We start from the raw sequence: 114,737 nt of genomic DNA, 5'->3' as shown, positions 1-114,737 counted from the left end.
GAAATTGAGGAAATAACTGCCGAGCAGCGCCCGCATGTCCGGACGCGTCGGTCCTTGCCACGTGACCGCGAAGACGACGTTCGCCGCCGAAGCATATTCGCGGACGGTGACACCGTCGGACGTTTGCGATTCGTGAACGGTATAAGACGGCGAAGACGTCGCGCCGGATGCGGCGGCGCGCAGCATGGATTGCGGCGTGCGAGTATCCGCCGACGGCGCCGCGCCGAGTGTTGCGTGACAGACGAGGGGCGATAGCAATGCCAACGCCGCCGCGATCCTGATCGATTTCATAGTGTCGCGCCCTTGAAAGGAAACGCGCTATGTTGTTCGATGGATAATCAGGATGGCGTAGTAATGCTCCTAATCCGTGCCTGAGATTTCTGGATTTGCGAAGGAAACATCTGACGCGGTCCGCCGCAGAGCCAAACAGCATGCACAAACAAAAACGCGCCGGTGAATCACCGGCGCGTCAATGCAGCAAAGTGCAGCGAACGGCGCTCAATAAGTCGGCACGGAAGGATCGACCTGACGCGACCACGCGTCGATGCCGCCGTACAGGTTGAACACGTCCTTGTGGCCGCGCGATTCGAGGAACATCGCGACCTGCGCGCTGCGCGCGCCGTGATGGCAGATGCAGACGATCTGCACGTCGTCGTCGAGTTCTTCGCTGCGCGCGGGAATCTCGCGCATCGGAATCGACACGCTGCCGGCGATCTTCGCCGTTTCGATTTCCCACGGTTCGCGCACATCGAGCAGCACGGGCGCCGGGCGGGATTGATCAGCGAGCCATTCGGCGAGGGCGGAAGCGGTCAGGTTTTGCATCGTCGGTCTCGCGTGGTGCTCAGAACTTGAAGCGCGGCGCGTGCACGGCGTTCTGCAGCGGCTCGACGTAGGTTTCGAACACGTCGGCGATGCGGAACTGCTTCTCGTCGACGCGCGTGATGATCTGCGCCTTCATCACAGGCGCGGTGCCGACGAACGCGGCAAGACGGCCGCCCACCTTCAGCTGCTCGAGGATTTCCTGGGGCAGCACGGGCAGGCCGCCCGACACGCAGATCACGTCGTACGGGGCGGCTGCGCCCCAGCCGCGCGCGCCGTCGCCCGTCGCGACTTCGGCGTTCAGCACGCCGTTCGCCGAGAGGTTTGCCTTGGCCAGCGCGGCCAGTTCCGGCTCGATGTCGACCGTCAGCACATGCTGCGCGCGATGCGCGAGCAGCGCGGCCATGTAGCCCGAGCCCGCGCCGATCTCCAGCACGCTCTCGTGTTTCTTCACCGCCAGTTCCTGCAGCACGCGCGCCTCGATACGCGGCGCGAGCATGTGCTGGCCGGCGGGCAGCGGAACTTCGAAATCGACGAACGCCAGCTCGCGATACGCGGCGGGCACGAAGTTCTCACGCTTGACGATCGACAGCAGATTCAGCACGTCCTGGTCGAGCACTTCCCAAGGACGGATTTGCTGTTCAATCATGTTGAAACGCGCTTGTTCGATGTTCATGATCAATTCGGCGGTGTGGTTGAGACGCGGGCAGCGGGTGTATTGGGGGACCACTGCTCCCATTGGATGTTGCCTGGGCTGTTATCACCGGGGGTAACCCGGAGGGTGTCACTCGTTAACTGCTGCGAAATTGTACCAAACCACGCGCCGATGCCGCCCTGTCGCGGGCAGGTCCATCCCGCGCGGACGGATTTCCGTGCGCGCCGCGCCTCCGTGAAAGTCCCTACGAAATGACACTTGCGATTCGCGCCGGTGTCGCTCAAAAATGTAATCGATTACATTCTCGGAGCGAGAACCGGTGGACAAACCGTCGCAACGTGACCCGCAAGCGCAGCCGTCCGGCGCGGCCGAGCCCGGGATTCGGGGCTCCGCACGTGCCGCATCGGAAGGGCTGTCGATTGCGGGCGTCGCCGAGCAGGCGGGGGTGTCGGTGGCGACGGTGTCGCGCGTGCTGAACGGGCATTCGAACGTGCGTCCGGCGACGCGCGACAAGGTGCTCGCCGCTGTTTCGACGAGCGGCTACCGGGTGAACGAACTGGCGCGCAATCTGCGCACCGCGGAAAGCCGCCTGTTGCTGACGATGGTGCCCGACGTCGGCAACCCGTTCTATGCGGAAGTGATTCGCGGGATCGATTCCGTGGCGCGCCAGCACGGCTATTTCATGCTGTTGTGCGACACGGGCGCCGATGCGGGCCGCGAGCGCAGCTATTTCGACCTGCTGCGCCGCCGCCGCGCGGACGGCGCGATCTGCCTCGACCCGGCCACCGTGCAACAGGCGCTTGCCGAGGAATCGAACGCACTGCCGTGGGTGGCGTGCTGCGAGTTCGATTCATCCGTGGGCGTGCCGTACGTCGGCATCGACAACTACCGCGCGGCGGGCGACGCGGTGCGCCATCTGCTGGCGCGCGGCCACCGGCGTATCGCGCTGATCAATTCCGACGATCACTACCTGTACGCGCAACAGCGCCAGCAAGGTTATCTGGACGCGTTGCGCGACGCGGGCATCGCGGTCGACGAACGCTGGCGCCAGAACGTGAACAGCCTCGACTACGAGGCGGGCGCCTCGGCGGCGGCGCTGCTGATGACGCAAACCGACGCGCCGACGGCCATCTTCGCCGTGTCGGATACGCTGGCGATCGGCGTAATCGCGGGCTTGCGCAGTGTCGGCAAGCGCGTGCCCGACGACGTTGCCGTGGCGGGCTTCGACGACATTTCGCTTGCCGCGCAGATCGATCCGCCGTTGACGACGATCGCGCAGCCGATGCGCGAGCTCGGCGAGACAGCCGCGCGCCTTCTGCTGCAACGGCTCGCCAATCCGCGCGAGCACGTGCCGGGCGTGCTGCTGCCGCATCGGCTCGTGGTCAGAAAGAGCGCTTGAGAGGGAAGCCGCGATGAGCCTCGCCGTCCGATTCGACGATATCCGCAAAGACTTCGGCCCGGTGCGCGTGCTGCACGGCGTGAGCTTCGATCTCGCGCCGGGGCGCATCTACGGTTTGCTCGGCGAGAACGGCGCGGGCAAGTCGACGCTGATGAAAATCCTCGCGGGCTACGAGACGGCCACCGAGGGCACGGTGCTTGTCGACGGCCACGCGCAGCGCTTTGACGGCTCGCGCGACGCGGAAGCAGCGGGCATCGTGTTGATTCATCAGGAGTTCAATCTCGCCGAGCATCTGACGATCGCGCAGAACATGTATCTCGGTCACGAGAAGCGCAAGGGCATGTTCGTCGACGACACGGCGATGCGCAGCGAAGCGAAGCGCTATCTGGAGCAGGTCGGCCTGCACAAGCATCCGGACACGAAGGTGCGCGATCTGATCGTCGCGGAAAAGCAGATGGTGGAGATTGCGAAGGCGCTGTCACGGCGCGCGCGGCTGCTCATCATGGACGAGCCGACGGCGACGCTCACGCCGTCCGAAACCGAGCGCCTGTTCGCGCTGATGACGAAGCTCAAGGCCGACGGCGTGACCATCGTCTATATCTCGCACAAGCTCGACGAGGTCGAGCACATCACCGACGAGGTGATCGTGATGCGTGACGGCCGCTTTGTCGCGCGCAGCGAGACGGCGCTGCTGGCGCGTCAGCAGATGGCGAACCTGATGGTGGGGCGCGAGCTGTCCGACATGTTCCCCGACAAGACGCCGCCTGCGCGGAACGCGCCGATCGCGCTGCACGTGCAGCATCTGAGCGTGCCCGAGTGGGTTGACGATCTGAGCTTCGACGTGCGCGCGGGAGAAGTGTTCGGCTTTGCGGGGCTGGTCGGCGCGGGGCGTACGGAGGCGTTCGAGGCGATCATCGGATTGCGCGAGCGCACCTCGGGCACGATCGAAATCGCCGGACGCAAGGCCGCTCTGCACAGCCCGCGCGACGCGATGCGGCGAGGTCTCACGTATCTGAGCGAAGACCGCAAGGGCAAGGGGCTGCATGTGAACCTGAGCCTGCAGGACAACCTGACGCTGATGACGCTCGAACGCTATGCGAAGCCGCTGCTCGATCTGAAGGCGGGCCGCGACGCGCTGACGAAAGCCGTCCGCGAGTTCGGCATCCGCACGGGCGATCTGGGCAGCCGCGCGCGCATGCTGTCGGGCGGCAACCAGCAGAAGCTCGCGCTGGCCAAGTTCCTGCAGCCGAATCCGGATGTGATCGTGCTCGACGAACCGACGCGCGGTGTCGATATTGGCGCGAAGCGCGACATCTATTTTCTGATTCACCGGCTTGCGTCCGAAGGGCGGGCCGTGGTCGTCATTTCATCCGAACTGATCGAGCTGATCGGGCTGTGCCATCGCGTCGCGGTGATGCGCGCGGGGCGCCTGCAGGCGACGCTCGGCCTTGACCATCTGACTGAAGAGGAGTTGATCGCACATGCGACCGGCACACACTGACACTGCGCCGGCAGGGCGCGCGATGCGGATCGCGCATCGATTGCATGGGCTTGGGCCGCTGGCGGGGCTGATCGTGTTGTGCATTGCGGGGACGCTGCTGAATCGCGATTTCGCGACTGTCGACAACATGATGAATGTGCTGACGCGCACGTCGTTCATCGGGATCATTGCTGTCGGTATGACGTTCGTGATCATTTCAGGTGGGATTGATCTTTCTGTTGGGTCGATGGCGGCGTTGATCGCGGGCAGCATGATCTGGTTGATGAATGCGCTTGCCTCTGCGCCGGGCGGGCATGCGTTTGCGCCGCTGACTATTGTGCTGATCGGGATTGCGAGTGCGTTCGTGCTGGGTGGCGCGTTTGGATGCGCGCATGGGTTGTTGATCACGAAAGGGCGGATCGAGCCTTTTATTGTCACGCTGGGGTCGCTGGGTATTTTTCGCGCTGTGTTGACGTGGCTTGCGGACGGCGGTGCCTTGACGCTCGATAACAATCTTTCCGATCTCTATGGGCCGGTCTATTACGCGAGTCTGTTCGGGGTGCCTGTGCCGATCTGGGTGTTTCTCGTCGTCGCGGCGGGCGGTGCGCTCATTCTTAACCGCACGGCGTTTGGGCGGCATGTGCAGGCGATTGGCTCGAATGAGCAGGTTGCACGATATGCCGCGATTCGCGTTGATGTCGTGAAGATCGTTACTTATGTGTTGCTTGGGGTTTGTGTCGGCGTGGCGACGGTTTTGTATGTGCCCAGGCTTGGGTCTGCTACGCCCACTACTGGGCTTTTGTGGGAGTTGGAGGCGATTGCCGCCGTTGTGGTTGGCGGGACCGCGCTCAAAGGCGGGGAAGGGAGAGTTGTTGGCACCGTGATCGGTGCGGTTCTGCTTTCTGTGATTGCCAATATTCTTAATCTCACTAGCATTATTAGTGTCTATCTGAATGCTGCTGTGCAGGGGATTGTGATTATTGTTGTTGCGTTTTTGCAGAGGGGGCGGAGATGAATGAGGGCGTGGTTTTGCCTTTGCCTTTGCTTTTGCTTTTGCTTTTGCGGCGGCAGGGTGGGCTGCTTTCGCTTTCGCTTTCGCTTTCGCTGGCATCCGCGATTTGCTTTCGTGCTTCACGCGTCGCCCCTGTGCGGGGCGGCACCTACTTTTCTTTGCCGCCGCAAAGAAAAGTAGGCAAAAGAAAGCGGCTCACACCGCCAGCCCTTGACCTTTGCCCACGGGCCCCCAACGTCCCCACGCTTCACACATCAGTGCCGTGGCTAGTGCCCGTTGCCAACGCTTCGAACAGATGCCTCACCCGCTTCAAATACCCGTACTCGGGCAAGCGGCAGCGAATGGTATGTGCCGCCCAGGTGGCAAACTGTGTGTAGGTTGTCGCGTCGTATAGGGTAGCGCTCTTACAGGGTGGGAGGCGTGCGATATCGGTCCGGAGTGAAGCGTGCGAAGCACTACGGCCTACACACAGTTTGCCACCTGGGCGGCGGTGGACTGTCTGGCGCGGTGGGCTGTGACGTGGGGGCTTGAAGCGGGTGAGGCGTTTATTCAGAGTGTTAGCAACGGACGTGGGTCACGTGGTTGTCGTGAGAAGTGTAAGAACCTTTGGGAGCCCTCAGGCAAGAACTAGAACTGGCGGTGTGAGCCGCTTTCTTTTGCCTACTTTTCTTTGCGGCGGCAAAGAAAAGTAGGTGCCGCCCCGCACAGGGGCGACGCTTGAAGCACGAAGGCATAGCGCGGATGCCAGCGCAGAGCCAAGCAAACCAAAACCAAAACCAAAACCATACCAACAACAAAAGCAGTTGCAACAGCGTTTCAACACGGAAGGAACCAAACCAGAAGCAAACCAGAACCAGAACCAGAACCAAACCATCCAGTCAGGAGACATATCCATGAAACAGACGATTCGAGCGGTAGCCGCCGGGATGCTGGCGCTGAGCATAATGTGCCTGGGCACAGGCGCGGCGCACGCCGACGAGAAAGTCACCCTCGGCGTAGCCATCCCCACAGCCGACCACGGCTTCACCGGCGGCATCGTCTGGTGGGCCAACAAGGCAAAAGCAGATCTGGAAAAAGCCCACCCCGATCTGAAAGTGATCGTCAAAACGGCAGCCAACGCGCCGGAACAGGCGAACCAGCTACAAGACCTGGTGACGGTCAACAAGATCAACGCGCTAGTGATCTTCCCGTACGAATCAGCATCCCTAACCCAACCCGTCGCGCAGGTGAAAAAGAAAGGCGTCTACGTAACCGTGGTCGACCGGGGCCTGACCGACACGAGCGCGCAAGACGCCTACGTCGCTGGCGACAACACCGCCTTCGGCAAGATCCCCGCCGAGTACCTCGCAAAAGCTCTCGACGGCAAAGGCGACATCGTCGCGCTGCGCGGCATCCCGACAACGCTCGACAACGAACGCTGGACCGCCTTCACCGGCGTCCTGAAGAACTATCCGAACATCAAGATCCTCGACGCAAAATACGCCAACTGGAACCGCGATGACGCATTCAAGGTCATGCAGGATTACCTGACGCGCTTCAAGCACATCGACGCCGTCTGGGCAGCCGACGACGACATGGCCGTCGGCGTAATCAAGGCAATTGATCAGGCCAAACGCAGCGACATCAAGATCGTGTTCGGCGGCGCGGGCTCGAAAGGCATGGTGAAGAACGTCATGGACGGCGCGCCGCTCATCAAGGCCGATGTGTCGTACTCGCCGAAATTCATCTACGACGCCATCAAGCTGACAGCAGAGGCGCGTCTGAAAGGCGACAAGCTGCCCGCCACGACGATCATTCCTTCCGTGCTCATCACGAAGGAGAACGCGAAGGAATTCTACTTCCCGGATTCGCCGTTCTGAACGCAAACATGCTTTAGCGCGGCGCTGCCCTTCGCGTGATCGTCGCCACGACACGCGCAAGGCGGCGCCGGTTCGACGCAGTTATCCATCGGGAGCAGCACGATGAAAACGATCAAAGGGCCGGCGATCTTTCTCGCGCAGTTCATGGGCGACAAAGTGCCGTTCGACAACCTCGCGCATCTCGCGCAATGGGCCGCGAGTCTCGGCTTCAAAGGCATTCAGGTGCCCGCCGATCCGCGCCTCGTCGACCTCGAACAGGCGGCGTCGAGCCAGGACTATTGCGACGATCTGCTGGGCGTCGTCACCGACGCGGGCGTCACCATCACCGAACTGTCGACCCATCTGCAAGGGCAACTCGTCGCCGTCCATCCCGCGTATGACCTGCTGTTCGACGGTTTCGCCGCGCCGCACGTGCGCGGCAATCCCGCGGCGCGCACCGAATGGGCTGTGCAGCAGATGAAGTGGGCCGCGAAAGCATCGCAGCGTCTCGGGCTGAACACGCACGTGTCGTTTTCAGGCGCGCTCGCGTGGCCGTATATCTATCCGTGGCCGCAGCGTCCCGCCGGTCTCGTCGAAGCGGCCTTCGACGAACTCGCGCGCCGCTGGACGCCCATCCTCGATGCGTTCGACGAAGCAGGCGTCGATGTCTGCTACGAACTGCATCCGGGCGAAGACCTGCACGACGGTGTGACGTTCGAACGGTTTCTCGCAGCCGTGAAAGACCACCGGCGCGCGAACATCCTGTTCGATCCGAGCCACTACGTGCTGCAGCAACTCGACTACCTGGCGTTCATCGACATCTATCACGAGCGCATCAAGGCTTTTCACGTGAAGGACGCCGAGTTCCGTCCCAATGGGCGGCAGGGCGTGTACGGCGGCTATAGCGGCTGGGTCGAGCGCGCGGGGCGCTTCCGCTCGTTGGGCGACGGGCAGATCGACTTCGGCGCGATCTTCTCGAAGATGGCGCAATACGATTTTCCGGGCTGGGCCGTGCTCGAATGGGAGTGCGCATTGAAGCATCCCGAAGACGGCGCGCGCGAAGGCGCCGAGTTCATCAAGCGGCACATCATTCGCGTGGCCGACCATGCATTCGACGACTTCGCGGGCAGCGGCGCGGACGACGCGCAACTGAAACGCGTGCTCGGCCTGTAACGCTGACCGTCGAACAGGAGCACCTCACGATGACACGAAGACTCAGGCTGGGCATGGTCGGCGGCGGGCAGGGCGCGTTTATCGGCGCGGTGCACCGGATCGCGGCGCGCATCGACGATCGTTTCGAACTGGTGGCGGCCGCGCTCTCGTCCGACCCGCAGCGCGCGCAGGCCAGCGCCGACGAACTCGGCGTCGCGCGCAGCTACGCGAGCTGGGACGAGATGGCGCGCGCCGAAGCGGCGCGCGGCGACGGCATGGACGCCGTGTCGATCGTCACGCCGAATCATCTGCATGCGCCCGTCGCGACCGCGTTTCTCAACGCCGGGATTCACGTGATCTGCGACAAGCCGCTCGCGATGACGCTCGCAGAAGGCGAAGCGCTCGCGAAGCTCGCGCGTGGCAAGAACCGGCTTTTCGCCCTGACGCACACGTATTCGGGTTATCCGATGGTGCGCCATGCACGCGAGCTGGTCGACGCGGGTGAGCTGGGCGAGGTGCGCGTCGTGCAGGTCGAGTACGCGCAGGACTGGCTTGCGAAGCCGATCGAACTGACGGGGGAGAACCGCCAAGCGGTGTGGCGCACCGATCCGAAGCAGGCAGGACGCGCCGGATGCCTTGGCGATATCGGCACGCATGCCTATCACCTCGCGGCGTTTGTGACGGGCATGCTGCCCGTCAAGATCGCCGCTGAATTACATACGTTCGTCGAAGGGCGCCTCGTCGACGATCACATTCAGGCGATGTTGCGCTACGACACAGGCGCGCGCGGCATGCTGTGGGCGAGCCAGGTGGCAAGCGGCGCGGAGAACGCGCTGCGTTTGCGCGTCTATGGGACGAAGGCGGGCATCGCGTTCGATCAGGAGAACCCGAACGAACTGTTGTTCACGCCGCTGGGCGGGGCGACGCAAAGGCTTACGCGCGCGCGCGTCGACAGCGCCGTGGCGCGGCACGCGACGCGCGTGCCGGCGGGGCATCCCGAGGGTTATCTCGAAGCGTTCGCTCAGCTTTATAAGGATGCGGCGTTGCAGATCGAAGCCATCGACGCGGGGTTGCCGCTGCCGCCCGAAAGCCGTCTGCTGACGACCGTTGACGACGGCGTGGCCGGACTGCGGTTCATCGATGCTGTGTTCGAAAGCGACGCGAAGCTGGAGTGGTCGCGTGTCGGGAACGGTTGACGTCCACGATGCGATTCAGCCCTTACTGCGTTTGATCTGCTCCTCGAATGCAAGATCGAGCTTGCTTGCCTTGCGTGGTTTCGGCGGCCCGAAACCGTCGACGAACTTGACGAAGTCTTCGAGCGGCAGCGGATCGGACACCTTCTGATCCGTGCCGCTCGACTTGTCGACGAGATAGAACAGTCCGCCCGACAGGCTGACCGCCGCAAAGCGGGGGTTGCCGCTGCGGGTCTTCAGCCGTTCGACGGCATGGATGGCTCGGGTCGTGCGCATGATTCGATGGTGCCGTGCAGTGCTTGAGTTTTTAAGATTGCTGCATGATTCTACGACGTATACTCGCGCGCCGTTATCCGATAGCGGTCGCGCCACTTGCGTAGAACGTCGAAACAATGCCCGCCATGTCTTCAGTCAAGGAAACACTCGATGCGCTTGCCCATGCACCCGACGATGCAGAAAAGCTGCGAGCCGTCTGCGTCGCGCTGCTGCACGAGATGCGTGACGACGAACTGCTGAGCTTCACCGAACGCGCGCTCGCGATCGAGCCGCGCGATCTGCATTTCGTCAACTGGCGCGCGTATGCGTTGACGCTGCTCGGCCGCCATTTCGATGCCGTCGCGACGTGGCGCAACTATGCGGCGCTGCCGTGGCAGCCCGCGTACTACAAGATGAGCCTTGGCCAGAGTCTCGTGATGTCGGGCGACGTGGAGCGCGGCATTCCGATGCTGCACGACGCATGGCGCACGGCCGCCGCGGGCGGCGACTGGTTTGCGCGCAAGGCCGAGCATCTGTACGGCGAGGCGCTGTTGCGCACGGCGCGTCCCGCAGGCTTCGAGCCGTGGCTCGCCCGCAATGACAGCGACAGCGGCAACTATCAGCCGGTTGATATTGCGCCCTGGTCTGGCGAACAGGACTTGCGCGGCAAGCGCGTGCTGATTACGCATCAGATGGGTTTTGGCGACCAGTTCCTGCTTTTTGCCAATGTCGCGCAATGGCGGGCCGCAGGCGCGCAATTGATGATCACGTGCGATGCGCAGTTGCATCCGCTGCTGCAGGCGTCGCTGCCCGATTGCCACGTGGTGAGCGCGCCGCGTCCGTTGCATCAACGTGGTCCGTTGCCGGAACCGCTGGCCAGTCAGGTACGCGAGTTCGCGCCCGATTTGCATGCGACGCTGCTGCATTTGCCGTTGCTCGCCGCGCAGCAAACGCCGCTGCCGGCGCCGTTTTTCCCGGCTTATCTGCGCGCGCCTGAAGCGGCGCGCGAAGCCGCCGCCGGATGGGCGCGCGAGTTGCGCGCGGCGCAGCCGGGCAAGTCACTGATCGGTATTTTCTGGGACTGCAACCAGCGCCACGCGCACGAGGTCGGCGCAGTGATGCGCTGCTCGGCGATCCGGCGCAGCTTGCCGTTGACGGAAGTCGATCACCTGGTGACGCATCCATCGGTGGCGGCGAAGCGGCATTTCGTGAGTCTGCACCATCCTTCCGTGCAGGAGTTCGCTGGCATGCCGTCGGGCAATATCAGCGTGTATGGGCCGGGGATCAAATCGTTTGCGGAGACGGCCGCCTGCATCGAGCAACTGGATGCCGTCGTGGCCGTCGATTCGGGCGTCGCGAACCTGAGTGCGATGCTCGGCAAGCTGACCGTCGTGCCGCTCAATGTGGCAAGCGAATGGCGTTGGGGCGTGGAAGGCGATACGTCGCCGTGGATGGCGAATCTGAAGCCGCTGCGTCAGACGCTGATGGGCGACTGGCGCAGCGTGGTGGATGAGGCGATCGGGTTTTTGTCGTAGCGGCGTGGCGGCGGGGCGGTGCGCGCCCCGTTCGATGCCGCGTCGAGCCAGAATTACAAAGCGTTCACTGACTCAAGTACGTAAACTTCCCACCCTTGATAATCCCCATCACGCTGGCGCGCTGATCGAGCCCGACGTGATCCTTCGCGCTCGTATTCACGACGCCGTTCGGCACCACCAGCTCATGCGCGTGCTCGAGCTCGGTGCGCAACGCCGCGCGAAACTCCGGCGTGCCCGGCTGCGCCGTCTTCAAGGCGCGCGCCACGGCATCCTGCAGACGCGGATATACGCCCGCCGCATCGCCCGCGAACTGGGTGACGGTGTTCGGCCCATACTGCGCTTCATACGCGTTGACGAACGCCAGAGCCGCCTTCTTCGCCGGATGATCGGCAGGCAGCGTGCGCGCCACGACGACCGGCTGCGTCGGGAACAGCGTCCCCTCGACATCCTTGCCGCCCAGCTTGATGAACTCCGGCGTCGCGATGCCGTGCGTCTGATAGATCGCGCCCTTGTAACCGCGCTCGACGAGCGTGCGCTGCGGCAGCACCGTCGGCGTGCCCGCACCCGCGATCAGCACGGCATCCGGCTTCGCGGCGATCAGCTTCAGCACCTGGCCCGTGACGCTCGCATCGGTGCGGTTGAAGCGCTCGGTCGCCACGACCTGAATATGGCGCAGCGCGGCGAACTTCGTGAACTCGTTGAGCCAGCTGTCGCCATAGCTGTCCGCGAAACCGATGAAGCCGACCGTCTTGATGTTGTGATTCGACATGTAGCGCGTCATCACATCGGCCATCGCGCTGTCCGTCTGCGCCATCTTGAACGCCCAGACCTTCTTGCCTTCCTGCGGCTCGACGACGCTCGCGGAGCCGATCAGCGTGATCATCGGCGTCTGGCTCTCGGCGACGGGATCGAGCGCCGCCATTGCGGCAGGCGTGATGTTGGGGCCGACGATCACATCGACGTGGTCTTCGTTGATCAGCTTGCGGATGTTGCGCACGGCATTGCCCGGATCGGAGCCGTCGTCGAGGATGATGTACTGCGCGTTCTGACCGGCAATCGTCTTCGGCCACATCAGCATCGCGTTCTTGCTGGTGATGCCGATCGTGGCGGCGGGACCCGTGCTCGACAGGTCGATGCCGACCTTCAGGTCCGCGTGCGCGGCGGTGGCGGCGAACAGCGCGCCGATCGCGGCGGCACGCATCAGGGTGCGTTTGAATTTGTTCTTGTGCGACGACATGCGAAAGATCTCCTACCGGATAGCGTGGCTGTTGTTATAGCGGATCAGTTATAGCGGATCAAAAACCTCAAAGCTCGTACGTTTCGTGATCGCCCTTGAGCGCCTGCTCGATCAGCTTGCGGTTCATGTTCGGCGACAGCAGCTCGACGAGCGTATACACATAGCTGCGCAGATACGCCCCCTGCTTAAGCGCGACACGCGTCACGTTGCTGCCGAACAGATGCCCGACGGGCATCGCGCGCAGATGTCGGTCGCGCTCGGCGTTGAACGCGATGTCGGCCATGATGCCGACGCCCAGCCCCAGTTCGACATAGGTCTTGATCACGTCCGCGTCGATCGCTTCGAGGACGATGTCGGGATGCAGGCCGCGCAGGCGGAACGCTTCGTTGATCTTGGTGCGGCCGGCGAACGCGTTATCGTACGTAATCAGCGGATATTGCGTGAGGTCGTCCAGCGACAGCTGCTTGCGCTCCAGCAGCGGATGGTCGGCGGGCATCACGGCGAGATGATGCCAGGTGAAGCAGGGCAGCGACACCAGCTCCTTATAGGTCGAGATCGCCTCCGTCGCGATCGCCACGTCCGCCTGATCGTGCAAAACCAGTTCGGCCACCTGGGTCGGGCTGCCTTGCAGGATCGACAGGTGAACCTTCGGAAAACGCTTCTTGAACTCGGCGATGGCGGCAGGCAGCGAGTAGCGCGCCTGCGTGTGCGTGGCGGCGATCACGAGATTGCCCTGGTCTTGTGCCGCGTAATCTTTACCGACTCGCTTGAGGCTTTCCACTTCCTGCAGAATCCGCTCGACGGACGCCAGAATGATCCGGCCCGGTTCCGTCAGCGAGCGCACGCGTTTGCCGTGCCGGGTGAAGATTTCGACGCCTAGCTCGTCCTCCAGCTCGATGATCGCCTTCGAGACGCCCGGCTGGCTTGTATACAGTGCCTTCGCGGCTTCCGTCAGGTTGAAATTCTGACGCACGGCCTCGCGCACGAAGCGGAACTGATGCAGGTTCATATATAACCTCGCCGCATATCAAAAGAATTTTTTAGTCGTTTGAAATATAAGGCGAGTTTATTACGATTTGTCCAGTTTTTCCAATATGGATATCTGTTTTTGTCATTAGCAAATGAGTGATGCGTCTAAACGGCTGGTCGCCGTCTCACTCAAAGCAGACTGATGAAGACAAATCCGAACCGCGGCGTAACCGGAACGCCGCGTCGTGTGAGACGAACAAACCCTGGGGTCCCCGAATGTACCAATACGATCAGTACGACCAGACCATCGTCGACGAACGCGTCGCGCAGTATGCCGACCAGGTTCGCCGCCGCCTGTCGGGCGAATTGAGCGAAGAAGAGTTCCGTCCGCTGCGCCTGCAGAACGGCCTGTACATGCAGCGTCACGCGTACATGCACCGCATCGCGATTCCGTACGGCAACCTGCGCAGCGACCAGTTGCGCATGCTCGCCACGATCGCACGCGAGCACGACCGCGGCTACGGCCATTTCTCGACGCGCTCGAACATCCAGTACAACTGGATCAAGCTCGAAGAAACGCCTGAAATCCTGCGCAAGCTCGCGTCCGTCCAGATGCACGGCATCCAGACGTCGGGCAACTGCATCCGCAACATCACGGCCGATCAGTTCGCGGGCGTCGCGCCCGACGAAATCGTCGATCCGCGTCCGTGGGCGGAAATCATGCGCCAATGGTCGACGTTCCACCCCGAATTCGCGTGGCTGCCCCGCAAGTTCAAGATTGCCGTGTCGGGTACGAAGGAAGACCGTGCAGCCGTGCAGATCCACGACCTGGGCGTCTATCTGAAGAAGAACGACGCGGGTGAAGTGGTCGCCAGCATCCTCGCGGGCGGCGGTCTGGGCCGCACCCCGATCATCGGCGCGATCATCAAGGAAGACCTGCCCTGGCAGCATCTGCTGACGTACTGCGAAGCCGTGCTGCGCGTGTACAACCGCTACGGCCGCCGCGATAACCTGTACAAGGCGCGTATCAAGATCCTCGTCAAGGCACTGTCGCCCGCGAAGTTCGCGCAACAGGTCGAGGAAGAATGGCAACACCTGAAGGACGGCCCGTCGACGCTGACGGAAACCGAAGTCGCGCGCGTCTCGCAATACTTCGAGCCGCCCGTGTATGAAAAGCTGCCGGACACGGACGCTTCGTTCGAGAAGCATCTGCTGGAAAGCAAGCCGTTCGCGCGCTGGGTCGAGCGCAATGTGCGCCCGCATCGCGTGTCGGGCTATTCGTCGGTGACGATCTCGCTCAAGCCGCGCGACATCGCGCCCGGCGACGCAACCGACAAACAGATGGACGCCGTCGCTGATTGGGCCGAGGAGTACTCGCTGGGCGAAATCCGCGTGTCGCACGAACAGAACCTGATTCTCGCGAACGTGAAGAAGCGCGATCTGTACGCGCTGTGGGAAAAGGCCAAGGCGCAAGGTTTCGCGACGCCGAACGTCGGCTTGCTGACCGACATCATCGCGTGTCCGGGCGGCGATTTCTGCTCGCTGGCGAATGCGAAGTCGATTCCGATTGCGCAAGCCATTCAGGAACGGTTCGACAACGCTGACTTCGTCTACGACCTCGGCGACCTGTCGCTGAACATCTCGGGCTGCATGAACTCGTGCGGTCATCACCACGTCGGCAACATCGGCGTGCTGGGCGTCGACAAGGACGGCTCCGAGTGGTACCAGGTGTCGCTCGGCGGCGAGCAGGGCACGGGTCATGACGGCGCGAAGCTCGGCCGCGTGATCGGCCCGTCGTTCTCGGCGGAAGAAATGCCGGACGTGGTGTCGAAGGTGATCGATACGTTCGTCGAAAACCGCATCGACGGCGAACGCTTCATCGACACGTACAACCGCATCGGACTCGTGCCGTTCAAGGAACGCGTGTACGCATCGCGTCAGCCGGCTCACGCGTAACGGGAACAAGGATTAGCAGATGGCATCGATTATCAAGGACCGCGCAATCGTCAACGACGACTTCACGGTGATCCGCGCAGCCGAAGACGGCGCGTTGCCCGCAGCCGGCGCTTTGCCCGCCGGCAAGGTCATCGTCCCGTTCGCGCTGTGGCAGGCGTCGCGCGACGAACTGACGGCGTCGCGCAGCGCGCAGGAAATCGGCGTGTGGCTCGCGCCTGACAGCGAACCCGCCGACATCGTCGCGGACTTCGACAAGATCGCGTTGATCGCGGTGGACTTTCCCGTGTTCCGCGACGGCCGCGGCTACAGCACGGCGCGCCTGTTGCGCGAGCGTTATGGCTACAAGGGCGAGATTCGCGCGATCGGCGACGTGCTGCGCGACCAGTTGCGCTTCTACGAACGTTGCGGCTTCAACGCGTACGCACTGCGCGAAGACAAGGACATCGAAGACGCGCTGAAGGCCTTCACCGAATTCACTGTCCAGTATCAGGGTGCGTTCGACGATCCTTCGCCACTCTTTCGCCATCGCGAAGCGGCTGCTGCCGCGCAGAAGGCGTCGGTATGACGAGCGCAACGGGCGTCACGGCTGAACTGCAAGCGAAGATCGAACGTCTGGACGCGCTGCTCGATTCGATCGCGCAGCGTCACGACAAGGTCAAGCTCGCGAGCAGCCTCGCGGCGGAAGACATGCTGCTGACGCATGCCATTTTGTCGCGTGGCGTGAAGATCGGCATTTTCTCGCTGAACACCGGTCGTCTGCATGCGGAAACGCTCGGCATGATCGACCGCGTGCGCGAGCGTTACGGCTATGAGATCGAGCAGTTTCATCCGCAGGCGGATGCCGTCGACGAATACGTCGCGCAGCACGGCCTGAATGCGTTCTACGAAAGCATCGATCTGCGCAAGCGCTGCTGCGAGATCCGCAAGGTCGAGCCGCTGAACCGCGCGCTGTCGGAAGTCGGCGCGTGGGTGACGGGCCAGCGGCGCGAGCAGTCGGTGACGCGCGCGGAACTGCACGAGGAAGAGCAGGACCACGCTCGCAATATCGGCAAGTACAATCCGCTCGCCGACTGGACGGAAGCGGATGTGTGGGCTTACCTGAAGGCGTTCGACGTGCCCGTGAATCCGCTGCATGCACGCGGCTATCCGAGCATCGGCTGCGAGCCGTGTACGCGCGCCGTGCGCCCGGGCGAAGACAGCCGGGCAGGGCGCTGGTGGTGGGAGTCGCGCGATACGAAGGAATGCGGGCTCCACATCACGACGATCCCGGTCACGGTGATTAGCGAGAACGCCTCCGTCCAATGAGCCGCAACGCGACGGAAGCTGAAGCAGATTTCGATTGAATCTTCTCGTGTCGCACACATCTGGTGAGAACACGATCATGCGACACGAACCAACGAAGGACCTGAACATGAGCACGACGCTCGATTCCACTGTCAACCCGCTGAACGTCACGGCGAACCGGATGGACCACCTCGACTGGCTCGAGGCAGAGTCGATTCACATCCTGCGCGAACTCGTTGCCGAATGCAGCAAGCCGGCGCTGCTGTTCTCGGGCGGCAAGGATTCCGTCGTCGTGCTGGCGCTCGCGTTGAAGGCGTTCGGCCTCGGCGCGAACCGCAAGACGCAGCTGCCGTTCCCGCTGGTGCACATTGACACCGGCCACAACTACGACGAAGTGATCGACTTCCGCGACCGCCGCGCGAAGGAAATCGGCGCGGAACTGGTGGTCGGCCACGTCGAAGATTCGATCAGGAAGGGCACCGTGCGTCTGCGCCGCGAGACGGATTCGCGCAACGCCGCGCAAGCCGTCACGCTGCTGGAAACGATCGAGCAATACGGCTACACGGCAATGATCGGCGGCGCGCGCCGCGATGAAGAAAAGGCGCGCGCGAAAGAACGCATCTTCTCGTTCCGCGACGAGTTCGGCCAGTGGGACCCGAAGGCGCAGCGCCCGGAACTGTGGAGCCTGTATAACGCGCGTCTGCATCAAGGCGAGCATCTGCGCGTGTTTCCGATCTCGAACTGGACGGAACTCGACGTGTGGCAATACATCGCTCGCGAGAACCTCGAACTGCCGTCCATCTATTACGCGCACAAGCGCGAGATCGTGCGCCGCAACGGCCTGCTCGTGCCCGTGACGCCGCTTACGCCGATCCGCGAAGGCGAGTCGAGCGAAGAGGCGGTGGTGCGTTTCCGTACCGTGGGCGACATCAGTTGCACGTGCCCCGTTGAAAGCGATGCGGACGATCTGGAAAAGATCATCGCCGAAACGGCCGTGACGGAAATCACGGAACGCGGCGCGACGCGCATGGACGACCAGACGTCGGAAGCGGCGATGGAAACGCGCAAGAAACAAGGTTATTTCTAAGGCACGGGGTAAGAAGATTATGAGCATTCATCAACCTGAAGACCTCGGCGTGCTTCGTTTCATCACGGCTGGCAGCGTCGACGACGGCAAGAGCACGTTGATCGGCCGCCTGCTGTACGACAGCAAGGCTGTGCTGTCGGATCAACTGTCGGCGCTCTCGCGTGCGAAGAACAAGCGCACGGTCGGCGACGAAATCGATCTGTCGCTGCTGACGGACGGCCTCGAAGCCGAACGCGAGCAGGGCATCACGATCGACGTGGCATACCGCTACTTCGCGACGGCGAAGCGCAAGTTCATCATCGCCGACACGCCCGGCCACGAGCAGTACACGCGCAACATGGTGACGGGCGCCTCGACGGCGCACGCCGCGATCATTCTCGTCGACGCCACGCGCGTCACGTTCGAGAACGGCGTCGCGCAATTGCTGCCGCAGACCAAGCGCCACAGCGCGATCGTCAAGCTGCTCGGCCTGCAGCACGCGATCGTCGCGATCAACAAGATGGACCTCGTCGACTACAGCGAAGCGCGTTTCAACGAAATCCGCGACGCGTATGTCACGCTGGCGCGCCAGCTCGGCCTTGCCGATGTGCGCTTCGTGCCCGTGTCGGCGCTGAAGGGCGACAACATCGTGACGGCGAGCGAGCGCATGCCGTGGTATGCGGGCGAGCCGCTGCTCGACGTGCTCGAAGCGCTGCCCGTCGAACTGCCGACGCATCAGGCGCTGCGTTTCCCGGTGCAATGGGTCGCGCGTCAGGACGGCAGCCAGGCCGACGATTTCCGCGGCTACATGGGTCGCGTCGAATCGGGCGAAGTGAAGCTCGGCGATTCGATCGTCGTGCTGCCGGCGAACCGTCAGGCGACCGTCGCTGAGATCATCGCGCCCGTGCCGGGTGGCACGGCGCAAGTGGACCGCGCGTTCGCGGGCCAGACGGTGACGATCCGTCTGGCTGAAGACGTCGACGTGTCGCGCGGCGATACGTTCGTGCTGGCAACGGGTGTCGTGCAACCGGCGAAGAAGCTCGAAGCGGACCTGTGCTGGTTCGACGACACGCCGCTGTCGACGGCCCGCAAGTATCTGCTGAAGCAGACCACGAGCACGGTGTTCGCGCGCATCGGCGGCATCCAGCAGGTGCTCGACGTGCACACGCTGTCGCATGCGACGGACCGTCACGAACTGGCGATGAACGATATCGGCCGCGTGTCGCTGACGCTGCAAAAGCCGATCGTCGCCGACGATTACGACACGCATCCGGGCACGGGCGCTTTCGTGCTGATCGACGAAGCAACGCATCACACGGTCGCGGCCGGCATGATTCGTTCTTTCTCCGCTTGAAGCAGAAAGCGGACGGAGCGTGAGCGAAATGGGTAAGGTGTATCTGATCGGCGCCGGGCCAGGCGCTGCCGACCTGATCACGGTTCGCGGCGCGCGGTTGCTGGGGCTCGCCGATGTCGTGCTGCACGATGCGCTCGTCGAGCCGGCGATGCTCGATTACGCACCGCGGGCGCGCAAGATCGCGGTGGGCAAGCGTTGTGGGCAGCGCTCGACGGCGCAGCACTTCATCAACAAGCAGATCGTCGATGCCGCGCGCCAGCATGGTGTCGTCGTGCGGTTGAAGGGTGGCGATCCGATGCTGTTTGGTCGCGCCGATGAAGAGATGCGTGCGCTGGAGGCGGCCGGCATCGAGTATGAAGTCGTGCCGGGCATCACGGCGGCGTTGGCGAGTGCGGCGTCGCTGCGACGTTCTTTGACGCTGCGCGGCGTGTCGCGCAGTGTGGCGCTCGCGACGCACAGCCGCGCACCGGATTCCGCCGAGATTCGCGAGCAGGTGAACGCGGATTCGCTGGTGTTTTACATGGGCCGCGACAGCGCGCCCGAGATCGCGCAGCAACTGATCGACGCGGGCCGTCCGGGTTCGACGCCGGTGGCGATTGTCGAGGCATGCTCGACGCCGCGCGAGCGCATGTTGACGCTGACGCTCGATGGACTTGCGGCTGGCGATGCGCAATTGTGGCTCGACGCGTCACAGCCTTCGCTGCTGATGATTGGCGACGCGTTTGCCGAGCGGGTTGCGTGCAGCGATCCTGAGTCGGCTGTGGAGCAAGGTCAGCCAGTTTTGCGGGTCGCTTAAGTTTCTATCTCTGCTGTTTTCTATTGATCGGCCGCATTCGCGTGAGTGAATGCGGCCGATTGTCTTTTCCGCGCGTCATCGAGTCAGGCACGTGCGTTGCGTTAAGATTTCCTTTCGCTTTGCATTCGTACTGGACTCATGCCTTTTTCTTCTTTGCGTCGTTCTTTACTGATTGCGCTTGCGGCCGTTCCCGTGATCGGCGTGCGTGCGCAGCCGGCTTCTTCTGTGTCGATCAATCTCGCTGCGCGCGAGCGGTTCGAAAAACTGGAAGCGTCGAGCGGTGGCCGCCTTGGTGTGGCTGCGCTCAATACGGCGGATGGGTCGTATGTCGGCTATCGCGAGTCGGAGCGCTTTCCGATGTGCAGCACGTTCAAGCTGCTTGTCGTTGCGCTGGTTTTGAAGCGCAGCATGGCCGAGCGTGGTTTGCTCGATGAGCGTGTTCGATACGGTGACGCGGATCTCGTCGCTAACTCGCCTGTTACGAAGCGGCGCGTGGGCGAGGGCATGACGATCGGCGAACTGAGTGCCGCGGCGCTGCAGCACAGCGATAACACGGCAGCTAACTTGTTGCTGACGGCTGTTGGTGGGCCGGAAGTGTTGAACCAGTTCGCGCTTTCGATTGGGGATGAGTGGTTTGATTTGTTGCGCGGGGAGCCGGAGGTTAATGCATCCGTGCCCGGCGACATGCGGGATACCACGACGCCGCGGGCGATGATGCTCGATGTGCAGAAGCTTTTGCTCGCGGATGATGTGCTGGGGCCGCAGCAGCGGGCGCTGTTGAAGGCGTGGATGCTGGGTAATGTTACTGGCGCGGCCAGGATTCGGGCTGCTGTGTCCGGTTCTGGTTCTCGTTCTGGTTGGCTGGTCGCCGACAAGACAGGGAGCGGGGATTACGGCACGGCTAATGATGTGGCTGTGGTGTATCCGCCTTCGGCGGCGCCTTTTGTTATCGCTGTCTATTTCACTGGCGTGATGCCGAAGGAGACGCTGCCGCGGGATGAGGTTGTTGTTGAGGCTGCGAGGATCGTGTTTGATGTGATGAAGTGATTTTTTTTTGTCTGCGACGCTTTGGGTGGGTTGGCTTTTTTGCGCTGGGATTCGCGGCTTGGTGGCGTGCTTCGGGCGTTGTCTCTGTGCGTTTGGCTTTTCGCTGGCATCCGCGAATTGGCTTTTCGCTGGCATCCGCGTTACGTTAGCGTGCTTCAGGCGTCGCCCCTGTGCGGGGCGGCACCTACTTTTCTTTGCCGCCGCAAAGAAAAGTAGGCAAAAGAAAGCGGCTCACACCGCCAATTCTTGACGTTTTCCCACGGGCCCCCAACGTCCCCACCCTTCACACGCCAGCGCCCTTGCACGTGCGCGTTGCCAGCGCGCTGAATGCGCGCCTCACCCACTTCAAACACCCGTACATGAGCCGGCGTCAGCGAATGGTATGTGCCGCCTAGGTGGCAAACTGTGTGTAGGTTGTCGCGTCGTATAGGGTAGCGCTCTTACAGGGTGGGAGGCGTGCGATATCGGTCCGGAGTGAAGCGTGCGAAGCACTATGGCCTACACACAGTTTGCCACCTGGGCGGCAGTGGACTGTCTGGCATGGCGTGCTGTGACGCGGGTATATGAAGCGGGTGAGGCGTACGGAGAGGGCGTTGGCAACGCAGGTGAACAGGTGCGCTGCCGTGTGAAGGATGGGGACGTTGGGGGCCCGTGGATAAGAACAAGAGCTGGCGGTGTGAGCCGCTTTCTTTTGCCTACTTTTCTTTGCGGCGGCAAAGAAAAGTAGGTGCCGCCCCGCACAGGGGCGACGCGTGAAGCGAGCTAACGTAACGCGGATGCCAGCGCAAAGGCAAACACCCAAACGCGAACGCATGAAGCCCGAGGACAAATCGCGGAGGCCAGCGAAGAAACAGACCCCACCCAACGTCGCCAGACAAAAAGCAAAACCAAAACCAAAACCAAAACCAACCTCAAACCAAAGCCTGCCGCAGGCAATAGATAGCAATCGCCTCAATCACTTCGGCATCCTCGCCAACAGCCGTACTACAACGAATCTCAACAGAAGGATTCGCGCTGCGGCACTGATCAAGAATCACCGGCAGATCACGCCGAACATGCCCACCTTGCCCAAAAAAAACCGGCACAACGCTGACAACGGCAGCACCTGCTGCGACCTGAGCAGCCACAGCCTCAGGCAAACCAGGCGTCATAAGCTCAAGAAACGCCAACGAAACCGGCCCAGCGGCCTCCCCGCGCAACTCAAGCAACCGGGCGCGCAGCCGCTCGAAAGGCTCGGCCCAGCGAGGATCTCTCGCGCCATGCGCAAACAGCACCACGCCATGAGATCCCATATCGCCTCGTAGAGAACAAATAAAAAACGCCTAATGCCTGTCGACCCACTTGAGCCCGACGAGCCCAAGCACGAGATAGATCAACCCCGGCGTCGCCGCCGTCAACGGCGCTGGCCACGTATTCAGATTGCCGATGTGCGAGAACAGCGTATTGAACAGCTGAAAGCTCATCCCCAGCATGATCCCGCCGAACACCTTCACCCCAACCACGCCCGCGCGCGTGTGCAGGTAAGCAAACGGCAGCGACAGCACCAGCATCACGAACACCGCGAACGGATACAACACCTTGCGCCACAGCGCGATCTCGTACCGTTGCGTGTCCTGATGGTTCTCGGTCAAGTGCTGGATATAACGGAACAGATTGAACATCGACATCCGCTCCGGCGCAACCAGCAGCACCGACAGAATCTGCGGCGTCAATTCCGAGCGCAGCGAGTATTCAGGCAACGTCACCTGCTTCGCGCGATACACCGGGTTCAACGCATCGGCGGGCTTGCTGGAGTCCTGCGCGACGTCGATCAGTTGCGTGTCCGTGACGTCCGTCAGCAGCCAGTGGCCGGGCGGCTGATACTTGCCCGACTTCGCGATGCGCACGTTCGACAGACGGAACTTCGAGTCGAACTCGTAGATGCGCACGTTCGAGATAGTCGCGTCCGGCTGCAACTGCCCGACGTTCACGAAGCGCGTCACCTGTTCGCCGTCGGCACGCGCCGTCAGCGTGTCCTTCACCCAGACGCCCGACTCGAAATTGCTCGACACCGACGACCCGAGCGCCTCCAGACGCACCCGCTCCGACAACTGATCCGTGTACGGCCCGACCACTTCGCCAATGATGTACGTGAGGAACACCAGCGGGATACCGATCTTCAGCAGCGAGCGCAGCGCCTGGTTGGTGGCGAGACCGGACACGCGGAAAATCGTGTACTCGGAATTCGCCGCCATCTGCGCGAACACGTAGATCGCGCTGATCAACGCCGCAACGGGAATGATTTCGTAGAAACGCGACGGCGTTTGCAGCGCGACGCGCAGCACCGCGTACTGGAACTTGTAGTTGCCGTGGCCGACCGAGTTCAGTTCGTTGATCAGGTCGAAGAAGAAGAACAGACCCGAGAACGCGAACAGAATGAAGATGAACGTGAGGTAAACCTGACGCGCGAAATACTTTTCATAGATGCGCATTGGTCACGCTCCCTGCGCCGGACGGCTCGACGACCGGCTGAACGTCGCCCGCGTGAAGAGCGGCCGGTTGCGCACCCGCAGCCAGAAAATGAACGCGACGACCAGCGCTACCACGACATGCAACCCCACGAGCCCCACGCCGAACGACATCTTGCCTTGCTCGATCCACGACTGCACGACGTTCAGCAGGTTCGAGTACGTCAGATAGATCAGCACGGCCATCACGAGATTAATCGTGCGGCTGCGGCGCGGATTCTGGTGCGCGAGCGGGATGGCGAGCAGCATCAGGTTGATCGCGATCAAGGGCAGGCCCGCGCGCCATGCGAATTCAGCCAGATTCTGGCGGGTCGGGTCGCGGAACAGGTCGAGCGTCGGCGTGCCCGTCGTGGTGGGCGTATTGACGACCGGCTGGCTCTGGATCTTCACGCCATAGCGCTCGAACTCCATGATGCGGAAGTCGGGATGGCCCGGCTCGCCGTCATAGCGGCGGCCGTTTTCGAGCACGACGAAGCGGTCGCCGTTCTTATGCGTTTCCGTGTGGCCGTTCTTCGACACGACCACGTTCACCTTGCCGCCCTCGGTGCTCGTGACGAATACGTTTTCGACGTGACCCTGATCGGGCGACATCTTCTCGATGAAGAACACGCGATGGCTCGTAGCCGATTCGCGGAACTGGCCCGGCGCGAGCAGCGAGACCTCGTCGCGCTGCTGGAAGCGCGCGCGGATCAGCTTGCTCTGCTGGTTCGACCACGGCCAGCCGACGAACACGAAGAAGGCAATCAGAATGATGATGGGCGTCGCGAACAGGCCGATCGGCTTGATGAAGCGTGTGAGGCTGACGCCCGAGGCGAGCCACACGACCATTTCGGAATCCTTGTACCAGCGCGTGAGCACGAACAGGATCGACACGAACAGCGTCGCGACCAGCATGATCGCGAGGTAGCCGATGACCGTCAGACCGATCAGCACGAGCACGTCGCGCGGGTCGATTTCACCGGACGCCGCGAAGCCGACGATGCGGATCATCATCGTCGTCAGGACCAGCGTGAGCAGAACCATGAACACGGCGCCAGCCGTATACGCCAGTTCGCGCTGGAGAGAGCGTTCAAAAATCATGGTTGATGAGGAGAGGGCGCGCTCCGACAGGCAGTGGGGTTGAGCCCCGTCACGCCTTCGTGCAGCCGCCGCGGGAAAAATAGCGGATAATTGCGGCTTTCATCCTAAGCCCAGATTTTATCCGAGGACAAGCGCGATGGACTTTAGCATAAAAGCCTGTGATTGGAGCAAAGGCTCGACCAACGGGTTCCTTACCGGAAAATCGGATTGCATCGTGATCGGCGTGTTCGAGTCGCAGACGCTGTCGGGCGCGGCGCTGGAAATCGACGCGGCCACCAAGGGTCTGCTCACGCGCATCATCAAGGCGGGCGACATGGACGGCAAGACGGGCAGCACGGTGTTCCTGCATGAAGTGCAGGGCATCGGCGCGTCGCGCGTGCTGCTGGTCGGTCTCGGCAAGCAGGACGCGTTCACCCAGAAGGTCTATGGCGACGCCGTGCGCGCCGCGTGGCGCGCTATCCTCGGCACGAAGATCACCCAGGTCACGTTCACGCTCGCTCAGGCGCCTGTCAAGGAACGCTCGTCGGACTGGGCCGTGCGCGCCGCCATTCTGGCACTGCGCGAACTGACTTACCGGTTCACGCAGATGAAGAGCAAGCCGGACAACAGCACGCGCGCGCTCAAGCGTATCGTGTTCAGCGTCGACGCAGCTGACGAGAAGCTCGCGAAGGTAGCCCTCAAGCAGGGCGTCGCGCTGTCGAACGGCATGGATCTGACGAAGGACCTCGGCAACCTGCCGGGCAACGTCTGCACGCCGACCTATCTGGCCACGACCGCGAAGAAGCTCGCGAAAGACTGGAAGCTGAAGGTCGAAGTGCTCGGCCAGAAGCAGCTCGAAGCACTCAAGATGGGTTCGTTCCTGTCGGTCACCAAAGGCTCCGTCGAGCCGCCGCAGTTCATCGTTCTCCAGTATCAGGGCGGCTCCGCGAAGGCCGCGCCCGTCGTGCTGGTCGGCAAGGGCATCACGTTCGACACGGGCGGCATTTCGCTCAAGCCCGGCGACAGCATGGACGAGATGAAGTACGACATGTGCGGCGCGGGCTCCGTGCTCGGCACGCTGCGCGCCGTCGCAGAAATGGGCCTGAAGCTGAACGTGGTCGGCATCATTCCGACCTGCGAAAACATGCCGGCCGGCAACGCGACCAAGCCGGGCGACATCGTCACCAGCATGAAGGGCCTGACAATCGAAGTGCTGAACACGGACGCGGAAGGCCGCCTGATCCTGTGCGACGCGCTCACGTATGCCGAACGCTTCAAGCCGGCCGCCGTGATCGACATCGCGACGCTGACGGGCGCCTGCATCATTGCGCTCGGTCATCACAACAGCGGCCTGTTCTCGAAAGACGACGCGCTTGCGGGCGAACTGCTCGACGCATCGAAGGAAGCCTCCGACCCGGCATGGCGCCTGCCGCTCGACGACGAGTATCAGGATCAGCTGAAGTCGAACTTCGCCGATCTCGCGAACATCGGCGGACGTCCGGCGGGCAGCGTGACGGCAGCGTGCTTCCTGTCGCGCTTCACGGAAGCGTATCCGTGGGCTCACCTCGACATCGCGGGCACCGCATGGAAGAGCGGTGCAGCAAAGGGCGCGACGGGCCGTCCCGTGCCGTTGCTGTCGCAGTTCCTGATCGACCGCGCTGCACAATGACGTGTAGCAGTCCGATCGCGCATCAAGCAGCGAAGCAGGATCGCCGATGACACGCATCGACTTTCATTCGAACGTCGGCGATTCGCTGCAGTATGCTTGCCGTCTCGTGCGCAAGGCGTATCAGGCCGGCCAGCCGCTCGTCGTGCTGGCCGAACCGCCGCGCCTGCGCGCGTTCGACGAGCAGTTGTGGACCTTCTCGCCGCTCGACTTCATCCCGCACTGCCTCGCGGTGAGCCCGCTTGCGGCGCAAACGCCCGTCGTGCTGACGTCGTCGCTCGACGACGCGCCGCATCATCAGATACTGTTGAATCTGGGCGCGACGGTGCCGTCGCAGTTCGCGCGCTTCGAGCGCCTGCTGGAAATCGTCGGCAACGCGCCCGACGAACTCGCCGCGGGGCGCGAGCGCTATCGCTTCTACCGCGATCGCGGCTATGCTCTGAATAACTACAAGCAGGGCGCCTGACGGGTTCTGTCCGCTCGATGCGCGGTGTTGTCCGATTTGCGCAGAACCGGCTCGTCCGATCTTTAAAGGGAGTGCTTTCGTGTCCCAATCTTCCGACCCTTCCGACTCTTCCGATCAAGACATCCCCACTCTCACCGATGTGATGGAGACGGGCCACGAGCCGCATGCGAAGGCGAAGCGGCCGAAGCGCAGCAGCGCGCACGCCCATGAAGGCGCGCATGCGCGCAGGCATGGAACGGCGCACGGCGCGCAGCATGACGCGAGCCATGATGCGCCTCACGAGGCGAAGCAACAGCCAGCCGCGCACGCGGAGCCGCAAACGCCGTCTGTCCATGCTGACGACGACGTGCCCGTTCTCGATTCCATCTACGAATCTCCGCGTACGCCGATGCGCGAGCCCGCGCAGTTCGTGCCGGGTGAAGCGGAGTTCACATCGGGTTCGGCTGCCGAGCACTATGTCGCGCCGTCCGTGCCGGATGCGCTGACGACGCCCGTGGAGCACGCACCTGCGCCGACGCCTGCGGCGAGGTCCGACTACGATGCCGACGTGTTGGCCGAGCGTTTGCGCGGCCGTTTCGCGACCTATCTGAAAGGCGATGGCCGCAATCTGATCGAGGCGCGCTGCCGCGATGCATTCCAGGATCACACGACCTGGCTCGTCAATCAGATCACGCGCGAGGTTGCGCTCGCGCTGGAAACGGAAATGCTCAGTTGGGTGCGCGAGGCGATCCGCGAAGAACTCGGCAATTCGACCACCAGCAAATAAGCAGTGGCTGCGTGCGTTACTTGAGCGTCAGGATCCAGCTTGCCAGCGACACGGCTTCGTCCTGCGTGACCTGCGTGTTGGCAGGCATCGGCACGGGTCCCCACACGCCTGCGCTGCCTTCCATGATCTTGCGCGTGAGGTAGACCACGGCATCGCTGCGCGTCGCGTATTTAGCGGCGACATCGTGCAGCGGAGGTCCCATGAATTGCCGCGTGACCGAATGGCAGCTCATGCAGTTCTGCTTTTGCGCGAGTGCGAGGCCCGGAGCTTGCGCGCGCGCCGTGCCGGTGAATGCCAAAGTGCCTGCCAGCACGAGTGCCGCATACGACTTCGATTTCATTATGGTCTCCGCCGGTGACTCAGCCCGGCTCGTGGTGGACGCATTATAAGAGCAAAGGGGCACACGGAGAGCCGTGTGCCCCTTTGCCCGTCGAAGCGTTGTTTGCGTCACCCTGCGATGCCGCGCCGCGTCAGTCCGTGACAGCGCCCTTGTTGGCCGGCTTCACGAGCGCCGCGAACTTGGCCAGCACGCCGCGCGTGTAACGCGGCGCGGGCTGCTTCCATGCGCCGCGGCGGCGTTGCAGTTCGGCGTCGTCGACATTCAGTTGCAACAGCAGCTTGTGCGCATCGATCGTGATCGAGTCGCCTTCCTGCACGAGCGCGATCGTGCCGCCGGCGAACGCTTCCGGCGCGACGTGACCCACGACCATGCCCCACGTGCCGCCCGAGAAGCGGCCGTCGGTGATGAGACCGACCGATTCGCCAAGCCCCTTGCCGATGATCGCAGACGTCGGCGCGAGCATCTCCGGCATGCCCGGACCGCCTCGCGGGCCGAGATAGCGCAGCACGACGACGTCGCCTGCCTTGATCTTGTCGGCGAGGATCGCATCCATTGCGCTTTGCTCGTCGTCGAACACGCGCGCCGGGCCCGTGATGACCGGATTCTTCAGGCCTGTGATCTTCGCGACGGCGCCGTCTTCGGCGAGGTTGCCCTTGAGGATCGCGAGATGGCCTTCGTCGTAGAGCGCCTTGTCGAGCGGATAGATCACTTTCTGGTCCGCGCGCGGCTTGCTGGGCACGTCCTTCAGTTCTTCAGCGATGGTCTTGCCCGTGATGGTCACGCAGTCGCCGTGCAACAGGCCTGCATCGAGCAGCAGCTTCAACACTTGCGGGATGCCGCCGGCCTGGTGCAGATCGGTAGCGACGTACTTGCCCGACGGCTTAAGGTCGCAGATCACGGGCACTTTCTTGCGCATCCGCTCGAAGTCGTCGATCGTCCATTCGACTTCCGCCGCGTGCGCGATGGCCAGATAGTGCAGCACGGCATTCGTCGAGCCGCCCGTCGCCATGATCAGCGCGACGGCGTTTTCGATCGACTTCTTCGTGATGATGTCGCGCGGCTTGAGATCCTTCTTCACGGCCTCGACCAGCACGCGCGCCGATTCCGCTGCCGAATCCACTTTTTCCTGATCGGGGTTCGCCATCGTCGACGAATACATCAGCGACATGCCGAGTGCCTCGAACGACGAGCTCATCGTGTTGGCCGTGTACATCCCGCCGCACGAGCCCGTGGTCGGGCAGGCATTCTGTTCGACCCCTTCGAAATCTTCCTGCGACATGCGGCCCGCCGTGAACTCGCCGACGGCCTCGAACGACGACACGATGGTCAGGTCCGCGCCTTTCCACTTGCCCGGCTTGATGGTGCCGCCGTACACGTAAATGCCCGGCACGTTCATCCGCGCGAGGCCGATCATGCCGCCCGGCATGTTCTTGTCACAGCCGCCGATCACGACGACGCCGTCCATCCACTGGCCTTGCACGCAGGTCTCGATGCAGTCGGCGATCACTTCGCGCGACACCAGCGAGTACTTCATGCCCTCCGTGCCCATCGACATGCCGTCCGAGATGGTCGGCGTGCCGAAGGTCTGCGGATTCGCGTCGGAGCGCCTGACGGCTTCGACGGCGGCGTCGGTGAGGCGTTGCAGGCCGGCGTTGCACGGCGTGATGGTCGAGTGGCCGTTGGCGATGCCGATCATCGGCTTGTCGAAGTCGTCCTTCTGGTAGCCGAGCGCGTAATACATCGAGCGGTTCGGCGAACGCGCGACGCCTTGCGTGATGTTCTTCGAACGACGGTTGTACGGCATGGGGAGCTCCATCCAGTTGTTTTGATGTGCGCGCCAATCGGCTCGCTTCCCGCTTGCGGCGCAACGGCCTGGGCGGTTCCAGCGCGGGTTCTTTAGTCTAGTTCGGGCGCGTTGGGCAAGAATGGAGTTTCTGCAAAAGAATGTCCAATATATTATTCAGCGTCGTTTAGGTCGTAAAATATATCAATGAGCCTGCCTGCCGTCCCTGATCTGCGCCAGTTGCGCTATTTCGTGACCGTCGCCGAAGAGAAGCACTTCGGCCGCGCGGCGGCGCGGCTGTCGATGACGCAGCCGCCGCTGTCGCAGGCAATCCGCGCGCTCGAAGACACGCTGGGCGTCGAACTGTTTGCGCGCACCAAACGCTCGGTCGAGCTGACGTCGGTCGGCGCGGATCTGCTGCCCGAGGTGCGGCGGCTGCTCGCGGGTGCGGAGGGGCTGCGGCCATTGGCGCAGAGTCTTGCGCGCGGCGAGGCGGGGGTGCTGTCGCTGGCGTTCGTGTCGACGGCGGATTACGGGCTATTGCCGCCGCTGTTGCGCGAGTTCGGCGCGCGCCATCCGCGCGTGCGGCTCGAACTGCTCGAGGCGACCAGCGACGTGCAGATCGACGAGCTGGTCGCGGGGCGTGTCGATGCGGGACTGGTCATCGGGCCGCTGCCGCCGCGCTACGCGTCGCAGCTGTCGTGGCTGCCGCTGGCGCGCGAGCCGCTGGTGATCGCGATGTCGACGGAGATGGCGGCGCGTATCGAGTTCGATGCAGAGCTCGATGCTGCGGGCGATGGAGCCAGCGGGGCGGGCGCGGCCGAATGGCGCGACGAGCCGTTGAGCCTTGCGCAAGCGGGCGATGCGCCGCTGGTCGTTTTCCCAAGGCGTCTGGCGCCAGGCTTTTATGACATGATTATGGATTGCTACGGCGCGGCCGGTCTCACGCCGCACATCGGCCAGGAGGCGATCCAGATGCAGACGATCGTGAGCCTGGTGTCTGCGGGCATGGGTGTCGCGCTGGTGCCGCAATCGTTGCGTAACCTGCGGCGCACGGGCGTCGTGTATCGTCCGTTGCGTGAGGCGGTGCCCGCCGTCGTCACCGGGCTGGTGTGGCGCACGGCGGAAGTGAGCCCTGTGCTCGCCGGTTTCATCGACATCGTGCGCGCTCACGCCGATGTGCTTGCCGGCTAGCGGCGAACCCTTTGTGGCGCGGCGCGTCCAATGCGCTTGAGTTTCCAGATTACCGAACCCCTATAACGATACGATGCACATTCACCCGAATTTCGATCCCATCGCCATTCATCTCGGGCCGCTGGCCGTCCGCTGGTATGGCCTGATGTACCTGGTCGCCTTTGTCATGGCGATCGTCGTGGGCCGGTTGCGGCTGCGTCTGCCGCATGTCGCGGCACAGGGCTGGACCCCGAAGGATATCGACGACATGCTGTTTTACGGCGTGCTCGGCACGATACTCGGCGGACGTCTGGGTTATGTGCTGTTCTATAAGGCGAGCTGGTACTTCGCGCATCCTCTCGACATCTTCAAGGTTTGGGAAGGGGGCATGTCGTTCCATGGCGGATTTCTCGGCGTGACGCTCGCGATGGTGTTGTTTGCGTGGCAGCGTAAGCGTACGTGGCTGCAGGTGACCGATTTCGTCGCGCCGATGGTGCCGACTGGTCTTGCGGCGGGGCGGCTTGGTAACTTTATCAATGGTGAGTTGTGGGGGCGGGTGACGTCGCCCGATGCGCCTTGGGCGATGCTGTTTCCCGGTGCCGCGAATGAAGACGCCGGGTGGCTGGCGGCGCATCCGGTGCAGGCCGCGCAGTGGCATCTCGGTGAGGTGTTTGCGCAATATCATATGTTGCCGCGGCATCCGTCGCAGTTGTATGAGATCGCGCTTGAGGGTGTCGTGCTGTTTCTTGTGCTGTGGTTTTTTACGCGGAAGCCGCGGCCTGTTGGGGCTGCTTCGGCTGTGTTTTTGATTGGCTATGGGCTTGCACGTTTCACGGTTGAATTTGCGCGTGAGCCGGATGACTTTCTTGGGCTGCTGGCGTTGGGGCTGTCTATGGGACAGTGGCTGTCGCTGCCGATGGTTATTGCCGGGGTGTTGATGCTGGTGTGGGCTTATCGGCGGAATGCGCGTGAGGCGGCGCGGGCTGTTAATGCGGGGTAAGGGTTGGTTTTTGTCTGCGACGCTGGTGGGGTGGTTTTGATTTTGCTGGCATTTTCGCGATTGGTCTTTGCGCTTCGCTGGTCGGGGTGTTGGCCTTTGCTTTCGCTGGCATCCGCGTTACGTTATCGTGATTCAGGCGTCGCCCCTGTGCGGGGCGGCACCTACTTTTCTTTGCCGCCGCAAAGAAAAGTAGGCAAAAGAAAGCGGCTCACACCGCCAGCCCGTGTTCTTATCCACGGGCCCCCAACGTCCCCACGCTTCACTCGGCAACCGCATGACTCATGCTCGTTGCCAGCGCACTTGCGGTGCTCATCACCCGCTTCACGCCCCCGCGTTACAGCATGCCGTGCCACATATTCCACGGCCGCCCAGGTGGCAAACTGTGTGTAGGTTGTCGCGTCGCATAGGGTAGCGCTCTTACAGGGTGGGAGGCGTGCGATATCGGTCCGGAGTGAAGCGTGCGAGGCACTACGGCCTACACACAGTTTGCCACCTGGGCGGCGCATACCATTCGCTGCCGCTTGGCCGGGTAGGGGTATTTGAAGTGGGTGAGGCGTTGATTCGAAGCGTTGGCAACGAGCATCACCCGGGGCACTGCCGTGTGAAGGGTGGGGACGTTGGGGGCCCGTGGATAAGAAGATGGGCTGGCGGTGTGAGCCGCTTTCTTTTGCCTACTTTTCTTTGCGGCGGCAAAGAAAAGTAGGTGCCGCCCCGCACAGGGGCGACGCGTGAAGCACGCTAACGTAACGCGGATGCCAGCGAAAAGCCAATTCGCGAATGCCAGCAAAATCAGAACCACCCCACCAGCGTCGCAGACACAAAAAATCACTTCATCTGCACAGACCCTGAAACATTAACAGTCACGGTGGACGTCCCACCTTCAACCGGCACAGGCGCCGCCGCCTTAGCACTAACATCCGACCGCATGCTCATCATCATGACAGGCCGCGGCGGCACGCCGCCACTATGCCCGACATTCACTTCACGAATCGTATAACCGCTATACCCGAATGCCTGCGCAGCCGCACCAGCCTGCTGCTTGAACGATGCAATCGCCTGTCCCGTCAACTTCTGCCCGGCAGCGCGCTCAGCCTCCGGCGACAGTGAAAACTGCACATTCCCAACCTGCATGATCGAAGACAATTGCCCCGCAAGCTTCGACGCCGCCGCGAAGTCGTGCGACTCCAGCACGATCTCCGTGCGGCCCCGCCACGCCGAAATGCGCCCGTCGCGATCGGTCGACGGATAGATCGAGAACGACCCGGTGCGCGCCGTCACGCCGCTCACGCCCTTGGCCTTCTGCAACGCCTGGTCAGCATGCTGGTTCAACGTGCCCGTCAGCGACGACGGATCGCTGGCCTCCTGTTCGTAAAACAGCGTGATATCGACAACGTCCTGCGGTATATCGGCGCTCGCCTGCGCGTTCAGCGACAGCACGCCGGCCGGCTGGTACTGCTGCACAACGGTTTGCGCATTGGCCGCGACGGACGTGAGCGCAAGTGCAACAGGCGCCGCGCACGCGCCGGCCGCGAGCGCCCACACGAGCGCAGATTTTCTGGTCATTCTTCGACTCCTTTGTTGAGCAGGTTGTGCATGCATGCGTCGAGGTCCGCGTCGCCGGACGCAGTGGCGCGGCGCGCGTGGCATGACGCTTGCGAGGCGGTTAGGCGTCTGAAAGGGGCGTCTGGTTCCCGAGTGAATGCTCGAATCTCACGCGAACGCCTGTTCACCACGCATTCATGCAGCGCGCTTTGCAAGCTGCTTCGTGATGAACGCCCATTCCGCCTCCGTGACGGGCGTGATCGACAGACGGTTGCCCTTCGCGAGCACGCGCATGTCGGCAAGCTCGGGATGCTCGCGCAACGCCGCCAGCGCAATCAGCTTGATCTTCTTCTTGAATACGACGTCGACGAGCGTCCAGCGCGGCGTTTCCTGCGTCGATTTCTCGTCGTAATAGGGACTCTTCGGATCGAACTGGGTCGGGTCGGGATAGGGCGTCGACGATACTTCCGCGATGCCCGCAATGCCCGGCTCAGGGCAACTGGAGTGGTAGAACAGCACGCCGTCGCCAATCTTCATGACGTTGCGCATGAAGTTGCGCGCCTGATAATTGCGCACGCCCGTCCAGGGCAGCGTGCGTTGCGGGGCATTCGCGAGATCGTCGATGCTCGCTTCGTCCGGTTCGGACTTCATCAGCCAGTAGCGCATGAGTCGGATTGAACGTGAGATAAAAGGAAGGTCTTCGTCGAACTGCTTCAAACGGCTTGCAACGCGGAGCGCGCCAATCTGCACAAAGCGCGCGCCCAAAGAAAAACGGCACCGGACAAAGTCCGATGCCGTTCGTATGGGTCCCCGCCTTAGCCGCTAGGCCGGCATCCTGAACCTGAGGTTCAGAATTGGTCGCAGTTAGCAGCACTTCGGGTACATCAGACAGAGTGACGCGCACACCCGTGCTACAAATTTCCGCAACCGTGCACATAGCATTGGTTCAAGGAATATATGACCTTGGCGAACCAGGCAGGGAAGCTTTAAAACGTTTGCTCTACAACATGAGCCCGACCGCGAAACAATCAAGCCCACCAGAATTTTCTTTACTGCACGCTGCTGTACTGTTGAATCACAGTGCCCAGCTGCTCATTCATCTGGTGCATTGTACGCCGGATTTCTTCGGCGGGAAATGATTCTCCGTGTCGCACGCTGGCTTGCAACCTAAGCAGTTCCGATGCCAGCGACAATGCCGCCATCACCGCGATACGGTCCTGGCCGCGTACGTTGCTGTTGGAGCGGATCTTCGACATCTCGGCGTCGACGCGCGCCACCGCTTCGAGCAGCGCCGCTTCCGTTTCAGGCGAGCAGGCGAGACGATAGGGCTGGCCGAGGATCGACACTTCGATCTGCTTCGTGGTCATGCGTTTTCTCCGTGGCGGGTCGCGTCGTTGTTCGCGTCGTGATTGGCCTGCACCTGCTGCTCGGGCGCGAGGAGATCGAGTTGATTGTCGGGCTCATGACCGCGAGCGCGCGGCAGCTTCTCGAGGATGGCGTTCAGACGCACCTGGGCGTCGTCGATCTTCGCGGACAGCGCATCGCGCTCCGCTTGCAATGCGGCGCGTTCTTCGCGGGTCTGTTCGAGTTCTACGCGGGTCGCTTCGCATTCGGCGCGCGCTTGTGCGAGCTGTTCTTCGAGTGCGAGGCGCGCTTCGTTGTAGCGTTGGCTGATCTCGATCAGCCGGCCGATGTTCTGTGACAGTGTTTCGAGTTCGGTGAGCATGTGCTGCGTCCTCTAAAGACATGGCATTCTAGCGCGGAATGTCGCACGCTCGGGCATTTGTCTCGTTTCGAGACGTAACAGTAGCGCTTTAATGCCGCATTATCCAGGTGTGTCGTCGCGATTCACGCATTTTTACCCTTAAAAAAGGACTCTTTCTAACAGTCCACCCTCGTCGTCCCTGCGCCGTCCCCGCGTTTCTTGACGCGTGTGTGCGCCACTTCTAAACTTGCGGCACTCTGGTGCCCGCGCGCGGTATCGCGCCGCGCGCAGTTAAACGGGAAGCAGGGAGCGAAGTCCGCCCGGACGAGCCAACCTGCGCTGTCCTCGCAACGGTACAACGACCGCAGTTCCTGCAGGTCGACCCATGCACGCGTCGAGCCATCCATGAGAGCCGATGCCGTGCGAAGCGCCACTGCGCATGCTGCGTGGGAAGGCGGGTCGGCCAGTCGTCAGCCCGGATACCGGCCGGAGGCAAGGAGCGTGTTGCTCCTTGTACAGGCATCGGCCCACGAGGAGCGGGCCGCGCACAGGCCCACAGGACTCTTTCGATGCTCACCTCCGTGTTTGTCCACCCGGCGTATCTGCGCCAGGTGTTTCCGCGCCCGCTGTGCCCACACTTCACACGCGCGCCGCTTGCTGCGCTCGCCGTGATCGCCTTCGCTTCAGTCCCGCTCGCCGCAGGCGCGCAGACGGTCGACGAGGCGAACCCATCCGCCACATCCACGGATCGATCGGACAATGGCTCGACGGGTTCTGCGGTGGCCGCGTCGTCATCCACTAACCCGGCGACGTTGTCGCCCATCGTGGTGACAGCCGACCGTCGCGCGCAGCGCCTCGCCGACGCGATTCCGCAGACCACGCTGTTCGACGCGCAGGACATCGCGGACAGCAGCGCGCGCGATTTGCCGGGACTGCTGCAGTTCGCGCCCGGCGCGCAGATCGTGCGAAACGGCGGACCAGGCGCGACGTCGAGTCTCTTTCTGCGCGGCGCGTCGGCGACGCAATCGCTCGTGCTGATCGACGGCGTGCGCGTCGATTCGGTGAGCCAGGGCAACGCGCAGCTCGAACAGATTCCGCTCGACCAGATCGATCACGTCGAAGTGGTCAACGGCAACGTGTCGGCGCTGTACGGGTCGGGTGCGATCGGCGGCGTAGTACAGGTGTTCACGAAGGACGGCGGCAATCATCCGCCGCGTTTTCACTTCGACGTCGAGTACGGCAGCTATCACACGCAACGCCAGGCGGCGGGCGTCGACGGTGCACTCGACAAGGACGGCCGCACGACCTTCAGCGTCACGCTCGCGCGCGCGAAGACGGACGGTTTTTCGTCGATCGACCCGGCGCTCGCGCCCGTCAATCCGAACGCAAACGGTTACTTCAACGAGAGCGTGAGCGCGTCGCTGCGCCACAAGCTCGACGACCAGTGGGACATCGGCCTGCGCTATTTTCAGTCGAACGGCAACGACAGCTTCGACAATCCCTTCGGTCTGCCCACCGATCTCAACAATCTGCACAGCAAGGTGCAGACGGCGTCAACCTTCGCGAACGGCAAGCTCACCGACTGGTGGACCACGCGCTTCGTCGTCGCGACAGGCAACGATCGCAGCAACACGTCGCTCAACGGCGACTACCTATACCGCTACGATTCGGACAACCGGCAGTACACGTGGCAAAACGATTTCACGCTTGGGCGCGATCAAAAGCTTCAACTGGGCTACGAGCATCTCGACCAGACGCTCGACTCGAATCAGTACAGCGCGCCCGCGCGTCACGTGAACTCGGTATTCGCGGGCTACACGGGGCGCTTCGGCAACAGCCAGGTCCAGGCGAACCTGCGGCGCGACCAGTACTCGGATTTCGGCGGAGCCAACAGTTACTATCTGGGCTATGGCTACGACTTCAACGAGCACTGGAAGGTGACTGCAAGCTGGTCCGATGCGTTTCGCGCGCCGAGCTTCAACGATCTGTACTACCCGTACAGCGGCAATCCGCTCATTCAACCGGAGCACAGCCATTCCGTCGAAGCTGCACTACAGTACGCATCCGACGCGCTCGGCCTGCTGAAGCTCACGGCATTCCAGACGCGCTATACGAACCTCATCGACTATGTGCAGACCACGCCGGGCATCTACGTCGCGGAGAACGTGGGACATGCGAAAGTGCAGGGTATCGAAGGATCGTGGCAGGGCCATGTGGGCAAAACCGACGTGCGCGCGGCCGTGACGTTCCAGAATCCCGTCGATGAAGACACGCATACCGACCTGAACCGTCGCGCGCGTCATTTCGCGTCGTTCGCCGCGAACCGCAATCTCGGCAGTTGGCGGGTGGGCGGCGAATGGCTCGTGAGCGGCGAGCGCGACGACGGCGGCACGGTGCTCGGCGGGTATGGCATCGTGAACCTGTCCGCGCGCTATAACATCACGAAGTCATGGTACGTGGCCGCGCAAATCCAGAATCTCTTCGACAAGGACTATGAACTCGCCTACACGTACAACACGCCAAGGCGCGGCGCCTCCCTCACGCTCGGCTGGCAGCAGCAATAACGCGCGATGAGCGGACTCGTGCAACGTCAGCGGCAACCCCGACCGGTCCAGCTCGCGCGCGGCATGAGTGCGAAGCGCGCGCTCGCCATCTGGACGGCGCTCGGCATCGCGGCGCTCGTGGTCTTCGTGGCGTCGCTCGCACTCGGCAGCGTGAGCGTCGCGCCGTCGCGCGTGCTCGATGCGTTGCTGCCGTCGGCTGATGCATCGTCCGATCTCGCCACGCAGATCGTTCGCACGCTGCGCCTGCCGCGTGCGCTCGCCGGCTTCGGTTGCGGCGCGTTGCTTGCGCTCGCGGGCGCATTGCTTCAGGTGCTGCTGCGCAATCCGCTGGCCGAGCCGTATGTGCTCGGCGTGTCGGGCGGCGCGGCGAGCTTCGCGCTGGTCGCGATGATGGCGGGCTGCGCGTGGTGGATCGTCGATGCATCGGCGTTCGCCGGAGCGTTCGTCTCGATCCTGCTGGTGCTCGGTCTTGCACGCGGCGCGCTGTGGCGCGGCGAGCCGCAGGACGCATCGCCGCGTCTGCTGCTGACGGGCGCGGTGATCGCGGCCGGGTGGGGCGCCGTGATCACGCTGCTGTTGACGGTCGCGCCCGACAGCCGCCTGCGCGGCATGCTGTTCTGGCTGACGGGCGATCTGAACGGCGGCGGCGCGCCGTGGCTCGCACTCGCTGCGTTGTGCATCGCGTTGCTCGCGATCGTGCCCATCGCGCCGCAACTCAATGTCCTGCTGCGTGGTGACGCCGCGGCGCAAGCGCTCGGCGTGCCCGTGATGCGCGCGCGGCTGCGCGTCTATCTGGTCGCGTCGCTCGCCGCCGCCGCTGCCGTGACGACGGGCGGCACGATCGGCTTCGTCGGGCTCGTCGTGCCGCACATGCTGCGGCTCGCGTTCGGCAACGATCAACGGATGCTCCTGCCCGCAGCCGCGCTTGGCGGCGGCGTTGCCGTGATGGGCGCCGATCTGGTCGCGCGCACGGTGATCGCGCCCGCGCAGTTGCCCGTCGGCGTCATCACCGCGTTGATCGGCGTGCCCGTGTTCCTGTGGATGCTGCTTCGACGGAGGCGCGCATGAACGCACGCATGATCGCAGACACAAGCGCCGATGCCACCCTGCATGCCGACCAATTGACCTTGCGGGCCGGCTCGCGCACCTTGCTCGATGACTTCACGCACACGTTCTATCAAGGTGAAGTCTGGTGCATCGCCGGTCCGAACGGCGCGGGCAAGACGACGCTCATCTCGACGCTCGCGGGTCTTGTGCGTCCAGCGAAAGGACACATCGAACTGGACGGAATGCAGGTGAACGCATGGCCGCTCGCGCGCCTCGCGCAGCGCCGTGCGTTGATGCCGCAAACATCGCACGATGCGTTCAGCGCGAGCGTGCTCGATATCGTGCTGCTGAACCGTTTTCCGCACCTCGCGGGATGGGGCTGGGAGCGCGACGAGGATCGCGCCGCCGCGCATGCGGCGCTCGATGCGCTCGGTCTCGCGGACTTCGCTGCGCGCGACGTGCTGTCACTGTCGGGCGGCGAGCGGCAGCGCGTCGCGCTCGCGGCCGTGCTGTGCCAGGACGCGCCGCTGCTGCTGCTCGACGAGCCGCTCGCGCATCTGGATCTGCATCATCAGATCGACTGTCTCGAAGCATTGAGCGGATGGGCGCGCGGCGGCGGGCGTACAGTGATGTTCTCGTGCCACGATCTGAATCTCGCGCGGCGGTTCGCGACGCACGCGCTGCTGCTCGAAGGCAACGGCGTCGCGCATGCGGGACGCGCACGCGACGTGCTGACGCCCGAACTCGCCAGCCGCGCCTTCGGCTATCCGCTCGTGCTGATCCGTGACGGCGACGATGAAGCGCTGATTCCGGCGCTGCGCGCAGCGTCTCGCAACTGAACACGCATGAACCGAACTCTTCACGCAAACACGAACATGACCACTTTGCATTCCCTGCCTATCGTCGAGCCGCTCGAACAGTCATTGCGCGCCGAGATGCAACGCATTATCGACCTGAAGACCAAGCCGCCCGGCAGTCTCGGCCAGCTCGAGACGCTCGCGCGTCAGATGGGCATGATCCAGCGCAGCACGCAGCCCACCGTCACACGTCCCGCGATGATCGTCTTCGCCGGCGACCACGGTATTGCGAACGCGGGCGTGAGTCCGTATCCGCAAGCGGTGACGGCGCAGATGGTGCTCAATTTTCTCGCGGGCGGGGCGGCGATCAATGCGTTCAGCCGCGTGGCGGGCCTCGAACTCGAAGTGGTGAATGCAGGTGTCGCGCATGAGTTCGCGCCGCACGAAAGGCTCGTCGATATCCCCATCGCCCGTGGCACGCGCAACTTCGCGCAAGAGCCGGCCATGACGCGCGACGAAGCACTCGCCGCGATGCGCGCGGGCGCGGACCGTGTTCGTCATCATGCGTCGCTCGGCACCAACGTGATCGGCTTCGGCGAAATGGGCATTGCGAACACGTCGTCGGCTGCGTGCCTGATGAGCCGCCTGTGCGGCGTGCCCGTCGACGATTGCGTCGGGCGCGGCACGGGCCTCGACAACGCCTGGCTCGTGAAGAAGCGCAACGTGCTGGCGGCGGCGCTTGCGTATCACCCGGCATTGAATGATCCGCTCGATGTGCTCGCAACCTTCGGCGGCTTCGAGATTGCAATGATGGCGGGTGCGTACCTGGCAGCGGCGGCGGCACGCATGACGATCGTCGTCGATGGTTTCATCGCGACGTCCGCGCTGCTGGTGGCCGATGCATTCGCGCCCGCCGTGCGCGACTACTGCGTGTTCGCGCACGCGTCGAACGAAGCAGGGCACCGGCGCATGCTCGATCACTTCGGCGCGGTGCCGCTGCTCGCGCTCGATCTACGTCTTGGCGAAGGAACGGGCGCGGCGCTTGCTATGCCTTTGCTGCGCGCAGCCGTTGCATTCGTCAACGAGATGGCGAGCTTCGAATCGGCGGGCGTCGCGCAACGCGACGCATGATGCGCGACGCGTGCATCAATACAGGCGTTCGAAGCGAGAACGTTGATGAACAGAATGCGTCGAATCAGCCATGAATGAACTGCGTTATTTCTTCACGGCGCTCGGCTACTTCACGCGCGTGCCCGTGCCGCGCTGGGTCGGCTACGAACCGCATTATCTGAACGCGGCGGCGCGTTACTTTCCATTGATCGGCGCGTTGGTCGGCGCAGCGGGCGCCGTCGTATACATGGCCGCCCTGCGCATCTTTCCGCCGGGCGTGGCCGTGTTGCTGTCGATGGCAACGACGCTGCTCGTCACGGGCGCATTCCATGAAGACGGGCTGGCCGATTGCGTCGATGCGTTCGGCGGCGCCTATACGCGCGATGACACGCTGCGCATCATGCATGACTCGCGCATCGGCGCATTCGGCGCGATTGCGTTGATGGTCGCGCTTGCATTGAAGTGGCAAACGCTCGCGGCCTTGCCGCCGCTCTACGCGGCGTGGCTGATGATCGCGGCGCATGCGGCGAGCCGCGCCTGCGCGATCAGCTATCTCGTCACGCTCGATTACGTGCGAGCGCAAGGCAAGGCGAAACCGGTTGCGCAGCGCATGTCACGCAATGCTTTTGGCTGCGCTATCTTTCTGGGTATGCCATGGCTCTTCTGGCCGCACTGGCGTGCCGGTTGCATCACGCTGCTGGTGCTCGTGGTGTTGCGTTTCATGCTGGGCCGCTATTTCGTCAGACGCATCGGCGGCTATACGGGCGATTGCCTTGGCTTCGCGCAGCAGATCTTCGAACTGGCCATCTACCTGGTGGGACTCGCATGGATATCGTTCTGATCCGACACCCGGCTGTTTCCGTACAAGAGAGCGTGTGCTACGGCCAGAGCGACGTGGCGCTCGCCGATGCGCCGGAGGCGTCGGCGGCTGCCATCGCCGTGCGCCTGGCGACCTTGCAGGTGCCCGCGCCACGCGTGCTGCTGTCGAGCCCCCTCACACGCTGCGCGACGGTCGCGACCGCGCTCGCCGCGAACTTCGGTTGCGCGTACAGCATCGACGACAGTCTGAAGGAAATGGACTTCGGCACGTGGGAGTTGCAACGCTGGGACGATATCGATCGCGCGTTGCTCGATGCGTGGGCAGAGAATTTCGAAGGTGCGCGCGCGCATGGCGGCGAAAGCGTCGAGCAGTTCGTGGGCCGCGTGCGCGCGTGGTTCGACGTGTTCCAGCAGACACGGGAATTGACGCCGGCATATGTCGTCACGCATGCGGGCGTGATGCGCGTGATCGCGGCGACCGTGCTCGGGTTGCCTGTCGAGCGCTGCCTGAGATGGTCGATCGATATGGCGGGTTGCGTCTGGTTGCGCCGCGACGATACGAACCTGCAATGGTCGATCGTGCGCTGGAACGCGTGACGTCGGTTAATGGCCCGCGCGGCGCGAGCGCGCAACGTCGAGGTCTTCGCACAGTTGCGCCGCGCCTTGCGCGAGACGCGGCGCGGGGCGGTTGATCAGATCGCCGTCGATCGCAAACAGGTTGTGGCGCGCCACAGCCGTCATGCCGGGCCAGGCTTTCCATTTGTCGAGCGAAGGCAGCGGGCGATCCGGCTGCGTCGCGCCGGGCGCGGCCGTGACGATCGCCTCGGGATTGGCGGCCAGCACCGCTTCCGTCGAGATCGTCGGCACCAGCGGTTCGAGCTTCGCAAACACGTTGCGTCCGCCGCATAGTGCGATCACATCGCTGATCATGTGCTCCCCGTTGAGCGTCATCAATGGCTCGTCCCATACCTGATAGAACACGCTGACCAACGGTAGCGTCGCATAGCGCGTGCGCAGCCGCGCGATCTCGTCGCGATAAGTGCGCGCCGCCGCGTCGGCGGATGGCGACGTGCCGAGCAGCGCGCCGAGCTTCGTCAGCGATACGGCGATATCGTCCAGGCGCTGCGGCTCGCTGAAGTAGAGGGGGATGTGCAGTTCGCGCAGCCGGTCGGTCTGCCGCTGTGCATTGCCATGCCGCCACACGACGATCAGATCGGGTTTCAACGCGACGATGCGTTCGAGATCGAGCGACTTGTTGTCGCCGACGCGCGGCACCTGTTTCGCCGCGGGCGGGTAGTCGCTATACGCGACCGCACCGACGAGCTTCGCGCCGCCGCCTGCTGCGTAGATCATTTCCGTGACGTGCGGCGCGAGGCTGATGACGCGTTGCGCGGCTTGTGCGAGCGTCACGGTCGCGCCTGTGTCGTCGACGACGGTGACGGCCGCATGCGCGTGCGCTGTGATGGCAAGCGCGCAGGTCGCGATCAGTGCGCGAAGTGATCGGGAAAGTCGCATTGTTTTTATCGTGCCGTCATCGCGTGTTGCAGGCAGGTTTCCAGGCGGGTCCATTCGCTTTGCGTTGCAGGCAGCCCGAAGCGCACGCTCGCCGGATCGGCGAAGAAGCGTGTCCAGATACCTTGTTTTGCGAGCGCATCGTGCAGTTGCGCGGCGCGCGTGTCGGCGATCCATGCGAAGAGCGGCGTCGAATGCACGATGAAGCCGTGCGCAGACAGCAGCGCGACAAGTCGGGCGCTTTCGTCCGCGAGCTGCGCGCGCATGTCGTGCTGCCACGCCGTGTCGGCGAATGCGGCGCTGACGGCATGACGTGCCGGGCCGCTGACGGTCCATGCTCCCAGCGTGTGATCGAGCGGTTCGAGCAGTGCAGGGCAAGCCAGCACGAACCCCGCGCGCACGCCCGCAAGACCAAAGAACTTGCCGGGCGAGCGCAGCACGACGAGTCCTTCGCGATGCGTATGCGCGGCCAGCGACCCGGACGGCATCGCATCGGCGAACGCTTCGTCGACGATCAGCGTGCCGCCGCGTTCGCTCAGCGTTTCATGCCATTGCAGCAGCGTTGCGGGGCGCAGATGGTCGGCAGTCGGATTGTTCGGATTGACGACGACGGCATGCGTGATGTCATCAGGCAAGGTCGAACGTGTGACGTCGAGCGTGGTCACGCGGTGCCCTGCGCGCGCAAACGCAGGCGCGTATTCGCCGTACGTCAGCGGTGCAATGCCGACCGAGCCCTGTCGAAGCAGATGCGGCAGCGAGCGGATCGCCGCCTGGCTGCCCGCGACAGGCAACACATGCGATGCATCCGGCGCGCCGTAGTAACGTGCCGCACGTTCGGCGAAACCGTCGCCGTTGTCGGGCAGACGTCGCCATGCATCGGCGGGAACGGGCGGCACCGGGTAGCCGTGCGGATTGATGCCCGTCGACAGATCGAGCCACGCGTCGTAAGGGATCGCGTAGCGGCGCGCCGCTTCATGCAGATTGCCGCCGTGCAGAATGGTTCGCGTCATCGTCTAGCTCTGAAACGGCACGCTCAACAGCGCAAGCGCGATGAACATGGCGAGCCACAGGATCACGCTGCGCTCGACCAGTATCAGCGCCGCCTCGATATGCTGCGCGCTCGCCGCGTGACCTGCGCCGAGCGTCGGACGTTGTTCTATCACACCGTGATAGATGGCCGCGCCGCCGAGCAGCACGTTGAGGCTGCCCGCGCCTGAGGCCATCACGGGCCCCGCGTTCGGGCTGTCCCAGCGCGGTGCCTGTTCGCGCCAGCATTGCAGCGCGATGCGCGTGTCGCCGAGCAACGCGTAGCTGAGGGCGGTCAGCCGCGCGGGCACGTAGTTGAGCACATCGTCGAAACGCGCGGCTGCCCAGCCGAAGCGCAGATAGCGCGGCGTGCGATAACCCCACATCGCATCGAGCGTATTCGCGAGACGGAACCCCAGCGCGCCCGGACCGCCGAAGATCGCAAACCAGAACAATGCGCCGAAGATCGCATCGTTGCCGTTTTCCAATGCCGATTCGACGGCGGCACGCGACAGCGCGCTTTCGTCCGCATGCGATGTTTCTCGCGACACGATGCGCGCCGTCAACACGCGCGCTTGCGCGAGATCGCGTTTCGCGAGCGCGCGGCCGATCGGCTCGATGTGATCGTGCAAGCTGCGCGCGCCGAGCGCGAAGTACAGCAGCGCGACATGCAGCGCGCACGACCAGATCAACGGCAGCGTCAGCACGAGCCACGTGGCGATCAGAACGGGCGGCGCGACGGCAAGCAGCCACGCGAGAATGCCGAACAGCCGGCCGCGCCGGCCCGTGTTCAGCGCCGCTTCGAGCTTCGCTGCGAGCTTGCCGAAGCCGACCAGCGGATGCGCGCGGCGCGGTTCGCCGAGCCATTTGTCGACGGCGACGGCGGCCGTGGCGAGTGTCGCGACAAGCGGCAAGGACAGCAGCATCATGCGCGGCTCGCGGGTTTCAGATGCAGCGGCAGGCCCGCGACCATCATCGTTGCCTGCGTGCTGACGGCCGCGATGCGCTGGTTGAGACGGCCGAGCTCGTCGACATACAGACGCGTGGCCGCACCGAGCGGCACGACGCCCAGGCCAATCTCGTTGCTGACGACGATGATCTTCGCGCGCGCCTGCGCGAGCGTCGTTTCGAGCGCGGCGAAACGGTCGAGGTAATCGGCTAGCGGCGGCGAGCCGTCGGCAGGGCAAAGCAGGTTGGCGAGCCACAACGTCAGGCAGTCGATCAGCACGCAGTGCTGCGGCTGATCGACCTGCGCGACGGCTTGCGGCAGATCGAGCGGTGCTTCGAGCAAGGCCCACTGCGCGGGCCGTCGTTCGCGATGACGCGCGACGCGCGCAGCGAATTCGTCGTCGCCGATACGCGCGGTCGCGATATAAGTGACGGGCAACGCGCTCGCGCTAGCGAGTTGTTCGGCGTGCAGGCTCTTGCCCGAGCGGGCGCCGCCGAGGACGAAGGTGAGGTCGCGGGAAATCATCGCGTGATTGTACCGACTGTACCGACTGTACCGGCCGTGCCATCGTTCAGGCGCGTGGGCGAGAGTGCGATGGGATAATGCGGGCTTCCTTTCTCCCCCTGTTCGCGCACACTGTGTCTTCCATTCCCGACGCTTTGTCTGAACCGCTCGACGTACCGCGCGGCACGCTGATGATCCAAGGTACGACCTCCGATGCGGGCAAGAGCACGCTCGTCGCAGGTCTATGCCGTCTCGCGCGGCGCACGGGCGCGCGGGTCGCGCCGTTCAAGCCGCAGAACATGGCGCTCAATAGCGCAGTGACCGTCGACGGCGGCGAAATCGGCCGCGCGCAGGCATTGCAGGCGGTGGCCGCGGGCATCGACGCGCATACCGATCTCAACCCCGTGCTGCTCAAGCCGACCAGCGACCGCGGCGCGCAGGTGATCATCCACGGCAAGGCGCGCATGAATCTCGATGCGCGCGCGTATCACGACTACAAACCCGTCGCGTTCGAAGCGGTGCTCGAATCGTACGCACGGCTCAAGGCGTCGTACGACACGATTTTCGTCGAAGGCGCGGGCAGTCCCGCCGAAATCAATCTGCGCGATCGCGACATCGCCAACATGGGTTTCGCGGAAGCGGTGGATTGCCCCGTCGTGCTGGTCGCCGACATCGATCGCGGCGGCGTGTTCGCGCATCTGACGGGCACGCTCGCCTGTCTGTCCGAGACCGAGCAGGCGCGCGTGCGCGGCTTCGTGATCAACCGCTTTCGTGGCGACGTGAGCCTGTTGCAGCCGGGGCTCGATTGGCTCGAAGCGAAGACGGGCAAGCCCGTGCTCGGCGTCGTGCCGTATCTGCATGGCCTCACGCTCGATGCCGAAGACATGCTGCCGCGCGAGTTGCGGGCGGCGAATGCGGAGGGTCACGAGATGTTGCGCGTCGTCGTGCCCGTGCTGCCGCACATCAGCAATCACACGGATTTCGATGCGCTGCGCGCCCATCCGCAAGTCGATTTCCATTACGTGCGCGCGGGCAGCACGCCGCCGCCCGCGGATCTGATCATCCTGCCCGGCTCGAAGAACGTGCAGGGCGATCTGGCGTTTCTGCGCGCACAGGGCTGGGACGCCGTGCTGCAACGGCATCTGCGCTACGGCGGGCGGGTGATCGGCATTTGCGGCGGCATGCAGATGCTCGGGCGCGAAGTGGCGGACCCGTACGGCGTCGAAGGGCCGCCCGCGACCGTGGCCGGGCTCGGCTGGCTCGACTTCTCGACGACGCTCACGCGTGAGAAGACGCTCAAGAACGTGACGGGACGCCTCGCGGCCGAAGCCGCCGCGATCGCCGGCTACGAGATTCATATGGGCGAGACGCAAGGGCCCGCGCTCGATGTTCCGGCGCTGCTGCTCGCCGACGGGACAGGCGGCCTGCGCCCCGACGGCGCCCGTTCCACCGACGGCCAGATTCTCGCCACCTACGTGCACGGTCTGTTCGACACGCCCGCCGCGTGTGCCTCGCTGCTGGCGTGGGCGGGGTTGAGGCAAGCCGAGGCGATCGACTATCCGGCGCTGCGCGAGGCGTCGCTGGAGCGCCTCGCCGACACGCTCGCCGAACATCTCGATCTGAAGCGCTTGTGGGCGGCCGTCGGTTGATTCGTTCTCGGCAGGAATTAATCTAAGCCGTGAGGGCGATTTTTCCTACGCACCGGTTCGAATAAAGTCCGTTCCATCGACCGCGCATTCCGCGCGGTCAAACCTGATCCAAGGAACCGACATGAATCCGATCGCCGCCAGCAAACCCGAGCTTGCCGCCACGATCCTGCGCGTTGCGCTAGCCGTGTTGTATCTGGCGCACAGCCTGCAGAAAATCTTCGTCTTCACGCTGCCGGGCACGGCGCAGTTCTTTCAGTCGATCGGGTATCCGGGCTGGCTCGGTTATCTGACGGCCTTCGTCGAATTGTTCGGCGGCATTGCGTTGCTGCTTGGCGTGCAGGTCCGCTGGGTCGCGCTGGTGCTGCTGCCGTTCATGCTCGGCGCGATGTCGGTGCATCTGCCGAACGGCTGGGGCTTCGCGTCGCCGCATGGCGGCTGGGAGTATCCGGCGTTCTGGGCGGTCACGCTCATCGTGCAGTCGCTGCTCGGCAATGGCCTGTTTGCAGTGGGCGGCGTGAAGGCGGCGCCGGTTGGCCAGGCGCGCAAGGCGGCCTGACGTATCGGGCGATGCAGCGCGGGCAGGCCGGTGCGCCGCTTGCCCGCTGAATCATGTGCGGCTTTGCCGTAACGCATCCGCGATGCGTTCGGCCACTTCCCGCCAGTCTCGCGCATCCGACTGCCGGAACAGGCGCATCACGCCCGGATACCACGGCGAGTCGTCCCGCTCCAGCAGCCAGCGCCAGTCCGTCCAGTCGTGCGGCAGCATCAGCCAGCACGGCTTGCCGAGCGCGCCCGCGATGTGCGCCGCTGCCGTGTCCACGGTGACAAGCAGGTCCAACTGCGCAACGATGGCCGCCGTATCGGCGAAATCCTCGATGGCGGAGCCCAGATGCACGATGGGCTGGCCAGCGGGCGGCGCAGCGGCTTCCGTCTCGCCCTGGCCTTTCTGCAGACTGAAGAATGTCGCGCCGGGCACCGTCCACAATGGCGCGAGCGGCGCGAGACCGGGAACCGAGCGCGTCTCGTCGTGCTGGTTCCCGGCGAAGCCTTTCCAGACCAGCCCGACCTTCAGCTCATTTCCTGCGGCCAGGCGCGGGCGCCAGCGCTCGATGCGCTCCGGCAACGCACGCAGATAAGGCAGCGCGGCGGGCACTGTGTCGAGCCTGGTGCCGAACCGCAGCGGCAGGCTCAGCGGGTACGCCCAGTAGTCATGCGCGGGGAGGCCGGCGGTGTGGCTTCTGATCTCGTCCACACCCGCCATCGTTGCCATCAGCGGCTTCATCGGCTCGGGGCACATCAGCGTCAGATGACGCACGCCGAGCGTTTTCAGGAGCGGCGCGTAGCGCGCGAACTGCACACAGTCGCCATAACCCTGCTCGTGCCACAACAGAAGCGACTTCCCTTCGAGCGATTCTCCCAGCCATTGGCGCATGCCCGCGGGCGGCGGCACGGCGTCCGGTTTGGGCTGCTGTGCGAGCCGGGCTTCGGCGTGCGGCCAGCCTTCTTCGAGGCGGCCTTGCGTGAGCAGCAGGACCCCGAGATTCCAGCGGGCATCGGCGAAATCCGGCGCGAGCGCGAGCGTCTGTCGATAGACGGCTTCCGCTTCATCGTAACGGCCCTGGAGCTTGAGCGCCGTGCCGAGATTGTGCAGCGCGTCGCGGTGATCGGATTGCACGGCGAGCGCACGGCGGAACGCGGCTTCCGCTTCGACGGGCTGCGAGCCGCGCAGCAGCGCCATGCCGAGGTTGTACAGCCCGTGGATATAGTTGCCGTCGAATTCCAGCGCCCGGCGAAACGCGGCAGCGCCTTCGTCGAGGCGGCCGAGGCTGACTAGCAGGTTCCCGAGATTGTTATGCGCAGCCAGGAACGGAGGTTCGAGGTCGATTGCGCGCCGATACGCGGCTTCGGCCTCCTCGACGCGCGAATCCGCGTTCAACGCTTCGGCGAGCTGGAAATGCGCGAAAGCGCAGTCCGGATCGATGCCGATCGCGCGATAGCAGATGGCATAAGCCTCTTGCGTCCGTTTGCGCATCAGCAGCAATTCCGCAAGATTGCCCAGGCAAAGTGCGTCTTCTCTCAGCGCGATCGCGCGGTAAAACAGCGCTTCGGCTTCGATCCACATGCCGCGCACCGTTAGCACGACGCCCAGCAGCCGTAGCGCATTGGGTTCATGCGGATTGCGTTCAAGCGTTTCGCGGTAGCCGCATTCGGCTTCGTCAAAGCGCCCGGCGCGATGCGCTTCTAACGCGGCTTCAAGATTCGGGAGTTGAGAAGACATGTTGCTGGAGTGAGGGATACGGCGCGGTGACGACGCTGGCGCCCCCGATCATACGCGGGGGACGAGATGGGATTTGTCGTAAATCGTCATGGCGGCGCGTCGCGGCGCCGGATCCACCGCCACCGCAATGCCGAATCAGTACAGCACGATCTGCGTGCAGCGAAACAGCGCCATCGTCTTGCCGTCGGGCGCCGTCACCGTCGCGTCCCACACCTGTGTGCTGCGGCCCAGATGCACGGCTTTCGCGACGGCGCGGATCGTTCCTTCCGTCGACGTCCCGAGAAAGTTGCTCTTCAGCTCGATCGTCGTGAAATTGCGCGCATTGTCGGGCAGATGCGCGAGGCACGCGTAGCCGCAGGCGGTATCGGCGAGACCGATCACGGTGGCCGCATGCAGGAAGCCGTTCGGCGCGAGCAGTTCGCTGCGCACGGTCAGCTCGGCCGTCAGCGCGCCTTCTGCGAGGTCCGTGACGCGTACACCCAGCAAGCCCGGCAGCGAGCCTTTCTGGCGTTCGTGAAGCCGGTCGATCGTGTATTCGCTGCGCAGTTTGCTCATGGTCATGATTCTCGAAAAAAGGGGCTGGAAGCGTCCCTCAGGCGCGTAGGGACTTCGGCCTGACGGGTTTTGCCGATATTATCAACGGCTGGAACCAATCGGCCATGCCGCGCGCACGGGCAACGCAGGGGCACGAACCGTCGCAGCGAGCCACAATCGCGAGGCGGGCCGGAAGTCGAGCGGCAAACCGGCTGGCCAGCGCCAGCCATCTTCCCGGGAGAATTCATGACGGTGATCGTGGTGGCGAATCCAAAGGGCGGCGTGGGCAAGAGCACGCTGTCGACCAATCTGGCTGGCTATTTCGCGGCCGAGGGCCAATGGGTCGCGCTCGCCGACCTCGACCGGCAGCAGTCGGCGCATGCCTGGCTCGATCTGCGTCCGGAAACCTTGCCGGCCATCGAAACCTGGGAGGTCGACCCCGATGCGCCAGCGAAGCCGCCCAAAGGGCTCGAGCAGGCCGTGATCGACACGCCTGCCGGGCTGCACGGCAACCGGCTGAACGTGGCGTTGTCGCTGGCGGACAAGGTGATCGTGCCGCTGCAGCCTTCCATCTTCGATATTCTCGCAACCAAGGAATTTCTCGAACGCCTCGCCAAAGAGAAAGCGGTGCGCAAGGGCGCAATCGAAATCGGCGTGGTCGGCATGCGGGTGGATGCGCGTACGAAGTCGGCGGATCAGCTGCATCGCTTCGTCGAAGGGCTCGATCTGCCCGTGCTCGGCTATCTGCGCGACACGCAGAATTACGTGCAACTGGCGGCGCACGGCCTGACGCTCTGGGACGTGGCGAAGAGCCGCGTCGAAAAGGATCTGGAGCAGTGGGCGTCGATCACGTCGTGGGTCGACGGGAAGGCCGCGAACGGGAAGGGCGGCGGCAAGAAAAGTTAAAGGCGCCTGTCGCAAGCGCCTTCAACCGTGTCATGCATGTGGCTCAGACGGCCGGGGCGGTCAGCTCCAGCTTTGCGTCGGCACGTGGTCGCGGCTGCCCTTGATCACGTTGTGTTCGTCGACGAACACCAGATCCGGCTTCCAGCCCGCCTTCAATTCTTCCTCGTCGACGTTCGCGAACGCCGCGATGATCACCAGATCGCCCAATTGCGCGCGCCGCGCCGCCGAGCCGTTCAGCGAAATCATGCCGCTGCCGCGCTCGCCCTTGATCGCGTACGTCGAGAAGCGCTCGCCGTTGTTGATGTTCCAGATGTCGATACGTTCGTTTTCGACGATGTTTGCCGCTTCGAGCAGGTTCTCGTCGATCGCGCACGAGCCTTCGTAGTGCAGTTCGCAGTGCGTGACCACCGCGCGGTGAATTTTCGACTTCAGCATGTTGCGTTGCATGGCTTGTCCTTCAGACCGTCAGATTTCGAGATTGTCGATCAGGCGCGTCGCGCCGAGCTTCGCGGCGGCGAGCACCACGAGTGGCGCGTCCAGTTCGTGCGCGGCGGGCGCGACGAGGTTCGAGCGCTTGCGGATCGCGATGTAGTCCGGCTTCCAGCCGCGCGCAGCCAGCGACGCGACGGCTTCCTGCTCCAGCTTCGCGAAGTCGCGGTTGCCCGACAGCACGCGCTCGCGCACGCTTTGTAGCGTGGCGGCGAGCATCGGCGCCTCGGCGCGCTCGGGCCCGGTCAGATAGCGGTTGCGCGAGCTGAGCGCGAGGCCGTCGGTGTCGCGCACGGTTTCGGCGGCGACGATGTCGCACGGCAGCGCGAACTGCTCGGTCATCGCGCGGACGATCATCAACTGCTGGTAATCCTTCTTGCCGAACACGGCGACGCGCGGCTGCACGCACGACATCAGCTTCATCACGACCGTGCACACGCCCGTGAAGAAGCCGGGGCGGAACTCGCCTTCGAGAATGTCGCCGAGATCGTGCGGCGGATGCACGCGGTATTCCTGCGGCTGCGGGTACATGTCCCGCTCCGTCGGCGCGAACAGCACGTAGACGTTTTCCTTCTGCAGCTTGTCGATGTCGTCCTGGAGCGTGCGCGGATACTTGTCGAAGTCTTCGTTCGGTCCGAACTGCAGGCGGTTCACGAAGATGCTCGCCACCACCGGGTCGCCGTGCTGACGCGCGAGGCGCATCAGCGACAGATGGCCCTCGTGCAGGTTGCCCATCGTCGGCACGAAGGCGGTGCGGTTCTGGCCGCGCAACTGGTCGCGCAATTCCTGGATCGAGCTGATGACTTTCATGATCGGGCAATGTTGTGAGTCACGCCGACCGCCGGCAGGCGGCAGCGAGGCTCGCGGTTGTCTCGTTCACGCGACGATTCGCGCGGTGTCGGGAAATCCACGCGAAGCCCGGCGCAGGCCGTCCGGCAGGCTGGCTTCGAGCGCGGGATTGTAGTGGATTTATTGTCGTGCTGCACCGAGTTTGGGCGGCGGGGTAAACGCCTGGCATCCCGGATATTGGAACGCGATGCGGGCCGGATAAGCCACGCGAGGCCGTGCGATACGGCGTCCGGAAAGCTTCGTTTCGGTTCCGTGAACGGCTGCGACAGCGGGAGGAAAGCGTGCTGCAATGACGTCCCCGCGCGCGGCCGGCAGCCCGTCAGGCGGGCAGGTAGGCCAGCCGCACGTAAATCGGCGCGAACGGCTCGGCTTGCGTGATCTCGATCAACGATTCACGCGACAGCTCGAGCATCGCGATGAAGTTCACGACCACGACGGGTACGCCGCGCGTCGTGTCGAACAGTTCGGAAAACTCCATGAAGCGCGCCCCCTGCAGCCTGCGCAGGATCACGCTCATGTGCTCGCGCACGGACAGCTCTTCGCGCGAGATCTTGTGATGCTGGACGAGCTTCGCGCGCTTGATCACGTCGGCCCACGCGGAGCGCAGGTCGTCCGTGTTCACGTCCGGGAAGCGCGGCGTGATGCTTTGCTCGATATACACCTCGGCGCGCAGGAAATCGCGTCCGAGTTGCGGCAACTGATCCAGGCGCTGGGCCGCGAGCTTCATCTGCTCGTATTCGAGCAGGCGGCGGACCAGTTCGGCGCGCGGGTCTTCCGCTTCCTCACCCGTGTCCGCCTTCTTGACGGGCAGCAGCATGCGCGACTTGATCTCGATGAGCATCGCGGCCATCAGCAGATATTCGGCGGCGAGTTCGAGATTGGTCTTGCGCAACTGTTCGACATAGCCGAGATACTGGTTCGTGACTTCGGCCATCGGGATGTCGAGCACGTTGAAGTTCTGCTTGCGGATCAGGTACAGCAGCAGATCCAGCGGGCCTTCGAACGTCTCCAGAAAGACTTCGAGCGCGTCGGGCGGGATGTAGAGATCCTGCGGCAGCTTGAAGAGCGGCTCGCCGTACAGGCGAGCGAAAGCGATGCCGTCGACGGTGTTGGGCGTCGAGTCGGTAGCGGGCGCGGCGAGCGCTGCGTCGGGCTGTCCCGAAGCGGCGCGGGCCTCGTCGGCGGTGGTCACTTAGAAGTTCTGGTAGTAGACGTACGAGTTCTGCTTCACGCGCGCTTCCTGATTGGCTGCGCGCTCGTCGAGGTCGATTGGCTGCTTGTCCCACAGCAGCGAGCGGCCGCGGCGTTGCTCTTCTTCCAGGGTGGGCTTTTGCGCCTTCAGTTGATTCAGGAACTGCGTGATATCCGATTGATACATGGCTCGACGTCCGTGAATGAAGATGACGGCGCCCGACGTGCTGATGACGCGGGGCCGCTCGTGCAGAACAGGATTTTACCGCAAGCTCGCCAGCCTCAAGCGAAAAGTCGGCGGAACCGGGCGGAACCGTGGGCCGCCGGCCGCGTCCAAGGCGGGCGCCCGTTGCACCGTGCCGCCTCAGGGCAGCGTGCAGCGGCGTATCCCGTAAATGGCGCGGCGGCGCCGATGTGTTCAAATAGCGCTCGTTCCCCCTGCGCCCAGGCGGGCCGGGTGTCGGCATTCTTCAACAATGGTCAATAAGAGCCGGAGGTCGTGTTTGGCGGGGTGGGCCATCGAGCGGTCGCGCAAGCATCGCCACGAAAGCACCGTGACAGGGCGTCGCGCGATGCAGCGCGCGTCGTTGGCGGCGACGCTGCTGCGCGCATGTCTGTCGTGCGGGTTGTGCGTGCTGCTGCTCGCCACGACGCACGCGCACGCCGCGCGCGCGAAGCCGGCGTACACGGTCGACGTGGAAGCGGAGCCGCGCTCGCTGCGCAAGCTGCTCGAAGAGCATCTGGACATTTCCCGCTTCGCGAAACGCGAGGACATCAGCCCCGAGCAATTCGACTTTCTCGTGACGGCGACGCCGCAGCAGGTGCGCGACCTGACGTCGACGCAAGGCTATTTCACGCCCGTCGTGCGCACCGACGTGCGCACCGTCGACGACAAAAAAGTCGTGCGCGTTTCCGTCGATCCCGGCCCGCGCACGATCATCTCTTCGATTTCGCTGTCGTTTCGCGGCCCCGTGCTGACGGAAGACCCGGAGCAGGAAAACAAGACGCGCTTTGCGTTCTCGCTGCACGAGGGCGAACCGTTCACGCAGACGGACTGGGACGATGCGAAGGACGCGTCGCTCAAGGCGCTGCAATCGCGCCGCTATCTGGGCGCGAAGATCGCGCGCTCGGAAGCCCGGATCGATCCTCGCACGCATGACGCGAAACTGTCCGTCACCTACGACAGCGGCCCGACCTTCACGATGGGCAACCTGGATGTCTCGGGCACGCGGCGCTATCCGGAGCGGATCGTGCGGAACGTGAATCCGATCTCGCCGGGCGAAGTCTACGATGTCCAGCGTGTGACCGAGCTGCAGCGCCAGTTGCAGAACACGCCGTACTACGCGAGCGTCGCGATCGACGTCGGCAACGACACGGAAAAGCCGCTCGACACACCCGTGCACGTCAAGGTCAGCGAGTTTCCGTATAACAGCGTACGCGGCGGCGTCGGCTATTCGACGGACACGGGCGCGCATGTGCAGGGCTCGTATTCGTATCTCGACACGTTCGGCGCGGCCTGGCCGTTTACCGTCGCTGGCCGGCTCGACCAGATCCAGCAGTACGGCCAGGTGACCCTTGCGATGCCGCCGGGCCTGCGCGGCTGGACCAATAGCGCGCTCCTGTCGTACACCAGCACCAACGTGTCCGACACGCGCATCTACAGCTTGCGCGCGGGCGTGCAGCGCACGCGGACCTCGCAGTACATCGACTACGCGTACTCGCTGCTCTACTACCAGGACAGGCTGGACCAGAATACCCAGGCGCCGACCACGAGCCGCGCGCTCGTGCCCGCGTGGTCATGGACGCGCCGCAATACCGACGACCCGCTGTTTCCGCGCTCGGGCAACCTGATCCACGTCGAGGCGGGCTTCGCGGTCAAGGGCGTGGCGACCGACCAGACCTTCATTCGCGGCTATGCGCGCGGCCAGCAATACCTGCCCGTCGGCGCGCGCGACCTCGTGCTGTTTCGCGCGGAGCTGGGCGGCGTGTTCACGAGCGGGCCGTCGAGCGGCGTGCCCGCGTCGCTGCTGTTCCGCGCGGGCGGCTCGAACTCGGTGCGCGGGTACGGGTATCAGAGTATCGGTAACAACGTCGGCGGCTCGATTCTGCCGACCAAGTACCTCGTGACGGCGACCTCCGAATATCAGCACTGGTTCAACCGCGACTGGGGCGCGGCCGCGTTCTTCGACATCGGCACGGCCACCGACGCGTGGGGCGAGAAAGTCTTCTATCCGGGCGTCGGCGTGGGCGCGCGCTGGCGCAGCCCCGTCGGCCCGGTCAACGTCGACGTCGCGTACGGCACGCGCAACCGCAGTGTGCGGCCGTATCTGACGCTCGGTATCGCGTTCTGACATCACACTGAATCGACGGCACTTTTTGAGCATGACGACGGACCTATCCGAGAACTCATCCGACCACCCGTCCGGCGGCGCACCGTCGGGCGGCGAACCGCCGGGCGGCTCTGCGCCGCGCGGTCCGGATGGTTCGGACACGCCGCCGCCGAAAAAGCGGCGTCGTCTGTGGAAAAAGATCGCATGGGCGATCACCGTGCCCGCAGTGCTCGTTGCGCTCGTCGGCGGGCTGCTGTACGGCGTGGTCGTCACCGAGCGCGGCACCGCGTACGCGTGGCAGACGGCCGTGAAGCTGCTGCACGGCCAGCTGGAAGGCAAGCTCGACGGCGGCGCGATCGCGACGGGGCTGCACATGCGCGACGTGCGCTGGCGCAGCCTCGACGGTAGCGGCACAGATATTCGCGTCGACCGCATCGACGGGAAATGGGCGCTGTCCGACAAGCCGTGGCGTTTCGTCGTCGATTATCTGCATGTCGGCACCGTCGAAGCGCGTATCGCGCCGTCCACGTCGAAGTCCAAGCCGCTGAGTCTGCCGCAGGATCTGCGGCTGCCACTGCAACTGGCCGTGCGCGATCTGAGCGTCGGGAAGCTGATCCTGCACGAGGGCGCATCCACCTCGGAATACGCGCGGCTGCTGTTCCATGGGCGCAGCGACGGACGCCATCACGAAGCGTCCGTCGATCGCCTCGACACGCCGTTCGGCGCAGTGACGGCAGCGGCGAAGCTAGACGGCGTGCGGCCGTTTCCGCTGACGGGCGACGCTGGCTATTCGGGCAAGGTCAACGACGAAGCCGTTCAGGTGAGCGCGCATCTGTCGGGTTCGCTCGAAACGCTGGTTGCCGAGCTCGACGCATCGGGCATGAAGCTGACGGGCCACGCGCGCGTCGAGGCGACGCCGTTCGCGGAGGTGCCACTGCAACGCGCGACGCTGAATTTCGATCACGTCAATCCGCAAGCGTTCGCGCCCGGCGCGCCGCTGGCCGATCTCGCCGTGCGCGCAGAACTCCAGCCGGCGCAGCGGGACGCGGCAGGGCATGGGGTGCCCGCGAGTGGCGCGGACGTGGCGAGTGCCGTGGCTGCTGCGAGCACGGTCACGGCGGCGGGTTCGGTGGGTTCGGCGAGCGCGGGTAAATCTCCGCGTGCGGGCAGTGCGGCCAGAACAGGCCGCGCGGCAAGTGCGGCAAGTGCACCGCCCGCGGCATCGCAGGCCCAAGCCGATGCCGCCCATCGCTCGCCGGGTTTCGCGGTGCAAGGCCAGGTGTCGATTGTGAACGCGAAGCCCGGCTCGATCGATGCGCATCTGCTGCCGCTGATCGACGCGCACGCCGACGTGAGGCTCGACGCCAAGGCGCAGCGCATTTCGAACCTCGCCGTGCGCCTGCTGAAGGAAGCGACCGTCACGGGCGGCGGCGAGTTGATGGGCAAGCGTGGCCAGTTCGATCTGAAGGTCGCGAAGCTCGATCTGAACGCGCTGCAAGCAAGCGTGCGGCCGACGCAGTTCGCCGGCCCGGTCTCAATCCGGCTGAACGACGACGTGCAGAGCGTCACGCTCGACCTGAACGATCCGAAGGCGGCGCTGCGCGTGCAGGGCAAGGTCACGCTCGACCCCGCGCGCACCAGTTTCAACGACGTGCGCGTGAGTTCGGGCAAGGGACGCATCGACCTGAACGGTGCGATCAAGCGCGACGCCAGTTCCACCTATAACCTGAAGGCGACGCTGACGGATTTCGATCCGCTGTCGTTGACGACGCAGACGCCGTCGCGCGCGGCGGCGCCAGCCAGCGCGAGCGGCTCGGGCAAGGGCAAAGGCAAGAGCGCACCGGCAGCCGCGCCGAAAGCGCCCGTGAAAGCGCCCGCGTCGCGCAAGATCGAGGCACGCGTGAACGGCACGCTGACGGCGGCGGGCCTGCTCGCACCAACCTTCACGACAAAAGCCGAGTTCCGTCTCGGCGAAAGCGTCTACGACGGCCTGCCGATGACGGGCAGCGGCACGATCCAGCTCGCCGGATCGCGCATTCTGCCAAGCCGCGCGAATCTGTCGGTGGCGGGCAATCAGGTCGATCTGCAAGGCAGCTTCGGCGCGCGCGGCGACCGGCTGCGCTTTCATGTCGACGCGCCGGAACTGGAGCGGCTCGGCTTCGGTCTCGCCGGCGTGGTCGCGGCGCAGGGCGACGTGACGGGCACGTTCGAGCATCCGAATGTCATGCTCGACTACAAGGCCGACAGCGTCGTGTTCGGTGCGAACAAGGTCGGGCACGCCGAAGGTCACGCGGAACTGCGCGACGGCGCGAACGGTGCGATGGTCTTCACGACGGATGCACGCAACCTCAGCACGGCGGGCGTCGAACTGAACACGCTCACCGCGCGCCTGAACGGCACGCGTGCAAAGCACACGCTCGAAGCCGCCGCGAAAGGCACGCTGCAAGGCCGCCCGCTCGATCTGGCCGTGGCCGCGAACGGCAAACTCACCGATGCGCGCGACGGCACGCACTGGGACGGCACCGTCACGCGCCTGTCGAACAAGGGCACGCCTGCGCTCAACATGGAGACGCCGCTGACCGTCAACGCGGGCGGCCAGCGCGTGACGCTCGGCCCGACGCGCCTCACGCTGGAGGGCTCGGTGCTCGACCTGAAGTCGTTTGCGCTCGATCACGGGCGCATCAGGTCGGCGGGTACGCTGACGGGCGTGTCGGTGGCGCGCATGCTCGAACTGCGCCAGGAGTTCACGGGCGTGCCGTCGACCTTGAAGACGGACCTCGTGTTCGACGGCGACTGGGACTTTGCGCTCGGCGAGACCGCGACAGGCCATATCCAGCTGAAGCGGCGCGGCGGCGACATTACGATCGAGGTCGGACGCGGCTTCTCGCCGCTCGGCATCACCGACGTCGCGGCGCGTGCGGATTTCAGCGGCGGCAATCAGCTGAACGCGACCGTACATGCGCAGGCAAGCCGCATCGGCGTGGTCGACGCGTCGGCGCACACGACGCTCGTACCGCGCGACGGCGTGCTGATGGTCAACGACGAAGGGCCGCTGTCGGGCTCGATCAACGCGAACGTGCCGTCGCTGAAGACGACGGGCGGCCTGTTCGGGCCGAGCTACCTGCTCGACGGCCATCTGGCGTTGAAGCTCGCGCTCGGCGGCACGGTCGCGAAGCCGAATCTGTCGGGATCGCTGGTCGGCGACGGTCTGTCCGCGACGCTGGTCGATCTGGGGGTGCAGTTGAAGGACGGCGTGGTGCGCATCGCGTTGTCGGAGAACCTCGTCGATTTCCAGCAGGTCGAGTTCCACGGCGCGACAGGCACGCTGCGCGCGACGGGCCGCGTGCGGCTGGATAACACGGAGCCCGACCTGACGGCGAGCATCGTCGCCGATCAGCTCGAACTGTTCGCGTCGCCGGACCGGCAACTGACCATGTCGGGCAGCGCGAGCGTCGCCAACGCGGGCACCCAGGGCGGCCTCGCGATCAACGGCAAGTTCGTCATCGATCACGCGCTGTTCGATATGCCCGACAAGTCCGAGCCGCGGCTGGGCGACGACGTGGTGGTGGTGCGTCCGGATGGCTCGGTGGCGAGCGGCAAGCCGCAGGAAGTCGGCAATTCGAACAAGCCCGTCGGCGCGTTTGCGCCGCGCGCGAACATCGATATCGATCTCGGCCAGAAATTCCGCTTCCGCGGCCAGGGCGCCGATGTCGGTCTGCGCGGCACGATCACGGCGCTGTCCGCGCCGAATCTGCCGCTGCGGGCAGTGGGCAACGTGCGCGTGACGGAGGGTTCGACCTATACGGCATTCGGCCGCAAGCTCGGCATCGAGAACGGCTTCTTCACGTTCAACGGGCCGGTTGCGAACCCCGGCATCAATATTCTCGCGATGCGCCGCAACCAGCAGGTCGAAGCGGGCGTGCAGGTGACGGGCACGATCCAGTCGCCCGTCGCGAAGCTGGTGTCGGAGCCGAACGTGCCCGACAACGAAAAGCTGTCGTGGCTGCTGTTCGGCCACGGCACCGACCAGGGCAACAACGTCGGCCAGCAAAGCACGATGACGACGGCGCTCGCGTTGCTCGGCAGTGCGAGCGGCAAGCGTATCGCGCAGGAGTTCGGGCTCGACGAGTTCTCGATCGGGCGAAGCGAAGTGGGGCTGACCGATCCACAGGTCGTGATGGTGTCGAAGGCGATGAGCGAATGGCTCGTGATCGGCTACGAACAGGGTTTGCAGTCGGCGAGCAACGCGATCAAGGCGACGGTGAACCTGACGCGTTACTGGTCGGTGGCCGCGTACGGCGGCACCTTCCAGGGGATGGATCTGCAGTACACGCGGCGCTTCGACCGGCTGCGGTGGTGACAAAAAAACCGGCGGGGCGGCGAGCGCCCGGCCGGTTTCTGGCTGGAAGACGGAGGCGACGTTCTACGCCGCCGTCACGTGGTCAGATTCGAGTCTGCAAGTTCACGTGGCCTTGCGCCTGTGCGTTCACGAGCGCCAGCACATTCCGGCCAAACGCTTCGGGCCGCCCCTCGAAAATCCGTTCTACCGCTTTCGTCTCGATCATCTTGCGGCGCAACGCTTCGCGCTCCTCGTGCTGGGTGGCGAGCCGCACGGCTGCGCGCACGTATTCGTCGACGGAATGGGTGGTCAGCCAGCCGGGCATGTCGCAGCGTTCAAACAGCCCGCTGTCGATGTGCTCGAAGACCTCGCGGCCGCACAGGTTGACGCCGGGCAGGCCGAGCGTGAATGCATCGACGATGCCGTTGGTGTTGCCGAACGGGAACGGGCTGACGAACATGTCCATCAGGTTGATCACCCTCAGATAGGCCGGATAGCTCATCCCGCCGTACACCACGACATTTTCGAGCGGCAGCGCGGACTCGACCAGACGGCGCACGTACGCGATATCGAGTCCTTCTGACCAGGACGTCATGAAGTGGAAGCCCACCGGGATGCCGGCCGTGTCGATGATGCGGCGGCACGCGTCGAGAAAGCGCGGATTGAGCTTCATCGCGCTCGCCGTCACGGCGATGTTGATGAACTCGCCACGCCTGGGGAGGCTCGGCGCAACGTCGGTCAGCAGCCTGGACGGCACGTACGGCTGGCCGTCTTTCGGCAGTTGCATCAGCTTTTCGCTGAAGCACGCGGGATCGCCGACGAAGTCTTCCTCGACGCTCACGTAGTCGATGCATTCGGCGTGCATCGTCGCGGGATGGCCGAGCGCGGCGATCTGCAGCGGCGCGACGCGCACGTTCGTCATGAAGACGGTATGCGGGAACATGCCGACGCTCGGCATGTACAGCACGGCCGCCTGATTCTCGAGCGCGAAGTCCCGCACCTGCCGGACGATCTCGCCGACATATTCGGCATGCTCGAACGGTATGAAGCGGTCGAACACCGCGCGTCCCGCTTCGTCTACATGCTGCGCGTCGCCGAACGCAACGACTTCGAAGCGCTCGCGGGCGGCGAGCATCGTGCGCGAATGGGTGCGATAGATCGAATGGCCGCCGTTGAACCATTCGAGCACCACCACCATCAGCGGCTTGCGTTCGCCGCGCGATGCCGCAGCTTCGGGCGTTGCAGCACGGCCGACTTCGGCTTCGTGGTCGAGCAGGCCGAGTGTGCCCAGCTTCTTGCGCACCAGCCGGCTGATGCCGCGCTTGATCGCGTGCCGGTTCGGCAAGTCCGAATAGCTGCAATGCATGTACGCACCGCAAACAGCCGGGCCGGCCAGATCGTCGAGATCTTCGATGGATTCGAGGGCGCTGGGCAGCCATTCGATCAGACGTTCGCGCTTGGCGTGCGCTGCGGGCGAAATCACCACGGCCGAACTGACGACCGACATGCCGAGGCTCGTTGCCAGCACGGGATCGCTCTTCGCCATGTCGGCGAGATCGATGTCGTACTCCGATTCCACGGTGTAGAGCACGATCTGCTTCCTGATCAGCGCTTTCGCGACGTCGGCGGCGGGCGCTTCGCCTGCGTCGGCGAGCAGCGTGCGCAGAATGTGGTCCGTGCTGCCATACGCCGACGCGACGAACAGCATGTTGAGGAAATGCCGGGCGGAGAAAAGCTGATTGAACTGTTTTTCGTTCAGCTGGAATTGCGGATCGGCGAGGAGCGCGGTGATGGCGTCCGTGATGCGCTGCAGCGTCCGCGCGCCTTCTTCGCTGGCCGGTCGGGTGGGGTCGGCGAGCGCCAGTTCGACGCCGGGCAGCCTGCTGCGGTTCGAGGCCAACGTATTGAACAACACGATCAGCTCTTCATTCGCGGCGTCGTGATCGCGCGCAGAAACGAGGGATTCGAACCGGTCGAGGGAGAATTCAGTGCTCATGTCAATGCTCTGTGGAAGCGGCTCAGCTTGCGCGAGCGCGTCGTGTTCAATGGAAAGCGGATAGCGCGGCGGCGTAGCGGGTGCATCCACCGCGAAGCGCGTGCCGTCTGCGTAGGAGGCCCGCGGCGCGCGTCTCATAAAGCGATCTCGATTTTCGAAGAATTCGCTGTGGATGAATCTAGGAGGAGTCTTATTTTGAGAGAGGAAGCCGCCGCAAAAAGCGCGGGCGTAAGGGCGAAAAAAAAGCACGTCGGGAGACGTGCTTTTTTGCGTGGGCGCGGGGGCCGCGCCGGAGGATGGCCGCTTAGGCGTTACTTGACGCGCATGCCGGGCTTCGCGCCGCTGTCCGGTTCGAGCACATAGATGCCCGGTTCGGCCTTTTCGTCAGCCGCCGATGCCGCGAGCACCATGCCTTCCGACAACCCGAACTTCATCTTGCGGGGCGCGAGGTTCGCGACCATCACGGTCAGCTTGCCGACCAGCTGTTCCGGTTGATACGCCGACTTGATGCCGGAGAACACGTTGCGCGTTTTCTCCTCGCCGACGTCGAGCGTGAGTTGCAGCAGCTTGTCCGACCCCTCGACCGCGCGGCAGTCGACGATCTTCGCGATGCGCAGATCGATCTTCGCGAAGTCGTCGATCGTGATGATGCCGCTGTCGTCCGGCTTCGCTTGCGCGTCGCCGTGCACGGCCGCCGTCGCTTTCGCGTGCGCCTTGGCTTTGGTTTTTGCGTCGGCGGCCTGGGCCTCGGGCGACACAGCCGGCTGCAGCGAGCCCCGGTTCGCGGCGAGCAGCGCCTCGATCTGCTTCGGGTCGACGCGCGTCATCAGATGCTTGTATGCGTTGATCGCGCGCGCCGAGCTCAGCGGCGTATTCGCGTGCGACCACGTCAGCGGCTCGACGCCGAGGAACGATTCGGCCGCTTCGATGACCTTCGGCAGCACGGGCTTGAGGGCCAGCGACAGCAGCCGGAACGCCTCGAGCGACACGCTGCACGTCTCGTGCAGCGCGACGGCATTGGCCGGGTCCTTCGCCTGATCCCACGGCTTGGCCGTATCGACGTACGCGTTGACGGCGTCTGCGAGTTCCATGGTCTGACGCAGCGCGCGGCCGTAGTCGCGTGCCTCGTAATGCGCGGCGATCTGCGGAATCGCCGTGCGCAGCGACGCGAGCAGCGGATGCTGCATCGCGCTGTCCTGCACGCGCCCGTCGAAACGCTTGATCAGAAAGCCCGCCGCGCGGCTCGCGATGTTCACGTACTTGCCGACGAGATCGCTGTTCACGCGCGCCTGGAAGTCCTCGAGATTCAGGTCGATGTCTTCCATCGTGCTGTTCAGCTTGGCCGCGAAGTAGTAGCGCAGCCACTCGGGGTTCATCCCCGTTTCGATCACGCTGTTGGCGGTGATGAACGTGCCGCGCGACTTCGACATCTTCGCGCCGTCGACGGTCAGGAAGCCGTGCGCGAACACGTTGGTCGGCGTGCGATGGCCCGAAAATTCCAGCATGGCCGGCCAGAACAGCGTGTGGAAATACAGGATGTCCTTGCCGATGAAGTGATACTGCTCGGTCGTCGCACCTTGCTTCGTCCACGCGTCGAAATCGAGGCCGCGCTTTTCCGCCAGATTGCGGAAGCTCGCGTAGTAGCCGACGGGCGCGTCCAGCCACACGTAGAAATACTTGCCCGGCGCGCCGGGAATCTCGAAGCCGAAGTAGGGCGCGTCGCGCGAGATGTCCCAGTCGGCGAGCTTCGCTTCACCCGCGTCGCCGAGCCATTCGCGCATCTTGTTGGTCGCTTCCTGCTGCGCGAGGCCGCCGACCCAGCCGCGCAGGAAATTCTCGCAGCGCGGATCGGACAGCTTGAAGAAGTAGTGCGTCGAGGTCTTCTTCACGGGCGTCGCGCCCGACACGACGGAATACGGATTGATCAGCTCGGTCGGCTGATAGGTCGAGCCGCACACTTCGCAGTTGTCGCCGTACTGGTCCTTGGCGTGGCACTTCGGGCACTCGCCCTTGATGAAGCGGTCCGGCAGGAACATTTCCTTGACCGGGTCGTACGCCTGCTCGATGTCGCGCGCTTCGATCAGGCCGGCCTTCTGCAATGCCGTGTAGATCGATTCAGACAATACGCGATTCTCTTCGGAATCCGTCGAGTAGTAGTTGTCGAACGAAATGCCGAAGTTGTCGAAGTCGCGCTTGTGCTCCTGCCACACGCGCTCGATCAGCTGCTTCGGCGTGATGCCTTCCTGCTCCGCCTTCAGCATGATCGGGGTGCCGTGCGTGTCGTCGGCGCCGACGTAGTAGACCTCGTGCCCGTGCATTCGCAGCGCGCGGACCCAGATGTCCGTCTGGATATATTCGACCAGATGGCCGATATGGATTTGCCCGTTCGCGTACGGCAGGGCAGACGTGACGAGGATCTGACGGCGGCCCTTCGGCGCGCTGGCGGCGGTGAGGTCCGCGGATTGAACCGCGGTGGCGTCGGTTGCTGACATGTGGGTTCTATGGACTGGCGGAAGGTACGGGCGGCCGTCACGACGTTTCGGCGTCAGCGGACGGCGCTGTGCCCAGGACCGCATGGGCGGAGTGTCCGCTCATGCAGCTCGGGTGTCGAACGCGGCTTTGCGGACTCTCGTCGCGCGCGGAACCGGCCCGAATCGTCGATTTTACCAGTGTGAACTGCTGGCGACAGCGCGCGGAGAACGATGGTGCGGGGACGCGAGCGCGATGCGAGGAAAAATGGGGGGCTTCGCCTGCGGAACGAACGCCAGTGGCTGGCGAAAGCGGGGCAGGAACCCGCCAGAAAACAGGCAAAAAAAACCGGGGCTATAGGCCCCGGAGCAACAACGACAAGAGGAGAATGGTGACGCGGCGGCGTCGCCGCACACGTACCGTAAAGACAGACCGCGGAATTTCACAAGAGTTCGAAAAATTTTTCGATCAGCTTGTGAGGCCCTTCGAGGTTCGACTGAACGCGCCTCGCAAACCGGCGCGTGGATGCCTGCTCTGACGGTCTGTCTTTCCCCAAAAGCTTATTGGGCGTGCTGCGCCGTCGCGCGCAGGTAGATTTCGACGCGGCGGTTTTGCGCGCGGCCCGCTTCCGTGTTGTTGTCGGCGATCGGCTGGTTGGCGCCCATGCCCGATGCCGCGAGGCGCTGTTGCGCGACGCCGTCTTGCGCGAGCTGGTTCACGACGCTTTGCGCGCGGTTGACGGAGAGCGTCTGATTGTAGGCGGGCTGGCCGGTGCTGTCCGTGTGGCCCACGACTTGCGCGACGACTTCCGGATTCTGGTTCAGCGTTTGCGCAACCTGCGTCAGCACGGGAGCAAACGTCGGCTTGATCGCGTAGCTGTTCGTGTCGAACGTGACCGAGCTCGGGATGTTCAGCTTCAGCGAGCCGTCCGGCTGCTCGGTGATCTGCGTGCCCGTGCCCTTCGTCGCGCCCGACAGCTTGTTCTTGATGTTCTGCCAGTTGTAGCCGGTCACGCCGCCGACAGCCGCGCCGACGCCTGCGCCGATCGCAGCGCCCTTGCCGCCGCCGAAGATCGCGCCGAGCGCGGCGCCCGTGCCTGCGCCGACGCCCGTGCCGACAGCCGTATCCGTGCCTTGCTGGGTCGCGCAGCCGCCGAGCAGCGCACCGACGACAGCCAGTGCCGACAAACGGGTCATGATTTTTGCATTCATTCTGGTTCCTCTCTTCAATTAAACAGTCGACAGTTGCAAGGGCTTGGGACCGTGCCGACAGCCGGAAAGGGTCTTCCGGCAGGCCCCTGCGTCAGCCACTACAATGACGACTGAGCAGGCGACGATTCGGCCCTATTGCAAAACTTGCGCGGCAAGCGTGCCAATGAGATAGGTTTTAGGCAATGCCGGATAACAATTTCTTTCAATATTTCAGGCGTGCAGCGCAGATTTCGATCGCGCACCGCGCCACGCGTTCCCACGGAGACTCAATGAGCATCGATCGGGCTTTGGTAGACGCCGCCCTCGCGGCCATCGCCGACCCTAACACCCAAAAGCCCTTCGCCGCAGCGAAGAACTTCAGGAACGTCAGCGTCGATGGTGCCACGGTCAGCGTCGACGTGGTACTCGGCTATCCGGCCAGGCGTCAGTTCGAAGCGATCCGCGCGCAAGTCGAGCAGGCGCTGCGCGCGGTGCCTGGCGTCGAAGCGGCGCGTGTGCAAGTGTCGCAGGACATCGCTGCGCATACCGTGCAGCGGGGCGTCAAACTGTTGCCGAACGTGAAGAATATCGTGGCCGTTGCGTCGGGCAAGGGCGGTGTCGGCAAGAGCACGACGGCCGTGAACCTTGCGCTTGCGCTGGCGAGCGAAGGCGCGTCGGTGGGTATTCTGGATGCCGACATCTACGGCCCGTCGCTGCCCATGATGCTCGGCATCGAGGGCCGCCCGGAGTCGCCCGACGGCCAGTCGATGAACCCGATGGCGGGCCATGGCGTGCAGGCGAACTCGATCGGCTTTCTGGTCGAACAGGACAACCCGATGGTGTGGCGCGGCCCGATGGCCACGTCCGCGCTCGAGCAGTTGCTGCGGCAGACCAGCTGGAAAGATCTCGACTACCTGATCGTCGACATGCCGCCGGGCACGGGCGACATCCAGCTCACGCTGTCGCAGCGCGTGCCCGTCACGGGCGCCGTGATCGTCACGACGCCGCAGGACATCGCGTTGCTCGATGCTAAGAAGGGCTTGAAGATGTTCGAGAAGGTAGGCATTCCGATTCTCGGCATCGTCGAGAACATGGGCATGCATATCTGCTCGAACTGCGGTCACGAAGAGCATATCTTCGGGACGGGCGGGGCGGAACGGATGTCGAAGGAATATGGCGTCGACGTGCTCGGCAGCCTGCCGCTCGACATCGCGATCCGCGAACAGGCCGACTCGGGCACGCCGACCGTGGTCGCGGACCCGGACGGCCGCATCGCGGAGATCTACCGGACGATTGCGCGCAAGGTCGCGATTCATATCGCCGAGCGCTCGCGCGACATGAGCTCGAAGTTCCCGACCATCGTCGTGCAGAACACATAAGGCGCGAAGGCGTTGCTGTGGCCGGCGCGGCGCAATTGAACAACGCGCCGGACAACGCTTCGATCAACGCTTCCGGGAACGGGTGGAAAGGGGTCTGAATGCGGCCCCGCTCGCGGTATCATGTCGGCTTCATCAGGTCCGGCAACGCGGTCGCGGAGACGGCCGGCGCTCGACAAGAGGATCGCATGAGAAAACGAATCGGCGGCGAGGCGATCAAGACCATCGTCGTCCTGGCTGCGGCCAGCGCCCTGCTGTCAGGGTGCATGGGCTTCCTGAAGCCACAGGAGAAACGCGCTGACGCGCAACTGCTGCCGACGCTGGGCAACCAGACGCGCGGCATGGTTACGTTCATCGAACGTTCTGACGGCGTTCAGGTGACCTACAACCTCACGGGCTTGCCGCCGAACAGCGATCACGCGCTGCAGGTGCACGAACGCGGCGACTGCAATTCCGCCGACGGCGCCGGCGCGGGCGCCGTGTTCGCACCCGCTGCGGAGCGGCTGAAGTCGGGTTCGCGCGTCGAGGGCGACCTCGGCAACATCCACGCGGACGCGGCGGGCGTGGCGGCGGGCTTCATCGTCGCGCCGGATGTCTCGCTCGACGGCGTGCGCTCCGTGCTGCAGCGCGCCGTGCTGGTCCACCGCGAAGCGTCCGATCCCTACGCGTATCCGCAACACGGCGCCGGCCCCGCGCTCGCGTGCGGGCTGATCCGTCAGTAAGCAGCGCCGTTCGCCTTTGGCAGTTCGTCCTGCTTCTTATCCGCCAATCGTTTGCGCGATACGCAAACGCCCGTTCTCCCGCCTGTTTTCGCTTCGATTCCTGCCGTTATCCACGTTGCATCGTCGATGGCTGTCAAAGCCGGCGCGCGCCATGGCGCGGCACGTCCGCGCACGCGATTCAGCTTGCATCGGGCACGCCCGCCAGGTTCGCGTAAAATAAGCGCCTTTCGTCCGGCGGCGCGTGTTGCGAAAGCAGCGCGCAAGCGTCAGCCGGCCCGATTTCACCCCGTCAGCAGCGTTCACCTATGAGCATCAAATCCGACAAGTGGATCCGGCGCATGGCCGCAGAGCACAAGATGATCGAGCCGTTCGCGCCAGGCCAGGTGCGCGCGACGGAAGACGGTCGCAAGATCGTCAGTTACGGCACGTCGAGCTACGGCTACGACATCCGCTGCGCCGACGAATTCAAGATCTTCACGAACATCAACTCGACCATCGTCGATCCGAAGAACTTCGACGAGAAATCGTTTGTCGATTTCAAGGGCGACGTCTGCATCATCCCGCCCAACTCGTTCGCGCTCGCGCGCACGGTCGAGTATTTCCGCATTCCGCGCAGCGTGCTGACGGTCTGCCTCGGCAAATCGACGTACGCGCGCTGCGGCATCATCGTCAACGTGACGCCGTTCGAGCCGGAATGGGAAGGGCACGTCACGCTCGAATTCTCAAATACGACACCTTTGCCTGCGAAAATCTACGCGAACGAAGGCGTTGCGCAGGTGCTGTTCTTCGAAAGCGACGAGATTTGCGACGTGTCGTATGCGGATCGCGGCGGCAAATATCAAGGACAGCATGGCGTGACGTTACCGAAGACGTAACGCAACCGCGCATTGAATCACCAGCTATCCGGGTGACCGCTGCGCATCAGAAGCAGCGGTCGTTCTTTTTGGAGAATCGCACATGAAGTTTCGTTTTCCCGTCGTCATCATCGACGAGGACTTCCGCTCCGAGAACATCTCGGGTTCCGGCATCCGGGCGCTTGCCGAGGCTATCGAGAAAGAAGGCGCGGAAGTGCTGGGTCTCACGAGCTATGGCGATCTGACCTCGTTCGCGCAGCAGTCGAGCCGCGCGTCGTGCTTCATCCTGTCGATCGACGACGATGAACTGCTGCCCTACGTCGAGAACGGCGACGGCGAAACGCCCGACGTCGCGCCCGCGATCGTCGACCTGCGCGCGTTCGTCGAGGCGGTGCGCAAGCGCAATGCGGACATCCCCATCTTCCTGTACGGCGAAACGCGCACCTCGCGCCATCTGCCGAACGACATCCTGCGCGAACTGCATGGCTTCATCCACATGTTCGAGGACACGCCGGAGTTCGTCGCGCGGCATATCATCCGCGAGGCGAAGGTGTATCTGGATTCGCTCGCGCCGCCGTTCTTCAAGGAGCTGGTGCAATACGCGGACGAAGGCTCGTACTCGTGGCACTGTCCCGGCCACTCGGGCGGCGTGGCGTTCCTGAAGAACCCGCTCGGCCAGATGTTCCACCAGTTTTTCGGCGAGAACATGCTGCGCGCGGACGTCTGCAATGCCGTCGACGAACTCGGCCAGCTGCTCGACCACACCGGCCCCGTCGCGGCGTCGGAGCGCAACGCGGCGCGCATCTTCAGCGCGGACCATCTGTTCTTCGTGACGAACGGCACGTCCACGTCCAACAAGATCGTCTGGCATGCCACCGTGGCGCCGGGCGACATCGTGCTGGTGGACCGCAACTGCCACAAGTCGATCCTGCACGCGATCACGATGACGCACGCGATCCCCGTGTTCCTGACGCCGACGCGCAATCACTTCGGCATCATCGGGCCGATTCCGCGCGACGAATTCAAGCCGGAAAACATCCGCAAGAAGATCGAGGCGAATCCGTTCGCGCGCGAGGCGCTCGCGAAGAACCCGAACCTCAAGCCGCGCATCCTGACGATCACGCAGAGCACGTATGACGGCGTGATCTACAACGTCGAAATGATCAAGGATCTGCTCGGCGATCTGCTCGACACGCTGCACTTCGACGAGGCGTGGCTGCCGCACGCCGAGTTTCACGAGTTCTATCAGGACATGCATGCGATCGGCGCGGGCCGCCCGCGCACGGGCGCGCTGGTGTTCGCGACGCACTCCACACACAAGCTGCTGGCGGGTATTTCGCAGGCGTCGCAGATTCTCGTGCAGGACAGCGAGAACAGCACCTTCGACCGCCACCGCTTCAACGAGGCGTATCTGATGCACACGTCCACCTCGCCGCAATACGCGATCATCGCGTCGTGCGACGTGGCGGCGGCGATGATGGAGCCGCCGGGCGGCACGGCGCTGGTCGAGGAATCGATTGCCGAGGCGCTCGACTTCCGCCGCGCGATGCGCAAGGTCGATGCCGAATACGGCGACGACTGGTTCTTCAAGGTCTGGGGCCCGGAAGAACTGGCGGAAGAAGGCATCGGCTCGCGCGAAGACTGGATGCTGCGTCCGAACGACCGCTGGCACGGCTTCGGCCCGCTCGCGGACGGCTTCAACATGCTCGACCCGATCAAGGCGACGATCATCACGCCGGGGCTCGACGTGGACGGCGAATTCGGCGAGACGGGCATTCCCGCGGCGATCGTCACGAAGTATCTGGCGGAGCACGGCATCATCGTCGAGAAGACGGGTTTGTACTCGTTCTTCATCATGTTCACGATCGGCATCACGAAGGGCCGCTGGAACTCGATGGTCACGGAGCTTCAGCAGTTCAAGGACGACTACGACAACAACCAGCCGCTGTGGCGCGTGCTGCCCGAGTTCGTCGCGCAACATCCGGCCTATGAGCGCATCGGCCTGCGCGATCTGTGCGAACAGATCCACAGCGTGTACCGTGCGAACGACATCGCGCGTCTGACGACGGAGATGTACCTGTCGAGCATGGAGCCCGCCATGAAGCCTTCGGACGCGTTCGCGAAGCTCGCGCACCGCGAGATCGACCGCGTGCCCATCGACGAACTCGAAGGCCGCGTCACGTCGATCCTGCTGACGCCGTACCCGCCGGGCATTCCGCTGCTGATTCCGGGCGAGCGCTTCAACCGGACCATCGTCAACTATCTGCGCTTCGCGCGCGAGTTCAACGAGCGCTTCCCGGGCTTCCATACGGATATCCACGGGCTGGTCGGTGAGACGATCAACGGGCGCATCGAGTACTTCGTCGATTGCGTGCGCGATTCGTGATGCTGAAGACAGCACTGCGCTCCGGGTGGTGGCGTCGTGCGCGCGAGAGCGCGCCGGCGGCGCTGTGCGCGTTCGCATCGGCAGTGACGTTGGCGAGCGCGCTGATGATGGCACCCGGCGCGGCGCATGCCGAAGTCGCTGCCGCCGACCCCATCGACGCATCGATGCGCGCGTGTCTTGCGCGCGCCGACATGTCGTCGACGATCGGTCAGGTGCAGTGCATGGACGCGGCGCGGCTCGCGTGGCAGGCGTCGATGGACCAGTCGTTGCAGCAGTTGCTGTCCAAAGCACCCGACGCGCAGCGCAAGAAGTGGGAAGAAAGCCAGAAGCGCTGGAAGGCCTGGCGCGAAGCGGACGGCAAGTTGCTCGCCGACGTGCTCGCCACGACACGCGGCACGTCCTACCAGCTCGCGGTCGCCGACATGCAGTTGCAGCCGGTGCGCGACCGCGCGCTCGCGCTGCGCGCAGCGGCGTTGAACGCGGGCAGGCAGGACCCGAAGAAGCGCCCGCGCGCCTGCTCGTTCGACGCGCAATGCGAGCACGCGATGTTCGACCTGAACCGCTATTACCGGCGCCTGCACGCGAAGCTGCCTGCACATACGCGGCCCGTCCTGTCTCGCGCGCAACGCGCGTGGACGGCTTACCGCGATGCGACCGTCCCATTGATGGACGCGCGCTCGCAGGTCGATATCATCGGCGCGCGCGTCGCCCAGCTCAAGCGCATGGGCGACACGGCCGGCAACGACTGAGCCGCATTTCAAAAAATTGTTCAAATAGCCAAGTGCTTCTCACCGCACGCATGTTCTATGCGCGGTGAGTCAAATCGTCCTGCGCGCGCTCCCATTTAGTGACATTTTTTTAAAGATGCATCGCCAGGTGCCGTTATCTTACGTTGCGTTACCAGAGCGTCGGATAGAAGCACGGCACGCAGCACGCCTGATCCCGATGGCCCTGGAACGCGAGCCATTCTTTGAACGGGATCACTATCTTGAAGCTAACCAAACCCTCCGCATTGCTCGTCGCCACGTTCGTTGCTGCGGCACTGAGCGGATGCGCGACGGAGGCGTCGCGCTCGCTGCCGACGCCCGAAGTCAGCAGTGCACAAGTGCCGTATGCCGGCAAGCCGGTGCTCGTCTCCGTCGGCAAGTTCGACAATCGTTCGAGCTACTTGCGCGGCATCTTCTCCAACGGCATCGACGTGGTGGGCAGCCAGGCGAAGACTATCCTCGTCACGACCTTGCAGCAGAGCCGCCGCTTCTCGGTACTGGAGCGCGACAACATGAATGAGATCGCGCAGGAAGCGTCGCTTGCGAACAAGACGCAGAAGCTCAAAGGCGCAAGCTACGTGATTACCGGCGACGTCACCGAGTTCGGCCGCAAGGAAGTCGGCGACCACCAGTTGTTCGGCATTCTGGGGCAGGGCAAGAGCCAGATCGCGTACGCCAAGGTCAGTCTGAACATCGTCGACACGACGACTTCCGAAGTGGTCGCAACCAGCCAGGGCGCGGGCGAATACAGTCTGTCGAACCGCGAAGTGATCGGCTTCGGCGGCACGGCTTCGTACGACTCCACGCTCAACGGCAAGGTGCTCGATCTGGCCATCAAGGAAGCCGTCAATCATCTGGTGCAGCAGGTCGACGCAGGCGCATTGCAGGCGTCGAAGTAAGTCCGTTACGGGATATTCCGAGGAACCACAATGAAAAAAGAACAATGGCTGACGGGCCTCGCGTTGCCCGTCGCGGCAGCGTGCGCGCTGCTGACGGGGTGCGCGAACACGACGAAGAGCGTTGCGCTCTATCAATGGGACGGCTACCAGCCGCAGGTCTACGAGTACTTCAAGGGTAAGAACAGTCCGCAGCAGCAGATCGATGCGCTCGAGAAGGCGCGTCAGCAGATCGCCGCGAAGGGCGCAGCGGTGCCGCCGGGCTTCCATGCCCATTTGGGCATGCTGTACGCGAGCGTCGGCAACGATCAGCAGGCGAAGCAGGAATTGCTCGCCGAAAAGCAGTCGTTTCCTGAGTCGACGGTTTACATGGACTTCCTGTTGAGCAAATTCCAATAATGATGAAACGCATTCTTTCACTCAAACTGATCGCTGCGATGTCCGTGCTGGTTGCACTCACGGCATGCGTGTCGAAGCCCGCGCGTCAGATGGACTACACCGCGTTCCGCAACAGCAAGCCGAGCACGATTCTCGTGCTGCCGCCCGTCAACGACACGACCGACGTCGGCGCGAGCTACAGCATGCTGTCGCAGATGACGATGCCGCTCGCGGAAGGCGGCTATTACGTGGTGCCTGTCGCCGAAATGGAAGAGACGTTCAAGCACAACGGGCTGACCAATGCGAACGATATCCAGAACGTCGCGCCCGACAAGCTGCGCAGCATCTTCGGCGCGGACGCCGCGCTGTACACGAAGATCTCGCAATATGGCTCGAAGTACATGGTGATCGACAGCACGACGGCCGTTACGGCCAGCGCGAAGCTGGTCGATCTGCGTTCCGGCGATACCCTCTGGTCCGGCGCAGCCGGCGCGACGGGCAAGGAACTGGGCGGCAACGTGAACGTCGGCGGCGGGCTGATCGGCGCGCTGGTGCAGGCGGCCGTGAAGCAGGTCGCGCACACGTTGAGCGACGAAGCGCACGACGTCGCGGGCCTGACGAGCCGCAAGCTGCTGTCGAGCGGCGGCGCGGATGGTTTGCTGTATGGTCCGCGTTCGCCGAAGTACGGCACGGACTGATATTGCTGTGACGGACGCGCGCCGGGTGGGCTCGGCGCGCGTTTCCCGTGCGCGCGTCAGGTGAGCAGGTAACCGTCTTTCGCAGCGGTTTTTTGCAGCGAAGGCTGCGCGAGCAGATCGCGCGCGGCGTCTTCGATGAACCCGGACAGCGCATCGAGCGCGAGGTCGTTGTCGTCGGTGCCGAACGGCTCTTCAATCTGCGATGCGATCGCGTCGAGCGCCATGAACGTGTACGCGACGAACACCGAGAAGACGGGCGTGAACACGCCGACCGTTTCCACCAGCCCGAAGGGCAACGCCGCGCAGAAGAAGTACACGGTGCGGTGAATCATCACCGAATACGCGAACGGCAGCGGCGTCGACACGATCCGCTCGCAGCCGCCCACCACCTCCGAGAGCCCATTCAGATTGCGGTCGATGGCCTGGACCGTCCATGCGTCCAGCTTGCCGTCGCGCGCCTGGCGCTGCGTCCATTCGCCGAGCCAGAGCATGATCGTCGCGGGCCGATAGCGCGACAACATGACGCGCTCGAAGAGCGGCTTGTCGAGTCTCGTCGACAGATCTTCCGACGGGTCCGTACCTCTCAACTGATGCCGCAGCGCATGCGCGAACCCGCACAAGGCTTGCACGAAGGCTTGCGTTTCGCTTGCGTCGATATGGGCGTTCGGCAGCGTCAACACCTGACGCGTGAGCGAACGCGTCTCGTTGAGCAGGCTGCCCCAGAGCTTGCGCGCTTCCCAGTAGCGGTCATAGCTCGCGCTGTTGCGAAAGCCGAGGAAGATAGCCAGTGCAATGCCGATCAGCGAGAACGGCGTGGTGGTCATGTTGATGCTGATCTTCAGCAGATGAACATGCACGGCGAGCGCGACCAGCGAAATGAGCAGGATGACGCACAGACGCGGCAGCAGTTCGGGCAGCACGGAACCGCGCCACGCGAGCAGCATGCGGAACCAGCGGAGTTGTGGGCGGATGATCATGACAGTGAACGATGAAAGCCGATGGTTGCCGTGATAGTAGCCGACGACGGCGCTTCGCAACGGCAGGCGAGGCGACAGCGGCCCACTGTTGCCGCGGTGCAGCGAAGGCGCACGGGTCTGAAGCCGCAGGCAACCCGTGCGAAAACAAAAAAGGCGAACCCTCGCCAGAGAGTCCGCCTTTCAGCAGCCGAATGGAAGCGGCCTAGCCGAGCGCAGCCCGCGCAGCGGCAACAGCGGCGCGCACCTGATCCGGCGCGGTGCCACCCGGATGATTGCGGCTCGCCACCGAGCCTTCGAGCGTCAGATAGCCGAACACATCGTCGCCCAGCAACGAAGCGACGTTCGGCAGTTCAGCCTTCATCTCGTCGAGCGTGAGATCGGCCAGATCGCAGCCGCGCTGTTCGCAGAAACGAACCGCGTGCGCGACGGCTTCGTGCGCGTCGCGGAACGGCAAGCCGCGCTTGACGAGGTAGTCGGCGAGATCGGTTGCCGTCGAGAAGCCTTGCAGTGCAGCCGCACGCATGTTGTCCGCCTTCACCGTGATGCCCGCGACCATCTCGGCGAAGATACGTAGCGTATCGGCGACGGTGTCGACGGTATCGAACAGCGGCTCCTTGTCTTCCTGATTGTCCTTGTTGTACGCGAGCGGCTGGCCTTTCATCAGCGTGAGCAGCGCCATCAGATGGCCGTTCACGCGGCCCGTCTTGCCGCGCGCCAGTTCGGGCACGTCCGGGTTCTTCTTCTGCGGCATGATCGACGAGCCGGTGCAGAAGCGGTCGGCGATGTCGATGAAGCCGACGCGCGGGCTCATCCACAGCACGAGTTCTTCGGAGAAGCGCGACACGTGCGTCATGATCAGCGCCGACGCCGCCGTGAATTCGATGGCGAAGTCGCGGTCGGACACGGCGTCGAGCGAGTTCGCGCAGATGCCGTCGAAGCCGAGCGTCTTCGCGACGGCGTGACGGTCGATCGGATAGCTCGTGCCGGCGAGCGCCGCCGCGCCGAGCGGCAGGCGGTTCACGCGCTTGCGGCAATCCACCATGCGCTCGGCGTCGCGCGAGAACATCTCGACGTAGGCGAGCAGGTGATGGCCGAACGTCACGGGCTGCGCGACCTGCAAATGCGTGAAGCCCGGCATGATCGTGCCGGCGTTGGTTTCGGCGAGTTCGAGGAGCGCGAGACGCAGATCCTTCAGCAGACCGCCGATACGGTCGATTTCGCCGCGCAGCCACAGGCGGATGTCGGTCGCGACCTGGTCGTTGCGCGAGCGGCCCGTGTGCAGGCGCTTGCCGGCATCGCCGATCAGGGCGGTGAGGCGCGCTTCGATGTTCAGGTGCACGTCTTCGAGGTCGAGTTGCCATTCGAACTCGCCGCGCTCGATTTCACCCTTGATCTGCGCCATGCCGCGCTGGATTGCCGCGAGGTCGTCGGCGCTGATGATCTTTTGCGCGGCCAGCATCGACGCGTGCGCAAGCGAGCCTTCGATATCGACGAGCGCCAGACGCTTGTCGAAGAAGACCGACGACGTGTAGCGCTTGACGAGTTCCGACATCGGCTCGGAGAAGCGAGCCGACCAGGCTTCGCCTTTTTTATGCAGTTGGGACGTCATGGTGATGGGCAGTATGCGAGGTGAAGACGCTGACGGCGCATGGAGACGCGCGCCGCCTCGAAGGAGACAACGATTTTAACACCCGCCGTGCGGGCCGCTTTCGGGTGGCCGGGAAAGCTCATTCGCGCATCAGCACGACGAGCTTCAGGTCTTCGCGGTGCGCGGGCTTGAAGGTGATCTGGTTGTAGACGACGTGGCCGTCGCGCGGATGATCGAAGCGGCGCTGGCCGCCTTCGCGCTCGTTGACGTCTTGCGACGCCCAGAAGCGCGCGAACGCATCGCTCGATGCGGACAGTTCGTCGATCAGCGAGCGCGTGGGCGCGTCGTTCTGATGGCGGATCGAATCGGCGCGATATTCGGCGGCGAGACGCCGCGCGCGGATTTCCCAGTCGACGATCAGGCTGCGCGCATCCGGCGACAGGAATGTGTAGCGCAGCAGGTTGCGGTCGTGCTCGCCGTCGAGCCAGCCGACGAACAGGTCTGCCGCTGGCTCGTTCCAGGCGAGCGCGGTGAACTGGCGGTCGAGCACGTAAGCGGGCGCGCTGACGAGCTGCACGGTCTTGAGCAGCATGGCGGGGGTATCGGCGGCGGCGGGGTCCGGCTCGGCCGGGTCGCGCTGGGCGGCCAGTTCGAACAGATACGCGCGTTCGGCGCGCGAGAGCTGCAGCGCGACGGCGATACGCGCGAGCGCGTCGGCGGACGCGGACACGGGCCGTCCCTGTTCGATCCAGGTGTACCAGGTCGGGCTGACGCCGCACAGCTGCGCGACTTCCTCGCGCCGCAGGCCGGGTGTGCGGCGACGCGGGCCGGGCGGCAGGCCGACGGCTTGCGGCGACAGGCGCTCGCGATGCGCGCGGATGAACTCGCCGAGCGCGCGGGCGGGCGATGCATCGAGCGGCGGGGTGGAATCGGCGGGGGACGGCGTGGTCATGTGGCGAAACGGCGGTGGCTGGTAATGTTGATACCAGAATAATTGCTTGACTTGTACTGGTACAGGGCGGGCTCTATTGTAGCGACAGGCGAGGCGCCTCGCGACTTTGACCCTATCCTCACAAACAGCCCTGAAGGCACAGGAGCACACGATGAAGCATCAAGATCAGGTAGCCGACGCGTTCGGCTCGACGGCAGCCTCGTATTTGACGAGCCAGGTTCACGCGACGGGAGCGGATTTGCAGACGCTGGCGGCTGCTGTGGCGGCGACGCCGGGCGCGGCGGTGCTCGATATGGGATGCGGCGCGGGGCATGCGAGTTTTGCGGTTGCGGTTTCTGCTGGATCTGTCGTGGCTTATGACATTGCGCCGCAGATGCTGGCTACGGTTGCTGCTGCCGCTGCTGAGCGCGGGTTGTCGAATATTCGTACGCAGCAAGGTGCGGCTGAAAAGTTGCCGTTCGACGATGCTTCGTTTGATTGGGTCGTCAGCCGGATGAGCGCGCATCATTGGCACGATGTGCCGTTGGCGCTTGCCGAAGTGCGGCGGGTTTTGAAGCCTGGCGGGCGCGTGATGTTCATTGATATCGCTGGGAGCGAGCATCCACTGCTCGATACGCATCTTCAGGCTGTCGAAGTGCTGCGCGATGGGTCGCATATTCGCGATTATCGTGCGGATGAGTGGGTGGCGTTTTTTGCTGCGGCAGGGTTCGAGGCTATGGTGCGGGAGCGCTGGCGGCTCAATATCGAGTTTGCGTCGTGGGTCGCAAGGATGAGGACGCCTGAGGCGCGTGTCGCTGCGATTCGCTCTCTGTGGGCGTTCGCCCCGGATGAGGTTCGGGAATACTTCGATGTACACGAAGATGGGTCGTTTAAGCTCGATGCTTTGATGATTGAGGCGTGGTGAGGTTTGAGGTTTTTTTGTCTGCGACGCGTTTGGGTTGTGTGCTTATGTTTGCGCTGGCATCCGCGGTTTGGACTTTGCGCTGGCATCCGCGTTACGTTAGCTCGCCTCACGCGTCGCCCCTGTGCGGGGCGGCACCTACTTTTCTTTGCCGCCGCAAAGAAAAGTAGGCAAAAGAAAGCGGCTCACACCGCCAATTCTTGACGTTTACCCACGGGCCCCCAACGTCCCCACACTTCACACGTCAGTACCGTGGCTGGTGCCCGTTGCCAGCGCTTCGAACTGGCGCCTCACCCGCTTCAGACACCCGTACAAAGGCCAGCGGCAGCGAACGGCATGTGCCGCCCAGGTGGCAAACTGTGTGTAGGTTGTCGCGTCGTATAGCTCGGCGCTCTTACAAGGTGGGATGCGTGCGCTATCGGTCCGGAGTGGTGCGCGTATGGCGCGAAAGCCGACACACAGTTTGCCACCTGGGCGGCCGCGGACTGTCTGGTGAGGCATGCTGAAACGCGGGGATATGAAGCGGGTGAGGCGCTCATTCAGAGCGTTGGCAACGGACGTGGGTCACGTGGTTGCCGTGTGAAGTGTAAGAACCTGTGGGGGCCCTCAGGCAAGAAGAAATGTTGGCGGTGTGAGCCGCTTTCTTTTGCCTACTTTTCTTTGCGGCGGCAAAGAAAAGTAGGTGCCGCCCCGCACAGGGGCGACGCTTGAAGCGAGCTAACGTAACGCGGATGCCAGCGCCAAGTCCAAACCGCGGATGCCAGCGCCAAGTCCAAATCGCGGATGCCAGCGCCAAGTCCAAACCGCGGATGCCAGCGCCAAGTCCAAATCGCAGATGCCAGCGCCAAGTCCAAATCACGGATGCCAGCGCAAAACCAATCCCCGAAAGACCAGCACAAAACCAGGCACACCAAACCAAAGCAAGAAACAAAAAAAACGGCGGCCTCAAAAAAGAGAACCGCCGTCCGCAGGACAAAAAAAGGAACTCAACCGGTATTCCTCAACCCCGCCGCAATCCCGTTGATAGTGAGATGAATCCCACGCCGCACGCGGACATTATCATCCCCAGCGCGATGTCGCTTAAGCAGTTCCACCTGCAGGTGATTCAACGGATCAAGATACGGAAACCGGTTTTTGATAGACCGCGCGAGCAAAGGATTATCCGCAAGACGTTCTTTCTTCCCGGTAATCTCAGAAAGCACAGCGGACGTCCGCTCCCACTCCGCCACAATGCGCTCGAACACATGCTTACGCAGCTTCTTGTCGGCCACAAGCGCGGCATAACGCGACGCCACCGCGAGATCGGTCTTGGCCAGCACCATATCCATATTCGACAGCAAATTCGCGAAGAACGGCCACGCCTTATGCATCTTGCGCAGCAGACTCACGCGACGTTCACGCTCGACATTCGAGCCCGCAGCCTCGAGCCATCCAGCAACCGCGCTACCAAACCCATACCAGCCCGTCAGCAGCAACCGGCATTGTCCCCATGAGAAACCCCACGGAATCGCCCGCAAATCCTCGATCTTGCGCTGCTTCGGGTCCTGCAGCTTGCGCGACGCCGGCCGGCTGCCGATGTTCAACTCCGCGATCTCCGCAATCGGCGTCGACGAGAAGAAGTATTCGGTGAAACCCGGCGTCTCGTAGACCAGCGCCCGGTACGACGCCATCGCCGCATCCGACAGCGTCTGCATCACTTCCTCGAAGTCGGGCAGTTGCGACGGCGCATTGCCGTGCGGCAGCAACGACGCTTCGAGCGTCGCGGCAACGACCGTCTCCAGATTGCGCCGGCCGATGTCCGGGTTGCCGAACTTGCTGGCGATCACCTCGCCCTGTTCCGTCAGGCGGATCTGCCCATCGACCGTCCCCGGCGGCTGCGAAAGAATCGCCTGGTAGGTCGGGCCGCCGCCGCGCCCCACCGTGCCGCCGCGTCCATGGAACAGCCGCAGCGTGATGCCGCGCTCGTTGAACAGCGACACCAGCGCCAGTTCCGCACGGTACAGCTCCCAGTTCGACGTCAGGAAACCGCCATCCTTGTTGCTGTCCGAATAGCCGAGCATCACTTCCTGCTCGTTGCCCTGGTTCTCGATGATGGCATCGATGCCCGGCAACGCCAGCAGATCGCGCATGATGTGCGACGCGTTGCGCAAGTCGGGAATCGTCTCGAACAGAGGGATCACCATCAGGCCCGCGCGCGCCGGATCGACCGGGTTGCCGAGCGCGCCTTGCAGCAGCCCCGCTTCCTTTTGCAGCAGCATCACTTCGATCAGATCGCTCACCGTCTCCGTGTGCGAAATGATGTAGTTGCGCACCGCGCGCGCGCCGAACTTCTCACGCGTCACGCGTGCCTGTTCCAGCACGCCGAGTTCGCTCTTCACCAGATCCGAGTACTCGACATAGGGCGAGCGCAGCAGGCGCGGCTGCGCGAGTTCCGCGAGCAGCACGCGCAGCTTGTCGGCTTCCGGAAGCGCCGCGTAGTCGCTTTCGACACCCGCGCGCCGCAGCAGCTCCGCGATCACCGCTTCGTGGATGTCGGAACTCTGGCGCAGATCGATACTCGCGAGGTGGAAGCCGAACACTTCGGCGGCGCGCGTCAGCGGCGACAGACGAGGCGTCGCGAGCGACGCGCCGTGATGCTCGGTCAGCGAATCGATCAGCACGTGCAGATCCCGCACGAACTCGGACGAATCGTCATAAGGCGTCGCGCGAATCTTCGGCGCGCCTGGGCCGGCGCTGCGCAGCGGCACGACACCTTCGCCGAGCCGCACGCGCGCACTCGCGCCGAGCCGTGTGTAAATGCCGATCAATGCGCGCCGGTACGGTTCGTCCTTGCGGTGCGGCGAGTGATCGGGCGAAGCTTCCGCGAGCGCCTTCAGTTCGTCGCTCGCGCCCGCCAGCAGATTCGACACCGACAGCTCCGCGCCGAGCTTGTGCACCTGTTCCAGATAGTGCTCGAAGATCACCGCGGCCTGGCGCGTGATCGCGTTTTCGAGCGTCTCGCCCGTGACGTTCGGATTGCCGTCGCGGTCGCCGCCAATCCAGCTGCCCATCTGGAAGAAGGGCGGCAGGCGCGCGTCGAGGCCGTGCTCGAGAAGCGCTTCTTCAATGTCGGCGTAGAGCGCCGGAATCTCTTCGAGGAACGTCGCGCGATAAAACGACAGCGCGTTCTCGATTTCATCGGCGACCGTCAGGCGCGAGTCGCGCAGCATGCGCGTCTGCCACAGCGACGTCACGCGCGCGCGCAGCAGCGACTCGTTCTGCAGACGCTCGCGCGCCGTCAGCGGCTGGTCGCGTTCGGCCAGCAGCCGCGCGATATCGTGCTGCGCGTCGAGAATGCTCTTGCGCTGCACTTCCGTCGGGTGGGCCGTCAGCACGGGGACGATCAGCGCGTCGTTGAAGAACTGCTGCAGCACGGGCGTCGCGGCGGCGTTCGCTTCGACGAGCCGGTCGAGCGCATGCGCGATCGTGCCCGGCTGCGACGTCGAGCCGGCCAGATCGTGAATGCGGTGCCGGCGGTTGCGATGACGGTCTTCCGCGATGTTCGCGAGGTGCGAGAAGTAGCTGAACGCGCGCACCACGCTCACCGTCTGCTCCGGCGAGAGCGCGCGCAGCTTCTTGTCGAGCGCCTGGGCGGCGACGCTGTCGTCCTCGCGGCGAAAGCGCACAGCCGTCTGACGAATCGCTTCGACGACGTCGAACACGGCGTCGCCTTCCTGCTCCCGCACCACGTCGCCGAGCAGCCGTCCCAGGTAGCGGATGTCTTCGAAGAGCGGCTGATCCTTGTCTTCGCGCGTGCGGGCGTTGTCCTTCAGTTGCGGCGCGGCGCCGTTGCTGGTTACTTTCGACGCGCGCGCGGCTTCCTGCTTGCCGGCGCCGTCGGATTTAATTCGTTTCGAGACGCCGTTGGCGGACGCCTTGGCCTTCGTGGATTTGCCGGCTTTGCCGGAGTCGAGAGCTTGCGTGGCTTTCACGGCCTTGGCGGCCTTGACAGCGGAAGCGGCGGGAGCGGCCGATGCGGTATTGACGGCATCGGGCGAGGCAGTAGTGCGGCGGGCAGGGCGCGCCGATCCGGAAGACGTCACGATGTTTCCTCAGGAAAGCCAGGGTCAAAGAATGATGATCTGCAACTGCGGGTACAGCGGGGAACTGCGCTCAAAGCCTGTCAGCATGCGGCGCGCGCGGCGGAGGAGGGCCGGTTGCGCGTGCTGCGCCGCATTAAATCATCGCGCATGCGGCGCTTCGACGCGCGAACGACCGTGCTGGGGCTTCTGGCGGCCACGCGAGTCACGATCGATGCGGCTATGGACGGCTCTGCGTGAATGCATCCGCAGGCCTGTCTCCTCTGGTTCTATGGCGGTTGACGGAATTGAGCGCAGCCGCGCCAACTACTGTCTCACGCAAGTGCCGTTGCGCTGCCCTGGCATGGCCGTGCGGCCAGCGAGAGGTTGCCCGAGCGCGTGCTAACATTGTTTGTTATCACATCCCGTCGTTCAATGAATCAAACAATGAATTCCGAGACGCTTGCGCCCACTCCGCCCGCCACGCTCGTCATCGCGTCGCGGGAAAGCCGGCTCGCCATGTGGCAAGCCGAGCATGTGCGGTGTGCGCTGCACAAATTATATCCATCTTGTGACGTAAAAATCCTCGGAATGACGACACGCGGCGATCAGATTCTCGATCGAACGCTATCCAAGGTCGGCGGCAAAGGGCTGTTCGTGAAGGAACTGGAGAACGCGCTGGCCGACGGCCGCGCCGATCTCGCCGTCCATTCTCTGAAAGACGTGCCGATGGAGTTGCCCGAAGGCTTCGCGCTGTCGACCATCATGGAGCGGGAGGATCCGCGCGACGCGTTCGTCTCCAACCAGTACGAATCGCTGGCCGCGCTGCCGTCCGGCAGCGTGGTCGGCACGTCGAGCCTGCGCCGCGAAGCGATGCTGCGCACGCGCTATCCCGAACTCGTCGTGAAGCCGCTGCGCGGCAATCTCGACACGCGTCTTTCGAAGCTCGACCGTGGCGATTACGCGGCCATCATTCTGGCGGCGGCCGGCCTCAAGCGTCTGGGCCTCGGCGACCGTATCCGGTCGCTGCTCGATCCCGCGGACAGTCTCCCCGCCGCGGGCCAGGGCGCGCTCGGCATCGAGATCCGCGCGGACCGCACCGACCTCGCGGCATGGCTTGCCCCGCTGCATCACGAACACACGGCGGCCGCGGTCGAAGCGGAGCGCATGGTGTCGCGCGCGCTGGGCGGCAGCTGCGAAGTGCCGCTCGCCGCTTACGCGACGTGGCACGACGGCGCGCTGCATCTGCGCGGCGTCGTGGCGACGCCCGACGGCCAGCGCGTGCTGTCCGCGCAAGCCTCGGCGCCCGCAGCCACGACGGGCGCCGCGCTCGAACTGGGCCGCGAGGTCGCGAGCCAGCTCGAAGCGCAGGGCGCACTCGACATCGTCCGCGCGCTCACCACGGCGAGCGGCCCGGCCGCTTCCGCGTGATGGCGGCCGGCTCGAACCCGACACCCGAGGCATTGCCGTCCAGGGACGGCGCAGGCGCATCGCATGCGACGCATCTGACCGTCGTGCTGACCCGTCCGGCGGGACAGTCCGACGCGCTGGCGAAGACGCTGCACGACGCGGGTGTCGCGACCGTCGAATTTCCCTTGATCGACATCGCCGCAGCGGACGACGAAGCGCCGCTGCGCGCCGCGCTCGCATCGCTCGACCGATACGCGCTGGTTGTCTTCGTCTCGCCGAATGCCGTCGATTACGCGTTCGCGAGCCACGACGCGATCTGGCCGCACGCGCTGCCCGTCGGCGTGGTCGGTCCGGGCAGCGTCGCGGCGCTCGCGAAGCATGGCGTCGAAGCGCCCGCGTACCAGGTGATCAGCCCGGGCGCATCGGCCGATGACAACGACGGCGCTCGCTTCGATTCCGAGGCGCTGTATGCAGCGCTCGAAACCTTGCTCGGCGAAAACGCCTTCGAAGGCAAGCGCGTGCTGATCGTGCGCGGCGACGGCGGCCGGGAATGGCTCGCCGAGCGTCTGCGCGAAGCGGGCGCCGAAGTCGAGACGGTCGCGGCCTACCGGCGCCTCGTGCCCGACCCGTCGATCGGCGCATGGTCGCGTATTCACGCGCTGCTGTCGGACGAGTCGAAGACGCCGCACGCATGGCTCGTGACGAGTTCCGAGGGCGTGCGCAATCTCGCCGAGCTCGCGCACGACCATCTCACGACGAACGAGCAGGCACACCTGAAACGCGCGATGTTCGTCGCGCCCCATCCGCGCATCGCAGAAACGGCGCGGGCATTGGGTTTTGATAGCATTACGGTGTCCGGTGCGGGCGACGAACGGATCGCCCGTACGCTGTTGTCTCTCGCGACACCTTTTGAAGTTCAACCGGTCCAGTCCAACCCGGCACAAGAACGCATGTCTGATACCAACGCATCCACGACCCCTACACCCCCGACGTCCGGCTCCGCGCCGCGGTCCGCCACTGCGCTGCCGCCGAATCAACCCTTTACGCCGTATGAAATGCAACAGGCCAAGCCCAGGGGCAACACGCTGCTCTGGGTTGTCATTGCGCTGGTGTTCTTCGCGGCGGTCGCGGGCGGCATTGCGTTGAACCGCAGGATCATCAAGCTCGATCAGCAACTGTCGCACCGCCAGCAGGCCAACGATTCGCAGACGGCCGAACTGCGCGTGAAGACCGAGCAGGCCGTCGCCAGCGTGCGTCAGGCCGATGCGCAACTCGCGCAGCTCGAAGGCAAGCTCGCCGATGCGCAGAACGCGCAGCAGGCGCTGCAGCAGCAATACGCGGACCTCGCGCGCAACCGCGATGACTGGACGATGGCCGAAGTGGGGCAGATGCTGTCGGCTGCAAGCGAGCAACTGCAACTGACGGGCAACACGCAGCTCGCGCTGTTCGCGCTGCAAAGCGCGGACACGCGCCTCGCCGCGTCGGACGGTGCGCAGGTGCTGGCCGTGCGCAAGGCGATCGCGCAGGACATCGACAAGCTGAAGTCCGCGCCGTCCACCGACCTGACGGGCCTCGCCATCAAGCTCGACAACGCGATCGATCAGATCGACCAGTTGCCGCTGTCGGGCGAGGCGCCGATTGCGCACGCCACGCCGCACGCGTCCACACCGAAGGATGTCGACCGCGTCGCGGCCGCCACGGGTGAGCCGAAGTGGAAGGTGTGGTGGAAGCAACTCGTTGCCGGTATCGGCGAGCAGTTGACGAGTCTCGTGCAGGTGCGCCGCATCGACCACGCCGACGCGATGCTCGTCGCGCCCGATCAGGGCTATTTCGTGCGCGAGAACCTGAAGATGCGCCTGTTGTCGGCGCGTCTCGCGCTGCTCGCGCGCAACCAGACGACGCTCAAGTCCGACCTTCACGCTGCAGACAACGCGCTCGCGCGCTACTTCGACGCTTCGTCGAAGCAGGTGCAGACGGTGCGCGACCTCGTGAAGCAGGTGGACGACGGCTCGGGCGCCGTCGACGTGCCGAATCTGGATACGAGCCTGCAGGCCGTGCATCAATACCGGACCCGGGGTTAATCATGGCGCTGCGTGGACTTCTCTGGCTCGCTTTCCTGTTCGCGGTTGCGGTGGTGCTCGCGATCGTCGGGCGCTTCGACACCGGGCAGGTGTTGCTCGTCTACCCGCCGTATCGGATCGATATTTCGCTGAACCTGTTCGTTGTCGGGATCATCGTCGCGTTTATCGTGATTTATGCGTTGCTGCGCATCGTGCGCAACATCTGGCGCATGCCGCAGCGCGTCGCGGCGTATCGCGCGCGTCAGCGGGTGGCGAAGGCGCATGCCGCGTTGCGCGATGCGATCGGCAATCTGTACGCGGGCCGCTTTTCGCGCGCGGAGAAGGCTGCGCGCGACTCGCTGACCAATCCCGACAACAAGGGTGCGGCGGGCCTGATCGCCGCGAACGCCGCGCATCGGATGCACGAGTACGCACGTCGCGACGAATATCTTGCGCAGATCGATTCGCCTGACTGGCAGGACGCGCGCCTGATGGCGACGGCCGACATGCGTGCCGACGGCCGCGATGCGGATGGCGCGTTGCTGGCGCTTACCGAAATGCAGTCGCAGGGCGGGCGCCGCATTCACGCGCAGCAGATTGCCTTGCGCGCGCAGCAGCAGTTGAAGAACTGGGGCGAAGTGCTCAAGCTCGTGAAGACGCTGGAAAAGCGCGAGGCAATTCATCCTGCCGTTGCCGCGCGTTTGCGGCAGCTTGCGGCGGAGAATCTGCTGCGCGATCGCAGGCACAATGCTGATGCGCTGCTCGAACTGTGGCATTCGCTGACGCCTGTTGAGCGGCATTCGCCGCGGCTTGCGGATCTTGCGGCTGAGTTGCTGGTAGCGCTGGGGCGTCCGCAGGATGCGCGGAAGATCGTTGAAGAGGCGCTCGCGCAGAATTGGGATGCGCGGTTGTTGCGGCGTTATCCGGATACCACGGGGGGTGACGCGCTGCCGCTGATTCAGAAGGCCGAGGCCTGGCGGAAGGAGCGTCCTGACGATGCGGATCTGATGTTTGCGCTTGGGCGGTTGTGTCTGCATCAGCAGTTATGGGGGAAGGCGCAGTCGTTTCTTGAGCAGGCGCTCAAGCTTGCTGATAACGAGACTTTGAAGATTCGCTCGCATCGGGCGTTGGCGAGGTTGCATGAGCAACTCGGGGATGCGGAGAAGGCTAGCGCGCATTATCGGGAGAGTGCGTTGGCTATGAATGTGGTTTGAGGTTTTTTTTTGTCTGCGACGCGGTTAGGTGGTTTTGATTGTGATTGTGATTGGGCTGGGGGCTGTGGTTTGCCTTCGGGCCTCAGGCGTCGATGTTCGGTTTGTTGGCATTTGCTTTCGCTGGTATCCGCGATTGCCTTTGCTTTGCGCTGGCATCCGCGATTTGTTATCTAGCTTCACGCGTCGCCCCTGTGCGGGGCGGCACCTACTTTTCTTTGCCGCCGCAAAGAAAAGTAGGCAAAAGAAAGCGGCTCAAACCGCCAGCGCTAATTCTTGCCTGAGGGCCCCCAAAGGTTCTTACGCTTCACAAGGCAATCACGTGACCCACGCTCGTTGCCAACGCTCTGAATGAGCGCCTCACCCACTTCAAGCACCCGCGTTTCGGCATGCCGCGCCAGCCAGTCCACCGCCGCCCAGGTGGCAAACTGTGTGCCGGCCTTCGGTGCTCCACACGCTTCACTCCAGACCGATAGCGCACGCGTCCCACCCTGTAAGAGCGCTACCCTATACGACGCGACAACCTACACACAGTTTGCCACCTGGGCGGCGTATGCCATTCGCTGCCGCTTGCACGGGTACGGGTATTTGAAGCGGGTGGGGCGCCAGTTCGATGCGTTGGCAACGCACACGAACAAGGGCGTTGCCGTGTGAAGTGTGGGGACGTTGGGGGCCCGTGGGAAAACGTCAAGAATTGGCGGTGTGAGCCGCTTTCTTTTGCCTACTTTTCTTTGCGGCGGCAAAGAAAAGTAGGTGCCGCCCCGCACAGGGGCGACGCCTGAAGCACGCTAACAATGCGCGGATGCCAGCGAAAGCAAAGGCCGACATCCCGAACGGCGATGCCTAAAGCACGCTAACAATACGCGGATGCCAGCGAAAGCAAAGGCCGACACCCCGAACGGCGATGCCTAAAGCACGCTAACAATGCGCGGATGCCAGCGAAAGCAAATGCCAACACCCCGAACGGCGACGCCTGAAGCACGCTAACGAATCGCGGACGCCAGCAAAAAGCACAGGCAAACCAAAACCGTCAAAAGCGCTGGCAATGCTTACCTATTCACCAGCCTGGAAGGCACACTAACGGCCAACACCCCGCCAAGCACCATAAAGGCCGCGAGCATATACATCCCAGCCGCATTCCCCGCGGTAGCCTGCTTGAGCCAGCCCACTGCATACGGACTAAGAAACCCGGCCAGATTCCCAATGGAATTAATCAGCGCAATCCCAGCGGCCGCACCCGTGCCAGCAAGAAACGACGTAGGCAAACTCCAAAACAGCGGCAGCGTAGTCAGAATACCCATCGTAGCCAGCGTGAGCCCGGCCATCGCAAGCGTCGTGTTCTGCGCCCACACGACCGAAAGCACCAGCCCAAGCGCCCCGACAAAGCCCGGAACGGCAACGTGCCAGCGGCGCTCTCGCGTGCGGTCGGCACTACGCGCGACGAACACCATCGCCACAACGGCAGCAGCAAACGGAATCGCCGACAACAACCCGATCGTGAACGCGTCAGTGACACCCGTCGACTTGATAATGGTCGGCAGCCAGAAGCTCACGCCATACAGCCCCATCACGAACGAAAAATAGATCAGGCTCATCATCAGCACGCGCGGACTCAGCATCACCTTGCCGATAGCATGATCTTCCTTCGTCGCGTCCTCGGCAGCGATGTTGCGCTCCAGCAGCTCGCGCTCTTCCTGCGTCAGCCACTTCGCCTTCGAAATGCGGTCGTCGAGCACGACGAACACCAGAATGCCGACGACAATCGACGGTATCCCTTCGAGCAGGAAAAGCCACTGCCAGCCATGCCAGCCGTTCGCGCCGTCGAACGCCTTCAGGATATAGCCGGAAATCGGCCCGCCGACCACGCCCGAAATCGCAATCGCCGTCATGAACCAGGTCGTCATGCGCCCGCGCCGGTGCGCCGGATACCAGTAGGTCAGATACAAAATGATGCCGGGGAAGAAACCCGCCTCCGCCAGGCCCAGCAGAAAGCGCATCACGTAGAACATCGTCGGCGTGGTGACGAACATCGTCAGCATCGACACGATGCCCCACGTCACCATGATCCGCGCAATCCAGACCCGCGCGCCGACGCGATGCAGAATGACATTGCTCGGCACTTCGAAGATGAAATAACCGATGAAGAATATCCCCGCCCCAAAGCCATAGACGGCGTCGGAAAGGCCCAGGTCCGCGCTCATGCCGAGCTTCGCGAAGCCGACGTTCACGCGGTCCAGGTAAGCGACGACATAGCTGAGCATCAACAGCGGCGTCAGACGCCAGGCGACTTTTCTGTAGGTCGCCTCTTCAAAGGTGGAAGGCGGCGCGCCTGCGCCGGGATGGTGGAGCGGATTCGCAGGACTGGACACGCTTGTCTCCTATCGACCGGCGTCGGCGCGGCAGCGCTTCACGCTGGTCTTACGCAAAGCTCGTTATTGTGGAAATGTCGTACCGCCAGTTCGCGATTCTAAACTTTCAACGCGCGCTGAATAGCCGCCCAGCGTCGGGGAAAACACTGAGTTTTCAAAGGTTAAGGCGCATTTTCGTGGGCGGTGCGAGCGGGCGCGCCGCCCGTTGCGCTACACGCAGCGTCCGCCGTCCACTTCGAGACACACGCCCGTGATGAACTCGGCTTCATCGGATGCGAGATAGAGCGCGGCGTTCGCGATGTCCTGCGGGGTCGAGAAGCGGCCCAGCGGGATGCCCGCCAGAAACTTCTGCCGGTTCTCCGGCGTGTCGTCGACGCCCATGAACTCCTTCAACAAACCCGTCTCGCCGATCACCGGGTTCACGCAGTTCACGCGGATGCGATCCGGCCCAAGCTCGACGGCCAGCGCCTTGCTCGCGACGATCACCGCGCCCTTGCTGCCGTTGTACCAGACGAGTCCCGGGCGCGGCCGCACGCCCGCCGTCGACGCGATATTGATGAACACGCCGCCACCTTGCTCGCGGAAGTACGGCACGAACTCATGCACGCTCCAGTAGATGCTCTTCACGTTGACGGCGTACACGCGGTCGAACTCGTCTTCCGTGACGTCGAGCACGGGCTTGTTGCGATGCGTGGTGCCCGCATTGTTGACGACGATCTGCACGCTGCCGAAGTCCTCGATCGCGGCGGCGCGCAGCGCGCTCCAGTCGCTTGCCCGCGTCACGTCGCCCGCGACGGCGATGGCCTTGCCGCCCGCCAGTGCGATTTCGCTGGCGACGCGTTCGGCCGCCGCGCCGTTCAGGTCGTTGACGACGACGTTCGCGCCTTCGCGCGCATAGGTCTTCGCGATGCCTTCGCCGAAGCCCGAGCCGCCGCCCGTGACGATGGCCGTTTTGCCGGTCAACCGCATGATGTCTCCTGTTGTTGTAGGTGCAAAAACGCTGGGTTGTCGTGAGTGAGCCGTGCCTCAGCCGTGCCGGATCGCAACGGTCTTCAGCACCGTGAAGCCGTACAGTGCTTCAAAGCCCTTCTCGCGGCCGTGTCCCGAATGCTTGACGCCGCCGAACGGCAATTCGACGCCGCCACCCGCGCCATAGTTGTTGATGAAGACCTGCCCCGAGCGCACGCGGCGCGCGATCCGCATCTGCCGGCCGCCATCGCGCGTCCAGACGCCTGCGACGAGTCCGTAGGGCGTGCCGTTGGCAAGCGTGAGCGCCTCGTCTTCGTCGGCGAAGGGCAGCGCGGCGAGTACGGGGCCGAACACTTCTTCGTGCGCGAGCCGATGCGCGGGCGGCACGTCGCGCAACAAGGTCGGCGCCTGATAGAAGCCTGTTTCCGGCGCTTCCGCAATCACTTCGCCGTGCGCTGCCATCGGTATGCCGTCATGCTGCGCGTCGGAGAGGAAATCCCATACGCGGCGTTGCTGTTTCGCGCTGATCAGCGGCCCGCAATCGAGGTCCGCATGCGCCGGACCGACGCGCAATGCATTGAACGCGGTGGCGAGGCGGTCGAGCAGCGGCTCGTAAATGCTCCGCTCGATCAGCACGCGGCTGCCCGCCGAGCAGGTTTGCCCGGCGTTCTGCACGATCGCGTTGACGAGCGTGGGCAGCGCGGCGTCGAGATCGGCGTCCGCGAAGACGATTTGCGGCGACTTGCCGCCCAGTTCGAGCGTGACGGGCACGTGGTTTTCGGCGGCCATCTGCGTGACGAGCTTGCCCGTGTCGGGCGAGCCGGTGAACGAGATGTGGTCGATGCCGGCATGGCGCGCGAGCGCGGCGCCCGCTTCATGTCCGAAGCCGGTGACGATATTGAGCGCGCCTGCGGGCAGGCCGGCCTCGGCCGCCAGCTCCGCGACGCGCAGCACGGACAGACACGCATCTTCGGCGGGCTTCACGACGCACGCATTTCCCACCGCGAGCGCCGCGCCGACGCTGCGCCCGAAGATCTGCATCGGATAGTTCCACGGCACGATATGACCCGTCACGCCATGCGGCTCGCGGATCGTGAAGACCGTGTAGCCGTTCTGATAGGGCAGCGTTTCGCCGTGCAGCTTGTCGGCGGCACCCGCGTAGAACTCGAAGTAGCGCGCCAGCGTGGCCGCGTCGCCGCGCGCCTGCTTGAGCGGCTTGCCCGTGTCGCGCGCTTCGAGCTGCGCCAGTTCCTCGTGGCAGGCGGCGACGAGCATCGACAGCCGGTACAGCAGGCGTCCGCGCTCGGCGGCGCTCACGGCGCCCCATGCGCCTTCGTAGGCGCGGCGCGCGGACTGGATTGCGGTGTCGATGTCGGCGGCTGTGCCGCGCGCTAGCGTGGCAAACGGCTGGCCGTCGGAGGGATCGATGACGGGGATCGTCTCCCCGTTCGACGACGCGGTCCATTCACCGCCGATGAAGTGTTTCGCTTCTTCCACACATGCTCCTTGCCCGGTTGGGCGGTCAGGCGGACAACGAAAGAAACAACGAAGAAATGACGAAAAAGACAGGCGAGGGCGGTTGCGTCGCGCAGGGTTTGGCGGCGCACAGCGGCCGGCCAGATGCGCGGCTGCCCGGTACGGTCACACGCGTTCGATGATTATCGCGCCGATCGCCACGCGGGTGTCATCGGCCGATTGGCTATAATGGCGCATTCCGCCGTGTCCGGGTTGCGGCGCTGCGTCCCGTATGGGGATGCAGTGCGCGCCGTGCGCCTTATTCCCATTTCTTCCTGATCAGAGAGCGCCATGAGCTTCAATCACGTTCCCCCTGGTAAAGACCTCCCGCAAGACTTCAACGTCATCATCGAAATCCCGGCGCAAAGCGATCCGGTGAAGTACGAGGCCGACAAGGATCTGGGCCTGCTCGTCGTCGATCGTTTCATCGGCACGGGTATGCGTTATCCCGCGAACTACGGCTTCATTCCGCAGACGCTGTCGGGTGACGGCGACCCCGTCGACGTGCTGGTGATCACGCCGTTCCCGCTGCTGGCGGGCTCGGTGGTGCGCGCACGCGCGCTGGGCATGCTGCAGATGACGGACGAGTCGGGCGTCGACGCGAAGCTGATCGCCGTGCCGCACGACAAGATCTGCCCGATGACGGCGGACCTGAAGTCGATCGACGACGTGCCGCAATATCTGAAGGACCAGATCAAGCACTTCTTCGAGCAATACAAGGCGCTCGAAAAGGGCAAGTGGGTCAAGGTGGAAGGCTGGGCGGGCATCGACGCCGCGCACAAGGAAATCACGGAAGGCGCCGCGAACTACAAGAAGTAAGTCGCGCGTTTTTCGAGCCTGAATGCAAAAAGACGCTCCTTCGGGAGCGTCTTTTTTTGCACGCTACGGTCCGGGCACCGGGTGGATCCGCGAAACTCGCGGGTGGACCGGGCGACCCGGCGCGTTAGCGCGGGCTGATGGTCGCGAGGCGGCTACCCGCAAACGGGTCGTTGCGCCAGTCCACCGACGGGCGTTCCTGCTTGACCTTTTTGGCCGGCTTGTCGACCGCAAAGTGTTCCGGCGATTGCCCGGCGCTGACGGCGTTGCTGAGCCACTGGGGCATCGCGCCGTTGCCGTCCCACGTTTCGCCAAACGGGCTGCGATAACGCACCGATTGCTGACGCCGGCGTTCCTCGGCAAGCGCCGCGGCCAGGTCGGCCACCTTGATGCCTACCTTCGCCATGCGGCGGCGCAAATACGCAATCATGCTGTCACGCTTTCTTTCGTCCATTTTTTCACCTCAAGAGGTCTGGGTATCGCGTCGGGTGTCGAGGCGTCGCCGGTTTCGGATGAGCGGCGCCGTTGCAATGACGAAAGTATCTGTTCGAGTCGAAACGGCGTCCAGACGCTTATCCTGAAAACACTGTTGCACGCGACGGACAAGCAACGCCGCGTCAGGTCTCCGGGTCGCGGGCCGCCGGTTCGTCAGCCGCCGGATCGCCGGCCGCCGGATCGTCAGCCGCGACTTCCTCGACCACAGCAGGCAGCACGGATTCGAGCGTCCGCGTACCCGACGCCAGTTCCCATTTCCGCGCTGCCGCAAGTTGCTTGACGCGATATTCGGCGCGCAACGCGCTCGAACGGTCGGCCAGTTCGAACGACGCCAGCAGCCGCACCGGCTTGCGCGAGCGCGTATAGCGCGCGCCCGTGCCGCTGCAATGCTTGTCGAAACGGGCCTGGACATCGGTGGCGATGCCCGTGTAGACGCTGCCGTCCGAGCATTCGATCAGATACAGAAACCACGGCATGGCGCGCGCCTGTTCCTCGTTATTCCTTGAACGGATTGTGTTCGCGCAGTTCGTCGACATACGCGTGAATATGATTCTTTTCGTTGTCGAGAAAGTGCCCGACAGCGTCCGAAAACGCGGGATGCGCGAGCCAGTGCGTCGAGCGCGTGACGGTGGGCATGAAGCCGCGCGCCATCTTGTGCTCGCCCTGCGCGCCGCCTTCGAACACGCCCAGCTTCTGCTCGATGCAGAACTCCAGCGGCTGATAGTACGCGGTTTCGAAGTGCAGGCAGGGGACGTGTTCGAGCGCGCCCCAGTAGCGGCCATACAGCGTGCCGCCCGCGTTCGCGCCGTCACGCTGGTAGACGACGAGCGAGCTCGCGATCGGCTTGCCTTCGTACTCCGCGATCACCATCATCAGATTTTCCGGCATCGACGCGCCGATCATCCGGAAGAAGTCGAGATTCAGATACGGACTCGAAAAGTGTTCGCGGTACGTCTGCCGATAACACTTGCTGAAGAAGCGCCAGTCGGCGTCGCGGATGTCTTCGCCGAGCAGTCGCCGGAACGTGACGCCCGCATCGCGCACCTTGCGCCGCTCGGCGCGGATGTTCTTGCGCTTCTTCTGTTCGAGGGTCGAGAGGAAGTCGTCGAAGTTGCGATAGCCGTCGTTGAGCCAGTGAAACTGCACGCCCTCGCGCAGCATCATGCCGAGATCGGTCAGCGCTTGCGCTTCGCTTTCGGTCGGAAACAGCACATGCAGCGACGACACGTCGGCCTGTTCCGCGAACGCAACGAGCGTCGCGGCGAGATGGCGCAGCGCGTGCGCGTCGGCGGCAATCAGGCGCGTGCCCTGCACAGGCGTGAAGGGCACCGCGCACAGCAGCTTCGGATAGTAGGGCAGGCCATTGCGCTTGTACGCGTCGGCCCACGCCCAGTCGAACACGTACTCGCCGTACGAGTGTCCTTTTGCGTAGACGGGCGCGGCTGCTGCCAGCTTGTCCGTGCGCGGATCGGTCAGCGTGACGAATTGCGGCGCCCAACCCGTATCCGCGACGGCGCATCGCGTCGCGTGTAGCGCGCTCAGGAATTCGTGGCGCAGGAATGGAGTGGGTTGCGCCTGCTGGTTGAGCAGCGCATTCCATTCGGCGGCATCGACTTCGAGCGGCGAAGCGAGAATGCCTGCGCGGTAATCAAAACGTTCCTGGTTCAATCTGTTCGACCGTTGGCGATCCGTGCGCTTTCGTAGATTCGCGGCGCGTCAGGATCGGATAAGGCTGATAGGCGAATGTCGCGCGCCTTTTTTTGCTTGCGCCCCGATGCAACGGTACCGGGCGCAGGCCCGTGGGCAGCGCGGCGAACGGCCATGTTAAAGCAAATGCGCGCCCGTAGTGCGCGGCGTGGCCTGCCGGCACACGCGATCGAGACCTTGAATGCGCTTACGGCTTATCATCTACGCTGATCGATAGCAGCTGTTTCGCGCGCGAGCGTTTCTCCCCGTTCGCGCGCATTAGGAATCCCGGACATGAAAGGCAACTTCTTCAACCTGTATTCGCACCGTTTTGCACGTGTCGCGGTGGGCGTGCCGCGCTGCCGCGTCGCCGATCCGGCCTTCAATGCCGACGAGACGCTAGCGCTAGCGCGCGAGGCCGCAGCAAAAGGCGCGGCGCTCGTCGCGTTCCCCGAGCTCGGCCTGCCCGCCTATACCTGCGACGACCTCTTCCATCAGCGCGCGCTGCTCGATGCATGCAAGACCGCGCTGGCAAAGATCGTCGACGCGTCGAAGACGCTGCCCGTTGCGTTGATCGTCGGCATGCCGCTGCAGGTGGACCACAGCCTGTACAACTGCGCGATCGTCGTCGCACGCGGTGTCGTGCTGGGGGCGGTGCCGAAGACGTATCTGCCGAACTACGGCGAGTTCTACGAGGCGCGCCAGTACACACCCGCCGACAGCGCCATCGCGCGCGACATCGAACTGCTCGGCCAGCGCGTGCCGTTCGGCGCGTCGCTGCTGTTCGAACTGACCGACGTGCCGGACTTCCGCTTTCACGTTGAGATCTGCGAGGACGTGTGGGTGCCCATTCCGCCGTCGTCGTTCGCGGCGCTCGCGGGCGCGACCGTGCTGGTGAACCTGTCGGCGTCGAACGTCGTGGTCGGCAAGTCGGGCTACCGGCATCAGCTGGTCGGCCAGCAGTCGGCGCGCTGTCTCGCGGCGTATCTGTACACGTCGGCGGGACGCGGCGAATCGTCGACGGATATGGCCTGGGACGGCCAGGCGCTGATCTACGAGAACGGCGAGATGCTCGCCGAGTCCGAACGCTTTCTCGACGACTCGCACATGATTTTCGCCGACGTCGATCTCGAACGGCTTTCGCACGAACGCATGCGGCAGACCACCTTCGGCATGTCGGTGCAGCGGCACAAAGATGAAGCGGCGAAGTTCCAGATCGTGCGCTTCGCGATCGGGCACGACGCGGCACAGGCGCTGCCGCTTGCGCGCAAGGTCGAGCGCTTTCCGTACGTGCCCGCCGATTCGCGCCGCCGCGACGAGCGTTGCAACGAGGTCTACAACATTCAGGTACAGGCGCTCGTGCAGCGGCTGTCGGCATCGAATATCCAGAAGGTGGTGATCGGCGTGTCGGGCGGGCTCGACTCGACGCATGCGCTGCTCGTCTGCGCGAAGGCGATGGACCGTCTGAAGCTGCCGCGCACCAACATTATCGGCGTGACGATGCCGGGCTTCGCCACCAGCGACCGCACGCTCAAGCAGGCGCGAGAATTGATGAGCGTGGTCGGCTGCACGGCGATGGAAATCGATATCCGGCCAAGCTGCGAGCAGATGCTGAACGACCTCGGCCATCCCTATTCGGCGGGCGAGGCGAAGTACGACATCACCTTCGAGAACGTGCAGGCGGGCGAGCGCACGAACCATCTGTTCCGTCTCGCCAATTTTCACAACGGCATCGTGATCGGCACGGGCGATCTGAGCGAGCTGGCACTCGGCTGGTGCACATACGGCGTGGGCGATCACATGTCGCACTACAGCGTGAACGCGAGCGTGCCGAAGACGCTGATCACGCATCTGGTGCGTTGGGTCGCGGAGACGGGCGCCGTTGGCAAGAGCGGCTCGGACACGCTGCTTAACGTGCTTGCCACGGAAATCAGCCCTGAGCTCGTGCCGGGCAAATCGGCCGGCGCGATCGAGCAGAAGACGGAGTCGTTCATCGGGCCATACGAACTGCAGGACTTCAATCTGTTCTACATCCTGCGTTACGGCTTTTCGCCGTCGAAAGTCGCGTTTCTCGCGCTGCACGCGTGGCGCGACAAAGAGCAGGGCGGCTGGCCGGAAGGCGCGCATGTGGAGCGCAACGAATACGATATTGCCGCGATCAAGCGCAATCTCGGCATCTTCCTGTGGCGCTTCTTCAAGACGAGCCAGTTCAAACGCAGTTGCGTGCCGAATTCGCCGAAGGTCGGCTCGGGTGGTTCGCTGTCGCCGCGCGGCGACTGGCGCGCGCCGAGCGATTCGGAAGCGGCCGTCTGGACCGATGACCTCGCAACCGTTCCGGACAAAGCCGCCTGAAATCAGTCTTTATCTGCCGTTGAGCGCGGCTTACTGCACGCGTTGCCATGACCGGTGCTGGCAACGTGTGCGCTGCGGCGTAGAATCAACGCATCCGAACCTTCCTTTTTCCGAACCGAGACGAGGCCCGCCATGAAACGCATTACCGCCGTCATCAAACCCTTCAAGCTCGACGAAGTCCGCGAAGCGCTCGCCGAAGTCGGCCTGACCGGGCTGACCGTTACCGAAGTCAAAGGCTTTGGCCGCCAGAAAGGACATACCGAGCTGTATCGCGGCGCCGAATACGTCGTCGATTTCCTGCCGAAAGTGAAGATCGAAGTCGTCGTCGCAAACGATCAATGCGATCAGGTGATCGATGCGATCATCGGCGCGGCGCGCACGGGCAAGATCGGCGACGGCAAGATTTTCGTCGCTGACGTGGAGCGTGTGATCCGCATTCGTACGGGCGAGGAGAACGAAGCGGCTGTCTGAGCTTTAGTGCGGGCGTTGCGCCCGTCGTTAGAAAGTGATTCTCGAAAAAGAAGCATCGGCGTTGCACCGCGCCGGTGCTTTTCTGCACGAGCGAAGTGCCTGAGCGACATGCCCGCGCGACATGGATAACGCGCTTGCGCTTTATCGCGCAGAAATAAAAAAAGGTGCGACACCCTTTCGGACATCGCACCGATACGCGCCTCTCGCAGCAGCGTGAAAACCGTTTCTGTTACAGCTGTTCTGTTTGCACCGTTCGATTAGAACGAGTGCTGGATACCTGCGTACACGCCCGTCTGGCTGTGGCCGATCAGCGGGTTGTCGGAAGCCACGGTGTTGCCCGCCGGGTTGGCGTTCAGGCCGTAGTTAGCCGTCTTGCTGTTCTGGACCGTTGCGACCTGGAGGTCGAACAGCGTGCGCTTGGACAGGTTGTACGAGCCACCCAGCGTGTAGATCGTCGCGTTGCCCGCGCCATTGTTGCCGTTCACGTGGTAGACCGCGCCGATCAGCGCTGCTGCCGGCGTTGCTTGCCACGTCACGCCACCCCATTCGTGATCGAGCGTGGTCGGCGTGCCCGGCGTTGCTGCCGTGATGCCCGACGTGCGAATTGCCTGGTACGCGCCCTGAATCTTGAACTGGCCGAGGAACACGTTGAATGCAGCCGTGTACTCGCGTGAGAAGTTGTACGAGTCGTTCAGGCCACCGTTTGCGGGGTTGCGGATTTCGTCATAGATACCGCGAACCTGGAAGAGCGACGACGTGTACGTGACTTGCGCACCGGCTTCGCGACCTTGAGCGGTCGTGCCGTTACCGTTCCAGTTCGTCGCATTCGACAGCGCGTATTGGCCGTAGAAGTCAAGGCCAGCGATCTTCGGCGACTGGTAGGCTACGTTGTTGCTCGATTGCGGCCAGTTGCGGCCACGCACCAGCGATGCCGACGACCAGTTCGACTGACCGAAGGGATCGAAGTCCCACACGCCGTTCGAGATGAACAGCATGCGGCCCATCGTGAACGTACCGTACTGGTCGCTTGCGAAGCCGACGGTTGCCCAACGATTGAAGAGACCGCCGCCGCCCGGGCCAGCACCCGTCATCGTGTTGAACGAGCCTTCCAACTGGAACACGGCCTTGTAGCCGCCGCCCAGATCTTCAGCACCCTTCAAGCCCCACAGGCTGGTACCCCAGTCGCCGCTTTCTGCGCGGAAGCGGTGCGAACTGCTCTGTGCGACACCCGCTGCGTTCGGGTTCGTCGGCACACCCGACATGTACTCCAGACCAGCGTCCAGACGCCCGTACAGCGTCACGCTGCTCTGTGCGTGTGCGGCAACGCCGAAAGTCAGCAGCGCTGCGGCAGCCAAAGCTTTCTTCATCTTCTCCTCCATACCCTGTCAAAAAGTAAAGCCAGTACTGCGAGTGGTGCCCGGACGCCAGCAGCGCCGAGCAGGAATCTTTTCCAGGGAGATGCGCGGTGACCGGTTCTGATGTCGACGTGCAGCCTTTCTGACTGTCTGATCGTCATGCCGATCCCTCGCGACCGGTATCTCCTGTTCGTTCGTTTTGAAGTGAAACTACTTTTCTTGAACTTTGTTTTGCTACTTTCGTTACTAATTTAGCAAAATACCCTTCGGTTGGCGAATAAATTAGTGATGCTCGGTAAAGATGTCTCTAAATTGCAATACCAATATGGGACAAGTGGCGGGCAGAGGGCTGCGAAGGCCCGTCTACGCCTTGTCGCGCAAGGGACACACCGTTGTTAATGACTTGCGTCAAGGATTGCCACTATTGACGGAGAGAATCGTCGGGAGTAGGCGCGTTTTTGCGACCATTCGCGCAGATGTTGGGATGACGAAGCTTTAGGGCTTGCAGGAAGGCGAGGGCGACGCCGCGCGGAAATGAAAAAGGGCGCCCGGTAAGCGCCCTGTAATACTACATAAACTACATTGCAGCCTTATTTCAGGCTTCCCGAGAGGAACTGCTTCAGACGCTCACTCTTCGTGTTCCTGAACACTTCGTCAGGACGGCCTTCTTCTTCGACGCGTCCCTGATGCAGGAACATCACGTGATTCGACACGTTGCGCGCGAAGGCCATTTCGTGGGTGACGACGATCATCGTGCGGCCTTCCTCGGCGAGCGTCTGCATGACCTTCAGCACTTCGCCGACGAGTTCCGGGTCCAGTGCAGACGTGGGCTCGTCGAACAGCATCACGTCGGGGTTCATCGTCAGCGCGCGGGCGATCGCCACGCGCTGCTGCTGGCCGCCCGACAGATGCGACGGATACTGCTTCTCGAGACGCGGCGCGAGACCGACTTTCTCCAGATACGTGCGGGCGCGATCCTCGGCTTCCTTACGCGGAATGCCGAGCACATGCAGCGGCGCTTCGATGATGTTCTCGAGCACCGTCATGTGCGTCCACAGGTTGAAGTGCTGGAACACCATGGAAAGCCTGGTGCGCATCTTCTGCAACTGCTTGGGGTCCGACACGCGCAACGCGCCGTGCTTGTCCTTCAGCGTGCGGATCTCCTTGCCTTCGACGAAGATGCGCCCGGCGTTGGGCTGCTCGAGAAAGTTGATGCAGCGGAGCATCGTGCTCTTGCCCGAGCCGGACGAGCCGATCACGCTGATGACGTCGCCGCGGTTCGCGCGCAGCGTGACGCCCTTGAGAACTTCGTTGTCGCCGTACTGCTTGTGCAGGTTGTCGACGAAAAGCATTTGCGGTGTAGCGGGAGTGTTCATCGGGGTCCTTGACTTGCTATGGTCGGCGCCTTACTTGCCTTGCGGGCGCAGATAAGCGAGCCAGCGGCGCTCGGCGCGGCGGAACAGCCAGACGAGCCCAAAAGAGATGATCAGGTAGAGCAGGGCGGCGATGCCGAACGCGTCGAACGAACGATACGTTGCCGAGTTGACGTCGCGCGCGATCTTCAGGATGTCGGGCACCGTCGCGGTGAAGGCGACCGTGGTGGCGTGCAGCATGAGGATCACTTCGTTGCTGTAGTACGGCAGTGCGCGGCGCAGCGCCGACGGCAGAATCACACGGCGATACAGCGTGAACTGCGACATGCCGTACGCGCGCGCGGCCTCGATCTCGCCGTACGGCGTCGCCTTGATCGCGCCCGCGAAAATCTCCGTCGTGTACGCACAGGTGTTCAGTGTGAACGCGAGCAGCGTGCAGTGCATGCCGTCGCGGAAGAACGCGTTGGTGAGTTCGTTCGAGCGGATGATCTCCAGGCTATACAGGCCCGTGTAGCAGAGCAACAGTTGCACGTACAACGGTGTGCCACGGAAGATATACGTATACAGCCACACCAGGCTCGACAGCCACTTCTTCTTCGACACGCGCGCGACGGCGAGCGGCACCGACAGACAGAAGCCAAGGCCAATGGATACGACCAGCAGCCACAACGTGATTGCAACGCCCGTGAAGCGGTAGCCGTCCGTATACAGATAGTTGCGCCAGTATTCGTGGATCAGCTCGATCATAGTTCCGCCTTGCGCACGCCAGTCGAGTAGCGTTTTTCGAGGTACATCAGCACGAAGTTCGAGACCGTCGTGATGAGCAGATAGATGGCGCCCGCCATCAGCGTGAAGAAGAAGAACCGCAGCGTGCCCTTGCCGGCATCCTGTGCCGCCTTGACGACATCCGCGAGGCCGATGATCGACACGAGCGCCGTCGCCTTGACCATCACCTGCCAGTTATTGCCGATGCCCGGCAGCGCGAAGCGCATCATCTGCGGGAACATGATCCGCGTGAATACCTGCCAGCCCGTCATGCCGTACGCGGCGCCCGCTTCAAGCTGGCCACGCGGCACGGCGAGAAACGCGCCGCGGAACGTCTCGGTGAAATACGCGCCGTAGATGAAGCCGAGCACGGCGACGCCGGCGACGAATGGATCGATGTCGATCTGATCCCAGCCGAGCATGTCGGTGAGGTTGTTCAGCCAGATCTGGATGCTGTAGAAGAGCAGCAGCATGAGCACGAGATCGGGGACGCCGCGAATCAGCGTCGTGTAGACCGTGCCGGCGCCCTGTGTGATCCTGTTCTTCGACAGCTTCGCGGCCGCGCCGAGCAGGCCGAGCACGAACGCGAATGCGAGCGACAGGATTGCCAGCTTCACGGTTTGCACCGTGCCGGCAAAGATGAGCGGGCCGTAGCCTTGAAAGAACATAGTGGGTCCTTGACGACGCTCCCGGGCGCCGCGAAAGACGCGGCACTCCGTACGCTGCTGCGGTTCGTCCGAAGGCGGATGCCTTCGATGTTCCCCGTGCGGCGCACAGCATGCCGCTGTGCGAATCATGACTGCCTGGCCGGTACTACCTGGCTGGCCGGCAGCGCGTTTTCCTGCCTTGTTCTACTGCGTTGTTGCTCTCGGTCCGACTTTATTACGAAGCCTGCAGACTGGCCCATCCGGGCCAGCCCCGAGCTTGCGCCGCATCTGAGGCGATGCAGCGGATTTTCAGTGCCTGTTACCGGCTCTGGTAAATATCGACGTCGAAATACTGCTTTTCGAGCTTCGTGAACGTACCGTCCTGGTGAAGCTCGGCAAGCGCCTTGTTCAGCTTCGCCTTCAACTCGCCGTCTTCCTTGCGCACGCCGATGGCCGTCCCTTCGCCGAGCGTCTTCGGGTCCTTCACTTCCGGGCCCGCCCACGCGAAATCCTTGCCGCGCGGCGTTTTCAGGAAGCCGGCGTCGGCCTGCAACTCGTCCTGCAGCGCGGCGTCGAGACGCCCGGTTGCCAGATCCGCGTAGACCTGATCCTGGTTCGGGTAAGGCACGATCGTCACGCCTTTCGGCTCCCAGTACGCGTTCGCGTACGCTTCCTGCGTCGAGCCCTGCTCGACGCCGACGTGCTTGCCTTTCAGGGATTCAACCGTCGGCAGCAGCGGCGAGCCCTTCTTCGCGATCATCCGCGCGGGCGCGTCGAACAGCCTGTCGGAGAAGTCGATCTGCTCGCGGCGCTTGTCGGTCACGGTCAGCGACGACACGATGATGTCGAACTTCTTGCCCTTCAGCGCCGGAATGATGCCGTCGAGATCCTGCGCAATCCATACGCATTTGACGTTCATCTTCGCGCACAGCGCACGGGTCAGATCGACGTCGAAACCGACCATCTGGCCGCTCGGCGCCACGGATTCGAACGGCGGATAGCTGGCGTCGACCCCGATACGCACGGTTTTCCATTCTTTTGCCATGGCACCCGAAGCCATCACGGCGAGCGCCACGCACAGTGCGTACTTCTTCATGTTTCTCCTGACTTCCCGGTCGCCGCGTGCCTGCTTGCGGTGACGGCAGCCCGTGTGCGGCCGGCCGTCGCCATTCTAGGCGGACAAAAATAGGCTGCCCGTTCCGGCGGCGGATTGTTTGGGCCCGCAGGCCTGTTCCACATCGCCCGACGCCGCCCTTACCCGGTCCGCTTCGTGCGCCATGCGCCCGTGACCTTGCGTTCCGGCCGGGCCCGCGTTGCCGGGTGCGCCGTCCGGACGCGGCACGCGCGTCGACCCATTCCAAAAAGCGCGGTATTTTACCCGAACCGGCGAGCCACGCCAGTGCTTGCGGCATCGAAAAAGCCCTTTGCCGCCAGAGACATGCACGCGCGACACGCGGTCACGGCAGGCCGCCGCGCATCCTTGCCGCGCCGCGGTGGCCGATGCAGCGTGCATCACGCGGCTTTCGGGCATTGCCATCATTTATGAAACGATCCGGTGCGGCGGCGCGGATTGTGCCTCGCGGGCGCAGCCCATACATTCCCGTCATCGGCAATTTTCATGGAGATTCAGATGATCAGGATTCGTCGTTCCGACGAGCGCGGCCACGCCAACCACGGCTGGCTGAACGCCAAACACAGCTTCTCGTTTGCCGATTACCACGATCCCGAGCACATGCACTTCGGTCCGCTGCGCGTCATCAACGAGGACCGGATTGCTGCGGGGCAGGGTTTCGGCACGCACGGGCATCGCGACATGGAGATCGTCACCTATGTGCTCGACGGCGCGCTGTCGCACCGCGACAGTCTCGGCAACGGCTCGACGATCCGCCCCGGCGACGTGCAGCGCATGAGCGCGGGCACGGGCGTGATGCACAGCGAGTTCAACGGATCGCAGGAAGACCCGCTGCATCTGCTGCAGATCTGGATCATCCCGAAACGCGCGGGCGACGCGCCGGGCTACGAGGAAAAGCGCTTCACCGATGCCGACAAGCGCGGGCGGCTGCGCGTCGTGGCGGCGCCGGACGGCCGCGACGGCGCGGTGACGATCCACGCCGATGCGTCGATCTACGCCGGTCTCTTCGACGGCGCGGAACGTGACGAGCTTGCGCTCGCAGCGGGGCGCCAGGCGTATGTGCACGTTGCGCGCGGCGCCGTCACGGTCAATGGCGAGGCATTGAAGGCGGGCGACGCCGCGATGATCACCGATACCTCGAGCGTCACGGTCGAAAACGGCGAGGGCGCGGAAGTGCTGCTGTTCGACCTCGGTCAGCTGCGTTGAGCGAGGCGGGGCTTTTGTTCATGCCGTCCGTGCTGCCCGTGCTGCCGGACCGCCCATGAAACAACGCCACGGAAGCTGCCTTCCGTGGCGTTGTGTTGCGCGTCTATCAGGCAACGCGGCTAACCCGCCTCAAGGTTTCACCGCCGACGCGGCAGCGTCGCCCTGATGCTTTTCCCAACGCTCGCGCATCTTCTGATGACGCTGCTCCATCTTCGCGAAGTGCTGCTTGAGCGCGGTGCTGACGGTGGTCTTCTGCTGGTCGTTCAGGCCGTTATAGAAGTTCAGCCATGCCGTCGACGTCTGCTCGCGCAGTTGCGCGTCCTTCTGCTCGATCTGCTGATGCGCGGCGTGCATCGCGTTCAGGTCGAGAATCGGTTGCTGCTGCATCTGCTTGAACTGCTGGCGCATCTGCTCGTGGTTCGCGCGCTCGGCCTCATGGCTTTGCTTCATCGTGTCGAGCGCGGCTTGCCATGCCTTTTCCTGATCCGCGTTCAGTTTCAGTTGCCCGTGCAACTGGTTCAGTTCCTTCATGAAGCCGCCGTGGTGCCAGCCCGGACCGCCGTGACCCATGCCGGGTCCGCCGGGACCGCCTTGCGGCTGCGCGGCGAACGCGGACCCGAGACTCAGTGCGAGCGATGCAGCGGCAACGGCGAGAAAGCGTGATGTTTTTTTGGACATTACTGTGCTCCTTGATCAACTGGCCGACGATGCCGCCCGTCTCGAAAGTGGACCAGCGCGCATTCGGTAAGGCACAGCGTAGAGGGATCGAATGGAGGCCGTGTTACGCGTATGCTTGCGGAAGTTACGTGACATTACGTGTGCCTTTCGCGGTAACACCCGGTAACCCTTTCGGGGTCAGTAGGGGCGGAAACGCAGCGGGGCGCGCGTTACACTCCAAGCCATGGCTACTCAAATTCTTGTCGTCGATGACGACGTCGAACTGCGCGATCTGCTGCGCGACTATCTGGCCCGGCAAGGCATCGAAGTGTCGGTGCTGCACGACGCCAGTTCACTGGAGCGCCGCATCGAGCGCGAACGGCCCGACCTGATCGTGCTCGACCTGATGATGCCCGGTGTCGACGGCCTCACGGCGTTGCGCAAGCTGCGCGCGTCAGGCGACGACATCCCCGTCATCATGCTGACGGCGCGTGCGGACGACGTGGACCGCATCGTCGGCCTGGAACTCGGCGCTGACGACTACCTCGGCAAGCCGTTCAACCCGCGCGAACTGCTGGCGCGCGTGCAGGCGGTGTTGCGCCGCCGCAAGACGCTGCCGTCGGCGGCCGCGCCCGAACAGCGCGAGCCGTTCTCGTTCGGCCGCTTCACGCTGGACTTCCAGTCGCGCACGCTGCATCAGGAAGGCAAGCCGCTCACGTTGTCGGGCAGCGAATTCGCGCTCCTGAAGATCTTCGTCAATCACCCGATGCGCACGCTCACGCGCGAGCGCCTGCTCGAACTGCTGCACGGTCCCGAATACGATGGCACCGACCGTGGCATCGACGTGCAGGTGTGGCGCCTGCGCCGCATTCTCGAAACCGATCCGTCGGTGCCGCGCTTCATTCAGACCGTGCGCGGGCGCGGATACGTGTTCGTCCCCGATGGCGAGCAACATGCGGCGTCCAATTGATTCGTTGTTCGGGCGGCTCGCGCTGCTCGTCGTCTGTGTGTTGCTGGTGTCGCATTTCGCGTGGTATCTGCTAGTGCGCTTCGAGCGTAACCAGTCGCAGACGCGCTACGCCGTCGAAGAAGCCGTGTTCCTCGTCGACGCGGTGCGCGACCACGTCAGGCGCGAGCCGGATCAGCCGCTGCCTTCGCGCGTGCGCCTCGTCGATCCTGCGAGCGCCGACGTGCCGCCCGACGTGTCGAATTTGCCCGCGCCGCTCGACCGTTTCGTCGACGACGTGCGCGACCGTCTGCCCACCTCGACGCAGGTGCGCGTCGGCACGCCGGGCAAGCCGCCCGCGCTGTGGGTTCGCGCGGCGAGCGACCCAAGCTGGATCGTCGTGCCCGTGCAGCCGTTGCGGCCGCCGCGCTCGCTCGACCGGATGGTCCTGTGGCTCGGCATCATTTTCTCGGCTGGCGTGATGGCGGCACTCTTTGCCGCGTGGCAGTTGCAGCAGCCGCTGCGCTCGCTCGCGCAGGCGGTGACGCGCTTCGGGCGCGGCCTGCCCGTGCCGCCCGTGCGCGAGCGCGGCCCGCGTGAACTGCGGCAGCTGACGCACGGCTTCAACCAGATGGTGCAGGAGGTCGCGCGTACCGAGCACGATCGCGCGGTCATGTTGGCGGGCGTCGCGCATGACCTGAAGACGCCGCTTGCGCGTCTGCGGCTGCGCGCCGAGATGATGGACGATGCGAAGACGCGCGACGGCGTGGTGCGCGACGTCGATTCGATGACGCATATCGTCGAGCAGTTTCTGGTGTTCGCGCACGACGGCGGCGACCGCAGCGAACCCGTCGAAGTCGATTCGCAGTGCGAGCGCGTGGTGCGCAGCTATCGCGCGGTGTCGGGCGGCGCGCCGACGGTGCAGACGGATCTGCGCGCCGGTCCGGGCTTCATGCTGCCCGCCGCCACGCTCGATCGCATCCTGTCCAACCTGCTCGACAACGCGCATGCGTACGGCGCGCCGCCCGTCATCGTGGCGACGGCGCGCACGTCGCAGGGTTTCACGCTGGCGGTCACGGACAACGGCAGCGGCATCGCCGCACAGGATCTGATCAACGCGAGCCGGCCGTTCGTGCGGCTCGATCCGGCGCGCGGCGGCAATGGCCACAGCGGGCTGGGCCTTGCAATCGTCGAGCGGCTCGTGCGGCGTGCGGGCGGCGAATGGCAGATCGGCAACAACGATGCGCCAGACGGCGGGCGAGGCCTGCGCGTGCAGATGACGTTCCCGCTGGAAACGGTGTCGCGCACGGTGGCCGCGTCGGAAATCGTCTGGTGAGTGTGATGGGCCGCGCGCTTCGGCTGCGCGGCATTCGGAAACGGGCTCGGGGCAGCGTGATGGCAGGTGCCCCGTCTTCGCCGTTGGATCAAACAGGCAGCATGCCTATTCGGTGAAGAGCGTGTTGAGCGCGGCGGCGGCTTCGCTGTCCACGGTGTTCCACGTCACCGTGTCCGCCTCGAAGATGTAGTGCGTCGTGTACTTGCCGAGACGCGAGAGAATTTCTTCCTGTATCACTTCGGGCGCCACATCCAGCTTTAGATACCACGCGGTCGACGACAGGCGCGTCTGAAACGCGCCGTACTCTGCGAGCAGATGATCGAAGGCGTCAGCGTCCTGATCGCGGCAGACGATGACCAGATTTCCCTTCATGCGAACCTCCGGGGGAGCGTAGAGCGGTGATCACAACTTTCGGATGAAAGTCGATGATACCTGCTTAAGCTCCACTTGCCCGGCGGCATCGCCGTGCGCGATGCAGCGCGCATCGCTGACCGGTCAGCGAACGTTGCGCGTGCTTACATGCCTTCATCGGGCGTTATCGGGCTGACTGGCTTCACCAGGCATTGGCGGGCGTGCGCGCGGGCGGCGCGGTATCGTCGGGCGGCACGGCCTCGCTGCGGTCGCGTCCGCCTTGTTTCGCGGCATAGAGCGCCTGATCGGCGCGGCTGATGATGCGCTCGGGCAGATCTTCCGCCGACAGTTCCGTGATGCCGATGCTCACGCTCAGGCCGACCGACTGCGGCAGCTTCGCCGACGGCGTCGCCTTCAAACGGACGCGCAACCGCTCGACCACTTCGAGGCCGGTGCCGAGCGGTGTTGTCGGCAGCAGAATGCCGAATTCCTCGCCGCCCAGCCGGCCGATCGCGTCGCTGCCGCGCAGCTCGGTGCGGCAGGTGTCGACGAAGTGTTCGAGCGCGCGGTCGCCCGCCGCGTGGCCGAAGCGGTCGTTGATCTGCTTGAAGTGGTCGAGATCGGCGATCGCCATGCACAGCGGCTCGCCCGTCGTGCGCGCGCGGTCGATTTCATGACGCAGCAGATCGAGGAAATAGCGCCGCGACAGCGCGCCCGTGAGCGCGTCATGACGCGCTTCCGCGGACAACAGCGTGTTCGCCGACTGCAGCTGCTCGGCCAGCACGCGGGTGGCGCGGTGATGGCGCCGCTCGCGCAGATACGACACGGTGATGACCCAGGCGAGCGCCACCGTGCCCGCGAGCGTCAGAAACACCAGCAGATGATCGCGCTTGTGATTGCGCATCAGCTCGGGCCACGCGATGAGCGGATCGACGAGGTGCGCCGACAGCCCCGAGTTCAACCCGCCGCGCGACTGGTAGAGCGTCGGGATCGGCTGGCCCGGCATGTCGAATAGTTGATCGGCGATCGCGGTCGGCACCCACGGCGCGTCGCCGCGGACCTGGCTCTTGACGGGCTGGATCTGGATGGTTGCGAACTGGTCGCGATGATAGGTGTTCATGCGCTCGGCCGCGTTCATCTGCGTGACGCGCGAGTTCGGCATGGCCTGGCCTTCGAGCGCCGCGTTGTGCGCCATGATGACCACGCCGTTGTCGTCGGTGACGAAGGTGCCGGCGTGCGCGACCCAGTGGCGCAGCCGCGCGATGCCGACCTTGGCGACGATCGCGCCGACCAGCAGGCCGTCGTCATAGACGGGCGCCGAGATGAAGATGCCCGGCTCGCCGCTCATGCGGCCCACGCCGTAGGCTTCGCCGAAGGCGCCGAGCAGGGCGTTGGTCAGGTAGCTGCGCGAGCGCATGTCGAGCCCGACGAACGAATGCGCGTTTTGCGCGTTGCTCGCTGCGACGCACAGCCCGTTGGCGTTGACCAGCCAGATGATGTCGAGGCCCGAGAAGCCCTGGGCGTCGCGCAGGAAGCCGTTGATGCCCGCCAGTTCGGGCGACTTCAACAGTTCTTCGCGATGGGCGGGTTCCAGGTCGACGCCCGACGCGGCATAATTCTGCGAGTGCGTCAGCGCCTGCTGGATCACGCCGAGTTCGGCCATGGTGGCGGGTATGGCCCGCGACATCGCCAGGTCGCTAGCAATCACTTCAGCCATGTTGTAGACGATCGAGGCGGACATCTGCCGCTGCTGGCGCAAGGCGGTATCCAGTTCTTGCTGTACCATCCGGTCCGCGACCAGGCCGGAGGCGAGCCAGCATGCGAGCACGACCAGCACGAAGCTGGCCGGTCCCAATGCCTGGCGCAAGGTTGTCCTTTTCATCGACCCTCTGATCCGTCTGACTGATTCATGCAACAACGTCTTTCGTTGCAACGCGCTGGCGCTGGGCCGTTCCCGCTGATTGCCGCCGTGCGCCGCACGGAGCCAGGATAAATGCGCCGCGCCGCCGTCCTCGTCGCCGTCGGCCAGCAGGTTTCGCCGCATCCCGATTTTAACCGCCGCACGGCCCGGCGCTAGCCAGGATTTGCGCGCGCGAAAGTCCCGTGTGGGTTATTAACGGCCTCCAGCGGGACTTTCTGAATAGCGGCACGGCCATCGGATTGTGGCTCGCACGCGACGGTTCGCCCGAAGCATGCGCAAGCCGGCCTGTTGATGCACGCGGCTTGCCGCTTACAGATCCGTTCCGCCAACCATTCGGCGTGACATTTGAATGTCAACGGTTGTTTCTGTCACACAGGTTGTAGTAGTGTCGTGCCGTCCAAAATGAGGAAAGCTCGCTGGCCTGCCGGCGGCGGCCCGCGCAACACGATTGCGCCGGCCGTAAGTGCAGGCCCGCACGGGGCGCCGCGCGACGTATCCGTCGCCGGCCAATGCGTATTGAACGCCAACGATTTACCGCGCATTAGCGTTTTGCCATGCCTGATTTCCGCTTTCCGGATCGATCCTCGGACCGTCGCGCCGCCGCCAGCCATGCCGGCGCGCGCGTAGCCATCATGGCTGGCGGCATGCTTGCATCCCGCCGCGAAGGGAGGGCCGCCTGATGGATCTGTTCAGCTTCACCCTTAACCGCACCGCCAACGCGTCGGCGTGGCGGGTGCTGCCCAATCGTTGGGATTTCATCGCGTTTCCGCTCATCATCTGCCTGATCGCAATGGCCGTGGTCGGCTTTCACGAGACGATGGCGCCCATTTCGACGCTGCAAAGCGAGCCGATCTCGCTCGACCCGGCGAACCTGCCCGAGTACGCGATGCGTACCACGCTGCGCATGCTCGCCGCGATGGTCGCGTCGCTGACCTTCACGCTGGTCTACGGCACGCTTGCCGCGAAGAGTCGGCGCGCGGGCCAGGTGCTGGTACCGATTCTCGACATCCTGCAGTCGGTGCCCGTGCTGGGGTACATCTCGTTCACGGTGACGTTCTTCCTTGCGCTCTTTCCGTCGCGCGTGCTGGGCGCCGAACTGGCCGCGATCTTCGCGATCTTCACGAGCCAGGCGTGGAACATGACCTTCAGCTTCTACCAGTCGCTGCGCACCGTGCCGCGCGACCTCGACGAAGTGTCGAAGGGCTTCCATCTGACATCCTGGCAGCGCTTCTGGAAGCTCGAAGTGCCGTTCTCGATGCCGGGCCTGATCTGGAACATGATGATGTCGATGTCGGGCGGCTGGTTCTTCGTGGTCGCCTCCGAGGCCATCACGGTCGGCAATCACACCATCACGCTGCCGGGCATCGGCGCGTATCTGGCGGCGGCGATTGCCGGGAAGAACCTGCACGCGATCGGCTGGGTGATCCTGACGATGACGGTCGTGATTCTCGCGTACGACCAGTTCCTGTTCCGGCCGCTCGTCGCGTGGTCCGACAAGTTCCGCATGGAGAACACGAGTTCCGGCGACGCGCCGGAATCGTGGCTGCTCGACCTGATCCGCCGCACCCGGCTGATTCACCGCCTGCTCGTCCCCATCGGCTGGATGTTCGCGAAGGCCGCGCGCGTGCCGATCCGCTTGCCGAGCGTCGGGTCCGTGAAGTTCGCGAAGCCGGCTGTGCTCAAGCCGTCGAGGACGGGCGACATCGTGTGGGCTGTGATCGTCGTGCTGGCGACGGCCTTCGTCGTATATCGCGTGGTTGCGTATGTACGCACGGGCGTGACGCTCGATGAAGTCGGCCATGTGTTCGTGCTCGGCCTCATCACGCTGCTGCGTGTGACGCTGCTGATCGCGCTCGCTTCGGTGGTGTGGCTGCCCATCGGCGTGTTGATCGGGCTGCGCCCCGCGCTCGCCGAGAAGATCCAGCCGCTCGCGCAGTTCCTCGCGGCGTTTCCGGCGAACCTGCTGTTCCCCGTCTTCGTGATCGTGATCGTCAAGTTCAATCTGAACCCGGACATCTGGCTGTCGCCGCTGATCGTGCTCGGCACGCAGTGGTATATCCTGTTCAACGTGATTGCGGGCGCGAGCGCCTATCCGAACGACTATAAGGAAGCCGCGAAGAATTTCCGCATCCGCGGCTGGCAATGGTGGCGCCAGGTCATGCTGCCGGGCGTGTTCCCGTACTACGTGACGGGCGCGATCACCGCCTCGGGCGGCGCGTGGAACGCAAGCATCGTTGCGGAAGCCGTGCAGTGGGGCGATACGAAGCTGGCTGCGCACGGGCTCGGCGCGTATATCGCGCAGTACACGGCAGCGGGCGACTATCCGAAGATCATTCTGGGCATCGCGGTGATGTCCCTGTTCGTGTCCCTCTTCAATCGCGTGTTGTGGCGTCCGTTGTACGCCTACGCCGAAAGCCGCCTGCGGCTCGATTGAGATTCATTGAAGGCAAAACGCGATGCAAAATCCGAAGACCGTAACCGCCGCGCCGATCCAGACGCCGCCGATGCCGCCGCGCCTCGGTGAAGAAATCCTGCGCGTCAAGGACGTGTGCCGTGGGTTCAACAAGACACAAGGCGAACTGCTGGTTCTCGACGACGCCAATCTGTCGCTGCGCGAAGGCGAGATTGTCGGGCTGCTCGGCCGCTCGGGCTCGGGCAAGTCGACACTGCTGCGTATCATCGCCGGCCTGATCGAGCCGACGGGCGGCGAAGTCACCTACATGGGCAAGCCGCTCAAGGGGCCTGCCGAAGGCGTCGCGATGGTGTTCCAGACCTTCGCGCTGTTCCCGTGGCTGACCGTGCTGCAGAACGTGGAAGCGGGGCTCGAGGCGCTCGGCGTCGGCGCACGCGCGCGCCGCGAACGCGCGCTGGCCGCGATCGATCTGATCGGCCTCGACGGCTTCGAGAACGCGTATCCGCGCGAGCTGTCGGGCGGCATGCGCCAGCGGGTCGGCTTTGCACGTGCGCTGGTCGTCGATCCGACGCTGCTGCTGATGGACGAGCCGTTCTCCGCGCTCGACGTGCTGACGGCCGAAACGCTGCGCACCGACCTGCTCGATCTGTGGACGCAAGGGCGCATGCCGATCAAGTCGGTGCTGATCGTCACGCACAACATCGAGGAAGCCGTGTTCATGTGCGACCGCATCCTCGTGCTGTCGTCGAATCCGGGTCGCGTGATCGCCGAGATCAAGGTGCCGTTCAAGCATCCGCGCAACCGTCTCGACCCGGCGTTCCGGCGCCTCGTCGACGACATCTACGCGAAGATGACGGCGCGTCAAAAGGACGAATCGACGAAGAAGGGGCTGGAGTTGCATAGCTGGCTGCCGCATGTGTCGACCAACCTGATGGCGGGTCTGATCGAAACGCTGGCGGCCGCGCCGTATCACGGCCGTGCGGACATGCCGGAAATCGCGCGCTCGCTGCATCTGGAGGTGGACGATCTGTTCCCGATCGCCGAAGTGCTGCAACACCTCGGCTTCGCGGACGTGCGTGAGGGCGATATTTTCCTGACGCCACCCGCGCGCGTGTTCGCCGAGTTCGGCACGCAGGAGCGCAAGATGATGTTCGCCGAGCATCTGCTGCGGCACGTGCCGCTCGCGGCGCGGATCAAGAAGGTGCTGAACGAGCGGCCGGGACACCGCGCGCCGCGCGTGCGCTTCGAGCAGGAACTGGAAGATTTCCTGTCGGACAGCGCCGCCGAAGAAACGCTCGACGCCGTCATCAACTGGGGCCGTTATGCCGAGATCTTCTCGTACAACGACCAGACGGAAATTTTCAGCCTCGAGGACGTGGAGTCCTGACGGCAGCGCGCAAATTGCGTGAGCGGAAGAAGAAGGGGAGCCACGCGGCTCCCCTTTTGTTTTGGTTCCGATGCTCCGCGCTGCGAGCCGCCTTACTGCAGATTGCCCCAGCGCTCGACAGCCGGTTCCGCCGACGCCCATTTCCAATAACCCTTGTTGTCCTGCTGGCAGGCGCTCGCCATGTACCAGCCGACCTTCGCGTCGGGCTTGTCGCCGTCGATGACCGAGAACACGAACTCCTTGCAGATCGCCAGCGACGACGCGAACGCGCGCGTCACGCGCACCTGGCCGTGGCCGTTCTCGATGGGCAGCGTGTGCTTGACGCTCCAGTCGCGTGTCTCGCCGACGGGCATCGCGCCCGCCAGCGCGGCGATCACGTTCTGCTGATCCGAGTGCATCACGCGCATGTAGTGCGCGACAGCTTCGTCGGTGGCGGCCTGTACGGCAATGCCCACGCCGATGCCCACAGCGGGATTGGCGGTGAAGATGCCCGTCGCCGCGCCGGCGCCCGCGCCTGCCGCTGCGCCGACGGAAGCCGAACTGCAGCCGCTGACGATCGCACCCGCACCGATGCACAACGCGCCGACCAGCGCGAGCCGCACAGCCGTCGCCACCCGCAGGCTTCCCGTTGACGGGCGCGCGCTCATTGCAGCGAGCCCCAACGTTCCGTCGCGGGCTCGGCCGACGCCCACTTCCACGCCGTGCCGTCGCGGCAGATCGACGCGACATAGAACGCGCTCGACGCGGGCACGTTTTTGGTCGCAGCCTTGTCGACGGAGAAGACGATTTCCTTGCAGTCCAGTTCGCCCGCGCTGATCGTGCGGCTGACCGTCACGCGGCCATGCTCGTCTTCTTCGAGCGGCACCGAATGCGTGATGCTCCACGGCGCGACGGCACCGACCGCGAGCGGGCCGGCCACCACGGCGATGCTGTCCTGGGTGTTGCGATGGATCACGCGTTCGGAGTACTGCACGCCTGCGCGCGCCGCGGCAACGGCGCCAAGGCCGATACCCGTGGCGACGGCGGCGTTGTCCGTCACTTTCGCGGCGATAGCCGCGCCCGCGATACCGGCGCCCGCCGTGGCACCTTCCGAATAGAGCGATGAGCATCCGCTCAATGTCGTGGTGACGGCGACGGCCAGAGCTGCAATCAGCGTGGCGCTCGGGAAGACGGATCGCCGCATGGCGCTGGGCGGCGTGGCGTGTTTGTCACGGTGCATTGCTTTTTGCATTTCTTCGTCATCGCTCCTGCTCGTGCCTTCGGCGCGTGGAGCGCGCCAGCGCGAAGGCAGATACATCTGATTTTTTCGCTGCGGCATTGTGCAGGATGCGTTTTGTAATTGGCATAGGGAAAATGCAAGCAATTGCAAAAGATGCTGCGTGGCCGAGGTCTTTCTGTTTGGCCTGGTCAGCAGTTGGCATGCCTGAGCAAGGCATGGAGCGCGGCTGGCGCGAGGAGAAATGCGACAAGAGACGCGGCCTGATCGGGAGCCGCGGATGCGAGTGGAGAAGATGCCGCGAAGAAGGGCGTTCGGAAGCCGCACGAACGCCAGAACCGCAAGAACGATGCGCGCGCGCCAAGCTGCGCGCGTCGCTGTCAGTCAGTTGTCGTCGTGATTCGACTCTTCGTCGCCGTAGGCGCTGAGCCGGTTGTACAGCGTCTTGAGACTCACGCCGAGCGCTTTTGCCGCGCGCCGCTTGTCGCCGCCGCAATACTTGAGCGTGCCGAGAATGATCTGC

99 protein-coding genes, 1 other RNA gene and 1 riboswitch (2 of these 101 cut by a window edge) are annotated in these 114,737 nt (G+C 64.0%); of the genes, 50 read left to right on the top strand and 50 right to left on the bottom strand.

Annotated features, from left to right (window positions below; all coding sequences use genetic code 11):
- From C2L66_RS12025 to C2L66_RS12015, 3 genes are all read right to left on the bottom strand, one after another.
- On the bottom strand, window positions 1-291 hold the 5' portion of the coding sequence (locus C2L66_RS12025; RefSeq protein WP_060599938.1) for a DUF2844 domain-containing protein. 159 nt of this gene lie to the left of the window's left edge; 291 of the gene's 450 nt are visible here — the first part of the coding sequence; it begins with the start codon at window positions 289-291; its stop codon lies beyond the left edge, outside the window.
- A gap of 207 nt (window positions 292-498) precedes the next feature.
- Window positions 499-822 (bottom strand): rhodanese-like domain-containing protein, encoded by a 324-nt coding sequence (locus C2L66_RS12020; RefSeq protein WP_036003302.1) that lies wholly within the window; start codon window positions 820-822, stop codon window positions 499-501.
- Window positions 823-841: 19 nt separating this feature from the next.
- Window positions 842-1,495, bottom strand: coding sequence for a protein-L-isoaspartate O-methyltransferase family protein (locus tag C2L66_RS12015; RefSeq protein WP_060599940.1), 654 nt, complete (start codon window positions 1,493-1,495; stop codon window positions 842-844).
- 298 nt (window positions 1,496-1,793) lie between these two features.
- Here C2L66_RS12015 and C2L66_RS12010 point away from each other — a divergent pair, with 298 nt between their 5' ends.
- From C2L66_RS12010 to C2L66_RS11985, 6 genes are all read left to right on the top strand, one after another.
- Window positions 1,794-2,873: a LacI family DNA-binding transcriptional regulator gene (locus tag C2L66_RS12010; protein ID WP_054928720.1), complete on the top strand. Its 1,080-nt coding sequence runs from the start codon at window positions 1,794-1,796 to the stop codon at window positions 2,871-2,873.
- A 13-nt stretch (window positions 2,874-2,886) separates the two neighbouring features.
- Complete coding sequence (locus C2L66_RS12005) at window positions 2,887-4,374, top strand: sugar ABC transporter ATP-binding protein (protein WP_060599941.1); 1,488 nt, start codon at window positions 2,887-2,889, stop codon at window positions 4,372-4,374.
- The gene (locus C2L66_RS12000; protein ID WP_060599943.1) at window positions 4,355-5,368 is read left to right on the top strand and encodes an ABC transporter permease; all 1,014 of its coding nucleotides are present in this window, start codon (window positions 4,355-4,357) and stop codon (window positions 5,366-5,368) included. Before C2L66_RS12005 ends, C2L66_RS12000 begins: the two co-directional genes overlap by 20 nt.
- A gap of 890 nt (window positions 5,369-6,258) precedes the next feature.
- Window positions 6,259-7,224, top strand: a complete 966-nt coding sequence (locus C2L66_RS11995) for a substrate-binding domain-containing protein (protein ID WP_060599945.1) — start codon at window positions 6,259-6,261, stop codon at window positions 7,222-7,224.
- 102 nt (window positions 7,225-7,326) lie between these two features.
- Window positions 7,327-8,376, top strand: coding sequence for a sugar phosphate isomerase/epimerase family protein (locus C2L66_RS11990; RefSeq protein WP_054928713.1), 1,050 nt, complete (start codon window positions 7,327-7,329; stop codon window positions 8,374-8,376).
- Between the two features lie 29 nt (window positions 8,377-8,405).
- A complete protein-coding gene (locus C2L66_RS11985; protein ID WP_060599949.1) occupies window positions 8,406-9,551 on the top strand; it encodes a Gfo/Idh/MocA family protein in 1,146 nt (381 codons plus the stop codon).
- Window positions 9,552-9,566: 15 nt separating this feature from the next.
- Here C2L66_RS11985 and C2L66_RS11980 read toward each other — a convergent pair whose 3' ends face one another.
- On the bottom strand, window positions 9,567-9,824 hold the full coding sequence (locus tag C2L66_RS11980; RefSeq protein WP_036003327.1) for a hypothetical protein: 258 nt from the start codon (window positions 9,822-9,824) through the stop codon (window positions 9,567-9,569).
- A 125-nt stretch (window positions 9,825-9,949) separates the two neighbouring features.
- Here C2L66_RS11980 and C2L66_RS11975 point away from each other — a divergent pair, with 125 nt between their 5' ends.
- Window positions 9,950-11,338 carry a glycosyltransferase family protein gene (locus C2L66_RS11975; RefSeq protein WP_060599951.1) on the top strand — a complete coding sequence of 463 codons (1,389 nt, stop codon included), beginning with the start codon at window positions 9,950-9,952 and terminating at the stop codon, window positions 11,336-11,338.
- A 64-nt stretch (window positions 11,339-11,402) separates the two neighbouring features.
- On the opposite strand, the gene C2L66_RS11970 is transcribed toward C2L66_RS11975, so the two are convergent.
- Window positions 11,403-12,575, bottom strand: a complete 1,173-nt coding sequence (locus C2L66_RS11970) for an ABC transporter substrate-binding protein (protein ID WP_054928711.1) — start codon at window positions 12,573-12,575, stop codon at window positions 11,403-11,405.
- Between the two features lie 67 nt (window positions 12,576-12,642).
- Window positions 12,643-13,584, bottom strand: a complete 942-nt coding sequence (locus C2L66_RS11965) for a CysB family HTH-type transcriptional regulator (RefSeq protein ID WP_036003337.1) — start codon at window positions 13,582-13,584, stop codon at window positions 12,643-12,645.
- Between the two features lie 236 nt (window positions 13,585-13,820).
- Here C2L66_RS11965 and C2L66_RS11960 point away from each other — a divergent pair, with 236 nt between their 5' ends.
- The 7 genes from C2L66_RS11960 (at window position 13,821) to bla (ending at window position 21,047) form a co-directional block, all read left to right on the top strand.
- Window positions 13,821-15,500, top strand: a complete 1,680-nt coding sequence (locus tag C2L66_RS11960) for a nitrite/sulfite reductase (protein ID WP_060599953.1) — start codon at window positions 13,821-13,823, stop codon at window positions 15,498-15,500.
- Between the two features lie 19 nt (window positions 15,501-15,519).
- Window positions 15,520-16,065, top strand: a complete 546-nt coding sequence (locus C2L66_RS11955; protein ID WP_054928709.1) for a DUF934 domain-containing protein — start codon at window positions 15,520-15,522, stop codon at window positions 16,063-16,065.
- Window positions 16,062-16,805, top strand: a complete 744-nt coding sequence (locus C2L66_RS11950) for a phosphoadenylyl-sulfate reductase (RefSeq protein ID WP_054928708.1) — start codon at window positions 16,062-16,064, stop codon at window positions 16,803-16,805. Before C2L66_RS11955 ends, C2L66_RS11950 begins: the two co-directional genes overlap by 4 nt.
- Before the next feature lie 106 nt (window positions 16,806-16,911).
- Complete coding sequence (gene cysD / locus C2L66_RS11945; protein ID WP_054928716.1) at window positions 16,912-17,871, top strand: sulfate adenylyltransferase subunit CysD; 960 nt, start codon at window positions 16,912-16,914, stop codon at window positions 17,869-17,871.
- Window positions 17,872-17,890: 19 nt separating this feature from the next.
- Window positions 17,891-19,204, top strand: a complete 1,314-nt coding sequence (locus C2L66_RS11940) for a sulfate adenylyltransferase subunit 1 (protein ID WP_054928707.1) — start codon at window positions 17,891-17,893, stop codon at window positions 19,202-19,204.
- A gap of 28 nt (window positions 19,205-19,232) precedes the next feature.
- Window positions 19,233-20,000, top strand: coding sequence for a uroporphyrinogen-III C-methyltransferase (cobA, locus tag C2L66_RS11935; RefSeq protein WP_060602521.1), 768 nt, complete (start codon window positions 19,233-19,235; stop codon window positions 19,998-20,000).
- 138 nt (window positions 20,001-20,138) lie between these two features.
- Window positions 20,139-21,047: a class A beta-lactamase gene (gene bla, locus C2L66_RS11930; protein ID WP_060599955.1), complete on the top strand. Its 909-nt coding sequence runs from the start codon at window positions 20,139-20,141 to the stop codon at window positions 21,045-21,047.
- Between the two features lie 911 nt (window positions 21,048-21,958).
- Here bla and C2L66_RS11925 read toward each other — a convergent pair.
- From C2L66_RS11925 to lptF, 3 genes are read right to left on the bottom strand one after another with little or no spacing between them, the layout of a single operon-like run.
- Window positions 21,959-22,339, bottom strand: a complete 381-nt coding sequence (locus C2L66_RS11925; RefSeq protein WP_060599958.1) for a sirohydrochlorin chelatase — start codon at window positions 22,337-22,339, stop codon at window positions 21,959-21,961.
- Between the two features lie 30 nt (window positions 22,340-22,369).
- The gene (gene lptG / locus C2L66_RS11920) at window positions 22,370-23,518 is read right to left on the bottom strand and encodes an LPS export ABC transporter permease LptG (RefSeq protein ID WP_060599960.1); all 1,149 of its coding nucleotides are present in this window, start codon (window positions 23,516-23,518) and stop codon (window positions 22,370-22,372) included.
- 3 nt (window positions 23,519-23,521) lie between these two features.
- Window positions 23,522-24,634, bottom strand: coding sequence for an LPS export ABC transporter permease LptF (gene lptF / locus C2L66_RS11915; protein WP_054928704.1), 1,113 nt, complete (start codon window positions 24,632-24,634; stop codon window positions 23,522-23,524).
- Between the two features lie 136 nt (window positions 24,635-24,770).
- On the opposite strand from lptF, the gene C2L66_RS11910 reads away from it, so the two are divergent.
- The 3 genes from C2L66_RS11910 (at window position 24,771) to C2L66_RS11900 (ending at window position 27,511) form a co-directional block, all read left to right on the top strand.
- Entirely contained in the window at window positions 24,771-26,282 is a 1,512-nt protein-coding gene (locus C2L66_RS11910) for a leucyl aminopeptidase (RefSeq protein WP_054928703.1), read from the top strand.
- Window positions 26,283-26,328: 46 nt separating this feature from the next.
- Window positions 26,329-26,745: a DNA polymerase III subunit chi gene (locus C2L66_RS11905; RefSeq protein WP_060599962.1), complete on the top strand. Its 417-nt coding sequence runs from the start codon at window positions 26,329-26,331 to the stop codon at window positions 26,743-26,745.
- Between the two features lie 79 nt (window positions 26,746-26,824).
- On the top strand, window positions 26,825-27,511 hold the full coding sequence (locus tag C2L66_RS11900) for a DUF2486 family protein (RefSeq protein ID WP_060599964.1): 687 nt from the start codon (window positions 26,825-26,827) through the stop codon (window positions 27,509-27,511).
- Between the two features lie 16 nt (window positions 27,512-27,527).
- Here C2L66_RS11900 and C2L66_RS11895 read toward each other — a convergent pair whose 3' ends face one another.
- Window positions 27,528-27,851: a c-type cytochrome gene (locus C2L66_RS11895; protein ID WP_036003374.1), complete on the bottom strand. Its 324-nt coding sequence runs from the start codon at window positions 27,849-27,851 to the stop codon at window positions 27,528-27,530.
- Window positions 27,852-27,981: 130 nt separating this feature from the next.
- The gene (gene ilvD, locus C2L66_RS11890; protein ID WP_054928699.1) at window positions 27,982-29,655 is read right to left on the bottom strand and encodes a dihydroxy-acid dehydratase; all 1,674 of its coding nucleotides are present in this window, start codon (window positions 29,653-29,655) and stop codon (window positions 27,982-27,984) included.
- A 186-nt stretch (window positions 29,656-29,841) separates the two neighbouring features.
- On the opposite strand from ilvD, the gene C2L66_RS11885 reads away from it, so the two are divergent.
- Window positions 29,842-30,828: a LysR family transcriptional regulator gene (locus tag C2L66_RS11885; RefSeq protein WP_036003380.1), complete on the top strand. Its 987-nt coding sequence runs from the start codon at window positions 29,842-29,844 to the stop codon at window positions 30,826-30,828.
- A gap of 73 nt (window positions 30,829-30,901) precedes the next feature.
- Window positions 30,902-31,807, top strand: coding sequence for a prolipoprotein diacylglyceryl transferase (lgt, locus tag C2L66_RS11880; RefSeq protein WP_054928697.1), 906 nt, complete (start codon window positions 30,902-30,904; stop codon window positions 31,805-31,807).
- A gap of 825 nt (window positions 31,808-32,632) precedes the next feature.
- On the opposite strand, the gene C2L66_RS11875 is transcribed toward lgt, so the two are convergent.
- The 5 genes from C2L66_RS11875 to C2L66_RS11855 all read right to left on the bottom strand — a co-directional run bounded on the left by C2L66_RS11875 (window position 32,633) and on the right by C2L66_RS11855 (window position 35,075).
- Window positions 32,633-33,370 (bottom strand): SIMPL domain-containing protein, encoded by a 738-nt coding sequence (locus C2L66_RS11875; protein ID WP_054929855.1) that lies wholly within the window; start codon window positions 33,368-33,370, stop codon window positions 32,633-32,635.
- A gap of 174 nt (window positions 33,371-33,544) precedes the next feature.
- On the bottom strand, window positions 33,545-34,015 hold the full coding sequence (locus C2L66_RS11870) for an EVE domain-containing protein (protein ID WP_060602523.1): 471 nt from the start codon (window positions 34,013-34,015) through the stop codon (window positions 33,545-33,547).
- A gap of 137 nt (window positions 34,016-34,152) precedes the next feature.
- A non-coding RNA gene (ssrS, locus tag C2L66_RS11865) (6S RNA) lies at window positions 34,153-34,334 on the bottom strand.
- A 64-nt stretch (window positions 34,335-34,398) separates the two neighbouring features.
- A complete protein-coding gene (locus tag C2L66_RS11860; protein ID WP_036003393.1) occupies window positions 34,399-34,716 on the bottom strand; it encodes a cell division protein ZapA in 318 nt (105 codons plus the stop codon).
- A complete protein-coding gene (locus C2L66_RS11855) occupies window positions 34,713-35,075 on the bottom strand; it encodes a hypothetical protein (RefSeq protein WP_054929856.1) in 363 nt (120 codons plus the stop codon). The genes C2L66_RS11860 and C2L66_RS11855 overlap by 4 nt, the downstream gene beginning before the upstream one ends.
- A gap of 220 nt (window positions 35,076-35,295) precedes the next feature.
- A riboswitch (cobalamin riboswitch) is annotated at window positions 35,296-35,559 on the top strand.
- Between the two features lie 64 nt (window positions 35,560-35,623).
- Between C2L66_RS11855 and C2L66_RS11850 the strand changes: the two genes are divergently transcribed.
- The 6 genes from C2L66_RS11850 (at window position 35,624) to cobC (ending at window position 41,988) form a co-directional block, all read left to right on the top strand.
- Window positions 35,624-37,618 (top strand): TonB-dependent receptor domain-containing protein, encoded by a 1,995-nt coding sequence (locus tag C2L66_RS11850; protein ID WP_060599965.1) that lies wholly within the window; start codon window positions 35,624-35,626, stop codon window positions 37,616-37,618.
- Window positions 37,619-37,624: 6 nt separating this feature from the next.
- On the top strand, window positions 37,625-38,686 hold the full coding sequence (locus C2L66_RS11845; RefSeq protein WP_060599966.1) for a FecCD family ABC transporter permease: 1,062 nt from the start codon (window positions 37,625-37,627) through the stop codon (window positions 38,684-38,686).
- Window positions 38,683-39,504: an ABC transporter ATP-binding protein gene (locus tag C2L66_RS41605; RefSeq protein WP_060599968.1), complete on the top strand. Its 822-nt coding sequence runs from the start codon at window positions 38,683-38,685 to the stop codon at window positions 39,502-39,504. Before C2L66_RS11845 ends, C2L66_RS41605 begins: the two co-directional genes overlap by 4 nt.
- Window positions 39,505-39,540: 36 nt before the next feature.
- Window positions 39,541-40,593 (top strand): nicotinate-nucleotide--dimethylbenzimidazole phosphoribosyltransferase, encoded by a 1,053-nt coding sequence (gene cobT / locus C2L66_RS41600; RefSeq protein ID WP_060599970.1) that lies wholly within the window; start codon window positions 39,541-39,543, stop codon window positions 40,591-40,593.
- Between the two features lie 70 nt (window positions 40,594-40,663).
- Window positions 40,664-41,413 carry an adenosylcobinamide-GDP ribazoletransferase gene (locus tag C2L66_RS11830; protein ID WP_060599972.1) on the top strand — a complete coding sequence of 250 codons (750 nt, stop codon included), beginning with the start codon at window positions 40,664-40,666 and terminating at the stop codon, window positions 41,411-41,413.
- Window positions 41,398-41,988 carry an alpha-ribazole phosphatase gene (gene cobC, locus C2L66_RS11825; RefSeq protein ID WP_060599973.1) on the top strand — a complete coding sequence of 197 codons (591 nt, stop codon included), beginning with the start codon at window positions 41,398-41,400 and terminating at the stop codon, window positions 41,986-41,988. The genes C2L66_RS11830 and cobC overlap by 16 nt, the downstream gene beginning before the upstream one ends.
- A gap of 6 nt (window positions 41,989-41,994) precedes the next feature.
- On the opposite strand, the gene C2L66_RS11820 is transcribed toward cobC, so the two are convergent.
- From C2L66_RS11820 to cobU, 4 genes are read right to left on the bottom strand one after another with little or no spacing between them, the layout of a single operon-like run.
- Complete coding sequence (locus C2L66_RS11820) at window positions 41,995-42,906, bottom strand: cobalamin-binding protein (protein WP_060599974.1); 912 nt, start codon at window positions 42,904-42,906, stop codon at window positions 41,995-41,997.
- A gap of 5 nt (window positions 42,907-42,911) precedes the next feature.
- Window positions 42,912-43,913 (bottom strand): threonine-phosphate decarboxylase CobD, encoded by a 1,002-nt coding sequence (gene cobD / locus C2L66_RS11815; RefSeq protein WP_060599976.1) that lies wholly within the window; start codon window positions 43,911-43,913, stop codon window positions 42,912-42,914.
- Between the two features lie 3 nt (window positions 43,914-43,916).
- The gene (cbiB, locus tag C2L66_RS11810; RefSeq protein WP_060599978.1) at window positions 43,917-44,858 is read right to left on the bottom strand and encodes an adenosylcobinamide-phosphate synthase CbiB; all 942 of its coding nucleotides are present in this window, start codon (window positions 44,856-44,858) and stop codon (window positions 43,917-43,919) included.
- A complete protein-coding gene (gene cobU, locus C2L66_RS11805) occupies window positions 44,855-45,403 on the bottom strand; it encodes a bifunctional adenosylcobinamide kinase/adenosylcobinamide-phosphate guanylyltransferase (protein WP_060599980.1) in 549 nt (182 codons plus the stop codon). The genes cbiB and cobU overlap by 4 nt, the downstream gene beginning before the upstream one ends.
- A 170-nt stretch (window positions 45,404-45,573) precedes the next feature.
- Here cobU and C2L66_RS11800 point away from each other — a divergent pair, with 170 nt between their 5' ends.
- Complete coding sequence (locus C2L66_RS11800) at window positions 45,574-47,031, top strand: cobyric acid synthase (protein WP_063803364.1); 1,458 nt, start codon at window positions 45,574-45,576, stop codon at window positions 47,029-47,031.
- 121 nt (window positions 47,032-47,152) lie between these two features.
- Complete coding sequence (locus C2L66_RS11795) at window positions 47,153-47,587, top strand: DoxX family protein (protein ID WP_054929866.1); 435 nt, start codon at window positions 47,153-47,155, stop codon at window positions 47,585-47,587.
- 51 nt (window positions 47,588-47,638) lie between these two features.
- Here C2L66_RS11795 and C2L66_RS11790 read toward each other — a convergent pair whose 3' ends face one another.
- Together C2L66_RS11790 and C2L66_RS11785 are read right to left on the bottom strand one after the other, a co-directional pair.
- Window positions 47,639-49,309, bottom strand: a complete 1,671-nt coding sequence (locus C2L66_RS11790; protein WP_060599984.1) for a tetratricopeptide repeat protein — start codon at window positions 49,307-49,309, stop codon at window positions 47,639-47,641.
- Window positions 49,310-49,444: 135 nt separating this feature from the next.
- A complete protein-coding gene (locus C2L66_RS11785) occupies window positions 49,445-49,864 on the bottom strand; it encodes a PaaI family thioesterase (protein WP_060599986.1) in 420 nt (139 codons plus the stop codon).
- A gap of 225 nt (window positions 49,865-50,089) precedes the next feature.
- Between C2L66_RS11785 and C2L66_RS11780 the strand changes: the two genes are divergently transcribed.
- Window positions 50,090-50,749 (top strand): ParA family protein, encoded by a 660-nt coding sequence (locus C2L66_RS11780; protein ID WP_054929869.1) that lies wholly within the window; start codon window positions 50,090-50,092, stop codon window positions 50,747-50,749.
- A 60-nt stretch (window positions 50,750-50,809) separates the two neighbouring features.
- Here the strand turns inward: C2L66_RS11780 and panD are convergent, their stop codons facing one another.
- The 4 genes from panD to C2L66_RS11760 form a co-directional block, all read right to left on the bottom strand.
- Window positions 50,810-51,196, bottom strand: a complete 387-nt coding sequence (panD, locus tag C2L66_RS11775) for an aspartate 1-decarboxylase (RefSeq protein WP_054929870.1) — start codon at window positions 51,194-51,196, stop codon at window positions 50,810-50,812.
- 18 nt (window positions 51,197-51,214) lie between these two features.
- On the bottom strand, window positions 51,215-52,048 hold the full coding sequence (gene panC / locus C2L66_RS11770; protein WP_054929871.1) for a pantoate--beta-alanine ligase: 834 nt from the start codon (window positions 52,046-52,048) through the stop codon (window positions 51,215-51,217).
- Window positions 52,049-52,406: 358 nt separating this feature from the next.
- Complete coding sequence (locus C2L66_RS11765; protein WP_036003440.1) at window positions 52,407-53,279, bottom strand: segregation and condensation protein A; 873 nt, start codon at window positions 53,277-53,279, stop codon at window positions 52,407-52,409.
- Complete coding sequence (locus C2L66_RS11760) at window positions 53,280-53,465, bottom strand: DUF3460 family protein (RefSeq protein ID WP_036003444.1); 186 nt, start codon at window positions 53,463-53,465, stop codon at window positions 53,280-53,282. It lies immediately after the preceding gene.
- Window positions 53,466-53,850: 385 nt separating this feature from the next.
- Here C2L66_RS11760 and C2L66_RS11755 point away from each other — a divergent pair, with 385 nt between their 5' ends.
- Both C2L66_RS11755 and C2L66_RS11750 read left to right on the top strand, forming a co-directional pair.
- A complete protein-coding gene (locus C2L66_RS11755) occupies window positions 53,851-55,629 on the top strand; it encodes an autotransporter assembly complex protein TamA (RefSeq protein WP_409372589.1) in 1,779 nt (592 codons plus the stop codon).
- A 31-nt stretch (window positions 55,630-55,660) separates the two neighbouring features.
- Complete coding sequence (locus tag C2L66_RS11750) at window positions 55,661-59,968, top strand: translocation/assembly module TamB domain-containing protein (RefSeq protein ID WP_060599990.1); 4,308 nt, start codon at window positions 55,661-55,663, stop codon at window positions 59,966-59,968.
- A gap of 82 nt (window positions 59,969-60,050) precedes the next feature.
- Here the strand turns inward: C2L66_RS11750 and C2L66_RS11745 are convergent, their stop codons facing one another.
- From C2L66_RS11745 to C2L66_RS11735, 3 genes are all read right to left on the bottom strand, one after another.
- Window positions 60,051-62,081, bottom strand: coding sequence for a hypothetical protein (locus C2L66_RS11745; RefSeq protein WP_060599992.1), 2,031 nt, complete (start codon window positions 62,079-62,081; stop codon window positions 60,051-60,053).
- Window positions 62,082-62,254: 173 nt separating this feature from the next.
- Window positions 62,255-64,435, bottom strand: a complete 2,181-nt coding sequence (gene metG / locus C2L66_RS11740) for a methionine--tRNA ligase (RefSeq protein WP_060599995.1) — start codon at window positions 64,433-64,435, stop codon at window positions 62,255-62,257.
- Window positions 64,436-64,972: 537 nt separating this feature from the next.
- Window positions 64,973-65,623, bottom strand: coding sequence for an OmpA family protein (locus tag C2L66_RS11735; protein WP_054929875.1), 651 nt, complete (start codon window positions 65,621-65,623; stop codon window positions 64,973-64,975).
- A gap of 269 nt (window positions 65,624-65,892) precedes the next feature.
- Here C2L66_RS11735 and apbC point away from each other — a divergent pair, with 269 nt between their 5' ends.
- The 8 genes from apbC (at window position 65,893) to C2L66_RS11695 (ending at window position 73,679) form a co-directional block, all read left to right on the top strand.
- Window positions 65,893-66,981 (top strand): iron-sulfur cluster carrier protein ApbC, encoded by a 1,089-nt coding sequence (gene apbC / locus C2L66_RS11730; protein WP_060602524.1) that lies wholly within the window; start codon window positions 65,893-65,895, stop codon window positions 66,979-66,981.
- 185 nt (window positions 66,982-67,166) lie between these two features.
- Complete coding sequence (locus tag C2L66_RS11725) at window positions 67,167-67,700, top strand: superoxide dismutase family protein (protein WP_054929888.1); 534 nt, start codon at window positions 67,167-67,169, stop codon at window positions 67,698-67,700.
- Between the two features lie 305 nt (window positions 67,701-68,005).
- Window positions 68,006-68,575 (top strand): dCTP deaminase, encoded by a 570-nt coding sequence (gene dcd, locus C2L66_RS11720; RefSeq protein WP_036003461.1) that lies wholly within the window; start codon window positions 68,006-68,008, stop codon window positions 68,573-68,575.
- Between the two features lie 82 nt (window positions 68,576-68,657).
- Window positions 68,658-70,940: an arginine/lysine/ornithine decarboxylase gene (locus C2L66_RS11715; protein ID WP_054929876.1), complete on the top strand. Its 2,283-nt coding sequence runs from the start codon at window positions 68,658-68,660 to the stop codon at window positions 70,938-70,940.
- Window positions 70,940-71,689 carry a lysozyme inhibitor LprI family protein gene (locus tag C2L66_RS11710; protein ID WP_054929877.1) on the top strand — a complete coding sequence of 250 codons (750 nt, stop codon included), beginning with the start codon at window positions 70,940-70,942 and terminating at the stop codon, window positions 71,687-71,689. The genes C2L66_RS11715 and C2L66_RS11710 overlap by 1 nt, the downstream gene beginning before the upstream one ends.
- Window positions 71,690-71,928: 239 nt before the next feature.
- Window positions 71,929-72,606, top strand: coding sequence for a CsgG/HfaB family protein (locus C2L66_RS11705; RefSeq protein ID WP_036003470.1), 678 nt, complete (start codon window positions 71,929-71,931; stop codon window positions 72,604-72,606).
- A 30-nt stretch (window positions 72,607-72,636) separates the two neighbouring features.
- The gene (locus C2L66_RS11700; protein ID WP_060599997.1) at window positions 72,637-73,002 is read left to right on the top strand and encodes a DUF4810 domain-containing protein; all 366 of its coding nucleotides are present in this window, start codon (window positions 72,637-72,639) and stop codon (window positions 73,000-73,002) included.
- A gap of 2 nt (window positions 73,003-73,004) precedes the next feature.
- Window positions 73,005-73,679, top strand: a complete 675-nt coding sequence (locus C2L66_RS11695; protein WP_054929889.1) for a DUF799 domain-containing protein — start codon at window positions 73,005-73,007, stop codon at window positions 73,677-73,679.
- A 56-nt stretch (window positions 73,680-73,735) separates the two neighbouring features.
- Here the strand turns inward: C2L66_RS11695 and C2L66_RS11690 are convergent, their stop codons facing one another.
- The 3 genes from C2L66_RS11690 to C2L66_RS11680 form a co-directional block, all read right to left on the bottom strand.
- On the bottom strand, window positions 73,736-74,656 hold the full coding sequence (locus C2L66_RS11690) for a bestrophin family protein (RefSeq protein ID WP_054929879.1): 921 nt from the start codon (window positions 74,654-74,656) through the stop codon (window positions 73,736-73,738).
- A 202-nt stretch (window positions 74,657-74,858) separates the two neighbouring features.
- Entirely contained in the window at window positions 74,859-76,265 is a 1,407-nt protein-coding gene (gene argH, locus C2L66_RS11685) for an argininosuccinate lyase (RefSeq protein ID WP_060599999.1), read from the bottom strand.
- A 118-nt stretch (window positions 76,266-76,383) separates the two neighbouring features.
- Window positions 76,384-77,196, bottom strand: coding sequence for a helix-turn-helix transcriptional regulator (locus C2L66_RS11680; RefSeq protein ID WP_060600001.1), 813 nt, complete (start codon window positions 77,194-77,196; stop codon window positions 76,384-76,386).
- A 151-nt stretch (window positions 77,197-77,347) separates the two neighbouring features.
- Between C2L66_RS11680 and C2L66_RS11675 the strand changes: the two genes are divergently transcribed.
- The gene (locus C2L66_RS11675; protein ID WP_060600003.1) at window positions 77,348-78,100 is read left to right on the top strand and encodes a class I SAM-dependent methyltransferase; all 753 of its coding nucleotides are present in this window, start codon (window positions 77,348-77,350) and stop codon (window positions 78,098-78,100) included.
- Between the two features lie 983 nt (window positions 78,101-79,083).
- On the opposite strand, the gene ppc is transcribed toward C2L66_RS11675, so the two are convergent.
- Window positions 79,084-82,179 (bottom strand): phosphoenolpyruvate carboxylase, encoded by a 3,096-nt coding sequence (ppc, locus tag C2L66_RS11670; protein ID WP_060600006.1) that lies wholly within the window; start codon window positions 82,177-82,179, stop codon window positions 79,084-79,086.
- A 423-nt stretch (window positions 82,180-82,602) separates the two neighbouring features.
- Between ppc and hemC the strand changes: the two genes are divergently transcribed.
- Genes hemC through C2L66_RS11650 form a run of 3 tightly spaced genes read left to right on the top strand, consistent with a single transcriptional unit; the run spans window position 82,603 to window position 86,839 of the window.
- Complete coding sequence (hemC, locus tag C2L66_RS11660) at window positions 82,603-83,586, top strand: hydroxymethylbilane synthase (RefSeq protein WP_060600007.1); 984 nt, start codon at window positions 82,603-82,605, stop codon at window positions 83,584-83,586.
- A complete protein-coding gene (gene hemDX / locus C2L66_RS11655; RefSeq protein ID WP_060600009.1) occupies window positions 83,586-85,646 on the top strand; it encodes a fused uroporphyrinogen-III synthase HemD/membrane protein HemX in 2,061 nt (686 codons plus the stop codon). Before hemC ends, hemDX begins: the two co-directional genes overlap by 1 nt.
- A 2-nt stretch (window positions 85,647-85,648) precedes the next feature.
- Window positions 85,649-86,839 carry a heme biosynthesis protein HemY gene (locus tag C2L66_RS11650; RefSeq protein WP_060600011.1) on the top strand — a complete coding sequence of 397 codons (1,191 nt, stop codon included), beginning with the start codon at window positions 85,649-85,651 and terminating at the stop codon, window positions 86,837-86,839.
- 1,046 nt (window positions 86,840-87,885) lie between these two features.
- On the opposite strand, the gene C2L66_RS11645 is transcribed toward C2L66_RS11650, so the two are convergent.
- From C2L66_RS11645 to C2L66_RS11635, 3 genes are all read right to left on the bottom strand, one after another.
- On the bottom strand, window positions 87,886-89,205 hold the full coding sequence (locus C2L66_RS11645; protein ID WP_054929894.1) for an MFS transporter: 1,320 nt from the start codon (window positions 89,203-89,205) through the stop codon (window positions 87,886-87,888).
- Between the two features lie 210 nt (window positions 89,206-89,415).
- Window positions 89,416-90,174, bottom strand: a complete 759-nt coding sequence (locus C2L66_RS11640; protein ID WP_060600013.1) for an SDR family oxidoreductase — start codon at window positions 90,172-90,174, stop codon at window positions 89,416-89,418.
- Window positions 90,175-90,231: 57 nt separating this feature from the next.
- Window positions 90,232-91,671: an aldehyde dehydrogenase family protein gene (locus C2L66_RS11635; RefSeq protein ID WP_060600015.1), complete on the bottom strand. Its 1,440-nt coding sequence runs from the start codon at window positions 91,669-91,671 to the stop codon at window positions 90,232-90,234.
- Window positions 91,672-91,980: 309 nt separating this feature from the next.
- On the opposite strand from C2L66_RS11635, the gene ppa reads away from it, so the two are divergent.
- Window positions 91,981-92,508: an inorganic diphosphatase gene (ppa, locus tag C2L66_RS11630; RefSeq protein WP_054929897.1), complete on the top strand. Its 528-nt coding sequence runs from the start codon at window positions 91,981-91,983 to the stop codon at window positions 92,506-92,508.
- A gap of 124 nt (window positions 92,509-92,632) precedes the next feature.
- Here ppa and C2L66_RS11625 read toward each other — a convergent pair whose 3' ends face one another.
- The 3 genes from C2L66_RS11625 to C2L66_RS11615 form a co-directional block, all read right to left on the bottom strand.
- On the bottom strand, window positions 92,633-92,959 hold the full coding sequence (locus C2L66_RS11625) for an H-NS family nucleoid-associated regulatory protein (protein WP_054929898.1): 327 nt from the start codon (window positions 92,957-92,959) through the stop codon (window positions 92,633-92,635).
- Window positions 92,960-93,122: 163 nt separating this feature from the next.
- Window positions 93,123-93,476 carry a GIY-YIG nuclease family protein gene (locus C2L66_RS11620; protein WP_060600017.1) on the bottom strand — a complete coding sequence of 118 codons (354 nt, stop codon included), beginning with the start codon at window positions 93,474-93,476 and terminating at the stop codon, window positions 93,123-93,125.
- Between the two features lie 19 nt (window positions 93,477-93,495).
- Window positions 93,496-94,668, bottom strand: a complete 1,173-nt coding sequence (locus tag C2L66_RS11615) for a GNAT family N-acetyltransferase (RefSeq protein WP_060600021.1) — start codon at window positions 94,666-94,668, stop codon at window positions 93,496-93,498.
- 312 nt (window positions 94,669-94,980) lie between these two features.
- Between C2L66_RS11615 and C2L66_RS11605 the strand changes: the two genes are divergently transcribed.
- Window positions 94,981-97,038, top strand: coding sequence for an NAD(+) synthase (locus C2L66_RS11605; protein WP_060600023.1), 2,058 nt, complete (start codon window positions 94,981-94,983; stop codon window positions 97,036-97,038).
- 132 nt (window positions 97,039-97,170) lie between these two features.
- Window positions 97,171-97,509: a P-II family nitrogen regulator gene (gene glnK, locus C2L66_RS11600; RefSeq protein ID WP_007587958.1), complete on the top strand. Its 339-nt coding sequence runs from the start codon at window positions 97,171-97,173 to the stop codon at window positions 97,507-97,509.
- Between the two features lie 257 nt (window positions 97,510-97,766).
- On the opposite strand, the gene C2L66_RS11595 is transcribed toward glnK, so the two are convergent.
- The 5 genes from C2L66_RS11595 to C2L66_RS11575 form a co-directional block, all read right to left on the bottom strand.
- A complete protein-coding gene (locus C2L66_RS11595) occupies window positions 97,767-98,876 on the bottom strand; it encodes a porin (protein WP_054930025.1) in 1,110 nt (369 codons plus the stop codon).
- Window positions 98,877-99,454: 578 nt separating this feature from the next.
- Window positions 99,455-100,240 (bottom strand): ABC transporter ATP-binding protein, encoded by a 786-nt coding sequence (locus tag C2L66_RS11590; protein ID WP_054929951.1) that lies wholly within the window; start codon window positions 100,238-100,240, stop codon window positions 99,455-99,457.
- 30 nt (window positions 100,241-100,270) lie between these two features.
- The gene (locus C2L66_RS11585; protein ID WP_054929952.1) at window positions 100,271-100,984 is read right to left on the bottom strand and encodes an ABC transporter permease; all 714 of its coding nucleotides are present in this window, start codon (window positions 100,982-100,984) and stop codon (window positions 100,271-100,273) included.
- Complete coding sequence (locus tag C2L66_RS11580) at window positions 100,981-101,670, bottom strand: ABC transporter permease (RefSeq protein WP_054929953.1); 690 nt, start codon at window positions 101,668-101,670, stop codon at window positions 100,981-100,983. Before C2L66_RS11580 ends, C2L66_RS11585 begins: the two co-directional genes overlap by 4 nt.
- Window positions 101,671-101,968: 298 nt before the next feature.
- The gene (locus tag C2L66_RS11575) at window positions 101,969-102,745 is read right to left on the bottom strand and encodes an ABC transporter substrate-binding protein (protein WP_060600025.1); all 777 of its coding nucleotides are present in this window, start codon (window positions 102,743-102,745) and stop codon (window positions 101,969-101,971) included.
- Window positions 102,746-103,279: 534 nt separating this feature from the next.
- On the opposite strand from C2L66_RS11575, the gene C2L66_RS11570 reads away from it, so the two are divergent.
- Window positions 103,280-103,987: a pirin family protein gene (locus C2L66_RS11570; RefSeq protein ID WP_060602526.1), complete on the top strand. Its 708-nt coding sequence runs from the start codon at window positions 103,280-103,282 to the stop codon at window positions 103,985-103,987.
- Window positions 103,988-104,116: 129 nt separating this feature from the next.
- On the opposite strand, the gene C2L66_RS11565 is transcribed toward C2L66_RS11570, so the two are convergent.
- The gene (locus C2L66_RS11565) at window positions 104,117-104,665 is read right to left on the bottom strand and encodes a periplasmic heavy metal sensor (protein WP_060600027.1); all 549 of its coding nucleotides are present in this window, start codon (window positions 104,663-104,665) and stop codon (window positions 104,117-104,119) included.
- A 223-nt stretch (window positions 104,666-104,888) separates the two neighbouring features.
- Between C2L66_RS11565 and C2L66_RS11560 the strand changes: the two genes are divergently transcribed.
- Both C2L66_RS11560 and C2L66_RS11555 read left to right on the top strand, forming a co-directional pair.
- Window positions 104,889-105,614: a response regulator gene (locus tag C2L66_RS11560; RefSeq protein WP_007587938.1), complete on the top strand. Its 726-nt coding sequence runs from the start codon at window positions 104,889-104,891 to the stop codon at window positions 105,612-105,614.
- Window positions 105,598-106,926: an ATP-binding protein gene (locus C2L66_RS11555; protein ID WP_054930027.1), complete on the top strand. Its 1,329-nt coding sequence runs from the start codon at window positions 105,598-105,600 to the stop codon at window positions 106,924-106,926. Before C2L66_RS11560 ends, C2L66_RS11555 begins: the two co-directional genes overlap by 17 nt.
- A gap of 105 nt (window positions 106,927-107,031) precedes the next feature.
- Here C2L66_RS11555 and C2L66_RS11550 read toward each other — a convergent pair whose 3' ends face one another.
- Entirely contained in the window at window positions 107,032-107,298 is a 267-nt protein-coding gene (locus C2L66_RS11550) for a double-stranded DNA-specific endonuclease (protein WP_054929957.1), read from the bottom strand.
- A gap of 181 nt (window positions 107,299-107,479) precedes the next feature.
- A complete protein-coding gene (locus C2L66_RS11545; protein WP_054930028.1) occupies window positions 107,480-109,159 on the bottom strand; it encodes a sensor domain-containing diguanylate cyclase in 1,680 nt (559 codons plus the stop codon).
- Window positions 109,160-109,877: 718 nt separating this feature from the next.
- On the opposite strand from C2L66_RS11545, the gene C2L66_RS11540 reads away from it, so the two are divergent.
- Both C2L66_RS11540 and C2L66_RS11535 read left to right on the top strand, forming a co-directional pair.
- On the top strand, window positions 109,878-111,632 hold the full coding sequence (locus C2L66_RS11540; protein WP_060600029.1) for an ABC transporter permease: 1,755 nt from the start codon (window positions 109,878-109,880) through the stop codon (window positions 111,630-111,632).
- 22 nt (window positions 111,633-111,654) lie between these two features.
- Window positions 111,655-112,998 (top strand): ABC transporter ATP-binding protein, encoded by a 1,344-nt coding sequence (locus C2L66_RS11535; protein WP_054929959.1) that lies wholly within the window; start codon window positions 111,655-111,657, stop codon window positions 112,996-112,998.
- Window positions 112,999-113,090: 92 nt separating this feature from the next.
- On the opposite strand, the gene C2L66_RS11530 is transcribed toward C2L66_RS11535, so the two are convergent.
- The 3 genes from C2L66_RS11530 to C2L66_RS11520 all read right to left on the bottom strand — a co-directional run.
- Window positions 113,091-113,645 (bottom strand): hypothetical protein, encoded by a 555-nt coding sequence (locus tag C2L66_RS11530; protein ID WP_054929960.1) that lies wholly within the window; start codon window positions 113,643-113,645, stop codon window positions 113,091-113,093.
- Window positions 113,642-114,181, bottom strand: a complete 540-nt coding sequence (locus tag C2L66_RS11525; RefSeq protein WP_374727070.1) for a hypothetical protein — start codon at window positions 114,179-114,181, stop codon at window positions 113,642-113,644. The genes C2L66_RS11530 and C2L66_RS11525 overlap by 4 nt, the downstream gene beginning before the upstream one ends.
- 417 nt (window positions 114,182-114,598) lie before the next feature.
- Window positions 114,599-114,737: the end of a sigma-54 interaction domain-containing protein gene (locus tag C2L66_RS11520; protein ID WP_054929961.1), read on the bottom strand. Its footprint extends 917 nt past the window's final position; 139 of the gene's 1,056 nt are visible here — the last part of the coding sequence; its start codon lies off the right edge, out of view — the gene reads right to left on this strand; the stop codon is at window positions 114,599-114,601.

The sequence above is a fragment of the Paraburkholderia caribensis genome, assembly GCF_002902945.1.
GTDB classification, from domain to species: Bacteria; Pseudomonadota; Gammaproteobacteria; order Burkholderiales; family Burkholderiaceae; genus Paraburkholderia; species Paraburkholderia caribensis.
The sequence above is the reverse complement of the archived record's forward strand: the minus strand, read 5'-3'. Positions and strand labels throughout refer to the sequence as shown.

Excerpts from the sequence above, each read along its gene's own strand:
- C2L66_RS11990 (WP_054928713.1), top strand. The coding sequence starts at position 7,327 with ATGAAAACGATCAAAGGGCCGGCGATCTTTCTCGCGCAGTTCATGGGC.
- hemC (WP_060600007.1), top strand. The coding sequence starts at position 82,603 with ATGAATTCCGAGACGCTTGCGCCCACTCCGCCCGCCACGCTCGTCATC.
- cobD (WP_060599976.1), bottom strand. The coding sequence starts at position 43,913 with ATGACGCGAACCATTCTGCACGGCGGCAATCTGCATGAAGCGGCGCGC.
- C2L66_RS11560 (WP_007587938.1), top strand. The coding sequence starts at position 104,889 with ATGGCTACTCAAATTCTTGTCGTCGATGACGACGTCGAACTGCGCGAT.
- C2L66_RS11910 (WP_054928703.1), top strand. The coding sequence starts at position 24,771 with ATGGACTTTAGCATAAAAGCCTGTGATTGGAGCAAAGGCTCGACCAAC.
- C2L66_RS11980 (WP_036003327.1), bottom strand. The coding sequence starts at position 9,824 with ATGCGCACGACCCGAGCCATCCATGCCGTCGAACGGCTGAAGACCCGC.
- lgt (WP_054928697.1), top strand. The coding sequence starts at position 30,902 with ATGCACATTCACCCGAATTTCGATCCCATCGCCATTCATCTCGGGCCG.
- C2L66_RS11695 (WP_054929889.1), top strand. The coding sequence starts at position 73,005 with ATGAAACGCATTCTTTCACTCAAACTGATCGCTGCGATGTCCGTGCTG.
- C2L66_RS11525 (WP_374727070.1), bottom strand. The coding sequence starts at position 114,181 with ATGCGGCGATCCGTCTTCCCGAGCGCCACGCTGATTGCAGCTCTGGCC.
- C2L66_RS11845 (WP_060599966.1), top strand. The coding sequence starts at position 37,625 with ATGAGCGGACTCGTGCAACGTCAGCGGCAACCCCGACCGGTCCAGCTC.
- C2L66_RS11595 (WP_054930025.1), bottom strand. The coding sequence starts at position 98,876 with ATGAAGAAAGCTTTGGCTGCCGCAGCGCTGCTGACTTTCGGCGTTGCC.
- C2L66_RS11700 (WP_060599997.1), top strand. The coding sequence starts at position 72,637 with ATGAAAAAAGAACAATGGCTGACGGGCCTCGCGTTGCCCGTCGCGGCA.
- C2L66_RS11895 (WP_036003374.1), bottom strand. The coding sequence starts at position 27,851 with ATGAAATCGAAGTCGTATGCGGCACTCGTGCTGGCAGGCACTTTGGCA.
- ppa (WP_054929897.1), top strand. The coding sequence starts at position 91,981 with ATGAGCTTCAATCACGTTCCCCCTGGTAAAGACCTCCCGCAAGACTTC.
- C2L66_RS11785 (WP_060599986.1), bottom strand. The coding sequence starts at position 49,864 with ATGAGCAAACTGCGCAGCGAATACACGATCGACCGGCTTCACGAACGC.
- C2L66_RS11970 (WP_054928711.1), bottom strand. The coding sequence starts at position 12,575 with ATGTCGTCGCACAAGAACAAATTCAAACGCACCCTGATGCGTGCCGCC.
- cobA (WP_060602521.1), top strand. The coding sequence starts at position 19,233 with ATGGGTAAGGTGTATCTGATCGGCGCCGGGCCAGGCGCTGCCGACCTG.
- C2L66_RS11640 (WP_060600013.1), bottom strand. The coding sequence starts at position 90,174 with ATGCGGTTGACCGGCAAAACGGCCATCGTCACGGGCGGCGGCTCGGGC.
- C2L66_RS11960 (WP_060599953.1), top strand. The coding sequence starts at position 13,821 with ATGTACCAATACGATCAGTACGACCAGACCATCGTCGACGAACGCGTC.
- C2L66_RS11795 (WP_054929866.1), top strand. The coding sequence starts at position 47,153 with ATGAATCCGATCGCCGCCAGCAAACCCGAGCTTGCCGCCACGATCCTG.
- C2L66_RS11975 (WP_060599951.1), top strand. The coding sequence starts at position 9,950 with ATGTCTTCAGTCAAGGAAACACTCGATGCGCTTGCCCATGCACCCGAC.
- C2L66_RS11860 (WP_036003393.1), bottom strand. The coding sequence starts at position 34,716 with ATGACCACGAAGCAGATCGAAGTGTCGATCCTCGGCCAGCCCTATCGT.
- C2L66_RS11995 (WP_060599945.1), top strand. The coding sequence starts at position 6,259 with ATGAAACAGACGATTCGAGCGGTAGCCGCCGGGATGCTGGCGCTGAGC.
- C2L66_RS11870 (WP_060602523.1), bottom strand. The coding sequence starts at position 34,015 with ATGCGCTACTGGCTGATGAAGTCCGAACCGGACGAAGCGAGCATCGAC.
- C2L66_RS11925 (WP_060599958.1), bottom strand. The coding sequence starts at position 22,339 with ATGGGATCTCATGGCGTGGTGCTGTTTGCGCATGGCGCGAGAGATCCT.
- C2L66_RS11830 (WP_060599972.1), top strand. The coding sequence starts at position 40,664 with ATGAATGAACTGCGTTATTTCTTCACGGCGCTCGGCTACTTCACGCGC.
- C2L66_RS11875 (WP_054929855.1), bottom strand. The coding sequence starts at position 33,370 with ATGACCAGAAAATCTGCGCTCGTGTGGGCGCTCGCGGCCGGCGCGTGC.
- metG (WP_060599995.1), bottom strand. The coding sequence starts at position 64,435 with ATGTCAGCAACCGACGCCACCGCGGTTCAATCCGCGGACCTCACCGCC.
- panC (WP_054929871.1), bottom strand. The coding sequence starts at position 52,048 with ATGAAAGTCATCAGCTCGATCCAGGAATTGCGCGACCAGTTGCGCGGC.
- C2L66_RS11985 (WP_060599949.1), top strand. The coding sequence starts at position 8,406 with ATGACACGAAGACTCAGGCTGGGCATGGTCGGCGGCGGGCAGGGCGCG.
- cobU (WP_060599980.1), bottom strand. The coding sequence starts at position 45,403 with ATGATTTCCCGCGACCTCACCTTCGTCCTCGGCGGCGCCCGCTCGGGC.
- ilvD (WP_054928699.1), bottom strand. The coding sequence starts at position 29,655 with ATGCCGTACAACCGTCGTTCGAAGAACATCACGCAAGGCGTCGCGCGT.
- C2L66_RS11530 (WP_054929960.1), bottom strand. The coding sequence starts at position 113,645 with ATGAGCGCGCGCCCGTCAACGGGAAGCCTGCGGGTGGCGACGGCTGTG.
- cobT (WP_060599970.1), top strand. The coding sequence starts at position 39,541 with ATGACCACTTTGCATTCCCTGCCTATCGTCGAGCCGCTCGAACAGTCA.
- argH (WP_060599999.1), bottom strand. The coding sequence starts at position 76,265 with ATGACGTCCCAACTGCATAAAAAAGGCGAAGCCTGGTCGGCTCGCTTC.
- C2L66_RS11735 (WP_054929875.1), bottom strand. The coding sequence starts at position 65,623 with ATGAATGCAAAAATCATGACCCGTTTGTCGGCACTGGCTGTCGTCGGT.
- C2L66_RS11715 (WP_054929876.1), top strand. The coding sequence starts at position 68,658 with ATGAAGTTTCGTTTTCCCGTCGTCATCATCGACGAGGACTTCCGCTCC.
- cbiB (WP_060599978.1), bottom strand. The coding sequence starts at position 44,858 with ATGATGCTGCTGTCCTTGCCGCTTGTCGCGACACTCGCCACGGCCGCC.
- C2L66_RS11690 (WP_054929879.1), bottom strand. The coding sequence starts at position 74,656 with ATGATCATCCGCCCACAACTCCGCTGGTTCCGCATGCTGCTCGCGTGG.
- C2L66_RS11760 (WP_036003444.1), bottom strand. The coding sequence starts at position 53,465 with ATGTATCAATCGGATATCACGCAGTTCCTGAATCAACTGAAGGCGCAA.
- C2L66_RS11620 (WP_060600017.1), bottom strand. The coding sequence starts at position 93,476 with ATGCCGTGGTTTCTGTATCTGATCGAATGCTCGGACGGCAGCGTCTAC.
- C2L66_RS11555 (WP_054930027.1), top strand. The coding sequence starts at position 105,598 with ATGCGGCGTCCAATTGATTCGTTGTTCGGGCGGCTCGCGCTGCTCGTC.
- C2L66_RS11950 (WP_054928708.1), top strand. The coding sequence starts at position 16,062 with ATGACGAGCGCAACGGGCGTCACGGCTGAACTGCAAGCGAAGATCGAA.
- cysD (WP_054928716.1), top strand. The coding sequence starts at position 16,912 with ATGAGCACGACGCTCGATTCCACTGTCAACCCGCTGAACGTCACGGCG.
- C2L66_RS11590 (WP_054929951.1), bottom strand. The coding sequence starts at position 100,240 with ATGAACACTCCCGCTACACCGCAAATGCTTTTCGTCGACAACCTGCAC.
- C2L66_RS11855 (WP_054929856.1), bottom strand. The coding sequence starts at position 35,075 with ATGCTCACCGAACTCGAAACACTGTCACAGAACATCGGCCGGCTGATC.
- C2L66_RS12005 (WP_060599941.1), top strand. The coding sequence starts at position 2,887 with ATGAGCCTCGCCGTCCGATTCGACGATATCCGCAAAGACTTCGGCCCG.
- C2L66_RS11800 (WP_063803364.1), top strand. The coding sequence starts at position 45,574 with ATGATCCAAGGTACGACCTCCGATGCGGGCAAGAGCACGCTCGTCGCA.
- C2L66_RS11680 (WP_060600001.1), bottom strand. The coding sequence starts at position 77,196 with ATGACCACGCCGTCCCCCGCCGATTCCACCCCGCCGCTCGATGCATCG.
- C2L66_RS11675 (WP_060600003.1), top strand. The coding sequence starts at position 77,348 with ATGAAGCATCAAGATCAGGTAGCCGACGCGTTCGGCTCGACGGCAGCC.
- C2L66_RS11575 (WP_060600025.1), bottom strand. The coding sequence starts at position 102,745 with ATGAAGAAGTACGCACTGTGCGTGGCGCTCGCCGTGATGGCTTCGGGT.
- bla (WP_060599955.1), top strand. The coding sequence starts at position 20,139 with ATGCCTTTTTCTTCTTTGCGTCGTTCTTTACTGATTGCGCTTGCGGCC.
- C2L66_RS12015 (WP_060599940.1), bottom strand. The coding sequence starts at position 1,495 with ATGAACATCGAACAAGCGCGTTTCAACATGATTGAACAGCAAATCCGT.
- C2L66_RS11580 (WP_054929953.1), bottom strand. The coding sequence starts at position 101,670 with ATGTTCTTTCAAGGCTACGGCCCGCTCATCTTTGCCGGCACGGTGCAA.
- C2L66_RS11750 (WP_060599990.1), top strand. The coding sequence starts at position 55,661 with ATGACGACGGACCTATCCGAGAACTCATCCGACCACCCGTCCGGCGGC.
- C2L66_RS11820 (WP_060599974.1), bottom strand. The coding sequence starts at position 42,906 with ATGCGACTTTCCCGATCACTTCGCGCACTGATCGCGACCTGCGCGCTT.
- C2L66_RS11745 (WP_060599992.1), bottom strand. The coding sequence starts at position 62,081 with ATGAGACGCGCGCCGCGGGCCTCCTACGCAGACGGCACGCGCTTCGCG.
- C2L66_RS11540 (WP_060600029.1), top strand. The coding sequence starts at position 109,878 with ATGGATCTGTTCAGCTTCACCCTTAACCGCACCGCCAACGCGTCGGCG.
- C2L66_RS12020 (WP_036003302.1), bottom strand. The coding sequence starts at position 822 with ATGCAAAACCTGACCGCTTCCGCCCTCGCCGAATGGCTCGCTGATCAA.
- lptF (WP_054928704.1), bottom strand. The coding sequence starts at position 24,634 with ATGATTTTTGAACGCTCTCTCCAGCGCGAACTGGCGTATACGGCTGGC.
- C2L66_RS41605 (WP_060599968.1), top strand. The coding sequence starts at position 38,683 with ATGAACGCACGCATGATCGCAGACACAAGCGCCGATGCCACCCTGCAT.
- cobC (WP_060599973.1), top strand. The coding sequence starts at position 41,398 with ATGGATATCGTTCTGATCCGACACCCGGCTGTTTCCGTACAAGAGAGC.
- hemDX (WP_060600009.1), top strand. The coding sequence starts at position 83,586 with ATGGCGGCCGGCTCGAACCCGACACCCGAGGCATTGCCGTCCAGGGAC.
- dcd (WP_036003461.1), top strand. The coding sequence starts at position 68,006 with ATGAGCATCAAATCCGACAAGTGGATCCGGCGCATGGCCGCAGAGCAC.
- C2L66_RS11585 (WP_054929952.1), bottom strand. The coding sequence starts at position 100,984 with ATGATCGAGCTGATCCACGAATACTGGCGCAACTATCTGTATACGGAC.
- C2L66_RS11790 (WP_060599984.1), bottom strand. The coding sequence starts at position 49,309 with ATGTCTTCTCAACTCCCGAATCTTGAAGCCGCGTTAGAAGCGCATCGC.
- C2L66_RS11550 (WP_054929957.1), bottom strand. The coding sequence starts at position 107,298 with ATGAAGGGAAATCTGGTCATCGTCTGCCGCGATCAGGACGCTGACGCC.
- C2L66_RS11650 (WP_060600011.1), top strand. The coding sequence starts at position 85,649 with ATGGCGCTGCGTGGACTTCTCTGGCTCGCTTTCCTGTTCGCGGTTGCG.
- C2L66_RS11535 (WP_054929959.1), top strand. The coding sequence starts at position 111,655 with ATGCAAAATCCGAAGACCGTAACCGCCGCGCCGATCCAGACGCCGCCG.
- C2L66_RS11965 (WP_036003337.1), bottom strand. The coding sequence starts at position 13,584 with ATGAACCTGCATCAGTTCCGCTTCGTGCGCGAGGCCGTGCGTCAGAAT.
- C2L66_RS11850 (WP_060599965.1), top strand. The coding sequence starts at position 35,624 with ATGCTCACCTCCGTGTTTGTCCACCCGGCGTATCTGCGCCAGGTGTTT.
- C2L66_RS11755 (WP_409372589.1), top strand. The coding sequence starts at position 53,851 with ATGCAGCGCGCGTCGTTGGCGGCGACGCTGCTGCGCGCATGTCTGTCG.
- C2L66_RS11545 (WP_054930028.1), bottom strand. The coding sequence starts at position 109,159 with ATGAAAAGGACAACCTTGCGCCAGGCATTGGGACCGGCCAGCTTCGTG.
- C2L66_RS11725 (WP_054929888.1), top strand. The coding sequence starts at position 67,167 with ATGAGAAAACGAATCGGCGGCGAGGCGATCAAGACCATCGTCGTCCTG.
- C2L66_RS11780 (WP_054929869.1), top strand. The coding sequence starts at position 50,090 with ATGACGGTGATCGTGGTGGCGAATCCAAAGGGCGGCGTGGGCAAGAGC.
- C2L66_RS11625 (WP_054929898.1), bottom strand. The coding sequence starts at position 92,959 with ATGGACGAAAGAAAGCGTGACAGCATGATTGCGTATTTGCGCCGCCGC.
- lptG (WP_060599960.1), bottom strand. The coding sequence starts at position 23,518 with ATGCGCATCTATGAAAAGTATTTCGCGCGTCAGGTTTACCTCACGTTC.
- C2L66_RS11940 (WP_054928707.1), top strand. The coding sequence starts at position 17,891 with ATGAGCATTCATCAACCTGAAGACCTCGGCGTGCTTCGTTTCATCACG.
- apbC (WP_060602524.1), top strand. The coding sequence starts at position 65,893 with ATGAGCATCGATCGGGCTTTGGTAGACGCCGCCCTCGCGGCCATCGCC.
- C2L66_RS11605 (WP_060600023.1), top strand. The coding sequence starts at position 94,981 with ATGAAAGGCAACTTCTTCAACCTGTATTCGCACCGTTTTGCACGTGTC.
- C2L66_RS12000 (WP_060599943.1), top strand. The coding sequence starts at position 4,355 with ATGCGACCGGCACACACTGACACTGCGCCGGCAGGGCGCGCGATGCGG.
- C2L66_RS11570 (WP_060602526.1), top strand. The coding sequence starts at position 103,280 with ATGATCAGGATTCGTCGTTCCGACGAGCGCGGCCACGCCAACCACGGC.
- C2L66_RS11905 (WP_060599962.1), top strand. The coding sequence starts at position 26,329 with ATGACACGCATCGACTTTCATTCGAACGTCGGCGATTCGCTGCAGTAT.
- C2L66_RS11710 (WP_054929877.1), top strand. The coding sequence starts at position 70,940 with ATGCTGAAGACAGCACTGCGCTCCGGGTGGTGGCGTCGTGCGCGCGAG.
- C2L66_RS11565 (WP_060600027.1), bottom strand. The coding sequence starts at position 104,665 with ATGTCCAAAAAAACATCACGCTTTCTCGCCGTTGCCGCTGCATCGCTC.
- panD (WP_054929870.1), bottom strand. The coding sequence starts at position 51,196 with ATGCAACGCAACATGCTGAAGTCGAAAATTCACCGCGCGGTGGTCACG.
- C2L66_RS11885 (WP_036003380.1), top strand. The coding sequence starts at position 29,842 with ATGAGCCTGCCTGCCGTCCCTGATCTGCGCCAGTTGCGCTATTTCGTG.
- C2L66_RS11955 (WP_054928709.1), top strand. The coding sequence starts at position 15,520 with ATGGCATCGATTATCAAGGACCGCGCAATCGTCAACGACGACTTCACG.
- glnK (WP_007587958.1), top strand. The coding sequence starts at position 97,171 with ATGAAACGCATTACCGCCGTCATCAAACCCTTCAAGCTCGACGAAGTC.